Origin of the sequence: Deinococcus aerolatus (assembly GCF_014647055.1) — a bacterium.
Taxonomy (GTDB): domain Bacteria; phylum Deinococcota; class Deinococci; order Deinococcales; family Deinococcaceae; genus Deinococcus; species Deinococcus aerolatus.
This window is the reverse complement of record NZ_BMOL01000010.1, coordinates 55,418-156,478: the sequence shown is the minus strand read 5'-3', so window position 1 is coordinate 156,478 and position 101,061 is coordinate 55,418. Positions and strand designations below refer to the sequence as shown.

Genomic DNA, 101,061 nt, shown 5'->3' with positions numbered 1-101,061 from the left:
CGGGTGCGCTCCCTGACCCTCTTCCATTGGTGGCCTCGTGTAACAAATTAACCGGGATTCGTATGAGACGCCGCTTCTCCGGCTCAAGCAGACCTAAAACGAGAAAGGCCAGAGCACCACGGCTCCGGCCTTCCACTTCTGACCTGAACCTCAGTTCAGGATGCGCTTGAGGTGCAGGTAAATCTCGTACCAGTCGCCCTTGTCGCGCGGACGCTTGCCACGCAGTTCGATACGCGACAGCGTCTGCACCCAGTCGGGCGTGATCTGCGCGCCCAGCGTGGGGTCGGCCACCAGATCGGCCAGCCCCTTGGGCATGGAGCCCTCGGTGGACGCGCCGTAGAACTCGACGCCCTCCAGCAGATCATGAACTGTGATGGCGTAGGAACCGGCCAGGGTCTGCAGGGTTTCCAGGCTGGGGTTGGTACGGCCCCGTTCCAGATCGCTGAGGTACGGGACGCTGATCCCGGCGGTCTCGGCGACGTCCTTGAGCCGCAGCCCGCGTTCGCTACGGAGTTCGCGGAGTCTTTCGTGCAATTTCATGTGTCACCTCCTTGGCTGCGGCTTGGCCTCACCGTCTCTGCTTTCTGACCGCGTGCTGAACACGGAAAACAGATTCGGCGTGCCGCCTGGGACTGCGCTTTGCCCGTGGACCCCAGCCCCTGGGGGCGGTTTGCCTGTGGGCAGAATCGGGCAGCCTTGGTTGGAGTGTAACACCCCCCATCAATACGGTCAATACAGAATCCGGGGGACCAACTTCTTGCACCGCCGCCCACCGCTCTGCTATAGTCGTAATCAGCAAGAGCTTTTCTCCAGATTCGTCTCCCGTCCCAACCCACCTCGCGGCCCCTCAGGCTGGAAGGAGTCCACCACATGCGCGCACTGGACACAATTGCCGAGAGCATCCGCGTGGGTTACGTTCACCCCACCACCGTTCTGAACACCCTGATTGAGGTCGAGAACGACGGCGGTCTGGTGGCCGTGCGCCGCATTGAGCGACAGCTGAGCCGGGGCACGCACGCCCTGCGCGAGCGCCGTCACCCCAACACCGCCCTGGCCCAGAGCTGGCTGGGGGCGGCCCGCGCCTACCTGATCACGCAGGCCGAACGCAAGCACGCAGTTTAAGTGTGAAGGCAGGAGGGAGAACGGCCCGGACGACAGGTGCCGGGCCGTTCTCGTGCCGCTACTGTTCTGCCGTCTCCAGCCCGTAGATCTCCCCGTATTTTCTGTGCAGATACGCCACGTAGGGATCGGCGCTCAGCGGACGGCCGGTGGCCCCCTCGGTGATCTGGCCCGGCGTCAGGCTGCGTCCGTGCTGGTGGACCCTGTCGGTCAGCCACGCCAGCAGCGGCGCGTACTGGGCGTTCTGGATGCCGGCGGCAACCGCCGCGTCGGCCTGCGCCGCTTCCAGCAGCTGCACGCTCAGCAGATTGCCCAGGGTATAGGTGGGGAAATAGCCGATCAGTCCGGCGGACCAGTGGATGTCCTGCAACACGCCCCGCGCGTCGTCGGGCGGGGTCAGGCCCAGGTAGTCCTGCATCTTCGCGTTCCAGGCCTCCGGCAACTCGGCCACCTTCAGCGAGCCTTCCAGCAGCGCCAGTTCCAGCTCGAAGCGCAGCATGATGTGGAAGTTGTAGGTGACCTCATCGGCCTCTACCCGGATAAAGCTGGGGTTGACCCGGTTGACGGCGCGGTACATGCTCCGGGCGTCCTGCCCGGCGGTGACGTCCGGCGCGGCCTGGGCCAGCAGGGGAAAGTAACGCTGCCAGAACGGCAGGCTGCGGCCCAGCAGGTTCTCGAACAGGCGTGACTGGCTCTCGTGGACACCCAGGCTCGCGCCGCCTGAAACCGGGGTGCGCTCCCAGCGATCCGAAACGCCACGCTCGTACATGGCGTGTCCCGTCTCGTGCCAGGTGCCGAACAGACAGGCGGGCCAGTACGGTTCCACCCGCGTGGTGATGCGCAGGTCCGAGCGGCTGAAGTTGGTCATGAACGGGTGGGCGCTTTCGTCCTGGCGGGCAAAAGAGCCTTCCAGTCCGAAGGCCTCGCCCGCCACCCGCCAAGCAAACGTCTTCTGCGCCTCGGCGGGGAACGGGCGGGTCAGCACGCCGTAATCCGCCGCGTCGTCCGCCGCCGTGATGCGGCGCAGCAGCGGCAGGGTACGGTCACGCAGATCCGCGAAGATGGTCTTCACGGCCCCCGCCCGCATCCCCGGCTCGTAGCTGTCCAGCAGGGCGTCGTAAGGGTGTTCGTCGTGGCCGCGCAGGTCGGCCTCGCGGCGGGCCAGCTCCATCATGCGTTCCAGGTACGGCGCGAAGCCTGCAAAATCACTTGCCCTGCGGGCCGCGATCCAGGCGTGATGGGCCTCGTTCCGGGCGCGGGTCTGCTCCTCGACGAACGCGGTGGGCAGTCGGGTGGCCCTGTCGTAGTCGCGCCGGGTCACGCGCACGATGGCCTGATCCGTCTCATTCTGCGGCGCGGCGGCGTCCAGCAACGCCCCGGTCTGCGGGTCCGTGAACAGCCCGTGGCCCAGGCCCGCCAGCGTGGACAGCTGCAGGCCACGCACGCGGGCTGCTTCCGGGGGCATGCTGGTTTCCTGTTCCCAGGACATCAGCGACGCCGCCGCCCCCAGGTCAGACACCTGACCCAGATGGCGGCGCAGCTCGGACATGGACGGCCCGGGCAGGGCAGGTTCAGGCAGGGACGCGGCGCCGGGTGCTGAGGTGGATGCGGCTGTCATAGACCGACAGGGTAGCGCCCGAACAATGTCGGGGGCCAGTGGGGTCTGCTTTCGCTGATCGCTCGTTGTGCCTGGGCAGACAGCCCCCCGGCTCAGTTTCTGGCGCCTCCGCTGGCCCAGCGCAGGCGGCCCACCAGTTTGAGAATCTGGCGGTGTTCCTCGGCCAGCAGGGCGCGGTTCAGGCTCTCGGGACAGACCTGCAGCGGAGGGGAGCACTCGTGGGTCTCAGGACTGGCCAGCACGGCCTGTTCCTGAAGGGTCCACCTTCTGTCTGCGTCGAAAGACCTGATCATGGAAGCAGTCTAGAAAACCGGCTGGCACAGCACTCTGACGCCAGAGACCGCTGGAATCCGTCTCTGGTCGGTTAAGACACCGGGCCTCAGGCCCATCTGCGGCCCCGATTCGCCCGGTCTCCCCGCCCCGTGACGGGGGCGCTATGCTCCGGCGAACGGTTCTCGACAGCCCCATTTCCCAAATCCACCCCACCACCACGGAGGTCCACGATGCCCACCACCCTGACCGAACTGCCCGCCTGGACGGCCCTGACCGGGCACCACCGGATGATGAAGGACACCCTGCTGGCCGATCTGTTTGCCCATGACGCGCAGCGCGGCGAAAGGCTGAACGCCGAGGCCGCGGGCCTTTACCTGGACTACAGCAAGAACCGGGTGACAGACGAGACGCTGACCCTGCTGCTGAATCTGGCGCGCGAGACGGGCGTGGAACAAAAACGCGACGCCATGTTCGCCGGAGAGCGCATCAACGTGACCGAGAACCGCGCCGTGCTGCACACCGCCCTGCGCCAGCCGAGGGGAGCCACGGTCATGGTGGATGGTCACAACGTCGTCTCGGACGTGCATGAGGTGCTGGACCGCATGGCGACCTTCGCCGGTGCGGTGCGGGCCGGGCAGTGGGCGGGCTTTACGGGCAAACCGATTAAAAACATCGTCAATATCGGCATCGGCGGCAGCGATCTGGGGCCGGTGATGGCGTATGAAGCGCTGAAGCACTACGCCCAGCGCGACCTGACCATGCGCTTCGTCTCCAACGTGGACGGCACCGACCTGGTGGAAAAGACCCGCGATCTGGACCCCGCCGAGACGCTGTTCATCGTGAGTTCCAAGACCTTTACCACGCAGGAGACGATGGCCAACGCGGCCTCGGCCCGCGTCTGGCTGCTCTCGGCGCTGGGGGACAGGGCCGCCGTCGCCCGCCATTTCGTCGCCGTGTCCACCAACGAGGGCGCCGTGCAGAACTTCGGCATCGACACCGCCAACATGTTCGGGTTCTGGGACTGGGTGGGCGGGCGCTACAGCATGGACAGCGCGATTGGCCTGAGCGTGATGCTCGCCATCGGCCCGGACGGGTTTCATGAGCTGCTGGCCGGCTTTCACGACATGGATGAACACTTCCGCACCGCGCCGCTGGAGGGCAACCTCCCGGTGCTGATGGGAATGCTGGGCGTGTGGTACAACAATTTCTTTGGCGCGCAGAGCCACGCCGTGCTGCCGTATGACCAGTACCTGCAATTCTTCCCCGCCTACCTGCAACAGCTGGACATGGAGAGCAACGGCAAGCACATCACCTTAGACGGGCAGGCGGTGGACTACCAGACCGGGCCAGTGATCTGGGGTCAGCCCGGCACCAACGGCCAGCACGCCTTCTACCAGCTGATTCACCAGGGCACCCAGCTGATTCCCTGCGACTTTATCGGATTCTGTCAGACCCTGAATCCGCTGCCCACACCCGACGGCCCGCCCCACCACGACCTGCTGATGGCCAACGTGTTCGCGCAGACCGAGGCGCTGGCCTTCGGCAAGTCGCTGGACGCCGTGCTGGCCGAGGGTGTGGACCCGGCGCTGGCCCCGCACCGTGTGTTTGACGGCAACCGGCCCACCAACACCATTCTGGCCGACCGGCTGACGCCGCGCACACTGGGCGCATTGATCGCGCTGTACGAGCACAAGGTCTTCGTGCAGGGGGCCGTGTGGAACATCAATTCCTTTGACCAGTGGGGTGTGGAGCTGGGCAAGGTGCTGGCCGGAAAGATCGTGCCAGAGCTGAAGCCGGGCGCGGAGCCGCAACTGGAGCATGACAGCAGTACCAACACGCTAATCCGGCGCTACCGGGACCGGCGCTAGCCCACCCTATACGGGTTCCGGGCGTGGAGTGGAGTGCAGGAATCGGGACAGCGCCGGTCCCTGCACTCCACTCCACGCCCGGAACCCGTTTTTCTCGTTCTCGCTCCGCTCGGAGTTTCAGGTGTTTTCAACACCCTTCGCTCGGAGTCCGTATCAGTCGAACAGCCCCGGCTGTGCGGGCCTCTCCCCCAGTCCACACAGGCCCGCTGCCGTGATCCCGGCCAGCCGCACCCCCCGCCCGGACAGCAGCTCTGGCGTCAGCGAGCGTGCGGCGGCGCGGGCCAGATCGGGGGCCAGATGGACCGGGGCAGGCAGCGTGACGCGGCGGGTGACGATGGCCCGGTCACTGAACTTGAGCTTCAAAACCACCGTGCGCCCCGCCAGCCCGGCCCGCGCCAGCCGGCGCTCCACCGCCTCCGCCAGCACCGGCAGGCGCGTGAGTACCGCGTCCACGCTCCGCAGATCGTCGCCGTAGGTTTCCTCCGCGCCGATGCTCTTGTGCGGGCGGTCCGGGTCCACCGGGCGGTCATCCAGGCCGTGGGCAATGCGCCAGAAATGCTCGCCCTTCTTGCCGAACTGCGCCGAGAGCTGTTCGGGCGAGGCGGCGCGCAGGTCCGCCCCGGTGTGGATGCCCCGCGCGGTCAGCTTGGCGGCGGTGGCCGGGCCGATGCCGTGAAAGTCACCCACCGGGAGTGAGGCCAGCAATCCGTCTACCTCTTGCGGCAGCAACACGGTTAGACCGTCGGGCTTGTTCATGCCGCTGGCCAGCTTGGCCAGGAACTTGTTGACGCTGACTCCGGCGGTGGCGGTCAAGCCCGTCTCGGCCCGGATCTCGGCGCGAATGGCCCCGGCGATGCGGGTGGCGCTGGGGCCGCCGCGCAACGGAGCCGTCACGTCCAGATACGCCTCGTCCAGCGAGAGCGGCTCCACCAGCGGCGCATAGCGGGCAAACACCGCGCGAATCTGGGCGCTGACCTCGCGGTAGGCGTCGAAACGGGGCGGCACCACCAGCAGGTCCGGACAGCGTTCCAGCGCCCGGTACAGCGGCATGGCGCTGCGGACGCCGAAGGGTCGCGCCTCGTAGCTGGCGGTTAACACCACACTGCGCCGTCCGCCCCAGGCCACCGCCAGCGGACGCCCGCGCAGCCGCGCGTCGTCACGCCGCTCCACCGACGCGTAGAAGGCGTCCATGTCCACATGAATGATCTTGCGCGGGGTGGACATGCGGGCAGTTTACGGCGAGGGACGTAACGGAAAAACAAGCCTCATTCCTCCGGCAATTCTTCCAGATCGGCCAGATCCTTATGCCGTCCTGTCGCGGCCTTGTTCACGCGCAGATCGGCCAGTGAAATCATGGGGACGCTCAGGCCGTTCAGCTCCCACACCACCCGGTTGGCCCACGCCTGCGCGAATGTCACCCCCGTAATCTCGCTCATGAACTCGACCATGACGGGTTTGACGCCCAGACGAAACATCACGTTTTCCTGGTTCAGTTGGGCCGCTGGACAAGGCAATCCAAAGTCCTCCAGAGCCGCCGAGAGACGCACCGTGTTTGCCTCTCCCAGTCCGTAAAACAGATCCATATCCCCGGTGTAACGCGGGAAACCGTGCGCCCCTACCGCGTAGCCGCCCACCAGCACATACTCAACGCCGTGGGCGTTCAACAAGTTCAAGAGTTCGCTGAAGTCGGGGGGCAATTCCATCCGGATACCTCTGACGGCGTAAAAACTCCACTTCCGCCAACCGCTGCTGGGGCGTTTTGGCCCAGTTCGCCTCCCGGTCTGTGCGGGCGGCCTCGGCGTGGGTGGTGAAGACAAGGGTAGGCCGCAACGTCATACAGCGAGTATAGAGCGTGCGGGCGACAGCCCCCAAACCCCCCACACCCCCGCCCGCTCGCCCCCACCACGGGCAAAAGCCGAAGCGGGAGCGGGCAGGGTCATCAAATCAGAGTGTTTTTAACCTAGTCAATCCTCTGTTACACCCAACTCAGCCCTTGACCCACTCCTGCAAGCTCGTCACGTTGAGTTCAACATTCTTCGCCCCGGCGATGGCCTTCGCCGTCCATTCGGCAGCTTCCCGAGTACTCACGATGGGCACGCCCCGTTCCAGCGCCGTTCTCAGCAGGCGGCTTTCGGTCACGTCAATCAGCAAGTCGGGGAGCTTGTCGCCGTCCTGCGCCCGAATCACGGTCAGGCCCGCGCCCTCCAGCGTGGCGGCCACGTCATCCAAGCCCTCGCCCAGCAGCAGGGCGGTGCCGCTCAGGGGCAGGTTGTTCTTGGCCCCCAACTGCGCCCGGTAGAACGCCAGATACGGGTCACTGTCGATGCCCATGCTCTCGCCGGTGCTTTTCATCTCCGGCCCCAGCACCGGCAGCACGCCCGCGAATTTCAGGAAGGGCAGGTGCACTTCCTTCACCGAGTACATGGCCGGCACCGGTGTCTCCAGCAGCCCGATCTGTTCCAGCGTGTGGCCCACGGCGATGCGGGCGGCACTCTTGGCGAGGGGATGGTTCACGGCCTTGCTCACGAAGGGAACGGTGCGGCTGGCACGCGGGTTGGCCTCCAGGATGTACGCCACGTCGTCCTTGACCGCCCACTGCACGTTCATCAGGCCGCGCACGCCCAGTTCCAGCGCCAGCCGCTCGGTGTCGGCCTTCACGCGGGCCAGCAGCTCGGCGCTCAGGCTGACCGGGGGCAGCACGCACGCGCTGTCACCGCTGTGAACCCCGGCGGCCTCCACATGCTCCATGATCCCGGCCACCACGGCGCGCTCGCCGTCGCACAGGGTGTCCACGTCCAGCTCCAGCGCTCCTTCCAGGAACTGGTCCAGCAGGATGCTCGGCTGGCCCTCCACGGCGGCGTACACCTCGTCCAGATAGGTGGTCAGCTCGGTCATGCTGCGCACCGTCCGCATCGCGCGGCCCCCCAGCACGTAGCTGGGCCGGGCCATCAGCGGAAAGCCCAGCTGTTCGGCCAGGGCCTGCGCCTCGTTCGGCGTCTTCGCCACCAGTCCGCGCGGCTGCGGCAGGCCCAGGCGTTCGCACAGCGCGTTGAAGGACGCGCGGTCCTCGGCCTCGTCGATGGCGTCGGGGCTGGTGCCGATGATCGGTGCGCCCGCCGCCTCCAGCCGCCGCGCCAGTTTCAGCGGGGTCTGACCGCCCAGCTGCACGATCACGCCCACCGGCTTCTCGTGATCGACGATGTTCATCACGTCCTCGAACGTCAGCGGCTCGAAGTACAGGCGGTCTGCCGTGTCGTAGTCGGTGCTGACCGTCTCGGGGTTGGAGTTGATCATGATCGTCTCGTAGCCCGCGTCCTGTAGCGCCCAGACCGCATGAACGGTGGCGTAGTCAAACTCCACGCCCTGCCCGATGCGGTTGGGGCCGCTGCCCAGGATGACCACCTTGGGCTTGTCGGTGGGGGTGACCTCGTCTTCCCACTCGTAGGTGGAGTAGTGGTACGGCGTGTGCGCCTCGAACTCGGCGGCGCAGGTGTCCACCGTCTTGTAGACGGGAAGCGCCTTGGCCTCCTTGCGCAGGGCGCGGACCTCCAGCTCGCTCAAGCCCACGATCTCGCCGATGCGGGCGTCACTGAAGCCCAGGCGCTTGACCTCGCGCCAGTACTCGTATTTCCACTCCCGGATCGGCCCCAGTTCCAGAATCTCGCTCTCGGCCGCCACGATCTCGCGCAGCTGACCCAGGAACCACGGGTCAATCTTGGTGGCGTCGAACAGCTGTTCCACGGTCTCGCCGCGCCGCAGCAGCTCGATGACCGCTTCCAGACGGCGCGGGTTGGGGTACAGCAGGGCGCGCAGTTCGTCCGGTGACATGGCGGCAAAGACCCCGCGCACGTCGCTTTCCACGCTGCGCAGCGCCTTTTGCAGCGACTCCTTGAAGGTGCGGCCAATCGCCATGACCTCGCCCACGCTGCGCATCTGGGTACCCAGATGATCCGAGCTGCCCGGGAACTTCTCGAAGGCAAAGCGCGGAATCTTGGTCACCACATAGTCGATGCTCGGTTCGAAGGCGGCGGGCGTCACGCGGGTGATGTCGTTGGGCAGCTCGTCGAGGGTGTACCCCACCGCGAGCAGCGCGGCGATCTTGGCAATCGGGAAACCGGTGGCCTTGCTCGCCAGCGCGGAGGAGCGCGACACGCGCGGGTTCATCTCGATCACGATCACGCGCCCGTCCACCGGGTTGACCGAGAACTGGATGTTGCTGCCGCCCGTCGCCACGCCAATTTCGCGGATGATCGCCAGCGACATGTCGCGCAGGCGCTGGTATTCCACGTCGCTGAGGGTCTGCGCCGGGGCCACCGTGATGGAGTCGCCGGTGTGCACGCCCATCGGGTCAAAGTTCTCGATGCTGGTGATGATGATCACCGTGTCGGCGGTGTCGCGCATCACCTCCAGCTCGTATTCCTTCCAGCCCAGGATGCTCTCTTCCAGCAGCACCGAGGTCACCGGGCTGTCGCGCAGGCCGCCCTCGGTGATCTGCAGGAACTCCTCGTAGGTGTGCGCGATGCCGCCGCCGGTGCCGCCCAGCGTGAAGGAGGGCCGGATCACCACCGGTAGACCGAGTTCCTTCTGGTACTCGGTGGCCTCTTCCATGCTGTGAACCATCTTGCCGCGCGCCGTTTCCACGCCGATCTTCTTCATGGCGGCCTGGAACAGTTCGCGGTCCTCGCCCTTGTTGATGGCCTCCACGCCCGCGCCGATCAGCTCCACGCCGTATTTGGCCAGCGTGCCGCGTTCGTGCAGCTGCATCGCGAGGTTCAGCGCGGTCTGGCCGCCCAGGGTGGGCAGCAGGGCGTCGGGCTTCTCCTTGATGATCACCCGCTCCACGAACTCGGGCGTCAGCGGTTCCAGGTAGGTCGCGTCGGCCAGATCGGGATCGGTCATGATCGTGGCCGGGTTGCTGTTGACCAGCACCACGCGGTACCCCTCGTTTTTCAGGGCTTTGAGCGCCTGCGTCCCGGAATAGTCGAACTCGGCGGCCTGCCCGATCTGGATGGGGCCGCTGCCGAGAATTAGGATCGTGTTCAGGTCAGTACGCTTGGGCATTCCAGAGAGGGAGTATGTCACGCCTGCGGGTGAGGAAGGGGCCACAGGGTTATGCAGGCAGGGCGCAAGACTGCCTGCATCGGGAAAACTTGCCCCAGCAAGGGTCCGCCCAGTGCCCACAGACAGCAGGGGGAGCTCAGCCGGCTGCCTCATCCCACACACAGAGAGGCGGGGGGACCGGCCTGGTCTCTCCCGCCCTTGCCCTGCCGTACCTCAGTACCCCATAACCGCCTTGATCGCCTTCGCCACCCGCACCGCGTTCGGGCGGTACACGTCCTCGATGGCGGTAAACGGCGGGTAGGGCGCGTCGAAGCCGGTCACGCGGATGATCGGCGCGCGCAGACACTCGATGGCCTCCTCCGCGATGGTGGCGCTGATCTCGCTGTGGAAGCCTCCGGTGCGGGGCGCTTCCGTGACCACCACGACGCGGCCCGTCTTCTGCACGCTGTCCAGAATGGTCTCGGTGTCCAGCGGCACCAGGGTCCGCAGGTCGATGACCTCCACGCCGATGCCGGCGGTTCTAGCTGCGGCGGCGGCTTTCTGCGCCACCTCCACCATGCCGCCATAGCAGATCACGGTCACGTCGTCGCCCTCGGTGACCAGTCTGGCCTTGCCCAGCGGAACGCGGTAATCACCCACCGGCACCTCTTCCTTGACGCTGCGGTACAGCTTGATGGCCTCGAAGAAGAACACCGGGTCCGGGTCGTTGATGGCCGAGAGCAGCAGTCCCTTGGCGTCGGCGGGCGTACTGGGAATCACCACCTTGATGCCGGGGGTGTGCGCCAGGATGGCTTCGGGGCTGTCGGCGTGCTGTTCGGGCGTATGGACGCCGCCGCCGTAGGGCGCGCGGACCACCATCGGCAGGTGGTAGCGGCTGCGGGTGCGGTGGCGGTAGCGGCCCAGGTGGGACAGCACCTGATCCAGCGCCGGGTACAGGAAGCCCGCGAACTGAATCTCCGCCACCGGCTTGAGGCCTGCCAGCCCCATGCCAATGCCCATGCCCACGATCGCGGCCTCGGCCAGCGGAGTGTCGAACACCCGGTCCACGCCGTACCTGGCCTGCAAGCCGTCGGTGGCGCGGAACACGCCGCCCATCACGCCCACATCCTCACCGAAGATGTGCACGGTGTCGTCCTGCTGGAGGGCCAGGTCCAGCGCGTCGTTGATGGCGGCCACCATCGTCATGGTTTTGGTGTCGGTTTTGGAAACAGTGGCGGTCATGCGCTCTCCTCGCTGGAACCCTGTTCGTTCAGAATCTGCTCGCGCTGCCGCCGCAGTTGCGGCGTCGGCTCGGCAAACACATGGTCCAGAATCTCGGCCGGTTCGGGGTCCGGGTAGCTGTCGGCTTCCTTCAGGGCGGCCTCGAACTCGTCGGCCACCTCTTTCAGCAGCGCGGCCTCTGACTCCCCGGTCATGATTCCCTCGGCCATCAGGTGGGTCCGCAGTCTCAGCACCGGGTCCTTGGCGTCCCAGCCCTCGTTGTCGGCGTCGGTGCGGTAGCGGCTGGGATCGTCGGCCACCGTGTGCGGCTTGACGCGGTACGTCACGGTCTCGATCAGGGTGGGGCCCTCGCCCCGGCGGGCACGCTCGACGGCCTCACGCGTGACGTGGTACGTCGCCAGCACGTCGTTGCCGTCCACCCGCACGCCGGGAATGCCGTAGCCCTCGGCCCGCTTTGAAAGGTTGGTGGCCTTGGTCTGCGAGCGGGTCGGCACGCTGATGGCCCAGCCGTTGTTCTGGAGGATGAACACGCAGGGGGCTTCCAGCGCCCCGGCGAAGTTCAGCGCCTCGTGAAAGTCGCCCTCGCTGCTGCCGCCGTCGCCGATGTAGGCCATCGCCACGTTCCTGGTGCCCTTGCGCTTCTCGGCCAGCGCCGCGCCCACCGCGTGCGGGTACTGGGTGGCAATCGGGATGTAGAAGGGCAGCACCTTGAGGTTCTCGGGCATGGCCCAGCCGTGCGGCGAGGTGCGCCAGTACGCCAGTGCCCGCGCAATCGGCAGGCCCAGCGTCAGGGCCGCGCCGGTGTCACGGTAGGTGGGGAACAGCCAGTCGTCGGCGGTCAGGGCGGCGGCGGTGCCGACCTGACTGGCCTCCATGCCGCCGAACGGCGGAAACACACCCAGGCGGCCCTGGCGGTACAGCACCCAGCCGCGCTCGTCGAAGTGCCGTGCGCGGCGCATCTCGCGGTACAGGCGGAGGCGGGTGTCGGCGTCAGGCAACTCGCCCGCGCCTGTGGCGCTGCCGTCCGGCGCGAGGAGCTGGAACATGTCCCCAGCCTGCGCGTAGGCGGCGGCGGCCACGTCAAAGGCTGCGTCGGCGGGAGTGGCGTCCGCCTTGACGGCGGATCTGGACGGTTTGGGCCTGGACTGCTTGGGGGTGGACGGGGAACGGGTCATACAACCTCCGGTGAAGCGCTGGAACAAACTGGAACAAAGGAGACAGGCCGCCCGGACACGGCGGGGCAGCGCAGACGCCAGCCCCTAAGGAGCGCGGCGCTGGTTAAGCAATCGGTTCAGCTGGGCAGGCAGGGGCATCGGCAACAAGGCTCCAGTGGGGCACATCAGATGCGGCCAGCCTAGCAGATGACCCCGCGCGGACACTGAACCGTTTATCTTCCACGCCTCATGCCCAGCGCGGGGCCGCAACACTGCACAAAAAAAGAGGCCCGACAGGGCCTCCTCTTTTCAGTCTGGTATGTGTTTTCAAGCTGGAACGTGCTGGCGCTCAGTCGCGTTCCAGCTTGATCTCCACGCCGTTGCCCTTGCGCTTGACCTGCAACTCGGCCTCATCGCTGCCCCGGCGGTATTCGCTCTCGATCTCGTTCTTCTTGATCTTCAGCTTGGTCTGCACGTAGCCCTCGGCCTTCAGGCGCGCGGCGTAGCTGTCGTGCAGCGCCCGCAGGTCAGAGGAGACGCCCACCACAACCTGCCACTTGCGCGCGTCGCCCCAGGGGTTAACGGGCGGGGTGGGCACGGCGGGAAGGGCAGCCGCCGGACGGGCCACCACCTGATAGAACGCCGTGGCGCTGTCCCAGGTGTTCTGTGGGACCGGCGTGACCACGATGCTCAAGGCCTGCGCCAGCCCCTGCTGCCCCTTGACGTTCACGTCGGCAAAGCTGTTCTGGGCCGACTTGAAGGTGGCGATCTGGTCCAGGTTCAGCGGCGTCCGGCTGGCCAGGGCCAGCACCTTGTTGACGCCGTAGGGCGCGGCGATGTCGAAGGTGAAGGGATCGCCCGCCGCCGGGAACACCTTGACGCTGTTGGCCTTCAGAAAGTTCGCGCCGCCCTGGTAGCGGTTGGGTAGAATTAGGTCCACCTGCCCGTTGGGGTCCACGTTGAACAGGTACACGTAGGCGTCCTGCGACACGCTCGCGTACAGGCGAATGCGGTCACCGGGCTGGTAAGACGGCGTGCGGGTGCCGCTGCTGTCGCGGTCCGTCCAGACCTTGACGTTCACGGTGGTGGGCACCGGGTTGACGATGATGCTCTGGGCGCTGATCTGGGGCGCGGCGTGGGCCGGTCCGCCCAGGCCCGCCGCGAGCGCGACGCTGAGGCCGAGGGCGATCTTGGAAAGGAGGGGGAAAGGTTTCATGTCCCGAGTGTGGAACGCCGGGATGATCCGGGGCTGACCCGCGCCGTGCATTTGCCTCTCATGCCTGACCCCCTTCCACTCAGGGTTCTGAAGCTGGACACCGTGCCAGGCTAGATACCATAGAGGCGCCCCCTTGAGGCCTGGTGGGCAGACGGCTAAAATGGCGCGGTGACCCCATGCAATTCAGTCTTCCGGCGCGTCCACGTCTGGGCGGGCCCCTGGCTGGCGCTGACCGTCCTGGCCCTGGGCTCAGGGACTGGCGCCCGGAGCCTGAACCAGCCCGGCCCGGCGGTCTCCCGGAGCGCCGTCCATCAGAAAACGGACCAGACAACCCCAGGACAGACGGGGGCGGCCCAGTCCAAGAGGGGCTCGCCGACCATCCCGGCGCTTCCGCAGGTGCCTGGTGCCCGCCCCTTCAACTACCTGCGCGGCGCGCTGCCCCGGCCCCCGGCCCGTCCGGATGAGCGGATGGTCTTCCAGCTGGACGGGCAGGATGGGCCGCAGACCTTCACGCTGCGGCAGCTGGAGGCGCTGCCCACCGTGCGCTACAGCACTTACCACCCGCAACTGAAGCAGCACGCCGTGTATGAGGGCGTGCCGCTGCGCGATCTGGCAGCACTGGGCGGCTTTGTGGGCCGGGACGTGCGGGTTCACGCCAGCAACGGCTTTGTCTCGACGATCCGCGCTCAGGACTATCTGCAGGAGCCGGTGATGCTGGCCTACCACATGGACGGGCAGCCCATTCCGGTGCTGAAGAAAGGTCCGCTGACGGTGGTGCTGCCGCGCACGCCCGAGCGCTTCTACACCCCGCCCTACAGCGCGGCGTGGGTATGGTTTGCCGAGCGCCTGAGCCCGGTGCCGTGACGTCTGCCGCCCCCGGTCGCCCCCGGCACAGGCCCCGCCGGATGGGGTTATCGGTGGCCACGCGCGAGATTACGCTGTCCGCGCTGCCCGCCGCGCTGACCGTGGCACTGGTGGTACTGGCCACCCAGCCGGCCTATCAGGCGCTGATCCACAACGGTACCGGCTGGTCCCCCTACGCCTACCAGGGTCTGGCGCTGGACGTGCAGGCCTACCAGGTGGCCGGACTGACGCCGGGCCTGAGCGCCGCCGAGCGTCTGGAAGTGCGTGACCGGGCGCTGTCCAGCGCGCGTAACCCAGCACAGTTCACGCAGCTGAGAGAGATCGAGGGCTACGGCGAGGCGAGGCTGGCGGTCATCGAGCGCTACCTGCAGCAGGCCACGGTCCCTGCTGCCGCTGAGGCTGCCAAGGAGGCTGTGGCGCTGAACGCCCAGGCCGCCCAGTACGCCAAGGCCATGGAGCGTCAGTACGTGGAGGCGCTGCAGCTGATGCGCCGCGTTCTGCTGGGCACGGCGCTGATTACAGGGCTCCTGAGCGTCACGTCGGCCCTGCGCGCGATGATGCTGTGGCGCTCGGAGCTGGACCGACGGTCCCGCCGCGAGGCCCGCCAGCGCGAGGCCCTGCACCTGGCCAGCCACGAGCTGCGCCGCCCGCTCCAGTCGCTGATGCTGGCCAGCGACCTGCTACGGCACGCCGACACCCATGACCAGCGTGTGCATCTGCTGGGCCTGATTGAGGACAGCGCCGCCCAGCTGGCCAGCCGCACCGACCTGAGCCGCCTGAACGACCTGTACCTGGACGTGACCCTGCGTCCCCGCCCGCAGGATCTGCGCCCCCTGCTGGAGCGCTTCGCGGGCGCCCGCACGGAACTGAGTCTGCCGGCCGTGCCGCTGGTCTGGCCGGTGGACGGGGACCGGCTGCGCCAGATCGTCGAGAATCTCGTCGAGAATGCCCTGAGGTACACCGAGGGGCCGGTTGAACTCACGCTGCGGAAGGTGGACGGTCAGCCGGAGATTGAGGTGTGTGACCACGGCCCTGGCCTGGACGCCGAGCAGCACCGGCTGGTGTTCTTGCCCTACGAGCAGGGGCCGGCTGGCCTGCGCGCCGGCCAGGGTCAGGGGCTGGGCCTGCCGCTGGTACGCCGCTACGCCCGTGCCCACGGCGGCGACGTGGCCCTGACAAACACGCCCGGCGGCGGTCTGTGCGTGACCGTGCGGCTCGGCCTGCCGCTGGACGCCCGCTCCCCGGTGCGGGACGATCCACTGCCCGCCTGAACTGTTCTGGCCAGACGGCGCCCGGCCGGTTACCACCGTGTCGTGTCTCGCCTATCGGGTCTGGCCTATCAGGGAAAGGTTCCAGGCCGCACCGGCTGGCCTCAGTTCACGTCGGCCACGTCGGCGAGCAGCCCGGCCAGCTGCTCCTTGGCCCGGAAGACCCGGCTCTTGGCCGTGCCCAGCGCCACCCCCTGAATGCGGGCGATGTCCTCGTAGGGCAGGTCTTCCACGAAGCGCAGCACCACCGCCTCGCGGTAGTCCTCGGGCAGTTGCAGCAGGGCGCGCTGCACGCGGTCCTGGGCGTCGGCGCTCTCGGCGGCCCGCACCGGGGACCGCGCCTCGGAGGTGACCTCGAAGCCCACGTCCTCGCGCGCCTGCTCCAGGCTGAAGCGCTGCAACTGCTTGCGGCGGTGAGACTCAATCTGGGTGTTGCGCGCCACCTGATACAGCCACGGCAGCACCCGCTCGCCGGGCCGGAAGGTGCGGATGCTGCGCCACGCACGGTAAAACACCTCCTGCGTCAGGTCCAGCGCGTCTTCACTGTTGCCTTCCAGGCGGTACAGGTAGCCGTACATGCGGCCCTCGTACTCCTGGACAAAGGCGTACCACGCGGCCTCGTCGCCTGCCGTCAGCCGCTGCAGCAGCTCCGGCGAGACGAGGTCGGCGGGCACGGTCCCCGGCGCGGAAGGCGGGACAGAGGGATCAGTCGGCGGGGTCACGTCACGCCTACCATACCGTCCCGGTCCGCCGCAGGGGAACGAATTGTCCGGGGTCCGTACTCAGAGGGCAGGGACTCAGGGGCAGGGGGCCACACTGCCCGCCGACCGGCCCCGCGTGGATTCCAGAATCCGTCTGGGCGCGCTAGCATGCCGCCCGGACCACCCCTCTGCCCATGACCACGCCTTCTACCACCACCGAACCCGCCGCAACCGGCTTCCTTGACGCCCTGCGTCCGCTGCTGCCCGACCTCAGCGTGGGCGCGCTGCTGGGCTTTGCCACCGCGCTGGCCCTCAAGGCAGTGGGGCGCATCGTGCTGATCGTGGTCGGCCTGCTGTTCATCGCGCTGCAACTGCTGTCGTATTTCGACATTGTCAGCGTGAACTGGTTGCAGCTTCAGGCGCTGGCCGAACCGGCCCTGCGCCGGGGCGGCGAACAGGGCGGGGAGTGGTTGCAGCGGGTGCTGCTGGCCAACCTGCCGTTCGCCGGGGCCTTCACGGCGGGCTTCGTGCTGGGCCTGCGGATGCGCTAGCCCCGGCTCAGGCTGTGTCGCGCATGATCAGGTGCGGCTGGAACCGGCGTGCCCGTGGCGGCCCGCGGAACCCGCTCAGGCGCGTCAGCAGCAGTTGGGCGGCCTCGTAGCCCATCGCCTCCACCGGCTGGTGCAGGGTGGTCAGCCCGCGTGCGGCGGCCCACGGCTGATCGTCGAAACCGATGATCCGCACGTCCTGCCCCGGTGTCAGGCCGCGCACCCGCGCCTCGTCCAGCAGCGCCCCCGCCAGCAGATCGGCCGAGGCGAAGACCGTGCACGGCAGCCCGCCCTCCCTGCGCTGCGCGTCGTCCAGCAGCGCAGCGGCGGTGTTGCGGGCGGCCAGGGTATCGAAACTGGCGGTGTATTCCGTGTCCATCTCGCGCCCGGCCGCCGCCAGGGCCTGGCGGAAGCCCTCGCGGCGGTCCTCGAAGACGCGGGTGGTGAACAGCTGGTCCAGCTCGGTCTCCACCCAGATTGCGTACAGCGCCCCCGGCAGCGTGGCGGCGTACTCCCCGGCCAGCCGCCCGCCGGCCAGATTGTCCATGTACGAGCAGTCGGCGTCCTCGGTGTAGGCGTCGACCAGCACGGTGGGCTGCTGGGTCCGCAGGCGGCGCTCGTGAAACACCTTGGTCAGGTTGTACGTTGCCATGACCAGCCCGTCGGCCTGGTACGCCAGCGTGTGCGAGGCCAGGTAGCGCTCCAGCCGGGACCGGTCCAGCAGCGGGAAGATCGCCACGTCGTAACGCGCCTCCTGAAAGGCCGTTTCCAGCCCGTCCAGCAGCCTGGTGTAGAACTCGGTGGTCAGAACCGGGAGCAGCACGCTGATGGTGTAGCTCTTGCCGCCCGCGATGCGCCGGGCGTGCGGATTGGGCGTGTAGTCAAGGGCCGCGATGGCCTGCAGCACCGCCTCGCGCGTGGCCGGCTTGACCGCCGCGTGGTTGTTCAGCACCCGTGATACGGTGCCGACGCCCACGCCAGCGCGCTGGGCGACATCCTGAATGGTGGGGTTTCGCATGATCAGGGGGCCAGGATACCCCGGAAGGTGGAAGAGGTTCCACGACTTTGCCCCCGGCGCTGCGGCCCCGCACGTCCTGTGCCGCCCACTGGCGGTTAGCGGCCCGCTCCGGCCTTCTGCGCTTTGGGCGCGTACTGCGCCACGCCACCGGCCGCCGCGAACTCGGCCTGCAGGTCGGCCAGTGGTTTGTCGGGCATGCTCGCCGGGTCACCGGGCAGGGTACGGGCGAACACTTCCAGGGCGTCCGGGTAGCCGTCGCCGTCCGCATCGGCATCGGCCTTCAGGACGGTGTACAGCACGTCGGCAAACTTGCCCTGCTGGCCCGCCGCCGCGTCGGCCCTGAAGCCTGCGCGGACGGCCTCGCCAAAGGGATTCCAGGGTGCACCGCCGCCCTCGTTGACGTGACAGAAACTGCAGGCCATCACCCGGCGGTCCAGCTCCCACAGCGGGTTGCCCTGGTCGTAATGGAGCTGAACAATGGCCTGGGCGCGGTAGCGGGGCATCGCCAGCGCAACGGGAGCGGCCAGCAGCACCAGCGCCGCCAGCCCGCCGCCCACCACACGGACGCCCAGTCCCGGATGGGAGATCAGTGCCGGACGGCTCAGGCCACCCATCCCGGCCCCGTGAACTCGCCGCCCAGAATCGAGCGGGCGTCCAGACTCAGCCACTTCTGAAGGCCCTCGGCGTACACGCCCCGGAAGTCCTGGCGGTACTTGATGTCGCCTTCCGACAGGTCTTCCAGGTCCGGGCTGCTGCCGTGGACACCGCCGCGCACGCCCGCGCCCAGCGCGAACATCACGCTGCCCTTGCCGTGATCGGTGCCGGCGCTGGCGTTCTCGGCGACCCGCCGACCGAACTCGGAAAAGCCCATGACCACCACCCGGTCAGCCAGCCCCTGCTTCTGGATGTCGGCGTGAAAGGCCGCCAGCCCGGCGGCCAGCGTGGCCAGCAGGTCGTCCTGCTCGGCGCGCTGCCCAGCGTGGGTGTCGAAGCCGCCCAGCGACACGTAGATGATGCGCTGGCCCACCCCGGCGGCAATCAGGCGGGCGGCGTCCTGCAACTGCGCGGCGAAGCGGCTTTCCGGATAGGCCGCGCCGGACCTGTACTTTTTGACATTCTGCTGCACGCGCGCGGTGTTTTTCATCATCTGGCGGGTGGCGCGCAGCAGGTAGTCGGCCTCGCCGACACGCGGCGCGTTCAGCATGGCGTCAAAGGCCCCGTCCAGCCCCTGCGGCAGCTTGACCCCGAAGGTGTCCACCCGCTCGATGCTGGGCAGGCTGAAGGTGTCGGCCCGCAGCGCCAGCGGCGTGGTGCCGCCGATGTTGGAAGCGCAGAAGGGATCGCCGATCTTCTCGGCCACCCGTCCGATCCAGCCGTCGGCGCCGGCCTGGCTGGGGTCGGCGGTGTGCCAGATCGCCATGCTGGCGAAGTGGGAGCGGTTGGGGTTGGGGTAGCCCACGTTTTCCATCCAGGCCAGCTGTCCGGCGTCCCACAGGCCCATCAGCGGCTTTAAGGCGGGGTGCATGCCCAGATCGGGCGTCAGGGTCAGCACGTCCCTTTTTGGAATGGCAATGCTGGGCCGCGCGGCGTAGTACGCGCCGTTGCTGTAGGGCACCAGGGTGTTCAGGCCGTCGTTGCCGCCGGTCAGTTGAACCACCACCAGCGTCCGGTCGCCGGTCGCCTGGGCCGCCGCGCGGGCCAGAAAGCCGGGCATGCCGGTGGTGGCGGCCACGGCCAGGGCCGAAAGTTTCAGAAAATCACGTCTGTCGGGCATAGGGAACCTCGGGTGCGGAAGGGGGACACAAGAGCGTGGACGGCGCTGCCGCGCTCACGCCAGCTGAAACTCGGGGCTGACCAGCGCCAGATACAGCCGCTGTCTGGGGTTCAGGCCGTTCAGGGCAGCCTGCACCGGGCCGTTCTCGCTGCCGAACAGCGCCAGGTCGCCCGGCACGGCACCCGGCGGGGGGGCTGTGCCGCCCAGCGTCAACGCGGCGGCCACCTGCATGCGCGTCAACAGCGTGGAGTCGTTGATCCACTCGCGCCCGCCGTCCCAGCCCTTGACCGTGTCGGGCTGCAGCAGAATCTGACCCATCCTGCCGGCCGTCTGGCTCAGGTTCAGCAGCTGCCGGGCCTCCAGCCGGGGCTGCCCCAGCGTGCGTACTGCGGCCACCATGTACTCCACCGGCCCCCGGATGATGCTGGCACGGTGCTGGGGAGCGTAAAAGGCGGCGCTGGACAGCAGTTCCTCCAGCACCGCGCCGAGGTTGCCGCCGGTGCGGCGGAAGGTTTCGGCGCTGCCCTGCACGGCCGCCTCATCGGGCGTGTCAGCCACAAACGCGCGGTGCAGCTTGCGCGACACGAACACGGCGGTCTGCGGGTGCGTGGCGGCGATGCGAATCACGTCCCCGAAGTCCAGCCTGCCGGTCTGCCCCAGATACGTCTTCTGGCCGTCGTCGTGCTGTCTGGGATTGAAACTGGCGCTCACCGGCTTCAGATAGGTGTTCTTGACGTTGCCGCCGCCCTCGAAACTCCAGCCGGTCAGCGCCCGCGCGCCCTCGCGCACGTCCTGTTCGGTGTAGTTGGGCTTGCCGGGCTCGCCTATGCCAAGGGTAAACAGTTCCATCAGCTCGCGGGAGAAGTTCTCGTTGGGTCGGCCCTTCTTGTTCCTGTCGTTGTCCAGGTACCGCAGCATGGCAGGCGTCTGCGAGACCTCCAGCGTGAAGCGCTCGAAACTGCTTCCTGCCGCGTGCCGGCGCAGCAGCCCCAGGTAGGCGGCCAGGGCAGGGTGGTTCTTTACCTTGTCGGTGCCGATCACGAAATGGTTGCTCCAGGTCAGCGCCAGCCGCTCGCGCAGGGGGTGCGGGCCGTACATCAATTCAAACAGCCACGCGGCGCGGGTCAGTTGCAGCATGGCGCCGGGGGTGGCCCCCACCGCCGGGTCAAACGGGTTGTCGGGGGCCGTCCGGGCATCGAAGTTCAGGGCATTTCTCGCCACCGTGCGGGCAGGTTGACCCACCAGGGCGCGAATCTGGGCGTCGGTGGCGCCGTAGGCGGTGCGCCGCAGAAAATGCGCGGCGTCCGCTGGGCTGAGGTTGTGGGGATGGGGGGTCAGGCTCACGGGTCTTCTCCTTGCAGGGGCGTGGGGCTACGGGTTAGAGGCGTCGGCCTTCAGGAAAGTTCCCAGGCCCGCCGTGTCCATGCGGCGGACCCCGGCCAGCGCCGAGTCCAGGGCAGCTTGCGGCAGGTTGCCCACCAGCCACACGAACCCGCCCCCCACCCGGCGCGAGGCGATGCCCGGCGCGGCGCGCACGGCTCTGGACGCAACGACCAGCGCAAAGACGTTCAGGCCATCGGTCAGGCTGACTTCCAGCCCGCCGCCGGGCCGGCTTCTGACCTCCACCGGCTGGATGCCGGCGGGCAGACGCAGGCCCGGCAGGGCCGTGAGCAGCGCGCGGCGCAGGCCGTCAGGCGCGGACGGCAGCGTCACCCGCACCGCCACGGGTCTGGCATTGACCTTCACGAACGCGGCGCGGCGGGCCACGCTGCCGTCCGGAAAGCTTTCTTGGTACGCCAGCGGAATGTTCCATTCCTGATCGATCCACAGCGTCCAGCGGGCGGCCTGCCCGGTTTTCGGAATCAGCTCGAAGCGGGCGGCAGGGCGGCTGGCGACAGCCTCTATCCCCACGCCCCTGACGGTAAAATTGCGTGCCAGCAGGGCCGGGCGAAACGTCACGCGCGGCAGCGCCGCCGCCGTCCGGGTGGGCGTGTCGCGCGGCGGGAACAGCACCGTCACCTCTACCGTGCCGCGCGCTTCCAGCATGCGTGCCCGCTTCAGCGCGGCCAGCAACTCGTCGGCGTCGGAGGCCCCGGCCGCGCCCGACAGGGCCAGCAGGCCCAGCAGCAGGCCCCTGGGCCACACGCCGCTCACCAGCCGTCCCCCCACGCGCTCTGGTACGCCTGGTACGCCGCGCTGGGCGGCAGTTCCGGCGCAGGCCGCAGCACGGTCAGCCCGGCCACCGCCGCGGCCGCGGCCAGCAGCGTGGCCAGCGTGCCTGCCCGCATTCGGCGCTGGCGCGAGCGCCGGGCGCGGTGGCCGTCCAGAAACCGTTCGGCGGCCCCCTCATCGGCGGGCGCCGGGGCGCGGGCCTGGGCCAATAGGGCATCGAGGTCGTGTTCATTCATGGGCAAATCCTCTGGCGGGTGAGAAGCGGCAGCAACGGTGCCGGGCGGGCCGTCACGGTCTGATTCCGGCCCGGGTCAGGTAGGCCCGCAGCGCGGCGCGGCCCCGGTTGATGCGGCTCTTGACGGTGCCCAGTTCGGCCCCGGTGATGGCGGCGATCTCGGCGTAGTCCAGCCCCGACAGTTCGCGCAGCGAGACCGCCTCGCGCTGGTCCTGCGGCAGGGTCTGCAGGGCCTGGGCCAGCCGCGCCCGCAGGTCAGCCTGCTCGCCGGCGCGGACGGGATCGTGGGGGGCAGCGGGTTCGGGGCCGCCCTCCAGCGACACGGTGGGGTGACCCTTGCCCCGGAGCGCCTTGTGGCAGGCGTTCAGCGTGATGCGGTGCAGCCAGGTGCTGAACGCCGCCTGGCCCCGGAAGCCTCTCAGCCCCCGGTGAACGGCGATAAAGACGTCCTGCACCACGTCGTCCGCCGCGCCCGGACCCACCAGACCGGCGGCCAGACGGTAGACCCCGGCGGCGTGCCGTCTCACCAGCATCTCGAAGGCCGCCTCGTCGCGCACAGCCTGGCGGGCCAGTTCCAGATCACTGGGGTCCAAGTGGGCCGGGTGCCGATCAGCAGAGTGCGATCCGGAGACTTCCGGCGCGTCGGGGGCCGACACGCGGAAGGGGGTTGGGTTGGAGGCCGGGGGGTCACTCAAGCTCACCTCGTCCCTTGGAGGACGCGAAGGGGCGGAAAGTTCCCGGATGTCCGGCACGCCGGCGCGGTCAGGGGCCGGCACCGGTCCGGGTGGGCGTGTTCTAGACTAGCCGCATGACGGCCCGGACTCCCCTCTCGCGCTCCGCCGAGGATTACCTCAAGCAGCTGTACGTGCTGGGCCAGTCGGACCGGGCGCAGGCCGAACGCGCCGCCGGCGGGCCGGGCAAGGTCAGCACCCAGGCGCTGGCCGACGCGCTGGAGGTGGCCCCGGCCAGCGTGACCGGCATGCTGCGCAAGCTCACCGAGCAGGGGCTGGTGTCGCACGCGCCGTACCAGGGCGCGGCCCTGACCGCCGAGGGCGAGCGGGTGGCGCTGGAGGTGCTGAGGCACCACCGCCTGCTGGAGCTGTTTCTGCACCGCGCGCTGGGCGTGCCGCTGGACGAGGTCCATGAGGAAGCCGAGCGGCTGGAACACGCCCTGAGCGAGCGGCTCGAAGCCCGCATCGCCGCGTGGCTGGGCGATCCCACCCACGACCCGCACGGCGACCCCATTCCCACGCTGGAGGGCGAGGTGCCTGAACGCGCCGAGCGCCGCCTGTCACAGCTGGCAGCCGGAGATACCGGCACAGTCTCACGGGTGCCCGACACCGACGCGGCGCAGCTGCGCGCCCTGGTGCAGGCGGGCCTGACCCCCGGCGTGCGGCTGCGCATTCTGAGCGTGGACGCCGCGCTGGGCACCCTCAGCGCCGAGCTGCTGCCTTCAAGCGGGGAAACGGCAGGCGGGCGGCTCACGCTGTCGCTGGGGGTGGCGGCCCAGGTGGGCCTCTACGCGCCAGACCGATCTCTCTGAGACCTGACTTTTCTCCTCCACGCACCATTGTCCTGACCCTTTTGGCCTAGCATGGGCCTGTGAACGGATTACGGCTGGTTCTTTCCATCCTGACAGGGCTGGCGGCAACGCTGGTGACCTACAGCGTCGTCTTCGTGCGCGGCGATCTGGGCGGGGTCATGGGCTACCTGCGGGCCAGGGGAGCGCTGCGCCGGCTGACCGAGGGCGGCGCGGACGCCGGAGCGGTGGCGGCGGCGCAGGACGCGCTGCGGACCCTGGGGGCGCAGGTGGGTGACCCGGCGCAGGCCGCCCGCCTGATTCCGCTGGCGCTGCTGATCGGGCTGGCGGCAGGCTACGCGGTGTGGCGCGTCTTCGGGCGTAAGCAGACGCAGCAGGGCCGCCCCGACGTGCAGGAGCGCATGGTCTACCGCCTGGCCTGGCGCAAGGGCGGCGCGTTCACCCTGGAGGACCTGGCCGAGAGCAGCCCGCTGGACGAGGCCCAGGCCCGCGCCGTGACGGCCCGGATGCTGGAACTGGGCCGCCTGACCCGCGACGGCGAGGCGTTCGTGCTGCGCCCACCGGGGCGGGCATGACCTTCTGCGCCAACGATCTGGCCGCCCTGCTGGACGAGGCCAACCACGCCCCCTGGGAAAGCGTGCGGGCGGCCCTGGCCCTGATCGACGGCCAGCCGCACCCGCGCGTGGGCTGGCTGACCAGCCACCTGACCGCCACCAAGCGCGACTGCTGGGCGCAGATTGCCGCCGCCACCGGCGCCCCCGCCCCCGACGACGCGGCCGGCCTGACCCGCCTGATGGCCTGGGAGGTGGACGCCGCCCGCGCCCTGAGCGAGGAGGCGCTGCACACCCGCCTGACCTTCAGCGACGGGGACATGACCGTGGCCGAGGCGCTGCGCCTGAATGCCCGCCACACCGCGTGGCACGCCGGACAGATCGCCGCGCTGGCGAACCCTGTCCGCCTGGCGTAGCGGCCGGTCATGGCCGAGCAACGCCCCTTCCTGACCGAGGCCAGCCCACGCGGCGAGCAGACGGCTGCCGCCGCACCGGACGCCCTGTTCGATCTGGCGGTCAACCGGGCCTGGGCCGCCCTGCGCGGCCTGCGGCCCGCTGACCCGGCCGCAGCGCTGACCACCGGGTTTCTGGCAGGCTGGCATGCCCGCACCCGCTTCGCGCGCCGCGTGCCGCTGAACGCCGTTAGGGCCGCGGTCTCCCGCCGACCCAGCGGCGGCGAATGGCACTGGGCCGGGGGACCGCAGGGGGGCTGGGTCGAGGGCAAAGCGCCGTTTCCGTAGCGCCGGGCCGCTGCGTGGGCCGCCCCGGCCAAATCGCAGCCCGGCCGCAGCACCTGAACTGCTCCGCTCAGCCTGACCCGGTTCTCGCGTCAGACGCGCTGAACGACACCACAAGAACGGGTCCACCCCCGACACCGGTCAGGGATGGGCCTCGAACGCCTGTGCCTTGGGGGCTTACAGCACCAGGGCGATGGGTTTTTCCAGGGCTCCGGCCACGCGGGCCAGGAACTGTGCGCCCTGGGTGGGATCCACGTCACCGTTGAGGCTCAGGGCGGAGCGGCCATCCTGAACGCGGCCCACGCTGAGGGTCAGGGTGTGGGGGAAGTGCAGCTCATCCACGTCCAGCGCTCCGGCGTCGGTGACCAGCAGGTCAGGGGCGCTGTCCTGGGCGGCGTGCGGGGCCTTCAGGGCCTCACGCAGGGCCGCGCCTGTGATGGGCTGATCCTGGCCGTCGGCGCCGTACAGGGCCACGCTGCCCAGGTCCAGTCCCAGCGCGTCGGCGTGGTGCCGGGCGGCGCGGGCCACCAGGAACGCCAGCGAGACGTTCTGGTCCAGCGCCTCGGACAGTTGCGCGCACAGCTCCTGGGCCGCGCCCATCCGGGCGTCGCGGCGCAGATAGGTGCCGAACCATACGGCGGCGGCAGGCATGGCCGGGCTGGCGGCCACGGAGCCGGGAACCACGGCGGCTTTCACTTCCGGGGCTTCCAGTGCGGGGGCCTGGGATTCAGAGGCCTGGGGTTCGGGGGCCAGCAGTTCCGGCTCGGCCAGTTCGGCGGCGTAGACCTGCTCGGAAGCGGGCAGTTCGGCCACGGGCGCTTCGAGGGCCGGGACCTCAATGGCCGGGGCTTCGATAACCGGCGCGTCGACGGCTGGAGCCTGAAGGTCCACCTCGGCCGCGGCCACGTCGGGAGTGTCCATTTCTGGCGCGTCCGTTGCGGGCGCGTCCAGCTCAACAGCCGGAGCGCTGACAGCAACCGGTTGGAGGTCGGGCTGAGGGGGCTGGTGGGTGGAGGCAAAGGTCAGGTCGTGCTGGCCCAGGGTGGGCGCGGCAGGCTGGAGATCGGGGATCGGGGCGGGGGGCGCGGCCTCGGGCTCCTTGTCCTTGCGGTACAGGCGCGAGAGCAGCCCGCTCAGGCCGCCAGCCGCAGTCTCTGCAGGGGCGCTGGCGGCAGGCACGTGCACGTCCGGAACCTGCACGTCCGGAACATGGACCTCTGGAGCGGCCACGGGTTCCGGAGCGCTCAGGCTGGGGAAGGCGGGTTCGGGGGCCGGGGCGGAGGGCTGGTAGGGGGGCTGGTAGGGGGGCTGTTCGGCCTGGGCCTGTGCCGGGGCAAAGGACCAGTTGGTGGCGATGGGCTGCGGCTCGGCAGCCAGCGGCGCGTCCAGATGATCCATCTCGTCGTCAAGCTCGAAATCCATGGCGTCGTGGCTCAGGCTGGGCGCGGCCGGGGTGGCGGGCACCTCCGGCGAGCGGACCTGCGTGACGAAGTCAGCGATGTCGCTGTCGATCCCGGCCTCGCTGAGCTGAGCTGCGCTGAACATCCCGGCGGGCAGCTGCTCGTCGCCGGTCCAGCCCTCGGGCATCTCGTCAACCGGGGTGGACGGCGGCTCTTCCTCGCCGCTCATGATGCGTGACAGGTAGTTCAGGATGTCCTGCTCGACGATGGTGCCGCCCGCGCCGGACCCCCGCAACTGCTGCCACTCAATACCGTTCGCTTCCGCCAGAATCTTGGCGAGCGGAGCAATCTGTTCCATTCCTTTCCCCCTTTGCTCGCCCATCTCCAGACTCATGGGCGTCCGTGCGGCGCGTCTGCCCCGTTCCCATCCAGGGGGAACCGCAAGGCAGACGCGGGCAAGGTCATGGTGGCAGAGTGCCGCGCCCACTCTGACAACGTTCTTTCAAGTCCTGCCCGCTGGGTGGGGTTCTGCACGTGGCCCCCCTCGCGTGCCACGGTCTCTCCACTCTCCAGACAGGGCGGCATGGCACAGCCTCCCGGCCGCCCGGACTGCGCCCGGATACGGGTGCTAGGCTACGGGCCGTGTCGCTGCGACCGCCGCCCCGAACGCCTCAGCGCAGGCGTGCATGAAGGTGAGGCAGGCGGGACCCGGCCACAGGAGCTGCCATGTTGATACTTGAAGAGATGCAGGCGCGCGGCCACGAGAGCCTGACGCTGCTTCACCACGCGCCCAGCGGCCTGAAAGCCGCGCTGGCCGTGCATTCCACGGTGCTGGGACCGGCCATCGCAGGCGTGCGCCTGCGCGAGCAGGACGAGGAGCTTGCGGTGCGCGGCGCGCTGGCCCTGTCCGAGAGCCTGACCCTGAAGGCGGCGCTGGCCGGTCTGAACTACGGCGGCGGCGCCTGCGTGCTGATGATGCCCGAGGCCGGCGTGGACGACCCACACGCCCGCGAGGCGCTGTTCCGGGCGCTGGGGCGGCAGGTCCGGCCGCTGTCGACGCGGGCGGTGCTGACCGAGGACATCGGGGTCACGCCCGCCGACATCGCCTTTGTGGCGCAGGAGACCCCGGCCACGCTGGGCATGAACACCGACACCAGCGCCATCACCGGCTACGGCGTGTACCGGGGTATGAAGGCCGCCGCCCGCTTCGCGCTGGGCGCCGAGAGCATGCGCGGCGTGCGGGTGGTGATCATGGGGGTGGGGGCCGTGGGCCGCTCACTGGCCGCCCACCTGCACCGCGAGGGCGCCAAATTGACCGTGGCTGACAACCGGACCGAGCGCGCCTACGCGCTGGCCGATCAGCTGAGCGGCGTGGAGGTCGTGAGCTGTGGCAGCGCGCTGGACGTGCCCGGCGACATTCTCGCGCCCTGCGGCTTCGGCCACAGCATCCACAGCACGGACGTGCCCCGGCTGCAATGCCGCCTGATTGCCGGGGGCGAACACCATCCCCTGACCCGCCGGGGCGAGGAGGCCGTCAAGGAGGCCGGCATCGTGTACATGCCCGACTTCGCCATCAACTCGGCGGGCCTGATCGCCGCCGCCACCGGGGCCGACATGAACGCCGCCGCCGAGCAGGTCTACCAGACCATCAGCCGCATCACCCACGTGGCCGAGCAGTACAGCAAGCCCCCCAACGTGGTGGCGCGCCGCATGGCCGAGCGGCGCATCGAGCTGATCGGCAGCCTGGGCCGCGCGTGAGGTGGCCGATGGTGGAAGATAGGCCCATGTCGTTCTCAGATCTTCTCTCCCTGTCCCGTCCCGGAGGCACGCCATGACCTCCCCCTTCGTGATTGGCGTGGCGGGCGGTTCGGGCAGTGGCAAGACCACCGTGACGCGGCGGGTGATGGAAACGGTGGGCGAGCAGGGCGTGGCGGTACTGGCGCAGGACAACTATTACCGCAGCCAGGACGAGATTCCCTTCGAGACGCGGCTCAAGACCAATTACGATCACCCGGCGGCCTTCGACTGGGAGCTGCTGCGCGCGCATCTGGACGCGCTGCTGGCAGGCGTGCCCATCGACATGCCCGAGTACGATTTCACGCAGCACACCCGCTCGGCGCGCACCACCACCGTGTTGCCCGGCAGCGTGGTGGTGCTGGAAGGCTTCTTCGCCCTCTACGACGATGAACTGCGCAAGCGCATGCACCTGAAGGTCTTCGTGGACGCCGACGCCGACGTGCGCTTTATCCGGCGGCTGCTGCGCGACACCGGCGAGCGCGGGCGCACCCCCGAGAGCGTGATCTCGCAGTACCTGGAATTCGTGCGCCCCATGCACCTGAGCTTCGTGGAACCCACCAAGCGGTACGCCGACGTGATCATTCCCCACGGCGGCATGAACGAGCCCGCGCTGGACATGCTGGCCGCAAGGATTCGCACGACGATCTGACAGCGCGGGGAGGCCGGTCTTCTAGCGCAAGACGGGCTGGGCCTGCGCCTCCACGCTTTCTTCCTGATGGGGCACGGGCGGCGGGGTGACCTGTAAGCCTGCGTCCTCCCCGGCCCAGGCCATGAAGGCGTTCAGGCCACGCCGGAACAGGATCGGGCGCTTCTCCTGCTTGCCCAGCTTGCGGACCTTGCCGTTCGGCCCCGGCTGGGGCGCGGGCAGCTCGGGAACCAGCGCCCAGTTGACGTTCATGGGCTGGAAGTTCTTGGGGTTGGCGCTGGCGAGGTAACGCACCAGCCCGCCCAGCATGGATTCGGCAGGCGGCGTGAGCGGCTCCAGACCACGCGCCAGCCGCGCCGCGTTTGTTCCGGCCAGCCAGCCCGTCGCGGCACTTTCCAGATAGCCCTCTGTTCCGGCCAGCACGCCCGCCACCAGCTTCTGCGGATCGGCGCGCAGTTGCAGGGTGGAGTCCAGCACCTGCGGCGCATTCAGGTAGGTGTTGCGGTGCATCACGCCGTAGCGGACGATCTCGGCGTCGTGCAGGCCAGGGATCAGCTGCACCACCGCCTTCTGGTCACCCCACTTCAGGCCGGTCTGAAAGCCCACCAGGGACCACAGGCGGCCCTCGCGGTCCTCCTGGCGCAGCTGCGCCACGGCGTAGGGCCAGCGCCCGGTGCGCGGATCGTCCAGGCCCTTGGGCGACATGGGGCCGAAGCGCGGGGTGTCCACCCCCCGGCGGGCAATCTCCTCGATAGGCATGCAGCCCTCGAAGAATTCCAGCTTCTCCCAGTCGTGCGGGGTGTGGCTGCGGGCCTGTTCCAGCGCACCGAAGAAGGCCAGATACTCGTCTTTGGTAAAGGGGCAGTTGATGTAGTCGGCGCTCTGGTCATAGCGCCCGGCCCGCCAGCACACGTCCATGTCGATGCTGGCAAAGTCGATGACAGGCGCGGCGGCGTCGTAGAAGCTCAGACGTTCGCTGCCGGTCAACCGCGCCACGTCGGCGGCCAGCGCGTCGCTGGTCAGCGGGCCGGAGGCGATCACGGCGATGCCTTCCGGCACGGCCTCCACCTCGCCCTCAATCACCTCGATCAGCGGGTGTTCGCGCACGGCCCTGGTGACCCGCGCGCTGAATTCGTCGCGCTCGACGGCCAGGGCATTTCCAGCGGGCAGCCTGGAGACATCGGCCGCCGTGACGATGCCGCCGCCCACACTGCGCAGTTCGGCCTGCAACAGCCCCTTGCTCTGGCGCTCGCCCTCGCCGCCCAGCGAGTTGCTGCACACCAGTTCGGCAAAACCGCCGGAACGGTGCGCGGGGGTCATTTTCACGGGCCGCATCTCGTGCAGCCGCACGCGCACGCCCTGGCTGGCGGCGGCCAGCGCGGCCTCGGAACCGGCGAGGCCCGCGCCGATCACGGTAATGGAAGGAGAGGTGGACATGGTCATGCGGGCAGTCTAGGGGAGGGTGCGGGCTGAAAGGGTGACGCAGGGAGGCCACCCCGCCTGCCAGATACATTGGCCGCATGAACCTTGATCAGCACTACGTCGACCCACGCCTGGTGCGCTGTACGACGGCGATAACAACCGGGAGGACAGCGACTTTTATCTGGGCTGGCCGCTGAGTTGAACGCCAGCACCATCCTCGATGTGGACTGCGGCACGGGTGTCCTGACTCGCCGGGTGGCAGCAACGCCGGGGCGTCAGCTGACGGGCGTGGACCCCGCGCCCGCCACGCTGGCCTATGCCCGGCAGCAACCGGGAGCAGAGCGGGTGCGCTGGGTGGAGGGAGCTTCGGGGGCACTGGACACGCCTGGGCCTGGGTTGACGTGACCGGGGTGCAGCCGGACCGGGTGCGGTTGGTGGCCCACAACGTATTCCTGGACACCGGCGACGACGTGACCGTCGAGAGTGAACTGCGCTTCCACAGCCGGCAGGAGATCACCAGAACTCTGGAGAGGGCCGGATTCACCCTTGAGCAGGGAGGCGGCGACTGGCAGCGGCACACCATCACCTTGGCCAGCCACGTGATGGTGTTCGTGACCCGGGCGTGAGCGGCAACAGCAGCCCAGGGGTCAGGGCCGCAATCCACCCCTTCTGCGCTGGCTAGAATCCACGGCAGATGCGCCTGGCAATCATCGCGGACATACACGGTAACCTGGACGCCCTGCGGGCCGTGCTGGCCGACGCGCAGGCCCAGGGTGCCGAGCAGATCGTGGTCAACGGCGACGTGGTCAACCGGGGACCGGATTCGGTGGCGGCGCTGGAAACGCTGCTGGCCCGCAGCGACGTGAGCTTCACGCTGGGCAACCACGACGATCTGCTGCGGCTGTGGGATGCCCGCAGCACCGATCTGCCTGCCGATTGGTTCGGCGATCCTTTCTGGGGGGCCACCGACTGGAACGCCACGCAACTGGACCGCGCCGGACTGCTGCACACGCCTGCCGACTGGCCCATGACCCACACGCTGCATGCGGTGGGGCTGCCGCCTGTGTTGATCGCCCACGGCTCGCCGCTGCATTACCGCGAGGGCCTCAGCGAGAGGACACGGCCGGAGCGCGTGAAGGAATTGAGTGCCGGGCACGGCGTGCTGATCGGGTCGCACATCCACCGCCCGGCCCAGGCGCAGGTGGGCGGTGTGCTGGTGCTGAACACCGGGGCGGTGGGTGCCCCCGCCAATGGTGACCCGCGCGCCCAGTACCTGCTGCTGACTGCCGAGCCCACAGGCTGGAAGGCGGAATTCCGGGCCGTACCGTACGACCGCGCGGGCGTGCTGGCCCGCTTCGGCAGCAGCGGGCTGCTGGACACTGGCCTGAGCGCACAGATCTTCAGGGAGGAGATCCTCACCTCACGCAGCCTGTACACGCCGTACTGGCAGTGGACTGAAGACCGGGCTGTGCCCCGTGACGCCCGCACCTGGGCCACCTTTCTGGACCGCCACCTGTCTGCCTGCCGGACATGAAAAAACCCGCCCCCTGAGGGGCGGGCGGGCCAGATCAGGCTTTACTTGAAGGTGGGGGGAATCAGCACGCTGTCGATGGGGTAGATGGCGCTGTTGCCCACGATGATCGGGGTAACGTTCACGGTTGCGCCGGTGAGGACGCCGTTGGTGGCCACACCGATCCGCAGCACGCCCGCTTCCCTCTTCAGGTCCAGGCTGCTGCTTTCCAGGCTGCGCAGCTGCGCACCGTTCAGGTCAGCCTCGGTTACACGGCCAGAGACAACGTGGAAGCTCAGCACCTGCTTGAGCAGTGCCTTGTCGGCCAGCAGACGGTCCAGGGTGGCCTTGGGCACCTTGGCGAAGGCGTCGTTGGTGGGGGCGAAGATGGTCACGTCGGTGGCCATCAGGGGGGTGGTCAGTTCGGCGGTCTGGAGCAGGCTCAGCAGGGTGCTGAACTGGGGCTCGGCTTCCAGACGCTGCTGCAGGGTCATGGCGCCGGTGGCGGCCGCCGGGGTAGGAGAGACAGGGGCGGCTACGGCCACGGCCACAGGAGCGGTGGTGGCAGGCGCCGTCGTCACAGGGGCGGCGGGCGCGGGGGTAGGTGCAGGTGCAGGCGCTGGAGTAGGTGCAGGCGCGGGTGCAGGCGTCGCGGCGGGGGCCGGCGCGGGCGCGGGCGCAGCGGTGCTGGTGGTCGCGGCAGGAGGCGGCGCCGGAGTGGGGGGCGCGGGCAGCTTCAGGGTGGGGGGCAGCATCACCTTGTCGATCACATAGATGACGCCGTTGTCGGCGCTGTCGACGGTGGTGGTGACCTTGCCTTCAGGGCCGACCATCTGCGTGCCGCCTTCCAGCTTCAGGTTAATGCTGCTGCCTTCCAGGCTGCGCAGCTGGGCATTTTGAGACAGCTGCTCGCCCGTGAGCTTGCCGGTCACGATGTGGTACAGCAGCACCTGCTGCAGGGTGTCGGGGTTGCTGGCGATCAGGGCCAGCGTATCGGCGTCAACCGCCGCAAAGGCCTCGTTGGTGGGCGCGAAGATGGTGTACTCGTTGTCCATCAGGATATCGGTCAGGCCGGCGTCACTGAGGAGGGACCGCAGGGTACTGAACTGGTCATCTGCCACGATGACGTCGTACAGCGAGTTGGTGCTCATCTCGACTTCGGTGGTCGCGTCCGTGGTGGCGGTGTCGGTGGTCACCGTGGTCGTGTCCGTTGTGGTCGTGTCCGTCGTGGTCGTGGTGGTATCCGTTGTTGTGGTGGTGTCCGTCGTGGTGGTGACGTCGGTCGTCGCCGCCGTTTCGGTGGTCATGGTGGCGCCACTCAGCGGAAGGGCCGGAATGCTGCTGATGGTGGCGGCGGGGGCGGCCATGGCCATCTCCGCTGCGGGCGCGGCCGCGGTGGCCGGGGCCTCTACCACCGGGGCGGCTTCCACCACGGGCGCTGCCTCGACGGGCGCGGTGGCCTCGGGGGCCGCGCTGGCGGGGGCGGGCATCAGCACAGTGTCGATCACATGGACAATGCCGTTGCAAGCGACGACGTCGGCCTTGATCACGGTGGCATTGTCAATCATGACCTTGCCGCCGCTGACGGTGACCAGGAAGCTGGAACCCTGGGCGGTCTTGCCGGACGTCATGCCGGTGACCTGCTTGGCGGTGACCTTGCCAGGAACAACGTGGTACAGCAGGATGTTCTTCAGGGCATCGGCGTCGTTCAGGACGGCCGCCAGGGTGTCGCTGGGCAGCTTGGCGAACGCAGCGTTGGTGGGCGCGAACACCGTGTAGCTGCCGCCCTGCAACGTCTCGGTCAGTCCGGCTGCTTCCACGGCGGTGGCCAGCGTGCTGAAGTTGGGGTCGCTGCTCACGATCTGCGCGATGGACATGCAGGTGGCGGCGGGCTGGGCGGCAGGCGCACCGGCGCCGCCAGCGAGGGCGGGGGTCGCCAGGAGTAAGCCAAGCGTAACGAGACTGGTCTGCTTCTTCATGAAATCACCTCTGAACAGAAATAGGGTTGTTGCTTGTCCGGCATCCAATCTTCACCACCCCAGATGAAAATGCAACTTAGGCAGGGATTAAGACAGAACAGGTAAATGAAAGGGACAGCCCGATTGACTGTCCTCTCACGCCATACTCATGGGATTTCAGCGCCGGGTGTCTGCGGATTACGACCCAGCGGGGTCCCTACCCCCAGATCAGCCGAAGTACTGGGACAGGTCGGCCTCGGCCACCAGCACGTCCCTGGGCTTGCTGCCCTGGTGCTTGCTGACAATGCCCATGGCCTCCAGCAGGTCCATCAGTTTGCCGGCGCGGGCGTGGCCCACGCTCAGGCGGCGCTGCAGGCGCGACACGCTGCCCTGGCCCTCCTCGATGCAGATCTGTGCGGCCTGTCGCAGCAGCGGATCGCTGAAATCCATGCCGCTGCGGTCACCCGGCCCGCTGGCCATGACCTCGCCCTCGAAATCCGCGCCATAGGCTTCCACGAAGTCGTCCTCGAAAACCATGCGGCGCAGCTCGTCACTGATGCGGGCAGACTCGGCCTCACTGATGTACGGGCCTTGCAGGCGCACCGGTTTGACCTGACCCGGCTGGTAGAACAGCATGTCGCCCATGCCGGTCAGCCGCTCGGCTCCCATGCTGTCCAGAATGGTGCGTGAGTCGTGGCTGCTGCTGACCGCAAAGGCGATGCGCGCCGGCACGTTGACCTTGATCAGGCTGGTCAGGATATCCACGCTGGGGCGCTGGGTGGCCAGAATCAGATGCATGCCGGTGGCGCGGGCCATCTGCGCCAGCCGCATAATGGCCGACTCCACCTCCTTGGGGCTGGTGATCATCAGGTCCGCGAGCTCGTCGATGATGATCACCAGATGCGGCAGTTCGGTCTCGCCGGTCTGGCGCATCTTGGCGTTGTACTGCTCCAGATTCTTGGCGCCCACCGCGCTCATCATCTTGTAGCGCCTCTCCATGTGGGCCACCGCGCCCAGCAGCACGCCCGCCGCGTCCACCGGGTTGGTCACCACGCTGCGGACCAGATGCGGAATGCCGTCGTAGGGCGTGAGCTCCACCATCTTGGGATCGATCATCAAAAAGCGCAGTTCACCGGGCAGGTACTTGAACAGCAACGAGGTGATCAGCGTGTTGACGCACACCGACTTGCCCGAGCCGGTGCTGCCCGCCACCAGCAGGTGCGGCATCTTGGCGAGGTCGCCCACCACCAGCTCGCCGTCGATGCTCTTGCCCAGAATCACCGGCAGCTTGGCCCGGGTGTGGCGGAAGCCGGGGGCGGCGGCGGCCTGATGAAAGGTCACGGGCTCGCGCTCGGCGTTGGGCACTTCCAGGCCGATCACGCTCTTGCCGGGGACCGGGGCCTCCACACGCACGCCGCCCACCGCCAGGGCGCGGGCCAGATCGTTGGACAGGCTGGCAATCCGGCTGATCTTCTCGCCGGGCGCGGGCTCGATCTCGTAGCGGGTGACGGTGGGACCGCGCGCGTAGTCCACCACCTTTGCCTGAAGGCCGAAATGTCGCAGCGTCTCGTCAATCAGCCCGGCCCGCTGCCGCGCCGAGACCTCCAGTGCCGCCGTGTTGTGCGCCGCCGCCGGAATGGGGTCGAGCAGGCGGTCGTCGGGCAGGGCCAGCGCAATGGCGCCGACAGGATTGGTGGGCCGCTTCTCGGCCCTGGACGCTCCGGCGCCCCCGTTCTCCCACGGGGGCGTGGCGGGCACCGGGGCACCTGCACGCACGCCGCCGCCGCCCAGCATCGGCTCGGCCTTGCGGGCAGGCACCGCGTCCAGCGAACGGCCGGTAGGGGTGGACGCAGGCCCGAACGGCAGGTCATCGTCATCCCAGCCGGAGAAGGGATCAACGCCGCCCATCTCTGTTGTTCCCGCGGTGGAGGAGGGATGCATGGCGGCTGTGGGCGGCGCTCCCCAGGTGGCCGGGTCAGCTGTGGCCGTGATGGTGGTGGTGCGATACGTGGCCGGGATAGGACCGCCTGGAGCACTGCCGGGGACAGGCTCCTCCCCGGAGAACTCCTCGGCGGCGAAGCCGTCGCTCGCGAAGTCGAAGTCCAGGGTGGGCAGAGCGGCGGGAACAGCAGGCTCCTGGGTGGCCGCTCCGGTGATGGCCTCGGCGCGGCGCAGGGCTTCCTCCTGGGCCTGCGTGAGGCGCGTCCGCCAGCGGTCCTGCTCGCGCAGGGTGCCGTCGGTGTCGTCGGCCAGCGCCGCGGCCAGCTCACCCGCCACCTCGGTGGGGGCGCGGTCAAAGGCGGCCACCAGATCGGGCCAGCCGGGGTACACGTCGGCCCGCGCCCGCCACGCGGTGAAGTCGCGGCTGACCTCCTGCCACGCCACCTGCCGTTCGCGGTGCGCCGGCCACTCGCGGGCCAGCGCGGCGCTGTCGGCCTTGGCCAGCGCCTTCTCGGCAGCCACGCGTTCGCGCTCCAGTCGGCCTGCCCGCCCGGACAGGCGCTGGATCTCGGCAACCATGCCCCGGCGCAGACGTTCCAGCGCGTCGCACGCCTGGGTGCTGGGCAGCGCCACGCTCAGCTCGTGGCGGCCCAGGCGGATCTCGGCGGCGCGGGCCTCGGCGTCTGCCCCAGCGTCGGGGGCCTCCCGAGCCACCAGTTCGCGCAGGTCGCGGGCGGCGTTGCCGACGAACAGGCGCACACTCTCCTGCCAGTGCTTCAGGTCCCGCTCCAGACCCTTGAGACCCGCCTCGTCGTGGCCGCGCACCTCGCGCTGGGCGACCTTGAGTTCGGCCTGCTGGGTCCTGATTTCACCGGCATCGGGGTACAGGCGGCGCAGGGTGTCGAGTTCGCGGGCGTGCGCCATCAGGCCGGCGCGGACGCCGCCGCGGGCACGGGCCGACTCGATACCGTCCTGGCGGGCCTCGATGGCCCCCTGCACCCCGGCCGACGCGCCGCCCAGCCACACGCTGAGCTGCCGGAAGATGGCCTTGAGCATGCTCAGCGGGGTCAGCCGCAGCATCAGTTCCAGGCCCAGCGTCAGCGTGACCAGCGGCAGCAGGACCGCCGCGTAGCTGAGCGTGCTGGTCAGCGGCCCCATCACTGCCCCGGCGCCCTGGCCCGCCGCCCCCGGCTGAAAGACCTCGTGCAGCGCCAGCAGCGAGGCCACCACCACGGCGGCCCCCAGCACCCGGCGGGTGAGGTTGCGCAGGTCGCGGCCCAGAAACACCAGCGTGCCGTAGGCCACGGGAATGATCGGCAGCAGGTACGCGCCCCAGCCCAGCCAGTCCAGCAGCAGCGTGCGCGCCCCGCCCATGAAGCCGGCCGCGCCACCGGTGCCGGGCGTGGCCGCCCCGGTCTCGGCGGGCAACAGCAGCGTCACGGCCAGAAAGATGCCCACCGCAAACAGCACCAGGCCCAGCGCCTCGCCGTCGAAGCGGCTGACCGGGGGAGAACTTTTGGCACGGGCCTTGGACATATGCGGCAGTGTAACGCAAAGCGCGCCGGGCCATCCGGGAATTGAGGCGTCCAGTACGGCGTTTGGGCGCAAAAGGGCGGCCCTGGCCCCTCCTCTCCCCCGTCCCCCCATGCGGTCCCGCAGGCGCGTCACCCGCCGCCTCGGCCCACAGCACCTGAGCGGCTGCCCATAATGCGGGGGTGTCGCTGATCCTGCCGGCTGTCCTAGTCGACGCGCTGTGGGCGCACGCCGCCCGTGACTTCCCGCGCGAGTGCGTGGGCGCGCTGGGCGGCACCGGCCTGACCGCCGAGAACCCGGGCAGTCCGGTGGCCCGCGCCGAGGCGCTGTACCCGCTGCCCAACATCTCCCCCATTCCCGAGCGTGAGTATCTGGCGGACCCGGTGCATCTGCTGCGGGCGCTCAAGGCCATGCGCGGGGCCGGACTGGCGCTGGTGGCGCTGTACCACAGCCATCCATACGGCCCGGCGCAGCCCAGCCGCACCGATCTGCGGCTGGCCGCCTACCCGGTGCCCTACGTGATCGCGGACCTGGAAAGCCGCGTGCTGCGGGCCTACCGGCTGCCGCAGGGCACGGCGGTGCGGGTGACGGTGGAAGGCCAGACGGGGGAATCCGGGTGACGGCCCGGACGCCACGGCAGGAAAAGCCTGCGGCGCGGACAGGACCTCAGAGCCAGAGCCCATCAGGAGAAAAGGGCATATTGTGGGCCATTGGTTCGGGTCAGAGCGACACGGTTCCATGCTCGCCACTTGGAGTGAGTTCGGGTCATTGCCGGGGTGATGGCCGTGGGTCAGGCGGGCGCGCTCAGACTTGGAACCCCAGACATAGCCCCCGCGCCCCCGGACCTTCGGGTTCTGTCCATGTTTTTCGCCTATGTTGTGGGCGTGACTGGGGAACAGGGCGTGCGGGACGCAAGGGTGGGAGGTGGGCGCCTCCTGATCTACGGTCTGGGGCGCAGCGGGCGCGGGGTGGCGCGGTTTCTGGCTGCCGAGGGCAGGCCAGCAGAGTGGCATGACGCCCGGCCCTCGGCGGAGGACCTCGCGCTGATGAACCGCCTGCATTTTGAGCGCGGCGAGGTGGGCGACGAATACCAGACCGTCGTGGCCGCGCCGGGAGTGCCCATCGATCACCCGGACCTGGAGGGCCTGCGCGGGCGCGGCGCAGAGATCCTCGGCGAGGTGGCGCTGGCCGCCCGCCTGCGCCCCGCGCTGCCCATCGTGGGCGTGACCGGCACGGCGGGCAAGGGCGGCACCACGGTCCTGATCGCCTCGCTGCTGCGCGCCTGCGGGGTGAACGCGCGCGAGGGCGGCAATATCGATCCGCCGCTGCTGGACGTGGTGGACGCGGCAGAGGTGGCGGTGGCCGAACTGTCGAGCTTTCAGCTGGAGCGCGTGCCGGGCCTGCGCCTGCCGGTGGCCGTGATCACCAATCTGGGCGTCGACCACCTGGACCGCCACGGCACGGAGGCCGCCTACCACGCCGCCAAGCTGAACATCACGGCGGGGCAGCAGGCGGGGGACATGCTGGTCATTCCTGAAGGGCTGGAGGTTCGCACGCGGGCCGGGGTGCGCACCTTCTCACCGTCGCGGCTGGTGCTGGGCAGCGGCGAGGAGGTTCTGCCCGCGTCGGAGCTGCCCGAATCCATCCACCCGGCCAACGCTGCCGCCGCGCTGCTGGCGGCCGAGGCAATGCTGCTTCGCCTGGGCCGCCCGGCGCCGGTGGCCGTGCTGGCCGCCGCTCTGCGCGCCGCCCGGCCGCAGCGGGGCCGCTTCGAGACAGTGGCGCGGGTAGGCGGGGTGCGTTTTATCGACGACAGCATCGCCACCCGCACCCTGGCGGTGCAGGCCGCGCTAGAACGCGCCGCGCCGCCCATCGCGTGGCTGGTGGGCGGGCGCGACAAGGGCGCGGACCTCGGCCCGCTGCGGGCGGCCGCGCAGGGCCGGGTCAAGACGGTGGTGGCCTTTGGTGAGGACGGCGAGCGGCTGGCGCGCGGGCTGGGCCTGCCCTACGTGACTGTGTCGGGCACGGACGGCGACGGCACCATGCAGGCTGCGGCGCAGGCGGGACTCGACGCGCTGGGCGGCGAGGGCACCGTGCTGCTGGCCCCGGTCGGCACCAGTTTCGACCAGTTCCGCGACTACGCCCAGCGCGGCGACAGCTTCCGACGGGCCGCGCTGGCCCTGCCGGGGGCCGAGGTGGGCGCGTGAGCCTGCCACTGATCATCGCGCAGATGCTGCTGATGGTGCTGGGCCTGCTGGGGGTGGCCGCCGCGCGCCCGGACCTGATCGTGGAACACGGCTCGAAGACGGCGCTGGCGCTGGGCATCACCTTTCTGGTGGCCCGGCTGCGGCCCAAGACCTTCCTGAAGCTGGGGCCGCCATTCTGGGCCTTCACGCTGCTGCTGCTGCTGCTGGTGCTGTTCATTGGGGTGGGCACCGAGGAAAGCAGCGCCACCAAACGCTGGCTGGATTTCGGCGGCCCCTTCCGTTTCCAGCCGTCCGAGCTGGCCAAACTGGGCCTGATCATGATGCTGGCCTCGTTCTTCTCGCGCCGGGGCGTGCAGAACAAGCTGGTCAGCGCCACGGGAATGATCGTGATCACCACCGGGCTGATCTTCCTGGAGCCGGACCTGGGCAGCAGCGTCCTGATGTTCGGGCTGGGCATTGTCTTGATGTACGCTGCCGGGGTCCGCATCAGCAACATCACCGGCTTTCTGCTGGCCCTGGGCCTGATGGCGCTGCCGATGTTCTCGGTGTACCTGGAGAAACATCCGTACATCCTGGCGCGTTGGCAGGGCCACCAGGCCCGCGACGAGGAACGGGCGGTGGGGCTGGATCAGATCGGTTTCGCGCACCGCGACCTGACCTGGGGCGGCTGGTGGGGCCAGGGGCCGGACGGACGGCGCTACGAGTATTTTGCCGCCCACACCGACATGGTGGTGGCCTCGGTGGGCTTTACCACCGGGCTGCTGGGCGTGGTCACGCTGCTGTTCTGCTACTGGCTGATCGTTTCGGTGGCGCTGCAGACCTCGCAGCTGGCCGCGCGCATCCGGCCCATGACCGCCGAGATCCACGGGGCCAGCATTCTGGCCACCGGTTCTATGTTCATGATCGTGGGTCAGGCTTTCGTGAATCTGGCGGTTGCCGCCGGCTTCTTTCCGGTCACGGGGGTGCCGCTGCCGCTGGTCAGTTTCGGCTTTTCCAGCATGCTGACCATGAGCGTGGCGCTGGGCATCATCCATTCCGCCCTGCGCGAGGTCAAGCGCAACCTGCCCGAGACGGAGCTTGAGCCCACCGAATCCAGGACCAACGTACCGGAGGGCACAGGCCTGAGCGCCGATTGAACTGGGCGGCGGCGGGAGGATACGGCCCGGGGCTAAACCCCGCACCCGGCGAGCCGCCGAACGCTGTCTCCGGGGCTTCAATCAGACCGGCACTTCCAGAGACAGCGCTGAATATAGCCACGGGCAGCGGGGCAGCGGAATGCATTCCGCTGCCCCGCCTGCAATACGCCCTGTCCCGGCGCTTCTAACCGCCGCTGGGGCAATGGCCCACGGGCCTCCGGGAACGCATCACCGGAAGCCCCCGGGCCACGACAGGGCGCGGTCGGTCACAAAGGTCTGCACGCTGAAGAGGTTGGCCCGCTCGCGGGCGGCCTGGGCCAGCGCCGGGGTATCGGCGTAGTCCAGGGCACAGACGTTCAGGCCCAGATCCCGCAGCTTTTGCAGCCAGAAGGCGGTGTATGCCAGGCCCTGCCCGTCCAGTCTGGTATACCCCGGGCTGTGGGTGGTGCTGAAGCCCTCGAACAGCACGCCATGCACCAGCGGCGCGAGGTCCGGCAGCAACCCGAAGCCCCGGTTGGCCAGCAGGGTCACGCCGGGATGCGCCTCTCGCAGCGCCCGAACCAGCGCCAGCGTCGCCGCCGGTGCGGCGCTGTCCAGGGTGTCGAGCAGCAGGCCGTCGGCGTGCTGAAGTTCCCGCCGGGCACGGCCCAGCAGCTCTGCCCGCCACGCGGGATGGGCCGCGTCCACGGCCACGCTGCCCCACTGGGGATTGACCGCCCGGTGGTAGACGGCGCAGCCGGGCGTGCACAGGTAGTCGCCCGTGGGATGGTCCTCTCCGACGCTCAGGTAGCCCAGCACCCGTGTGCCGCCCGCCCGCAGGGTCGCCAGTTCCGCAGGTGCGTACAGGGTCGTCTGCACGACGGCGGTGCGGAAGCGGGCGAGCGTCCCCAGCACCTGCGGGCTGGGTGGGCCGTAATACACGCTCAGGGGCAGGTGGGGCGACAGGGCGGGGGTGGCCGTGAGCAAGTGAAAGTTACCTGGGACTGACGGGCAGCGTGGTGGTGCCGTTGACCGTGCTGCTCAGGATGCGGGTCCCGCCGTAGAGGGTACCGGAGTTCGCGCCGGTCAGCGTGACGGGTCCCGCACCCCTGATGGACACCACGCCGGTCTTGCGGTCCCACACGGCCCCCAGTGTGCCAGCCGCCTTGGCCTTCTCCTCCAGGGTGCGGCTCTTCATGTAGTCGCCCAGCTGGTCCCAGTTGTAGGTGTTGAGCGGCAGGGTGCTGTAGCTGCTGTACTTCCTGAGTGCCGCCTCCACCCAGTCGCTGGCCACGCTCTTGCCCAGCCGGTACTGGTTCAGGTTGGTCTGGTGCAGGTAGTGGGGGAACGCGCCGCCGCCCAGCATGTGCGTCAGGGCCAGATCGCTTTCCTTGTCCAGGAACTCGGTGTAGTTCAGCGCGTGATCCCAGTACGGCCGGGTGCCGCCGGGGGCATAGATGCTGTTGTAGGACTTCAAGACCTCGTCCGGGTTGGTGACGTGGTAGTGCACGTTGATCGGCCAACGCGGCACCAGGAACAGGCTGCTGTCCATGGGGTGCGGCACCCCGCAGGTGGAGCATGAGGCGTCCCACTGGCTGGCCACGCTGTGATCGGACGCCAGGTAACGCACCCCGGCGCTGCCGGCGGCCAGCAGCATGTTGGGGTTGCTGCGCCCCAGCCCCAGATCCTGCTTGGGCAGGTTCACGTCGGAGTCGTTATAGGTGCCGTCGTCGGTGGGGTCCATGTTGCCCAGCCCGCTGTGCTCGCCGGTGACCAGACTTCTGCTGTTGACGGGCAGGCCCAGTTTGGTGCCCAGGGTAAAGTTGGTGGCGATCTGGTCACTGGCCGTCTTCAGGTCCATCACGTCCATGCGCAGATGGTCTTTGGTGTGGTTGACCCAGTCGAACTGATCTTTCAGGCACTTGGACATGCTGGTCAGCTGGTCCTTGCTGGGCAGGAACAGCAGGCAGGACGCGGGGGCCGCCGTGTTTGCGCCGCCGCCGTTGAACACCATCGAGTACCTGAAGCCGCCGGCCTCCTTGAAGGTATCGCGGAGCTTGACCTGCTGGTAAAACACCGAGACCATGTCGGCGGCGCTCAGGCGGAAAGGTTTCGTGTACAGCTGCCCGCTGGCGGCGTTCAGGCGGTCGCCGGCCAGGAAGTAGTCGTCGATGTCCACCTGCAGGAACCGGCGGTGCTCGCCCAGGTGAATCCCTCTGGTCAGCCACTGCACCAGCCCGTACCCCATCAGTTCGGTGTGCACCAGGGCCGGGTTCTGGGCCGTGGTGACCAGCAGCCGCTCACGCCCGTCGGCGGCGGTGCTGGTGGCGGCCAGCACGCGGCCCTGCGGGTCTGTCAGCAGCGGTGTGGTGCTCATCACGCCAGGAACACCTTCAACCACTGAAGAAGGGTAGGAGAAGGCGTATTTCACGGGCAGTTTTGCCGTGGCCTTGAGGTCCCTGAACACCCCAAGCCCCGCAGGGTTGGGCGCCATGAAGGTCGTCGAGGTCTCCGCGCCCGCCACGGCCCGCAGGCCGTAATCCTCCGGCACGACGCCAGGGTAGCCGTACAGCGCCAGCTGCCGCACCCCGTAGGCCGCCTCGTACTGAAACAGGGTGGCCCACTCGTCGCTGTCCAGGGCACTGGTATACACGCCGGGGCTGGTCTCGGCCACCAGGGCGTTGCTGGTCAGGATCACGCCCTGGTACTTTCCGCTGCCGTCCGCGTTAATCAGCCGGGCCAGGTCCAGCGGCTGCTGACTGGCGTCCAGCACGTCGTAGGGCACGCCGCTGCGCTGCAGCATCGAGCGGGCACTGTCGATGCCGTAGTCACCTTTGCCGCTGCTCAGCACCAGAACCTTCAGCTCCACCCTGTCGGTCTGGGCATTGGCCGGCAACGTCTGGGCCGTCAGCCGCTGTCCCTGTGGCACCGTGGCGGGGCCAAGCCGGGCGTCCCTGGGCAGGTTGGTCATCACGGGCGCGGGATCCACCGCGTGTACGTGCCCCGACACGGTGCGCACGTTCTCGTACTCGGGCTCAACCGTGTCCGGCTGGGCCTCGGCCTCGGCCGGAATGGTCAGGGCGTTGTTGGCGCCGGTGCTGGGCGAAGGTGAGCCGCCGCAGGCAGCGAGCAGCAGGGACAGGGTCAGGGCAGACAGCAGAAGTCGTTTGTTCATGGGGCTCCTTGTGTGTGAGCTACTGCTCGGTAGAACCTGGGGAGAACTGGGGCACGGGCCGGAAGGGTAGTCTGGGAGGGAACGGCGTGTGGCTCAGCGCAGGATTGGCTCTGACCGGCGCGGGTCAGCAGGACCTGCCTCCACCCCGGAAAGCAGGCTTTGGAGCGCATCGTCCAGGCTGTGCCGCAGCGTGAATCCACTGCCCAGCAGCCGCGAGATGTCGGCGCGCTGGTAGGGCACGTCGCCGCTGCGGGGACTGCCGGGGGCGTCCTCCAGAATGCGGCCCCGGTAGCCGGTCAGGGCCGCCAGACCGTCCACCACATCACGCACCGGGCGGGCCTGCCCACTTCCCACGTTGACCACGCCGCTCAGGTCCGAGGTCAGGGCGTGCAGCGCGGCGCGCGCGGCGTCACGGGCGTCCACGAAATCACGCCGCGCGCCCAGTGGCCCGAAGCGCACCGTGGGGTGGCCCTCACGCACCGCTGCCGTCAGCTCGCGGGCCGCGCGGCCCGGCAGGGTGCCGGCGCCGATGCCCGCCCCCAGCGGATTGGTCAGGCGCAGCGCCGCGCCGCGTACCCGCCCGCTGCGCAGCGCTTCCTCGATCAGCACGGTGCCGGCCAGCTTGGACGCGCCGTAGGGCGACAGTGGCCGGGCCGGTTCATCCTCGGCCGAGGCGTGGCCCTCCGGCACCGCACCGTACTCCGCGGCGGAGGCGAGATGAACCAGCTTCACGTCCCCGTTGCCACCCGTGCGGGCCAGCTCTTCCAGCACCCGCGCAGGCAACAGGGCGTTGGCGCGGGTCAGTTCGCCGGGGCTGCCGCCGGTCCGGCCCGCCGCGTTGATCACGCCCGATACGCCGTCCAGCCAGCGGTTCCAGTCGGCGCCCGGGGCTGCCGTCAGATCGCCCGGCGGGGGAACGCGCACGTCCCAGCCCATCGCCCGCAGCCCGGCCACGATCTGCGTGCCCAGAAAGCCGCGTGCCCCCAGCACCAGCACCAGGCCGGCGGGGACAGGCAGAGGCGCTCCCGTCACGTTAATCGGCGGCGTCCAGTGTCAACTGGGGGAGCAGGATGGCCGACATCTCCTGCCACTGCTCGTTGGCCATGTCGTAATCCTCCGGGCGCCCGATGTCGAGCCAGTAGCCGCCGAACAGGTCACTGCCGGGACACTGCCCGGCAGCCAGCAGATCGAGCATCAGCGTGTCGAAGCCCAGCACCTGCCCCGGCGTGTAGCCGCGCAGCGCCTCCCGGGAGACGGCGTACACGCCCATGCTGACCTGAAAATGCACCGTGGGCTTCTCGCGGAAGCCGGTGATCTGGTTGCCGGCCTCGTTGAGGTCCAGCACCCCGAACTCGCTCTTGATCTCGCGGTTGTAGGTGGCCACCGTGACCGGGCGGTCCGACTGGATGTGGCCCCGCAGGAACGCGCCGTAATTCAGGTTGGTCAGCACGTCGCCGTTCATGACCAGAAACTGCTCGGGCAGATCGTCCAGCACATTCAGCACCGGACCGATGGTCCCCAGCGGCGTTTCCTCGTCGGTATACTCCACTTTCAGTCCGTAGCGGCTGCCGTCGCCCACGAAAGCCCGGATCAGGTGGCCCATGTGCCCCACCGCCAGCGTTACTGACGAGAAGCCATGCGAACGCAGCTGGTACAGCACGATCTCCAGGATCGAGTAGGTGTCGCCAATCGGCACCAGCGGTTTAGGAACGCAGGTGGTGTAGGGGCGCAGGCGGGTGCCTTTTCCTCCGGCCAGGATGACTGCGTGCATGGGCTTCTCCTTTCCTGCCGACATGGAGACAGGGTGAATGTGGGGTGTGCGGGGGGTGAGCGGGGCCATTCAGATAGGCGCAGTGGATCAGAGACAGCGTTTCAAATAGGCTTCACTGCGCTCATCCGTACTCAGAAGACTCTCAGACAGTGTATTGATCGACGCGGTAACGGGCCAGATTGACGGGATCGGTGAACCACGCGGCGGTGCGTTTCAGGCCCTCTTCCAGCGTGAATTCGGGCTGCCAGCCGGTCAGGCGGCTCAGCTCCGAGTGGTCCGCCAGCAGGCGCATGACCTCGCTGCCCTCGGGACGCAGCCGCACGTCTTCCTGGGTGACCTGCAGCTCGGCACCCATCACTTGGCCGATCAGTTTCACGGTGTCGCCCACGGTGATCTCGCGGCCCGAGCCGGCGTTCAGGGTGTGGCCCAGGACCTCGCTGCCCGCCTCGCCCACAGCGCGGAAGGCCCGGGCGGTGTCGGCGACGTAGTTGAAGTCGCGGGTGGGCCGCAGGTCACCCAGCCGGATCTCGCGCCGCCCCGCCGCCACCTGAGAGATGATGGTGGGAATCACCGCGCGGGCCGACTGGCGCGGGCCGTAGGTGTTGAAGGGCCGCAGGGTCACCACCGGCAACCCGAAGCTCAGGAAGTAGCTCTCGGCCAGCTTGTCGGCGCCGATCTTGGTGGCCGAGTACGGCGACTGGCCCTGCAGGGGGTGGCTTTCGTGAATGGGCGCGGTGCGGGCGGTGCCGTAGACCTCGCTGGTGGAGGTGTGGACCACCCGCGCGGTGCCCAGCTCGCGGGCAGCCTCCAGCACGTTCAGCGTGCCGGTGATGTTGGTCTCCACGTACGAGCGCGGCGCGACGTAGGAGTAAGGAATGGCGATCAGCGCGGCCAGGTGGTAGACGGTCTGGGCATCTTGCATCAGCGCCCGAACGCTGCCCGCGTCGCGCACGTCGCCCAGCTGCACCTCCACATGCTGCATGGTTTCGGCGGGCACGGTGTCCAGCCACCCGTACGAGCCCTGCGAGTTGTAGATCGCCATGGCCTTGACGCGGTAACCGGCGCGGACCAGTTCCTCGGTCAGGTGCGAGCCGATAAAGCCGTCGGCGCCAGTCACGGCCACCAGCGGGCGCTGGGAAGAGGTGGGAACGGAGGGGCGGGGCGGGGCAGTCTGGGTCATCAGCGGTAACTCCTGGGGTCAGAGAGGGTGGACAGGGTGGGCGCGAGCAGCGCGAGCACGGCGAGCAGGGCGAACAGGGGCGGGGGCAGGCCCAGCAGCAGGGCCGCCGCGCCCAGCGCCCAGACCGCTGTCAGAAAGGTGGTGCGCCCCTGGTTGGCCAGCCAGGAGCTGAGCAGCAGCGCGGCGCTGTACAGCGCCAGGGTGGGCAGCGAGGCCGGCAAATCGATCGGCAGGCCGAACCCGGCCAGCGCGACCAGCCCGGCGCCCAGCGCCGCGCCGTAGCCGGCGGCCCCCAGCAGCACGGTGGACAGGCCCACGCGGCGCAATTGCGTGAGGCCGCGCACGCTGCGGGCTGCGGTCTGCAGGCGTTCCTGCACGTGCCACACGCCGGCCTCCAGCAGCCCGGCCCCCAGAATCACCGGCAGCAGCGGCCAGATGCCCAGCCGTGCGCTCAGGGCCACAAAGGCGGCGGCCATGGTCCAGCCGTAGACGGCGTGGGGCAGGTGGGGGCGCAGGGTGGCCCAGGCCGCGTTCAGGCTGCCGCGAGCGCGGGTCACGTTGAGGGCCGCCACGGCCGGAACAGCGGCCAGCAGGGCCAGCGCCGCGAGCGCGGCCGGGCGCGACGGCAGCGACATGACGATGCCGGCGGCCAGCAGCGGGCTGGCAAAGGCTCCGGCGAACTGCCCCAGCCGTCCCAGCGACAGCAGCACGCCCGCCGCGCCGCTGGACAGCGCCACCGCTCCGCCCACCAGCGCGCCGGTGAGGACGGCACCGGAACCGCCCAGTGCCGCCGCAATCACGCCTCCGCCCAGCAGCCCGGCCCCGGCGCTAACCAGCAGCGTCAGGCGCAGGGCGCGGCCCGGCACGGAGAAGGGCTCCGCGTAGCGCACCCCAGCCACTGTCATAGACCAGCCCCAGCCGAAGGCCGCCGCCAGCACAAACGCGTGATCGGCGGCCGGTCCCAGGGTGCGGGCGATCAGCAGGCCTGCCAGCCCCGGCAGCAGGTACAACGGCCCGCGCAGCAGCATCCGCCAGGGAAACGGCGGGGCACCGGGCACGGTCAGCCGGTCCAGTGCCCGTCCGGTACCCTTCTGCCGGTACAGCATCTCGGCGGCGTCGAACAGACCGTCGGTGCCGTAGCGGTCGCGCAGCACCTCGTCCCCCAGGCCGTCGGCCTCCAGGTAGGCGGCCAGTTCCTCGGCGTCCACGGCGTTTGAGCGCTCGGCCGCCAGCTTCAGGTCCACCTCGCGCAGCCGCTCCGGCAGGTCACCGGGCAACTGCAGGCGGGGACTGGAAGAGCCGGGCCGCACCCCGCTCTCCCGCACGTCCTGCGAAGAAAACCCTCTCTGGCGACCGAACTCGCCGCCAGCGCTGGGTGCCCCGGCCTGCAGCACCTCGCGCCTGCCGCCACCGGTCACAGTCCGTTTCCTCCGGCCAGCACCAGCGGGTAGGCCCGCCGGTAGGCGTCCAGGCAGCCGTCCAGCGTGAACAGTTCCATGACCCGCTCGCGCGCGGCGCGGCCCAGCCGGGCACGCAGCGGTGCGTCGTCCAGGAGGCGGGTCAGTGCGCTGGCCACGCCCATCACGTCGCGTGGGCGCACGATCAGTCCGGCGTCCCCCACTGCCTCTGGCACGCCGCCCACACGGGTGGCCACCGGGGGCCGGCCCATCGCCATGGCCTCGATCACGGTGTAGGGAAAGCCCTCACTGACGCTGGTCAGGGCCACGACCTGCCCGGCACGGTAGGCGTCGGTGATGTCGTCGATGCGGCCCTCGAAGGTCACGTGCTCAGTCAGGTTCAGTTGCTGGGTCAGGCTCTGGCATTGATACAGGTAGCCCTCGTTGCCCGCCGGGGTCCCGCCGAACAGCCGCAATTGCGCGCCCGCATTGCGGCGGCGCACCAGATCGAAGGCGCGGATCAACGTCTCGATGTCCTTGAGGGGATCGATGCGCCCCACCCAGCTCACCACGCTCGCGTCCGGCTCCTGCTCGGCCGGCGGGAAAATGTTGGGGTCAATGCCGTTGTACACGCACCTGATCTTGTCGGGATGCGCGCCCAGCCGCTCTTCCCAGCGGCGGTTGTAGTGCGATCCCGGCAGCACCAGCGTGGCCTCGCGGTAGACCAGGCTGCACAGCAGGCGGTAAAAGCGCAGCAGCATGCCCTTGAAGCCCGGACGGTAGGTGCTGCGGCGGAACTCCATGTAGCGCTCGCGCAGGTACACGCCGTGTTCGGTCAGCACAAACGGGGCGCCGTGGGTCCACAGGCCGTGCAGCGCCAGCAGCCCCGCAAAGCCGTTGCTGACGGCGTGTCCCACGTCTGCCTGCGGGGCCGGATGGCCCATAGGACGCAGCGCATGTTCCAGCCACAGCTGGGCGTCCAGGGCATCGGCCACGGTCGGCAGCGGCAGCCGGGCGTCGCCGCGCCCACGGGTGGCCGCCTGCTGGGCCGCGTGCCCGGACCACCGCTCCAGCGTCAGCCGGGCCAGCCGCGGTGTGTCCAGCAGCGCCGTCAGGCCACCGGCCTGCCCCAGCTCACTCAGCGCCCGCAAGCCGGTGGCGAACAGGTCCAGATCCATCGTGCACAGGCCGTCCAGCAGCGCCGCGTACGCGTCTTCCACCGCGCGCCGGCGGGCGGCATCCGGACGCCCGGGCGCAGGGGGCGGCTGGCCCCACAGCGGCACCTGCGTGAAGCTCACGTTGTCCGGCAACTCCAGCGCCGCCCGCTCAAACGGCAGCCCGGATACAGCCTGGACCACGAACCGGTGGTCCCTCAGCCCACGCACCAGCTGATCCACCCACACGCTGACGCCCCCATGGGCCTGGGGGTACGTTCCCTCCGTGTACAGGGCAATGCGGGGAGCGCTGGACTGTGATGACATCAACATGAACAAACTCCGGAACCGGCATGAGAAAAAAAAGCGCGCAACGCAGCGCTGATGGCCAACAAGCATTGTTTGAGCCTATTCAACGAGAGGAATTATACCCTTTAATTTGACCAAAGGTGAAAAATCCGTCATTACACGCCGCCTCCACACCCCCAGAAGGGGGCACAAAAACAAAGTGTACGCCGACAAATATCGATTTCCAGCCGTTAAGAGATCGCTTCACACCGTCATATGAGACAGTCCTAAGCCGGATCTGAGAAGCATTCAATACAGGGCCACTGATCAGCCGACATGGCGCTGCCGTCTATGTGCGGGATAAACGCAGCACCCCGCACATAGACATCCAGCCCATAGCTCAGCCAGGCTGGGTTGAAGAGGTGTGGTCAGAAAACGCAGCCTCTCCCCTTTTCCTAGCACGACACATCTCTGCCTGAGACACGCCCGGAGTCCGGGCCACACCTCAGCCAGGCTTTCCCTGGAAATCCAACCTTTATTTGGAAACAGGTCCCACCGTTATTTTGGCCGACTTCAGCTTGGCCTGCCAGCGGGTGTACTCCTGACGCTCCATGGTCAGCGTGACGCGGCCGGGCAGGGTCCTGTTGGCACGGCACTTGCCCGGCTCGCAATCGGGGAACCACACGGGATTCTGCGCCTCCCTGCCCTTGAGCGGATTGCCCCAGGCCACCAGATTGTCGCGGACGATATTGTTGAAAAAGGTCTTTTTCGCCCTGTCGTTGTGGGGATCCCATACGTACAGGCCCACGTTCTGGGCTGCAATAGGCGCGCCGCTGGGCAGGTATCCGCTGGCGATCAGCCGGTTGTTGTACACCTCGATGTCGTGTCCGGCAGACACCGCAATCCCGTTGTTGGACGTCGACACGATCTGGTTTCTGTACACCAGAATGTGGCCCGCGGCCTCGGCCAGGGTCTTGCCGCTGCCATCGCCCGCGTTGATGCCGCCGCCTGCGTAGCTGTTGACCCGTGGGTTGACGGCGTAGGCGCCCTGGATGTAATTGTCGTGGATCTTGATCCGGCTGCTGGGCACGCCACTGGACAGGTACATATTGATGTTCTCCTCGGGCCGGCTCTTGCCCGGCTCGTTGATGACCTCGTTCCAGGCGATCTCTGCCCCGCTGATGCGCCGGACGGCATTGAACTGCACGAACTGAACCAGCCGGAACTCCTTGTCCGAGAACCGGCCCACACCCACGCTGTAACGTCCGTTGATGTTGCGGACCTTGTTGCGCAGGATCTTGACGGTCTGCCCCTGACTTGCCTTGCCTTGATAGGCCCGCAGGTAGATGCCCGAGGTTCCGACCAGTTCGTTGTTCTGCACGAGAATATTCACGAATTCCTCGGCATGTAGAAACCGGCCTGGATAGCGGTGTTCACTGAGCGGCCGGTCCGGGTTGAGGGCTGTTCCACGGGTGTTGCGAACCGTGAGGTTGGCCTTCTTGAAGGCACTGAAGATCAGGTGGCCCTTGCTGCGGATGTTGGAGTTCTCGATCACCACCTTCTGACCGGTAGCGACGGTCACCGCCGGAACCTTGGGGTCCAGACTCTGCCAGTTGCCCCGGTAGGTGCCGCCCTTGACGATCACGATGGGCTTGTCGTACTTGATGGTCTGCGCCTCGCCCACAGGAGCGGCCAACAGCCACACCAGCAAAAGAAACGAGAGACGGGAACCTGACCGCATGAGGCCACACTATACGGTCAGCCGGACCGGGACACCGGAGCAAGGCTGACAGCGGCGGGGCCTGTGGCGGCGCTCTCACTGCTGAAACAGGAGCCGAGATCCAGGATAACCCCCACGTGAAGGGCCGCGCCAGACCGGCATCTGCCACAATCCTGCATGCCCGACACCGCACCGTCCTTTGCCGTCTACCTGTGTCCCGGCGCCGATTCCGCGCTGTACCGCAGCGGTTCCGAACTGCTGGGATTCGACGTGCGGGCCCAGCGCGACCTGGTCCTGCCTGCCTTTCTGCGTCCGGAGTGGCAGGCCGACGCCGGACCCTTCGGGTTTCATCTGACGGTGGTGGAGGGGTTCGGTACCCATCCCGCGTGGTGGTCCGCCCTGGAGGCCGAGGCGCGGGCCTGCGTCGACAGCCTGTCGCCGGACGCGGACCTGTCCCTGAGCGGCGGCAGGATCGAGGTCTGGGACGACGGCGAAACCTGGGTGCTGCAGCTCGACCCTTCCCCCGCCCTGCTGGTGGCGCACACCCTGCTGCTCGCACGCCTGTCGCGCTTCGTGACGCGTTCGCCCTTTTCCGGGCCGGTGGCGCGGGGGCTGTGGGGGCAGCCGCACGAAGCCGCCCGCATGTCGCTGCTGCACACGCCTCGCGGGCTGGACACCTGGCAGCCGCATTTCACCGTGGTGCAACCCTACGGCGGCACCGATCCACAGGGCCTGCGCCGCGAGCTGGAAGGGCGCCTGCGGCCCTTTATCGCGCAGACCTACACGGGCCTGACCCTGTTCGAGAGGCGCCCAGGTGAGGCCCGCTGGCGGGTGCGTGCCGAACTGCCGCTACGGGGGGCAGACGGCACGGCCCGGGCACGCTAAGAGCGGCCACCTGCACCGCGCGGCCATGCACACCACGCCGCGCTTTTCCCCGTACACTCTGGGGCGTGACGAACAACGGGGCAATGCAGGTGACGGTGGCGACAGGAAACGCCGGCAAGGTGCGCGAGATCGGCGAGGCGCTGGCGGAACTGGGCTGGACCCTGCGGCCGCTGGGGAACCTGACCCTGCCCGAGGAAACCGGCGCCACCTACGAGGAAAACGCTGCCCTGAAGGCCTGCACGGTGGCGCTGATGACCCGCACCTACGCCCTGGCCGACGACAGCGGCATCGAGGTGGACGCCCTGAACGGCGAGCCGGGCGTGTACAGCGCACGTTTTGGCGGCCGGGACAGCGATCTGGAGCGCAACCTTTACCTGCTGGAGCGGCTGCGCGGGCAGGGCAACCGCCGTGCCCGGTTCGTGTCGGTGGTGATCCTGGCCCATCCCAACGGGCACGTGGAGACGTACCGGGGCGAACTGCCCGGCACGCTGCTGGAAGGCCCGCGCGGCAGCGGCGGCTTCGGCTACGATCCTCTGTTTGTCCCCGACGGCCAGACCCGCACCCTGGCCGAGATGACCGTGGCCGAGAAACAGGCGATCAGCCACCGGGGCCGGGCGCTCGCGGCCCTGAAGGCGGCGCACCAACAGGCGGCCCTCTAGCTCACCTGCCACACCCGCCGGGTCAGCGTGCCGGTCCGGGTGCGCGCCTTTGCCCGCAGCCACGCCGCCATGTCGTTCCTCGGCCCGGCGGCCATTGCGGCAAAGCCATCGCGCGTGAGGTCTGCCGCTGGGCCGAGACTGTGGCCCGGTCTGGGCCACAGCTTCAGGGTGTGATCGGTGTGCCCGGTAGCGGCCAGCGCGGCAGTCAGCTCCCTGCAGCGCGCCCTCGTGGCCCTGATCACGCCGTACCTGAACCGGAACAACCCGGGCGGCGAGGCCGCTGGGCACCTTCCTGTGCCGCGATCACCCGCAGACCCCGCCCTGATTGGACGCGCCCGAACCTGTGCGCCGCGCCCGTCAGCGTTGAGATGGTGCTCAGCTCTGACGTCGGGCTGGCTGCTCCGTGTGGTCTGCCCGGGCGGGCTGCGCGGCGGCCTGTTGCCGACGACGCACAAACCACACGGTGGCCACGACCACCAGAACCCCGACAATCACGGTGGAGGCCGGGCCGAGGTACTCGCCCACCCGCTCGTAGTGATCGCCCAGCAGGTAGCCCGCGCCGGTCAGCAGGCTGGCCCACAGCGCCGAACCAATAGCGCTGTACAGCAAGAAGGTGGGCAGCGCCATCTCGCTCATGCCGGCCGGCAGGCTCAGCAGGCTGCGGATGCCCGGCACCATGCGCCCGAATAGCACCGCCTTCGGACCGTGACGGTCAAACCAGTCGTCGGGCTTACGGATGTCCTGGCCGCTCAGGGCCAGCCACCGGCCGTGCCGGTCAGCCCAGGCCACGAGCCGCTCCTCGCTGAACACCCGCCCGATGAAATACAGCGGCAGGGTGCCCACGACGCTGCCCAGCGTGCCCGCCAGCACCACGCCCACGACGCTCAGGTCGCCGCGCGAGGCCGCAAAACCCGCCAAGGGCAGAATCAGCTCGCTGGGAATCGGCGGAAACACGTTCTCCAGCACCATCAGCAGCACGATGCCCAGGTACCCCAGGCTACTCATCAGGTTTTGAATCCAGTCCACCATCGTCCGGTCAGGCTAACGGGCGTGGGTGAGCCGCACGTCAGCCGAAAGTCGCGGCGGCTGAACTTTCTGGTCACCGGGCTTCAGATCCGGGCAGGCAGCTTTTCCAGGTACTTGAAGGGCAGGCTCAGGGCGCCCTCGCCCTGCCGGAAGGCGGCCACGTACCCGCTGACGGTGCCGCCCGAACGTTCGACGATGCGGGCCAGCGTCTGCGCGGTGCCGCCGCTGGAAATCACGTCCTGCACAATGGCGACTTTCTTGCCGTGCAGGCGGGCAGCGTGCGGACTGTCCAGCCAGAAGGTCTCGGCCACCCCCAGGGTCATGCTGGGGGCGTCCTGAATGATGGGGTCTTGCATGTAGGGGCGGCGCTTCTTGCGCACGCACTCGTAGGGCAGCCCGCTCAGGTGGCTGAGTTCGTGGGCCAGCGGCAGCGCGTTGGTCACCACCGTCAGCAGCACCTCGGTGCCTTCGGGAATCATGACCAGCATTTCCCTGGCCACCGCCTTGGTGAATTCGCTGTCGCCGATGAATTCCACCAGCGGCACGCGGCCCATGCTGCCCGCCCGGGCGCTGGGCAGGGTGCGGCTCACGCCGCCAATCTTCACGCTCACTTCCTGGTTGGCCTGGGTCATGCCCCAGCTTAGCCCGCGGCCCCGTCCCCGGTCAGACCGGGGAATCAGGCACCAGGAAACAGCGGAAGGTGGCCCAGCGCCGTGACCTCCTCGCGCTCCTCACCCTCGGTAAAGACGGCCAGCACGGCGGCCACCTCGCCGCCCACCTCGTCGATGATCTGGCGCAGCGAGTGCAGGGTGCCGCCGCTGGAAACCACATCGTCCACAATGGCCACCCGGCGGCCCCGAATCTTGGGCACATCAAAGCCGTCAAGCACCAGCAGTTGCGGAATGCCGGTGGTGATGCTGACCACTTCCCGCGCCACCGGGTCCACCATGTAGGGCTTTTGCGTCTTGCGGATCACGATGTACGGCTTGCCCGTCTCACGGCTGATGACGTGCGCCAGCGACAGCGCCTTGACCTCCGGCGTGACCAGCACGTCGATATCGGCAGGCAGCAGGCGGGCCAGCGCCTTGCCGGCGGCCTCAGTGACCTCGGTGTCGCCCAGCATGTTGAACAGCGCCACATGAACGCCTGGGGCGACCTCCACAATGGGCAGTTCACGGGTCACGTCCCCAACCTGTACGGTGTGCGTCTTCACGGAACCGAGTGTAATGCCCACGGCCCCGCGCGGGACCACGCGGACATGGGCCGGGACAGCGGACGCCCGCCAGCCTCATCACCCGGCGCTGAGAATTTGTTTACGGTGTATGGCCACATGAACTGCCAGTGTGGGGCACCATCCCTTTTTCTTTGGCAGGATGTTCATTCTCCGGCAGCGGACGCGCGGGCAGACCCGCCCACAACACGCGCTGGCGGTGGCCCTTTTCTACCCACCCTCAAGCCCATGCGAGGACCAGATATGCCGTGCTGCCAGACCCCCCCCAGAACTGCCGATGCTGGGCCCAGGACGGACCTGCGGACGCAGGCCGAGCAGCAGGCCCGTGCGGGCCGCGCCGCCGCGCCTTCCCCGGTGGCCCCGGCGCAACTGGCGCTGGACTTTCAGTTTCAGCAGCATGAATTGCAGGTCCACCAGATCGAGCTTTCCCTGCAACTGGAGGAACTGCAGCGCAACAACGCCGAGTTCCAGCGGATGCGCGACGTGTACCGTCACCTGTACGACTTGACCCCGGCTGAACCGCCCGGTCTAGCTCACCCGGTAATAGTTGACTTGTTTTGTCATCAATAAAGGTTTACCTTTTTGATCAATGATTACCTCAGCCCTCGCCCGCCTCCCTTCCGGCCCCGCCCAGACGGACCTCAGCGCGCTGAAGTTCAACCAGTACACGGTAATCGGCGTCACCACGTTGGCGCTGGTGTCAGGCCTGGGCGCCCTGACGCTGGCCCTGGGGGCGGCCATACTGCTGGGGGCGTTGCGCCCGGACCTCTCACCGCTGCGGGCCGCGTACCGAATGTTCGGGCGACGGCTGGGGCTGAGGCCCGAAGTCGTCGCTGAGGACCCCCGCGCCCACCACTTTGCGCAGGGCGTGGGCGGGGTCTTCCTGCTGGCCTCGGCCCTGAGCGGGCTGGCCGGAGCGCCGCTGCTGAGCCTCGGTCTGGGGCTGGCCGTGATTGCGCTGGCGGGCCTGAACCTGAGCCAGAAGATCTGTGTGGGCTGCCTGATGTACTTCCAGTACCGCCGCCTGCGCTACGCCGTCCTGAGCCGCTGAGACTGCGCTCTCTCCACCCCCGAGGTATCCCACATGTCCGACATCGAAACCCTGAAAAAAGAGCTGCCGCCCTTCCAGATCTTTGAGTTGATTCCGCAGTACGCCGCCGCCGGGGCAATTGACCCGGAAAAAATTGACCTTCTGAAGTGGGCCGGGGTGTACCCGCAGCGCCCTATTGAGGACGGCTTCCTGATGATGCGTGTCAAGGTGCCCACCGCCGAGCTGAGTGCGGACGCCCTGCGCGTGGTGGCGGGTATTGCCCAGGACTACGGACGCGGGCTGCTGGACGTGACCGACCGGCAGGCCTTTCAGTTTCACTGGCTCAGGATTGGGGACATTCCGGCGATTCTGGACCGGCTGGACACCGTGGGGCTGCACACCCGCGGGGCCTGCGGCGACACTGTCCGGGCGGTGATCGCCTCGCCGCTGGCGGGGCTGGACGCCCGCGAGGTGATCGACGTGCGCCCGCTGGCCCGGGCGATGGAAGGCACCCTCAGCGGCAATGCCGACTTCCAGGACCTGCCGCGCAAATTTAAGATCAGCCTGACCGGCACGCCGGAACTGGAAGGCATTCATCTGGTCAACGACATCGGCTTTCTGGCGCATACGGTTGAGGGCGAGGTGGGCTTCGACGTGTGGGTGGGCGGCGGCCTGGGCGCGGTGGCGCACCTGTCCAGACGGCTGGGCGTCTTTATCCGCCCCGATGAGGTGGTGGAGGTGGGCCGCGCGATTGCCGGGGCATACCGCGATCACGGCTATCGCGTCAACCGCAAGAAGGCCCGCCTGAAGTACCTGATCAAGGACCTGGGCGTGGAACGGTTCCGTGAAATCGTGGAGACCGAATACCTGGGCCGCCCGCTGCGCGACGGTCCCCCGGCCCCGGTGGCCCGCTTCGGCGGCAGCGACGTGCTGGGCGTCAACCCGCAGAAGGGCGGGCTGAACTACGTGGTGCTGACCACCACCGTGGGGCGCATCGACCCGGCCAAGGCGCGGGCGCTGGCCGACCTGAGCGAGCGCTACGGCGGGGGCGTGGTCCGCACCACCGCCTTCCAGAACATGATGATTCCGCATGTGCGGACGGAGGACGTGGCCGCGCTGGTGACCGAGCTGGAGCGGCTGGACCTCGCGCCCAAGGCGACGCTGCGCGGCACCACCATCGCCTGCACCGGCACGCAGTTCTGCCGGCTGGCCCACACCGAGACCAAGGCGCGGGTGGCGGGCCTGATCGACACGCTCGAACCCCTGCACAGCGATCTGGACGTGCCGTTCGTGATCAACCTGACCGGCTGCAGCAACGCCTGCACGCGCTATCAGGTGGCCGATCTGGGGTTCATGGGGGCCTTGCGGGGGGAAGAGGAGGTCTACAACGTGCATCTGGCCGGCAGCATCGGGCAGGCGCAGCGGACCGGGGCCAAGCTCAAGGGCATTGTCCCCGCCGTCCGTCTGACCGAGTACACCGATAAGGTGCTGAGCGATTTCAAGACGCACAGGGCCGAGGGCGAGAGCTTCGTGGAATACGCGGATCGGGTAGGCAACGAGCACTTCCTGCCCGACATTGTGCTGGCCGCACAGGACGCCGGGCGTGAGCTGGTGGGCGTATGACCGCCACGCTGGAGCGCCGGCCTGAGCCTGAAACCGCCAGGGCGGGCCGGGTGGTGTGGTTCACCGGCCTCAGCGGGGCCGGGAAAAGCACGCTGGCCGCCGCCCTGCACGCCGAACTGACGGCGCGTGGCGTGGCGGCGGAGCTGCTGGACGGCGACGCCGTACGCGAGAACCTGAGTAAAGGCCTGGGCTTCTCGCGTCAGGACCGCGACACCAATGTCCGCCGCATCGGCTTCGTCGCGGGCCTGCTGGCCAGACACGGCGTGACCGTGCTGGTCAGCGCCATCAGCCCCTACGCCGACACCCGCCGTGAGGTGCTGGCCGCCCTACCGAACGCGCTGGAAGTGTTCGTGGACGCACCGCTGGAGGTGGTCACGGCGCGCGACGTGAAGGGGCTGTACCTGAAAGCGATTGCGGGCGAGATTCAGCACTTCACCGGCGTCAGCGATCCCTACGAGGCTCCGCAAACGCCGGACCTGCACCTGCGAACCGCTGAGCTGACCGTGCAAGAAGGACTGCGGGGTCTATTGCAGGCGCTGGGGGAAGAGTGACGGCGGGCGTGAGCGGATTCGCCGCTGAATCGCGCCCTCTGTCAGCCTCTCCCACAGGCGGAAAGGAGTCAGAGACCCTCGCCCTCATCGACTGGGCCATCCAGACCCACCCGGACGTGCTGATGCCCAGCGCCTTCAACCTGAACGGCGCCGTGCTGATCGATCTGGCGGTGCGGGCGGGTTACCGGGGGCAGGTTGTTTTTGTGGATACGGGTTACCACTTTCCCGAAACACTTCAGACCCGTGACCGGCTGGCCGAGCGCTACCCGCAGCTGGAATTCGTGACGCTGAACGCGGGCGCGTCGCCGGACGACGGGCGCACCCCACCGGAGCTGTACGCCGCGAATCCCGACGCCTGCTGCGCGGCCCGCAAGGTGGCGCCGCTTCAGAAGTACCTGCGCCGCAAGAACCCCTCCGCCCTGCTGAACGCCCGCAGCCGAGATCAGGCCGTCACCCGCGCCGAGATTCCCTTTATCGAGGAGGGCGGTGTGCGAATCAGGATCAACCCGCTGGCCGGGTGGACCCGCCAGGAGCTGGAAGCCTACGCCGCCGAACACGCGCTGCCGGTCAATCCGCTGTACGCCGACGGCTTCCTGTCGGTGGGCTGCTGGCCCTGCACCCGCGCCGTGCGCCCCGGCGAGGACGCCCGCGCCGGACGCTGGGCCGGGCAGGGCAAGACCGAGTGCGGACTGTGGGCTGGTGACGGTAGGCTCTGATCTTTTTTTAGGCCAATAGTTGACCTCTTTCATCCACTTTAAATTTAACCCAGGAGAATCCACATGCCCACCCTTCCCCATCCCGTGACCACCCTGCCCACGCCGCTGGGCGGCGTGCTGGTCCATCAGGTCGACCACGTGTCCGAGGCTGAACTCAGGGGTCTGCCCCGCCTGGACCTGTCCGAACGCAGCGCTGCCGATCTGGAACTGCTGGCCACCGGCGCGTACTCGCCGCTGACCGGCTTTCTGGGCGAGGCCGATTACCTGAGCGTGATCGAGCATCTGCGCCTGGCGGACGGCACCCCGTGGGGCCTGCCCATCACGTTGCCGGTGGGCCGCGCCGAGGCCGGTGCCCTGCGGGGCCGCGTCGTGCTGACCCGTGGCGGCGCGGCGGTGGGATGGATCGACGTGCAGGAGCAGTTCGAGGCCCGCAAGGCCTGGGAGGCCCGCGAGGTCTACCGCACCGAGGAGGCCGCCCACCCCGGCGTGGCAGCGCTGTACGCGCAGGGCGAGATCAATCTGGCCGGGCCGGTGACGCTGCTTGCGGTGCCGCGTGGGGCCTTTCCGCAGCACCACCGCACCCCCGCCGAGGTCCGCGCCGTCATTGAGGCGCGCGGCTGGCGCACCACGGTGGCCTTCCAGACCCGCAACCCGATCCACCGGGCGCACGAGTACCTGCACAAGGTGGCGCTGGAACTGGTGGACGGCCTGCTGCTGCACCCACTGGTGGGCACCACCAAGGGCGACGACGTCCCCGCCGGCGTGCGGGTGGAGGCCTACGAGGTCCTGCTGGACCGCTACTACCCTGCCCCCCGCACGCTGCTGAGCGTCTACCCCGCCGCCATGCGCTACGCCGGGCCGCGCGAGGCGATCACGCACGCGCTTTCCAGGCGCAACTACGGGGCCACCCACTTCATCGTGGGGCGCGATCACGCGGGTGTGGGCCAGTACTACGGCACCTACGACGCGCAGGAGATTTTTGGTGCGTTCACCGCCGAGGAACTGGGCATCCGCATCCTGAAGTTCGAGCACACCTTCTACTGCCAGTCCTGCGCGCAGCTGGTCAGCCCGCGCACCTGCCCGCACGGCGCCGCGCACCATCTGGTCCTGAGCGGCACGAGGGTCCGCGAGAAGCTGCGGGCGGGCCAGAACCTGCCGCCCGAATTCACCCGCCCGGAAGTGGCCGAGGTCTTGAGGCGGGCGTACCAGGCCTCCGGCAACTGAGCTGTTCTGGCATCCTCCTCAAGCGCAGAGAATGACGAACAGGTCCATCACCAGAACGCTGTGTGGTGGGCCTGTCTGGCCACTGCCCCGCTCAGTACAGCCTGTCCAGCACCTCGTCCTTCATCACAAAGCTGTTGTCCTTCGCGGGAAATTCGCGGGCGCGGACCTCGGCGGCGTAGCGCTCGATGGCCTCGCGGGAAATCTGGCCCACCTCAGCGTAACGTTTGGCAATCTTCTTTTCCTCGCCCTCATACACGCCCAGCAGGTCATGCGTGACCAGCACCTGCCCGCCGCAGCCGACGCCCGCACCGATGCCGATGGTGGGAATGCTCAGCCGCTCGCTGATCAGCCGGGCAAGGCGGGCGGGAATGACCTCCAGCACCAGCGCAAAGGCCCCCGCCGCTTCCAGGGCCACAGCGCCTTCCAGGGTAGCGCGGGCGCTGGCGTCGTCCTTGCCCTGCACCTTCAGGCCACCCTGCGCGGTGGCGGTCTGGGGCATCAGGCCCACATGGCCCATCACGGGGATGCCGTTGCGGGTCAGCGTCTGCACCACGCCCAGGATCTCGGGCGAGGCTCCCTCCATCTTAATCGCGTCCGCGCCCGTCTCCTGAATGACGCGCACGGCGTTGCGCATGGCGTCCTGTACCCCGGTGTGGTACGTCCCGAACGGCAGGTCCACCACCATGAACGTTCCCGGCGCCCCCCGCCGCACCGCGCGGGCGTGGTGGATCATGTCGCCCAGCGTGACCGGGGCGGTGCTGTCGTAGCCCAGCACGACGTTGCCCAGGCTGTCGCCCACCAGAATCAGGTCCACCCCGGCAGCCTCGGCGTGGCGTCCGCCGGGGTAATCGTAGGCCGTGACCATCACCAGCGGCTGGGCTGAGTGCTGAAGTTCGGGAAGGCTGCGCTTCATAGGGGGCAGGGTAGCAGGGAGGGGCCTGACCCACGCCGTCCGGCCGAAAATCAGAACCAGCCCGGCCCAAAGCCCTTTGCCTCCCCAGCATTTCTCCGCGCCTACAATGCCGTTCATGAGCGACATTCTGAGCGGCTGGACCCCGGCCCCCCCAGGCCACAAACACGTTGTCAGCGTCAGTCTGGGCAGCAGCCGGGGCAATGCCCGCGAGGCGGTCACGCTGCTGGGCCAGCCGTTCATCCTGGAGCGCATCGGCACCGACGGCGACAGCAAGAAGGCCGCCGAACTGTTCGGGGCACTGGACGGGCAGGTGGACGCCTTCGGGCTGGGCGGCGCGGACCTGTACGTGATCGCGGACGGCAAACGCTACCAGTTCGGTAACGTCAGAAAGCTGGTGGCGAACGCCAGACAGACGCCTGTGCTGGACGGCAGCGGCCTGAAAAACACGCTGGAGCGAGACGCGATTGCCCAGCTCGACCCGCTGCTGAACTGGCGCACCCGGAAGGTGCTGATGGTGTCTGCCGTGGACCGTTTCGGCATGGCCGAGGCGCTGGCACAGCACGGCGCGGACATCGTGTTCGGGGACGTGGTGTTCGGGCTGGGTATTGACCGCCCGCTGCGCTCGCTGCGGGCGCTGCGGACCGTGGCAAAAGTGGTGCTCCCGGTGATTACCAAGCTGCCGCAGGACTGGTTTTACCCCACCGGGGCCAAGCAGGAAAGCAGCGTGCAGGGCAAGGGTACCCGGTATTACGCCTGGGCCGACGTGATCGCCGGGGACACCCACTACGCCAAGCGCTACGCCCCGACGTCGCTGGAGGGCAAGACCATCCTGACGCAGACGATTACGCAGGCCGACCGCGACTGGATGAAGCAGCGCGGCGTGGCGCGGCTGATCACCACGACGCCGCGCATGGGCAACCGCAACTTTGCCACCAACGTGCTGGAAGCATGTTTCGTGGCCCTGAGCGGAAAGAACGAGGCGCTGAGTGAGGCCGAGTACCTGCGGTACATCCGGGAAGTGGGCTTTAAGCCGGAGGTCAACGAGCTTTAGGCGGGTTTGGGGCTGGGGCTTGAGCGTTTTGCCCCACCCTCCAGCCCCCTACCCGAGCAGGCAGGGTTCGTCGGCTGTGCTGGGCGCGGGAGAGAGGGAGGGCGTTCTCGCCTGGCCGCCCGGCTCGGTGACGCTGCGTGCGGCCCGCCCGCTGACGCGTAGAGGTGGCCTTCGGTTGCCACTCAGGTGAACTGGCTGCATGAGTGGATGTGGTTTGGGGTGCCTGGGTTTTGCGGCTAGGATGGCAGGCATGACCAGTGGTGAGTGGGTGAACTGGAAAGCGGCGCTGCTGGCTGCCGCCCTGGCCCTGTCTTGTCATGCTGCCGTGGCGCAAACCACCCCCGTGTCACTGCCCAAACCCCTGCTGAGCGGCACCACCTCCGGGCTGGCGTGGGGCATCTACGCGGGCAGGCTGACCAGCGCCAGCCTGCTGGAGGAAGGCCAGGGCCTGCGCGTGGGGGTTCCGGCGGGGGCCAGCGTGCTGGGCACCCGTTACGACGCGGCACAAAGAACCGCGCTGCTGACCTACCGCCTGCCCAGGGGGCTGGACGCCCGCAGCGCCCTGGCCTTCGCCACCAACCAGCTTCAGTTGCAGGGCTTCGACATCGGTGAGCGCAGCTTTCCGACTGCCAGCAGCGCCCGCGCCGCGCTCAGCCGAGATGGGCAGGGCCTGACAGTGCAGACCACGCGGCAGGCCAACGGGGACACTCAGGTGCTGTACGTGTTCGGCGCCGCCGCGCCCTAGCCCCTGTACACTCGCCCCCATGCAATCACTGGTGGACGCGATTCGGGAGCAGGGTGTGATTCTGCCCGGCGGCTTTCTCAAGGTGGACGGACTGGTCAACCACCAGCTGCTGCCCCGGCTGACGCGGGAAATGGGCGTGCGTTTCGCGGAACTGTTCGCGCCGCTGCAGCCCAACAAGGTGCTGACCATCGAGGTCAGCGGCATTGCCCCGGCCATCTCCACAGCGATGGAACTGAATGTCCCGATGGTCTACGCCCGCAAGAAAAAGCCGCTGACCATGAAGGAACCGGCCTTCACGGCGTCCTCGGTCAGCCGAACCAAGGGCGGAAATGTCGACCTGTTCATCAGTTCGGAATTTCTGGGGCCAGACGACCGCGTGGTCGTGATCGACGATTTTCTGGCGTCTGGCGGCACGCTACGCGCCCTGACCGGCATGATCGAACTCAGCGGGGCTACGCTACTGGGGCTGGGCTGCGTGGTGGAAAAACAGTTTGAATCGGGGCGCGAGCATCTCGCCGATCTGAACGTGCCGATACACACCCTGGCCAACATCGTCCGCATGAGTGAACAGGAAGGCATTGAGGTGGAAGTGGGCCGCTAGCGGTCAGGCTGCCACACCGGGCCGCCGGCAAGCATGAGGCCGCCTCAACCCTGCGCTCAGTCGCCCGGAGCCGCCGTTCTCTAGGCTGGGGCAAAGGACGTGACCATGACCCAGCCTGATCCCCGCGCCGCCCTGATTCCAGACCAGAGTGCCCGTGTCAACGTGGCCACCTACACCAATTACCTCGACGCCCAGCGGGCCGTGGACCACCTGAGTGACCAGAAATTTCCGGTGGAGCGCACCGCCATCATCGGTGAGGGCCTCAAGACTGTCGAGCAGGTCACGGGCCGCCTGGACTGGGGCCGCGCGGCAGGCCTGGGCTTCGGGCAGGGGCTGTTTATCGGCCTGTTCGTGGGCCTGATCTTCAGTGTCCTGGGGCTGGGCAACGGCAACCTGCTGTTTTCCATCGCCTACGGCATGGTGGTGGGGGCCATCTTCGGGCTGGTCTGGGGGCTGGTGGGCTACGCCCTGAGCGGCGGACGGCGCGACTTTACCTCGATTGGTGGGATGAAGGCAGACCGTTACGTCGTCGTCGCCGATGCCGAGGTGGCCGAGCAGGCGCGGACGCTGCTGGCGAATATGCCGCCGCGCTAAGCCACCAAGAAACTTCCTAACGTCCGTTTGGATAGGATGCGGCCCATGACACAGCCGGGCATGGAGTTGCAGGAATTGATCGCCGAGATGGAACAGCGGCGCAGCAAGGTGGAGGCGGGCGGCGGCCACGAGCGTCAGCAAAAGCAGCGTGACGGCGGCAAGCTGACCGCCCGTGAACGCATCAACACGCTGCTGGACCCCGGCAGCTTTCTGGAAATGGGCACCTTCGTCGAGCACCGGGGCGGACGGCTGATGCAGGGCGTGGAGGCCCCCGGCGAGGGGGTGGTGACCGGGCGCGGCACCATCGACGGGCGACAGGTCTTCGTGTTCAGCCAGGACTTCACGGTGCTAGGCGGTTCCCTGGGCAAGATGAACGCCGCCAAGATCACCAAGATCATGGATCTGGCAGCCAAGACCGGCTGCCCGGTGATCGGCCTGAACGACTCGGCGGGGGCGCGCATTCAGGAGGGCGTGGACTCTTTGAGCGGCTACGGCGAGATCTTCTACCGCAACGCCATCTACTCGGGGGCAGTGCCGCAGATCAGCGCCATCCTTGGTCCCTGCGCGGGCGGGGCGGTGTATTCCCCCGCGCTGACCGACTTCATCCTGATGAGCGGCGGCAGCAGCTACATGTTCATCACCGGCCCCGAGGTAATCAAGAGCGTGACGCGCGAGGACGTGACCTTCGAGGCGCTGGGCGGCGCGGACGTGCACACCCGCAAAAGCGGCGTGGCCCACCTGGAATACGACGGCGACGCTGCCGTGCTGGCGGGCGTGCGTGACCTGCTGGGCTACCTGCCGCAGAACGCCCACGAGCAGCCCCCGGTCCACCAGACCAGTGACCCGGTGGACCGCCGCAACGACCGGCTGCTGGACATTGTGCTGCCGGACCAGCGCAAGCCCTACGCCATGCACGCGGTGATCCACGAACTGGTGGACGACGGCACGTTCCTGGAAATCCAGCCGAACTGGGCCAAGAACATTCTGGTGGGCTTCGCGCGGCTGGGCGGGCAGAGCGTGGGCATCGTCGCCAACAACCCGCGCGTGATGGCCGGCACGCTGAACATCGACGCCAGCGACAAGGCCGCCCGCTTCATCCGCACCTGCGACTGCTACAACGTGCCGGTGCTGACGCTGGTGGACGTGACCGGTTTCCTGCCGGGCGTGGCGCAGGAACACGCCGGCATCATCCGCCACGGCGCGAAGATGCTGTACGCCTACGCCGAGGCCACCGTGCCCAAGGTCACCCTGATCACCCGCAAGAGTTACGGCGGCGCGTACCTCGCCATGAACAGCCGCGACATGGGCGCCGACGTGGTGTACGCGTGGCCCACCGCCGCCGTCGCCGTGATGGGCGCGGAGGGGGCCGCCAACATTGTTTACCGCCGTGAGATCAACGCCAGCGAGAACCCTGAAGCCACCCGCGCTGAGAAGATCGCCGACTACAAGGACGCCTTCGACAACCCCTACGTGGCCGCCAGCAAGGGCTATATCGACGACGTGATTCCGATGGAAGAGACCCGTCAGCGCCTGATCCAGACGTTTGCCATGCTGCGCGACAAGACCGAGACGAGGCCGTACAAGAAGCACGGGAATATGCCGCTGTAGGGAGCATCCCCGGCGGCATGGCGGCGCCCGGGAGAGGCCGGGGCGCCGCTTCCCCCTGACACCAGATGCTCCGCCATGAACGAATGGTCAAGGCGTGGTTTTCTGCCTATGGCACGCTGTTCAGGTCTGTCAGCGTGTTCCACCTGACAGAGCGTGGGGTGGGCTGGGCCTAGGGTGGCCGACATGACCGCATCCAACGCCAGTACCACCAGCAAGAAAATCCTCGTCATCATGTCCAGTGACTCTGAACTGGGTCTGCAGGACGGCAAGACGCTCGACACCGGCTTTTACCTCAACGAGTTCGGCGTGCCCGCACACCGGCTGGTGGAGGCGGGCCACACGCTGATCATCGCCACGCCGCGTGGCAACCGTCCGCCGCTGGACAAGAGCAGCGACAGCAAGGATTATTTCAAGGACGAGGCGGAATACACCCAGATTGGAGCGTTCGTCGAAGAAACCCTGTCCGGCGAAATTGTGCCGCTGGCGGACGCGGTGACCAACCTGGACGCCTTCGATGCCGTGTTCCTGCCTGGTGGCCACGCGCCCATGATCGAACTGATGCACAACCACGATCTGGGCCACGCGCTGCGCCACTTTCATGAACGCTCGCTGCCCACCGCGCTGATCTGCCACGCGCCGGTGGCCCTGCTGGCCGCGCAGCCGGCTGCCGGGGCCTACCAGCGGGCGCTGGAGGCCGGCGAGACGCCAGAAGCCGAGGACTTCGCCTATCAGGGCTACCGCGTCACCGTCTTCAGCACCCCCGAGGAAAAGGACGCTGAAGGCGGCTTCGAGGCCCCCATGCTGTACTACCCCGCCGACGCGCTGACCGCCGCAGGCATGACGGTGCAGAACGGCGAGAAGTGGATCAGCAACGTGGTCCGCGACCGCGAACTGATTACCGGCCAGAACCCCATGAGCGACGAGGAATTCGTGGGCGTGTTCCTGGAGGCGCTGGGAGAAACGGCGGCTCAGGACTGACTTCACCGCTCAGGCGCTGACAGCTCTTTCAATGTGTTGACAGAGCCTCAAGCCTCACCTCCAGCCCAGTGGGGCTGGAGGTGAGGCTCAAGTCCTGTAGAGGGCGCGCTGCGTGGCGTCATCCGGGCGGTACACACGGGGCGTTCGGCAGCCTCGGCCTCCGCTGGAAGATGGTGATGGCGACGGTGGGGGCATCACCGGGCCGAGCCGGGCGAATCACGCGCCCTCCGGCGACTCCGGCTGGTGCTGGCGGTAGGCGCGCAGGGTGCCGTCCATGAAGGCCACGTACAGCGTGCCGCCCGCCGCCAGCGGGGTGGCCTGCACGCCGGTGGTCTCCTGCCGGGTCCAGCGCACGGTGCCGTCGCGCACGTCCAGGGCGCACAGTTGCCCGCTCTCGGAGGCCAGGAACACCAGCCCCGCGCTGACCACCGGACTGGCCGTCACGCGGCCCGACATGCGGTGCGCCCACACGTCCTCGCCGTCGGTCAGCCGCAGGGCACGCACGGTGCCGTCCCAGCCGGCCAGGATCGCCAAGCCGCCCTCATCGGTGCCGCTGCGGGTCACGGCGGGCGAGGCCCATACCTCGTCCTCCAGATCGTAGGTCCACAGGTTCGCCTCGTCCTCGGCCAGCATGGCCCGCCCCGACGCGGCGCTGAGGGCCAGGGCGTGAACCTCGCCCTCCCAGGTCGCCACCACCAGCGTCGCCGTGCCGGACGGGCCGGGCAGCAGCGCGGGAGTGCCGTGCACCGTGCCCACCTCCGCCTTCCACAGCGGGCTGCCGTTACGGGCGTCCAGGGCATGCAGCCAGCCATTTTCATCGCAGACCAGCGCCGCGCCGGCCCACACCAGCGGGCTGGCAGCCACCGGGCCATCGGCGCGGTAGGCCCAGGCCAGTTCGCCGGTGCGGGCGCTCAGGGCGTGCAGGTGACCGTCGCGGCTGGCGGCCAGCACCTGACCGGCCCACAGCGTTGGTGCGCCGGTCAGCTCGGCGCGGGCCTGATGTCGCCAGACCTCCGCGCCGCCCTGCAGTTCCACCCGGCGCAGCGTGCCGTCCCACGCACCGAAAAAGATGTGCCCGCCCTGAAAGGCTGCCGGGGCAGTGACCTCGTCGCGGGCGGCGTAGGTGGCAAAGGGTCGCCCGGAGGCGTGGGTCAGCACCAGTTGCCCGCCGCGCGTGCCCACCGCCACCAGATCGCCCTCGCCCACCACGGCAGCGGGCCAGGTGACCTCGCCGGGCAGCGGCACGCTCCAGACCTCCTTGAGATTCGAGACGCGGGCCGGGCCGTCGGGATGTTCGCCGGTGCGGGTGCGTCCGCCGCGGTACTGGCCCCGCGCGTGCCCGGTCCAGATGTCGCGCCGGGCCAGCGCCCATAGGTGGGCCAGCGCCTCGCCGGACTCGGGCCGGTCCTCGGGTTTCTTGGACAGCAGCGCCAGCAGCACCCGCGCCGCCGCGTCGGGAATGGCCGGGTTCAGGTCGCGTGGGTCGATCACCTTCTCGTAGACATGCTGAAACAGCACGCTCTGGTCACTGTCACCCACAAAGGGCGGGCTGCCGCAGGCCACCCGGTACAGCACCGCCCCCAGCGCGTACAGGTCGCTCAGCGGCCCCACGCCAATCCCCTTGGCCTGCTCCGGGGCCATGTACGCGGGCGTGCCCAGTGTCAGGCCGCTGCGGGTCAGCTGCTGGGTGTGGTCTGATAGCGCCACCAGCCCGAAATCCATGATGCGCGGCAGCCACGCCTCGTCCAGCAGCACGTTGCCGGGGGTCAGGTCGCGGTGGATGATTCCGCGGGAATGAATGAAGTGCAGCGCCCGCGAGGCAAAGCTGGCCGCCGTCAGAAAGCGGGCCAGCGAGGTGGGGGCGTCCTCCAGCGGGCCCAGCACCGTGATCGGCCCGCCGGTCATCAGCGGCATGGTGAAAAAGGGCCGGCCGTCGCTGGGGTCCACGCCCAGATCCAGCACCGGCACCACCCCCGGATGGGTCAGCCGGGCCAGCGTACGGACCTCGCGCAGAAAGCGCTGCCGGTCCGAATCCGGCACATGCGCGTGCATCATCTTGACCGCCACGTCGCGGTCCAGCAGCGAGTCGTGGGCGCGGAACACCAGCGCGCTGCCGCCCTCGCCCAGCGGGGAACGCAGATCGTAACGACCTGCCAGGCGCGTGCCCACCTCTACCGGCATAGGTCCGGAGTCTACCGCCTGAGAAGCGCGGGCCGCCGGAGCCTCCCTCCGGTCCCGGTGCGCGTCGCTCATACGGATTCCGTCTGTTTCGTCAACAAACCGGGAGGGCGCCGGTTGGCTAACTCCACGCCCAGAACCCCTTGTACTCGTTCTCGCTTCGCTCGGATTTTCATCGTTTTGCAAACGATTCAATCAGAGCCCGTATCAGTCGGCGGCCAGCTGGCCCGGCGTCAGCGGTTCGTGCAGCAGGCGGCCAAAGCCCTCGGGGCCGTGTTTTTTCATCCAGCCCTGAACCAGATCGCTGCCGACGCTGTAGGTGAAGATGTACGCCCGGAACTGCGGCTGACCGATAAAGCGCAGGGTTTGCCGGGCGCGTTCCGGGGTGGCCAGGGCGTAGCGGCGCAGAAACTCCAGCACCTCGGCCTCGGGGCGGCCCTCACCGTGCAGCATCAGCGCCGCCGTGCCGCTCGTTCCCTTGAGTCCCTTCTGCGCAACGGTCACGTCCAGAAAACCCAGGACGTCCGCGCCGTTCAGTCCGGCCAGCGCGGCCAGTTCGCCGCCCAGCCAGTCGCGTACCTCGTTCCGGCCCATCACCGCGTCCAGGGCATTGGTGGCGATACCCTCGGACACGGCGCATTCGGGGGCGTTCATCAGCTGAATGCCGTGTTCCAGCCAGCCCTTTTCGCGCACCAGCCGGGCCTCCTTGGTGGCATGCTCGGTGTGGTGGCCGGGGTAGCCCTCGTGGGCCAGCAGGTCCGGCAGGCCGGTCAGCGGCACCGGCAGATCGGTGTTGAGGTCAATGCGGCTTTTCAGGTTGCCCAGCGGCCAGTTGTACCCGCCCCACGGCTTATCCGACACCAGCGAGATGCTGAAGTCCTCGCCTTCCGGCAGCCCGAACCGGGTCTGGGTACGCCGCCGCAGTTCGGCCAGGATCGGCTGCGCCAGCCGCAGCAGATCTTCTCTGGGGACAATCACCTTCTGGCGCAGCTTCTCGATGCGTTCGGAAAGCGGCCCGCTGCCCGGCACCGCCGCTTCCAGGGCGTCCAGGGCCGCGTCCAGCCCGTTCAGGTCCGTGAGCACCGGGTCAATGTCGTACAGCCCGCGCACCTCCTGCCCGTACGGGATGGCCTCGCCGCCGATCAGGCGGGTCATGGTGTGCATGGCCGACACCTGCACGCGCAGAAACTCGCGCCGGGCGGCGTCGGCCACGTTCTGCACGTCCGAGAGCAGCGCCCCGGCCTGGACCTGCAACTCGGCCGGCTCGCGCCGGGTGCGGTCCGCCCACTCCGGCGGCCCGCCGTAGCCGTCCACGAAGCCTTCCGAATGCACGTCGATGGCGTGGGCCAGCCGGATGTAACGCTCTGCGATGTCCATGACTGGTCAAGATAGACGCTCCCCTGCCGCTCGCCTACCGGACCCCGCCCACCGCTGCGTCAGTCCCCCACGAACACCGCCCGCTGATATGTGCCGTCCGCACCCACGGCAGGCAGCCCGGCCTGCGCCGCCTTCTTCAGCCTTTCCAGCGCCAGCACCACCGTCGGCCCCTCGCCGTACATCTTCACGGCCTCGGTGGTCAGCAGCAGTTCCAGCCCACGCCCCGGCTTCCCGTCTTCGGCCCACACGGCGCGGAAGAGGCGGCCCTGCGGGGTGCCGCGCACCGTGACCACCACCCCGGCGGGAAAACGGGCGAGTTCCACCTGCTTGGCAAAGTCCATACACCCAGCATAAATCGCAGTTCGGTCCACAAAGCCGCGCGCCGGACCCACTATCCTCGGCGCCATGACCCTGTTTGACCCGCCCGCCCCGCTGGCCGAACGCCTGCGCCCACGCGCCGTGTCGGAGGTGGTGGGTCAGACGCACCTGCTGGGGCCGGGCAAGCCGCTGTCCAGGGTGCTGGCGTCGGGCCGGCTGGGGTCACTGATCCTGTGGGGACCGCCGGGCGTGGGCAAGACGACGCTGGCGCGGCTGCTGGCCGGCGAGGTGGGCGCACATTTCATCGCGCTGTCCGCCGTTTCTGCCGGGGTCAAGGACGTGCGCGAGGCCACCGCCGAGGCCGAACGCCTGCGGGGGCGGGGCCAGAAGACCATCCTGTTTCTGGACGAGATTCACCGCTTCAACAAGGCCCAGCAGGACGCGCTGCTGCCTCATGTGGAATCCGGGCTCCTGACCCTGATCGGGGCCACCACCGAGAACCCCAGTTTCGAGGTCAATCCGGCGCTCAGATCGCGGGCGCGGACGCTGGTGCTCGAAGCCCTGAGTCAGGAAGAGGTGCGCGGGCTGCTGGACCGGGCGCTTGCGGACCCGCGCGGCCTGCCAGGCACCGGGGCCACCGACGAGGCGCTGGACCTGCTGGCCCGGCTGGCCGACGGCGACGCCCGCCGCGCCCTGAGCACGCTGGAGGTGGCCAGCAGCCTTGCCAGCCCCATCACCCCCGAGGCCGTGACCGAGGCGTTTGGCCGCCACCTGCCGCAGATGGACAAGAACGGCGAGGATTTTTACAACCTGATCTCCGCACTGCACAAGTCGGTGCGCGGCAGCCACGTGGACGGCGCGCTGTACTGGCTGGCCCGCATGCTCGAAGGCGGCGCCGACGGGCTGTACGTGGCCCGCCGGATCGTGCGAATGGCCGCCGAGGACATCGGGCTGGCGGACCCGCAGGCGCTGCGGCTGTGCATTGCCGCCCGCGACACCGCCGAGTTCCTGGGCAGTCCGGAGGGCGATCTGGCGCTGGCGCAGGCGGTGGTGTACCTGGCGCTGGCCCCCAAGAGCAACAGCGTGTATGTGGCCTGGAAACGGGCGCTGGACGCGGTGCGCGACGGCGAGACGCTGCCGGTGCCCCTGCACCTGCGCAACGCCCCCACCGCGCTGATGCGCCAGCAGGGCTACGGCAGGGGCTACGCGTACTACTTCGACGATCCGGGCGGCTCGTTCGCGCAGACGTACCTGCCGGACGGCGTCCGGCTGGGGCTGTACCAGCCCACCGGTGAGGGCTGGGAAGCGCGGGTGGAGGGGCGCTGGCGCAAGCTGCAGCACGCGCACGGCGAGGATGAAGGCGCAGGGCCAGCGGCGGTCATTGACACCCCGGCTGAGGACGCCTAGGATGTGTGGGCCTGTGAGCTGCGGCGATCAGGACGTACGGTGGGTTTAGCTCAGTTGGTTAGAGCGCCGCTCTGTGGAAGCGGAGGCCGGGGGTTCAAGTCCCCTAATCCACCCCACTTTTATCCGGCTCTCGCCCACACGGGTCAGGGCCGGATTTTTCTTTGAGCTTCGGCCGGTCTGGATGTTAGGCTGGGCAGCACATGCGGGGATGGCGGAACTGGTAGACGCACTAGACTTAGGATCTAGTATCCATAGGATGTGAGGGTTCAAGTCCCTTTCCTCGCACCACAGCACACGCGGCGCGGCGGCCTTTTCCCCCACGGGGAGGCCGCCGCGCCGCTGCCCTGATGGGCCAGTGGCAGAAGGGACAACCGGCATGGGTGTACGCCGGGGGGCAAAACGCACTATGATGCCGGGCGGCATGCCGCGTGAGCGCGGGCCCCGCACCCCTGGGCAGCGCCGCCGGCACGGCAAAAAATCAAAGCTGGAATGCGCCCCTGGCGGGGGTCCCCACTGGACCTCTTGCCTCACGGGACAGCGAACGGGAGAAATGACGTGGCAGAACTGATCAGCAGAGAGGGCAACAAGGTGGAGTTCAGGGTTTCCGTTCCCGCCTCCGAAGTGAACCGTGCATATGACCAGGTGTGGTCCGGACTCGCACGCGACGTGCGCGTTCCCGGCTTCCGCCCCGGCAAGGCCCCGCGCAAGGTGATCGAGGGCCGCGTGGGCAAGGGCTACGTGGAACAGGAAGTGCGCGACCGCTTGCTTCAGACCCACTACTCGCAGGCCGCCCGCGAACTGCAGCTGAGCCTGGTGGACGCCAACATCGACCCCCAGCCGGTGGTCAACGGCCAGCCGTTCGAGTTCACGGTCACCGGCGAAACCTATCCTGAAGTGAAGCTGGGCGACTGGAGCGGCCTGAGCCTCAGCGCCGAGTCCCCCGCCATCACCGACGACGTCATGGACCGCACCCTGGGTGACCTGCAGGAGCGCAACGCCACCTTTGAGGAGGCCAACCGGCCCATCGAGGCCAGCGATCAGGTGACCGTGGAGGAGCAGGGCGAGGACGGCGGCACCTACCCCATCTACCTGGACGTCGCCGAGGCCCATGTCCGTGAGGCGCTGCTGGGCAAGAACAAGGGCGACACCGTGGAAATCACCGTGCCTGCCCACCAGCACGGCGACCACGAGCACCCCGAGCACAGCGTCACGGTGGTCATCCAGGACGTGAAGGTCAAGAAGACCCAGGACCTGGACGACGACTTCGCCAAGAGCCTGAACTTCGACAGCCTGGAGCGGCTGCGCACCGACCTGAAGGCCGAGCTGGAGCGCCGCGCCGCGCAGGAGGGCGAGACCGCCCGCCGCGAGGAGTTCGTGACCCATCTGACCGAGAACATGGAAGCTGAGATTCCTGCCGCGCTGCTGGACCGCCGCCGCGACGCCATGCTCGAGGAGATCAAGGACGACCTCGGCCGCCAGGGCGTCAAGTGGGGCGAGTACGAGAGCTTCATGCAGGAGCAGGGCAAGCTCGGCGAGTTCATGGCCGACCTGTCCAAGAACGCCGAGAGCCGCGTCAAGCGTGACCTGGCGCTGGAAAAGCTGGCCGAGGACCTGAAGGTGCAGGTCAGCGACGCCGAGTTCAACCAGACCATGAATGCCCTGGCGCAGGCCAACGGCATGAACCCCCAGGAACTGAGCAAGCAGCTGGGGCCGGACGGCATCAACACCTACTACGCCAGCCTGATGCGCGAGAAGGGCCTCCAGCAGGCCATGGCCCAGCTGAGCAAGCCCGTGCAGGGCGAGCAGCAGCAGGAAGGCCAGCAGGACGAGGCCGCTCCAGCCCAGGATGAGGCGACCTCAGCCGAAGCCGAGCAGCCCCAGACCGAGCAGACCGAGGGCGAGAACAAGAGCGAGTAACACCGAAGTTCAGAAATTGAGAGGGGGCGCGTCCTGCGGGATGCGCCCCTTTCCCTGTCCTGGTCTCGCCCTGCGTTTTGCCCAGGCTTCTGCCCTGCCTGTTCCCGACACCTTGAGCCTCAACCCAATCTGACTCCACCTGAAAACGCTGGACTCAATTCATTGAACGTCCGTTCAAAGAATGCTACCGTGACGGCCATGAGCGTCTTTTCCAACCGCCCCAGCATCGGCATCACCGCCCTGGGCAGCTACGCCCCCGAGCGGGTTGTGCCCAACGCCCATTTCGAGGCCTACATGGACACCAATGCCGAGTGGATCGAGTCGCGCACCGGCATCCGTGAGCGGCATTTCGCGGCGCCGGACGAGTACACCTCGGACGTGGGCGTGGGCGCGGTGCGCGACATGCTCTCGCGTGACCCGGACGCCCTGAAGGAGGTGGACGCAGTGATCTGCGCCACGGTCAGTCCCGACGCGCTGATGCCGTCCACCGCCGCGCTGATCGCCATGCAGGTGGGCCTGACGGGCGCGGCGGCCTTTGACCTGTCCACCGCCTGCAGCGGCTTCGTGTACGCGCTGAGCGTGGCCTCGGGCCTGATCCAGTCCGGCGTGGCGCGGCGCGTGCTGGTGGTGGGGGCCGAGGCGCTGAGCAAGATCGTGGACCAGCAGGACCGGGGCACGGCCATCCTGTTCGGCGACGGCGCGGGCGCGGCGGTGGTGGGTCCGGTGCCGGAGGGCCTGGGCTTTCAGGAGTTCATCATGGGGGCAGACGGCGCAGGGGGACCCAGCCTGTACCTGCGCTGTGTGGCCCCCACCCTGCCCGGCGGCTTCGAGATGGGCCAGAGCGTCGGCATGAACGGACGCGAGGTCTTCAAGTTCGCCGTGCGTGTGCTGGGCGACAGCGGCCAGAAGGTACTGCAAAAAAGTGGCCTGACCAGCGCCGACGTGGACTGGGTGATTCCCCATCAGGCCAACGTGCGGATCATCGAGGCCGCCGTGGAGCGTTTCGGCATTCCCATGAGCAAGACGGTGGTGAATCTGGACCGTTACGGCAACACCTCCAGCGCCACTGTGCCGCTCGCCCTGCACGAGGCGGTGCGGGACGGGCGCGTGCAGGACAGCCAGCAACTGCTGCTGATCGCCTTTGGCGGCGGCCTGAGCTGGGTGGCCGGCACAATGAAGTGGTGGGGCGGCGCGCCCAGCCTGCGGGCAGATGCGGCCTCCGCGCTGGCGGGGGTGGGCGCTTGAGTCCCAGGATCGCCGCCCTGTTTCCCGGTCAGGGTTCGCACGCGGTGGGTATGGGGGCCGACCTGACCGCCGCCTTCCCGCTGGCCGAGGCCGTGTACGCCGAGGCCGAGGCCACCCTGCCGGGCCTGCGCGCCCTGATCGAAACCGGGCCGATTGAAGCCCTGACCCTGACCGCCAACCAGCAGCCCGCCCTGGTGGCCGCCAGCGTCGCGGCCTACCGGGTGTGGCAGGACAGGACGGGCCTGACGCCGATGGTGGCCGCCGGGCATTCGCTGGGCGAGTACAGCGCCCTGGTGGCCGCCGGCGTGCTGCCGCTGCGTGACGCCCTGCGCCTGACCCGCCAGCGCGGCACCCTGATGCAGCAGGCCGTGGCTCCCGGCGAGGGGGCAATGAGCGCCATCATGGGCGATCCGGCGGTGGTGGCCGAGGTCTGCGGCGGTCTGGAGGGCGTGCAGCCCGCCAATTTCAACGCGCCCACCCAGACGGTGATCAGCGGAACGGCAGCAGCGGTGGCCGAGGCCAGCGCCGAACTGAAATCGCGCGGCCTGAAGGCCATCCCCCTGAAGGTCAGCGCCCCGTTTCACTGCGCCCTGATGGCCCCCGCCGCCCTGGGCCTGTCGCCCGACTTGCAGGCGGCGGCCTACGGTCCCTTCGCCTTCCCGGTGGTGGCCAACGTGACGGCGGGGCTGAACGACGACCCCCAGCGCGTGGCGGATCTGCTGGAACGCCAGATCACCGGCGCGGTGCGCTGGGTGGAAACCATCGAGACCCTGGCAGGCATGGGCGTGGACACTTTTATCGAGTTCGGTCCCGGCAAGGTCCTGAGCGGACTGGTGGGGCGCATCGTGCCGGGGGCGAGAACCCTCAACGTGGGAACGGCGGCGGACGTCCAGGCGTTCGAGCTGTGAGTCCTGTGCTTGACCCGGTGTCTCGCGACGAGCTGCTGATGGCCCTGGACGGGGCCGCCAGGGAGATCGGGCATTATTTTGCAGGTCTGGACGCCGCCGTGTTCCTGGACGGCACCCTGGACCAGTGGGCTCCCGCACACCACCTCGACCATCTGATCCGCTCGAATGGGCCGGTGGCGGGCGGCCTGGGCGTGGCGCGCGCCCGGCTTCAGGCGCTGCCGCCGCAGCACCGCCCCCGAAACTATGCCGAGGTGCGGAACAGTTACCATGCCGTTCTCGCCACCGGGGCCAGAGCGTCCGGGCGCTGGCTGCCGCAGCCGGAGGGCACCCAGGCGGCGCTGGTGGAGCGGTACCGGGCCTCGCTGGACGCGCTGGCTCAGGCCCTGGAAGGCTGGGCCGACCCCGAACTGGACGCCTGGGCCATGCCCCATCCGGCACTGGGCGTGCTGAGCGTGCGCGAGATGCTGCTGTTCACGCTGATGCACAACTGGCACCACGAGGGTGGCGTGCGGGCGAGGCTGGGCCATGCCGCCCAGGAGGCCGCCCATGCAGACGAGGTTGTACCTCACGCCGCCGGGGGAGGACAATAAATCCATTATGAAAAGACTTGCTCTGGCGTTGGTGGTGACTGCAGCGGCCACGTTCTGCGGGCGGGGAACCATTGCCACTCCCACCACCCCAGCGTTTTGCAGGGCACGTGGACGGCACGCTGGCCCGCCAGGGAGCTACGGCCCAGGCCCTTCGCCTAGAGCAGACAGCCAGCTACGACACCGCCGCGCAGTACCGCGTCGCGGGAACCGGAACACTGGGAGCAGACGCCGTGACGGTCACGGGCACGGTGATGGGCGGCTCGGCCCGCTCCTATCTCCAGGCACAGGACGTCTCTCCATCCCCCTTCGTGCCCGAGTCGGCCCGGCTGACCGTTCAGCGCCCGGGCGCTGACGCCCTGACGCTGCTGTGCCTGTCCAGGGAAAGCGCCCCGAACTGGACCTGGGACTGCGCAGCAAATGACAGCACCCCCACCACCGCCATTCTGAAAAAAGAGGCTCCATGACCCCATCCACCCCCGAAACCACCCGCAACGTCGCCCTCGTGACCGGCAGCAGCCGGGGCCTGGGCCGCGCGATGGCCCTGAAGCTGGCGGCCGAAGGCTTTGACATCGCCGTGCATTACGGCCGCAACGCCACCGAGGCTGAGAAGGTGGCCGACGAGGCCCGCGCCCACGGCGGCCGTGCCGAGGTGTTCGGCGCAGACCTGACCACGCCCGCCAACGCCGGGAAGCTGGTCGAGGACGTGATTGCGCAGATGGGCCGCCTTGACGTGCTGGTCAACAACGCCGGCATCACCCGCGATGGCCTGGCCATCCGCATGAAGGACGAGGACTGGGACGCGGTGATCCAGACCAACCTCAGCAGCGCGTTCTCGGCGTGCCGGGCGGCCATCAAGCACATGATGCGCGCCCGCGCCGGGCGCATCGTCAACATTGCCAGCGTGGTGGGCCTGACGGGCAATCCGGGACAGGCCAACTACGTCGCGAGCAAGGCCGGGCTGATCGGGTTGACCAAGGCGCTGGCCAAGGAATACGGCGGGCGCGGCATCACCGTCAACGCCGTGGCCCCCGGATTCATCGAGTCCGATATGACCGCCACGCTGACCGAGGACGTGCGGAAGGGCTACCTGGCAGACATTCCCCTGGCCCGCCTGGGACAGCCGGAGGAAGTGGCCGCGCTGGTGGCGTTCCTGGCCTCCGAGGGGGCCGCGTACATCACCGGGCAAACCATCGGGGTGGACGGCGGACTGAACCCGCACTGAGGGCCGGGGGGCCGGGAAGAACGTGGCCCCGGCCCCCCGGCCGTTTACACCCCGTTCAACAACGTAGCCCCGCACTGCCTGCCCGTGTAGACTGGCACAGATTTCAAGCAGGACACTTCAAGGACAGGAGGAACAACCATGGCGACTTTTGATGACGTGAAAGATGTGATTGTGGACAAGCTGGGTGTGGACGCGGACAAGGTGAACCCCGAGGCCCGCTTCGTGGAAGACCTGGGCGCAGACAGCCTGGAAACGGTGGAACTGATCATGGGCCTGGAAGACAAGTTCGGCGTGACCATCAGCGATGAGGACGCCGAGAACATCCGCACCGTGCAGGCCGCCATCGACTACATCGAGGGCAAGCAGTAACCGCGCCTGTCCCGGCGAGGCGTGAGGCGGAGCGGGGACAGTGAACAGAGACGGGGCGCGGGTCACACCGGGGCCCCGTTCCTCATTTCAGGAGGAGGGAGATTATGGGCGTTTCAGGACTGAGACGGGTGGTGATTACGGGGCTGGGGCCGGTGACGCCCATCGGCTGGGGAGCGGCGGACTACGCCGAGGCGCAGCGTGCAGGCCGCAGTGGCATCGGGCCGATCACGCATTTCGACGCCTCCGACACCGCCAGCAAGATCGCAGGTGAGGTCAAGGGCAGCTTCGACGACTTCATCGATCCGCGTGAGGCCCGCAAACTGGACCGTTACGTGCAACTGGCGCTGGCTGCCGCCGAACTCGCGGCGCGGGACAGCGGCCTGAGCGCCGAGGAGTTGAGCGGCGAACGCGTCGGCACGGTGGTGGGCAGCGGCATCGGCGGGGTCAAGACCTTTGAGGACCAGGCCGCCGTGCTGCACGAGCGCGGGCCGGGGCGCATCAGCCCGATGTTCATTCCCATGATGATCGCCAACATGGCCACCGGGCACGTTGCCATGAAATTCGGCGCGACGGGACCGAGCAGCACCGTGGTCACCGCCTGCGCCACCGGCACCGGTTCGATTGGCGACGCGGCGCGGTACATCCAGCTGGATCTGGCCGACGTGATGATCGCGGGCGGCACCGAGGCCGCCGTGACTCGCATCGCCGTGGGCGGCTTTTCCAACATGAAAGCGCTGTCCACCCGCAACGACTCGCCCGAAACCGCCAGCCGCCCCTTCAGCGCCACCCGCGACGGCTTCGTGCTGGGCGAGGGCGCGGGCATCTTGATTCTGGAAGAGTACGAGAAGGCCAAGGCGCGTGGAGCCACCATCTACGCCGAGATCGTCGGCTACGGCACCAGCGCCGACGCGCACCACATCACCATGCCGGCCCCGGAAGGGCGCGGCGCACAGGTGGCGATGCGCATGGCCCTGAACACCGCAGGGGTCAACCCCGAGCAGGTCGGCTACGTCAACGCGCACGGCACCAGCACGCACTTCAATGACCTGTACGAGACGCAGGGCATCAAGCACGTGTTCGGCGATCACGCCAGGAAGCTGGCCGTCAGCTCCACCAAGTCTATGACCGGCCATCTGCTGGGCGCGGCGGGGGCCATCGAGGCGATTGCCGTGGCGCAGGCGCTGAGGGACGGCATTCTGCCTCCCACCATCAACCTGACCGATCCCGATCCCGCGCTGGACCTGGATTACATCACCGAGGGCGCGCGCGAACAGCAGGTGGACTACGTGCTGAGCAATTCGTTCGCCTTCGGCGGCCAGAACGCGGCGCTGCTGTTCAAGCGCGTCTAGCCCGCAGAACGCCCCACCGTCTGACCCCCAGCAGCACCCTGTCTGCCTGCGGTCAGACGGTTTTTGCGTGTTTGCCCGTGCCTCTAGGCACATGAAGCGACGGACAGAGGGTTCACACCGCCCCGTTTCGCCCATAAACGCTCAAGCTGAATGCCGGGTCACTCACGCGGATCGGTGCTTTAATGCCCTGAGCGCCGCGTGATTCCCCCGGCCTTTCATGTTCAAGATCCGTCCAGATTCAGCCCGACCCGTCTGTGACCAAAGGAGCTGCCCCTGTGTCCCGCGCCAAATCGCCCGCCAGCCTGACTGAACCCGCGCCCCCTAGGGCCAAGCGCCACCGCAAGAAGCCGGAGCCGCAAGGGCTGGGCGAGACGCGCACGCACAGCACAGTGGCCAACGTCGAGAGCCGCTACCTGAACCGCGAACTGTCGTGGCTGGCCTTTAACGAGCGCGTGCTGGCCGAGGCGCGTGACGTGCGCAACCCGCCGCTGGAACGCCTGAAATACGCGGCCATCTGCGGCAGCAACCTCGACGAGTTCTTCATGGTGCGCGTGGCGGGCATCCACCGCCAGATCGCGGCGGGGGTGAACACGCCGGGACTGGACGGCCTATCGCCGCGCGAGACGCTGGCGCTGGTGCGCGAACGCACCCAGAGCATGCTGCGCGAGATCGAGAAGACCACCCGCAAGGTGCTGAAACTGCTGATGGACGAGGGCGTCAAGCTGACGCGCGTGGCCGATCTGGGCAAGCGCGCCCGCGCCAGCCTGCGCGAACACTATCTGGCCGAGATTCAGCCGGTGCTGACACCGCTGGTGGTGGACCCCAGCCACCCGTTTCCGTACCTGAGCAACCTCAGCCTGAACCTGGCGATTCTGCTGCGCGGCGGCGGACATGACGACACCGATTTCGCGCGCGTTAAGGTGCCGGTGGGCGTGCTGCCCAGGGTGGTCGTGATCGGCGACGCCCTGCTGATGCTCGAAGACGTAATCGCCGCGCACATCGGCGAACTGTTCAAGGGGCGCGAGGTGCTGGCCGCCCACGTCTTCCGCGTGACCCGCAACACCGACTACGAGTTCGAGGAGGAGGAGGCCGAGGACCTGCTTGCCACCATCGAGGACGGGCTGCGCCGCCGCCGGTTCGGCTCGGCGGTGCGGCTGGAGGTGGTGCGCGAGACGCCGATCAAGCTGGTGACCTTCCTGCAGGAGAGATTGCGGCTGGCCCCCGAGGACATCTTCCTGCTGGAAGGCCCGCTGGGCAGTGCTGACCTGATGGGCCTGCCGGTGGAGCGGCCTGATCTGGCCTTTGCGGCCTACGCCCCTGCCGTGCCTGATCTGGACGGCGACGAGGAGGACGGGGTCTTCGACACGCTGCGTCAGGGGGACGTGTTGCTGCACCACCCCTACGACGGTTTTGCCAACATCCTGGACTTTATCGAGGAGGCCAGCCGTGACCCGCAGGTGCTGGCGATCAAGCAGACGCTGTACCGCACCGGGGATGACCCGCGCCTGCTGGCCGCGCTACGAAACGCCGCCGAGAACGGCAAGCAGGTGGTGGCGCTGATCGAACTCAAGGCCCGCTTCGACGAGCAGCGCAACATCAGCTGGGCCAGGAAGCTGGAACGCGCCGGGGCGCACGTGGTGTACGGCATGGCGGGCCTCAAGACCCACGCCAAGGTCACGCTGGTGGTGCGCCGCGAGGAGGGAGGGCTGCGCCGCTACGTGCATATCGGCACCGGCAACTACAACCCCAAGACGGCCCGGCTGTACACGGACCTGAGCCTGCTGACCGCCGATCCCGAACTGGGCATGGACGTGGCCGAGCTGTTCAACCACCTGACCGGCTACGCCGAGGCCGACTACACCCACATGCTGGTGGCTCCCGACACCGCCCGCAGTGGCCTGGAAGCCCTGCTGGAGCGCGAGGCCGGAAATGCCCGGGCGGGCCTTGATGCCTGGGCGCGCATCAAGGTCAATTCCCTGACCGACCCGGCGATGATCGACGCGCTGTACGCGGCGGCGTCCGCCGGGGTGCGCATTGACCTGATCATCCGGGGTGTGTGCTGCCTGCGGCCCGGCGTGCCCGGCCTGTCGGAAACGGTGCGCGTGCGCAGCCTGCTGGGACGCTACCTGGAACACGCCCGCGTCTATGCCTTCGGCAACGCCGGACACCCCGAGATCTATTTCGGCAGCGCCGACCTGATGAGCCGCAACCTCGACCGCCGGGTGGAAGTCATCGCCCCGGTGCTGGACGACGCCCACCGGGGGCAGTTTCTCGACATTCTCAACACCGAGTGGCACGATCAGCGCGGCTCCTGGGAACTGTGCCTGGACGGCGAGTACGAGAAGCTGCCGGGAGACGACAGCGCGCAGCTGACCTTCGCGTCGGCGCGGCATCCGGGGTAGCGCCGGGGCGGACTGGGGCTTAAGATGAGGGCCATCCACAATTCAGCCCCGGCCTGCCCCCGTTCCATCCCCCTCTAGGAGAGTCCCATGCGCCTACTGCTGCTGCCCGCCGCCCTGCTGTCCCTTACCCTGATGGCCTGTGGTCAGACTACGCCCCATGCAGCCTCCTCCAGCGCGGCCTCCCCCACCGCCGCCGATGCCTATGCCCAGCGCCCCGAGCTGCAGGACGCCGGCAGTCAGGCCATCTTGCAGCGGTACGGCGATGATCCGGGCCTGCTCGAGGCCCTGCAGGAGGCCTACGGGGAGCGGCCCACCGACCTGAGCCTGCCCAGCGTGCCCGCGCTGACCGGGCAGGACTTGGCCAGTGATCGGCTGGCGTACATCAAACGCACCGGCTGGGGCAGCGTGAGCAACTACAACAACCAGTACGCGGCCTACGCCTTCACCGGCCTCCCGTACCCCGGATTGAGCTGGACCCGCGACGGCTGCAGCGCCCCCGACGGCCTGGGCCTGGGCTACCGCGAGGATTTCCGCCCGGCCTGCAACGTCCATGACTTTGGCTACCGCAACCTGAAGGTCTACCAGCGCACCGACAGCAACCGCAAGACCACCGACGAGGCCTTTTACACCAACATGAAAGCCATCTGCGCTGCCAAAAGCTGGTACAAGCGTCCGGCGTGTTACAGCGCCGCCTACGCGTACTACCAGGCCGTGCGGGTTGGGGGCGGGGACAGCTTCTAAAGGATTTGGGTAAATGGAAGCGTCAGCAAAAGAGACTTCTGACGCTTACATTCTCTGCTCCGCAGCTTTGCAAGTCCCAACTCCTCAACCAAATTTGCTCACTCCGTTCGGTCAACAGTGAACAGCTCTTTTGACAGTAGCTCTAGACCCTGAGCGCAACAGGCAAGAGGAAAGACGCCGCCCGGCAGCACATCTGCGGGCGGCGGTTCCAGTGCACGCCAGCCCGCCGCTCAGCCCGGCTGCGGCACGAACGGCCATGCCACGTCGCCCACCGGGTCCGTGTCGTCCAGTCTGTCCCAGTCGTGCGGGTAGACCTCGCGGGGGCTGAGCGGGCCGCCCTGGCCGTGCGCCGCAGCGTAGGCACAGGTGGCGTCGTAGGCCTCCAGGATGCCGGGAAAGTCGAACTGCGCCCGGGTCAGGGTGACGTAGGCCTCATGGTGGGCGGGCTCCTCGCGCAGGGTCAGGCCGCCGACTGGCTTCAGAGGGCCGCTGTACGGCACGCAGACTTCCACCGGGCCGTCGTTGTCGTCATTGACCTGGCCGTGGAAGACCACGAAGGGAGCGCCCAGGACAGCCGCACCCGCCTGGGTCACCTGTCTGGTCAGGGCCAGCAACTGCTGCTTAATAAAACCGGGCAACTCATCCACCCGCAGGCGGCGCGAGACGGTGACCACCTGCTGGGCGGGGACAAAACGCTGCTGAACGTCGAAGTGCTGGGTCATGCTGGGGTCTCCTTTGAGGCTGCGCAGGACGTAGCGGGCCAGTTCGCGCTGCTGAACGTGCCGGGTTTCGGCGCGTGTCCAGTGGTTCCAGACCAGATCAGGTTGCTGGGCCGCCGGGGCGTCCAGCACGGCGCGGACGTCAGCCAGCGAGAGGCCCAGTTGCCTGAGCAGACCGATCAACCGGGCCTGGGGCAGTTGCCGGGCACGGTAGTAGCGGTAGCCGCTGTCGGGGTCCACCCGTTCGGGCGGCAGCAGGCCGAGTTCGTCGTACAGGCGCAGGGCCTTGAGGCTCAGGCGCGAGGCACTGGCAAAGACGCTGATGGTCATGTCTGAGTCTGTGGTCATGGGGCGGGCCTCCGGAGGTGTCTCCAGCATGGGGGCTGCCCCTGGGGCCGGGTCAAGCGGGGGGCCGAGCCGCTAGTCTGTCGGGCATGAAGACGCTGCTGCTGGGCCACCGGGGAACGCCACGACTGCACCTTGAGAACACCATGCAGGGCTTTCAGGCCGCACTGGACGCCGGACTGGACGGCGTGGAGCTGGACGTGCGGCGTCTCGGGGACGGCACCCTGGTGATCCACCACGACCCTGCCCTGAAAGATGGCCGCGCCCTGCCCGAGATGGTGGCCGCCGATCTGCCGGAAGAGGTGCCGACGCTGGATGAACTGCTGGCGTGGGCAGCAAAGACAGGCGCGTACCTGAACGTGGAACTCAAGTACGAGCGGGCGTGGCCCGATGACCGCGTGGCCCGCACGCTGGACGCCATTCGCGCGCATGGACTGGGAGAACGGGTGATTCTCAGCAGCTTTAATCCCCTGTTGCTGGCCGCAGCCCGCCTTCACGCGCCGGAGATCGAACGGGGCTTTCTGTACCACCGCAGCTACCGCTTTGGCCCGCTGGATCTGGTGCCGCTGGTGCTGCGCGGACTGAGGGCCGCCGCCGCGCACCCGCACCACAGCATGATCGACGCCGCCCTGATGGCCGGGGCGCGGGCCGGGGGCTGGCGGGTCAACACCTGGACGGTCAACAACGCCGCCGAGGTGATCCGGCTGGAGGCACTGGGCGTGTCGGCGCTGATTGGCGACCTGCCGGACGTGCTGCTCGTCGCGCGCTGAGAGCGTGTTAAAGGGCCGGCTGGAGCAGCTGTCAGGGCCGTGCGGCTTGACAACGCCATGACGGGTCAGGCCTAATTTAGAAACATGAAGAAAATAATGTTGACGCTGGCCTTGATGGGTACGGCCACTGCACAGACCACCGTGGAATTCTGGCACTCCTTCGGGGACGCCAAGCGCAGCGGCTGGATCCAGGCGCGCGCCGACGAATTCAACAAGGCCAACCCTGACATCAAGGTCGTGCCCACCTACAAGGGCAGCTACAACGACAGCCTGCAGGCCACCATCCTGGCCGCGCGGCAGGGCAAGCCGCCCGCGCTGGTGCAGATCTTTGAGGTCGGCAGCCAGCTGGCCCTGGACAGCGGCGTGTTCCAGCCGGTCAGCAGCGTCAAGAACGTGGATTTCGGCGATTACATCAAGCCCGTCATCAACTACTACACGATCAACGGCAAGGTCAACAGCCTGCCGTTCAACTCGTCCTCGCCGGTGCTGTACTACAACAAGGACCTGATGAAGAAGGCCGGCCTCAACCCCAACCAGCCGCCCACCACCTTCGGCGGCATGCTGGAGGCCTGCAAGAAGATCGAGGCCGCCAAGCTGGGCGTGACCTGCTTCGGCATGAGCCTGAACGGCTGGTTCGTTGAGCAGTGGATGGCGCAGCAGGGCGCGCCTCTGCTGAACAACAACAACGGGCGCACCGCCCGCGCCACCAGCATCAACCTGGACACCCAGGCGGCCAAGAACATCTTCACGTTCTTCAAGACCCTGCAGGACAACAAGTACTACACCTACACCGGCAAGCTGGAGGACTGGGACGGCAGCGACGCCATCTTTACCAACCAGAAGGTCGTGTTTCACATCACGTCCACCGCGGACATCGGCAACAACGGCGAGGCCGCCAGGAAGGCCGGCTTCCAGATGGGCATCGGCGTGCTGCCCATTCCGTCGGGCACTAAGCGCAACGGCGTGGTGATCGGCGGCGCCAGCGTGTGGATTCCCAAGGCCATCAGCAAGCCGCAGGCTGAGGGCGCGCTGGACTTTGCCCTGTTCATGACCAACACCAAGAACATGGCCGACTGGCACAAGCTGACTGGGTACTACCCGGTGCGCCAGAGCAGCATCGATCTGCTGCGCAAGCAGGGCTGGTTCACCCAGACCCCGCTGCAGCTCGTGGCCTTCAACCAGCTGACCAAGACCGTGTCCAGCCCCGCCACCGCCGGCGGCCTGAACGGCGCGGCCATCCAGACCCGCAAGATCATCGAAGAAGGCGTGCAGAAGGTCTTGAGCGGCCAGAGCGTGGACGCCGCCCTGAAGGAAGCCAAGGCCCGTGCGGACGCCGCGCTGGCCGAGTACAACGCCAACTTCAAGTAAGCCGCTTCAGCATTTCAGCCGCCCTGCCCATTTGCGTGGGTGGGCGGCTTTTTGGGGCCGCGCCGGGCAGCCAGAAACAGCGTCCCGCCGTACCCGCCCCAAAACAGTCTAAATTGAGCGCTTAAACCCCCTCTGCCCGCTCTGACTCTGCGCTCCCACACGAACCCCAGGAGGTTCTTCCCTTGCTCAAGCCTGCCCAGACAGTCGCCGACACCGAGGCCAGCGCGGTCTTCCGGGGCACCGCCATGCCCTGGTTCTTCCTGCTGCCCAGCCTGATTATCCTGGCCGTATTCATCTACCTGCCCGCGCTGCAAACGCTGCGGCTCGCGGCCTTCAAGGCCAACCTGATTCTGGGCACCGAACGTTTCGTGGGCGTCCAGAACGTCACCGAACTGCTGCTCAGCCCCGCGTACCGGCAGGTTGCCCTGCAGACGCTGATCTTCATGGTGCTGACCGTGTCGCTGGGGCTCTTGTTCTCATTGTCGCTGGCGTGGCTGGCCAGCCGCCCGGTGCGCGGCTCCAAGTACTACCGCCTGCTGCTGATCTACCCCTACGCCCTGAGTCCGGCCATCGCCGGAACGCTGTGGCTGTTCATGTTCAACCCGGAGATCGGCGTGGTGAACCAGATTCTGGGCAGCCTGTTCAACGTCAAGCCGCGCTGGCTTGACGACCCGATGCTGGCCTTCGGACTGGTGGTGGTGGCGGCCATCTGGAAGGGGCTGGCGTACAACATCGTCTTTTACCTGGCCTCGATCCAGAACCTGCCGGGGGACGTGATGGAGGCCGCCGAGATCGACGGTGCGACGCCCGCGCAGGTGTTCTGGCGGGTGGCCTTTCCGTTGCTGACGCCCATCACCTTCTTTCTGGTGTTCACCAACATCATCTCGGCGCTGTTCGATTCCTTCGCGCTGACCGACATCCTGACGCGCGGCGGGCCGTACTTCCAGAACGCAGGCATCACCACCTTCCTGGTCTACCAGCTGTACCAGGACGGCTTCGTGAACTTTAAGAGCGGGGTGGCGGCTGCGCAGGCCGCGCTGATGCTGCTGCTGGTGGCGTTCATCACCTACATGCAGTTCAAGGTCGGCGAAAAGCGGGTGCACTATGGCAGCTAACACCGGGGCAAGGCACGCTACGGCGGGCAAGGGCACGGCAGGTAATTCTGCGGAGGGTCAACACTATGACGGTTAAGACGGACACACCGCCGCTGGGCGGGCGCGGCCCGGGCCGCCGGGGGCCCAGCTGGCCCACCCATCTCGCGCTGGTTCTGGCAGTCGTCATCATCAGCACGCCGCTGATCTTCGCGCTGATCAAGGCCACGCAGGCGTCCAGTCAGGTCATCAGCCCCAACATGCTTCCGGGCACCTCATTCTTCTCGAACCTGAGCAACGTCTGGGTGGACGCCAACCTGGGACGCTACATGCTCAACAGCACCATCGTGGCGATCAGCGTGACCACCGGCAAGACGATTCTGGCCCTGATGGCGGCGCTGGCCTTTGTGTATTTCCGCTTTCCGCTCAAGAGCGTGGCCTTCACGCTGGTGCTGCTGTCGCTGATGCTGCCCACCGAGGTGCTGATCATCGCGCTGTTCGATCTGGTCAGCCGCGACCTGCAGTGGGCCAACACCTTTGCGGCCATCATCGTGCCGTTTCTGGCCAGCGCCACCGGCACTTTTTTGTTCCGCCAGCACTTCCTCAACATCCCCACCAGTCTGGCCGACGCCGCGCGCATTGACGGCTGCGGACCGCTGCGCTACCTGACCCACATCCTGATTCCGATGAGCTGGAACACCATTGGTGCACTGGCCGTGATTCAGTTCGTATACGCCTGGGACCAGTACATCTGGCCGCTGGTGATCGTTCAGCAGGACGACAAGCAGGTGGTGCAGGTGGGCCTGAGGAAACTGATCGACGTGGGCGGGCAGACCGACTGGGGCGGCGTAATGGCCGGCGCGATCATCACCATGCTGCCGCCGCTGATCGTGTTCACGCTGCTTCAGGAGCAGTTCAGCCGCGGCTTCGCCCTGAGCGAGGATAAGTAGGCAATACCAAAAAACGCTTTCTCCACCCCCCTGCGTGGCCGCTCTATGAGTCGCCCCATGCAGGGGGTTTTTGATGGCATGGCCGAGGGGCCGACTTGCACCGTCCATCTGGCCGATGCGCCCACCCACCGCGGCGCCGATAATACCCCTATAAACGAGAAACAACTCTCGCACCGCCTGTCCTACCTGTTGCGGCACGCGCCGCACGAGGCGGGCCTGACCCTGCAACCCGGCGGGTGGGTGCCGCTGGAGCCGCTGCTGGCCCATCTGAACGTGAACCGCGAACAGGTGGAGCGGGTGGTAGCGGCCTCTGACAAACACAGATTTGCGCTGGATGGTCAGCGCATCCGGGCCAACTAGGGTCACAGCGTCCCCGTCAATCTGGAACTGACGCCCCAGCCGCCCCCCGCCGTGCTGTACCACGGCACTGTTCCCGGCGGTTGCCTACCATTCGCCGCGAGGGGTTGCGGCCCATGAAGCGGCACCACGTTCACCTCTCTCCGGACGTAGAGATAGCGCGCAGGGTAGGGGCGCGGCGGGGCCCTGCCGTCATTCTGACCCAGCGGGCCGAGCAGATGCACGCGGCAGGTCACCTCTTCTACAAATCAGAGAACGGGGTGTGGCTGGTAGACGGGGTGCCTGCGGAGTTTCTGAGCTGCCCCTGGTTGAACGTTGTCACTGTGCGTCTCGCGGCTAGTCAGATCAACTCTAGTTCGTCCAGATCCCCTGTGTACACCCCAAAACGCCGCAGACAGCCAATGACTGGCCCGCTTCCAAACGACCCACGGTAGAGATTGATGGCGTCCCACGCCATCCTCCCAAACAACGAGATGCAGGCCTCTTCCCGGCTCAGATCCACGACGGGCACCCGCGCCAGTTCCGCATGACGGGCCGCGACCCACCGCACCCCGCCACTCAGCACAGACGTCTTCCAGACCAGGAGCGGCGGGCCGTACCATCCCGTTGCCTGCATCTGGCGAGTTTGCTTGCGATAGACCTTTTTCTGGTTGACGCCAGAGTCCAATTCCAGGGCAGAAGGATCACACCATTCGACAAAAGGCTGAAGGTACGCGTATGCGGTTTGGGCAGACTGCGCCCTATCTGGCCGACTGGCATGATCATCTTCGGTTCCCAAAGAGGTGACTTCTCCCGCTGCATTCCCATTCACGTCCATGTCGTGAGGCTATCCTCGCACGCCAAGAGCGACAGAGTCCTGCCAGGGTCTCCCGGCCCACGGCTCCACCATTCAGCACCCTGGGAATGAAAAACCCTCTCCGTAGGGAGAGGGCTGGGTGAGCGTTTCTGGCCGCTCAGCTCACGCCGTACAGCTCGCCGTACTTCTCCCGCAGGTACTTCAGGTACGGCTCCACCGTCATGGCCTGCCCGGTGGCCCGCTGCACCAGGTCGGCAGGTTTGTACAACCCGCCCGGCGCGTAGACGTTCTCGCGCAGCCAGCCGTGCAGGCGGGAAAAGTCGGCGCGGGTGATGTCGCCCTCCAGACCGGGATTGGCGTTTTCGGCAGCGGCGTAGAACTGCGCGCTCAGGACGTTGCCCAGCGTGTAGCCCTGGAACGCCCCGCCGATACGGCCAAAGTACCAGTGGACATCCTGCAAGGCCCCGTTCACGTCGCTGGGCGCACGCAGGCCCAGGTTCTGCTGGTAGGCGGCGTGCCACGCTTCGTTCAGGTCACGCACCGCCAGCGTGCCGCCCAGCAGCTGACGCTCCAGCTCGTAGCGGGTGATGACGTGCAGGTTGTAGGTCAGCTCGTCGGCGTCGGTGCGGATCAGGCTGCGGGCCACGGTGTTGACCGCACGGTGCATCTCGTCCTCGGACACGTCCGAGAGCTGATCGGGGAAGGCATCGCGGAACTTTCCAAAGTACGCGGCCCAGAACGCGCGGCTGCGCCCCACCTGGTTTTCCCACAGGCGTGACTGGCTCTCGTGCACCCCGGCGCTGACCCCACCGCCGATGGGCGTGCCCAGGTACGCCTCCAGCACGCCCTGCTCGTACATGGCATGCCCGGATTCGTGCAGCGTGGAATACAGCGCCTCGGTGGGGTCATTTGCCTTGACGCGGGTGGTGATGCGTACGTCGTGGCCGCCCAGCCGGGTCATGAAAGGGTGGTGCGTCAGGTCCTGGCGGCCCTGCGTGAAGTCGTAGCCGTAGTCGCGGATCACCGATTCGCCAAAGGCCAGTTGCGCCCCGGTGTCGTAGTGGCGGCCCAGAAAGTCGGTGCGGGGAGCCTCGGCCCCGATGACCGCGTCGGCCAGCGGCACCAGGGCCTCACGCAGGCTGGAAAATACGTCGCCCACCTGCGCCGCCGTCATGCCCTCGTCGGACTGGTCAATGAAATAGTCCATTGGATCGCTGAATTCAGGGAAGTACCCCGCCGCCTGGAGACTGAAGTCCCGCGACTTTTCCAGGTACGGCACCATCCGCGCGAAGTCGTTGTCGGGCCGCGCCGTCGTCCACGCGCTGTAGCTGTCGCCGCCATGCTGGCTCCAGGCGGCGACGAAGTCGGCGGGCAGGCGGGTGGCCTCCTCGAACTTCTTGCGGGCCACATCCACCATGCGCGTCTGCGCGGGCGAGAGGTCCGTGCGGCCCTGCGCGGCGTCCAACAGCCTGCCGTACCCGGCGTCGGTGGCGCGGGCGTGGGCCATGCGCGACAGCAGCGCCTGTTGCCTTGAGCGCCCCGCCGCCGCCCCGGCAGGCAGGTAGGTGCTCTGGTCCCAGCCCAGCAGCGAACCGATGCCGCCCAGATCGGCCAGTTCCTGCCAGTGGGTTTTGAGGTCATTCCACTGCGAATCGGGGGGCTGCACGTCGGAAGTCATGCTGCCGAGGCTAGCGCAGATGTCCGGCCCCTGGGTCAGCAATTCCCTCACGTTGTGGGCAATGTGACACACTTTTTGTATGTCCCCACGCATCTCCCTGGAAGCCCTGGCGGTCCTGCCGACAGTTGCGGCTCTGAACGTCTCGCACGGCGGCGATCAGCTGGCCTTCTACGCCGACTGGACGGGGCGTTTTGAGCTGTACACGCTGAATCTGAAGACCCATGAGCGGCGGCAGGTCACCGACGGGCAGGCCCCCAGGGCACTGCGGGCGGGCTTCGTGTGGGCGGCGGATGACGCGCGTCTGTTCTTCAGCCGCGATCACAACGGCGACGAGCGGCAGGCGCTGTTCGACGTGGCGCTGGCGTCGGGTGAAGTCACGGCCCTCCAGCACGATCCGCAGAGCATGGACTACGCCGTGGACGCGCACCCGGACGGCACGCGGCTGCTGGTCAACAGCACCCGCGGCGGGCAGATGAACGTGCACGTCTATGACCTGACGCAGGAGGGCGAGGCGGCCTGGACCGCCCTCACCGCCCTGCCCAACGCCACCCAGGCCGCCGCCTGGAGTCCCGACGGCACGCGGCTGACGCTGACCACCAACGAGAGCGCGGACCTGCGCAACACCGACGGCTACGTGCTGAATGCCGACGGCTCGGGCTTCAGGCGCGTGCTGCGGGTGCGCGAGGGCAGCCAGGACAGCGTGGGCAAGTGGCACCCCGACGGCCTGCGCGTGGCCGCCAGCAGCGACGCCGACGGCCACCGCCGTGTAGGCGTCTTGACGGTGGATTCGGGCGAGGTGCAGTGGCTCACCCCCGCCGATGAGCGGACCGAGGAAACTCCCGGCCCCTTTTCCCCGGACGGGCGCTGGCTGAGCGTGATCCGCAACGTGGACAGCACGCTGACGCCCGTGCTGTACGACACTGTTACCGGCGAGGCGCGGGAGCTGAAGCTGCCGCCGGGGCTGGCGGTGGGCACCGGGTTCGCGCACGGCGGCAGCCATCTGCTGTTCAGCCTCGTGACTTCCACCACCCGCCCGCAGGTGCTGCTGTACTGCCTCGCCGACGACACCGCCGAGGTGCTGCTGGACGCCGAGTACGGCGACGTCAATCCCGCCGATTTCGTGCCAGGCGAGTACGTCCGCTACCCCACGGCGGACGGGCTGACGGTGCCAGCGATCCTCTACCGGCCGCGCGAGCTGGGGGAGGGCAAGACCTCCCCCGCCCTGATTCACGCGCACGGCGGCCCCACCGCGCAGTTCTTCCGGGGCTTCGACGCGCAGGCGCAGTTCCTGGCCGATCAGGGCTACCTGGTGCTGTGTCCCAACGTGCGTGGCAGCACCGGCTACGGCGTGACGTGGCGCGACGCCAACCTGCTGGACTGGGGCGGACGCGATCTGGCCGATATCGCCGCCGGGGCGCAGTACCTCAAATCGCTGCCGGAGGTGGACGGCTCGCGCCTGGGCATCTTTGGCGGCAGTTACGGCGGTTACCTCAGTTACATGGCGACGGTCAAGCAGCCGGACCTGTTCCGGGTGGGCGTGCCCATTGTGGGCATTACGGACCTGCACCAGCTGTACCGGGACAACGCCCGCGTGATGCCGCAACTGGGCTACTACTTCCGCACCATGATGGGCGATCCGGTGGAGAACGCCGAACTGTGGCGGGACCGCAGCGCCATCACCCACGCCGCCGCCCTGAAGGCGCACCTGTTCATGATGCACGGCACCAACGATCCACGCTGCCCGGTCAACCAGGCCAGGGGCTTCCGCGACGCCCTGCTGGCCAGCGGGCGCGAGGAGGGGCGCGACTTCGAGTACGTTGAATTCTCCGACGAGGGCCACGGTGCGGGCGACATCGCCGGCAAGACCCGCAGCTACCGCCTGATGGCCGATTACCTGTCGCGGCGGCTGTAGCGCGGGCGGGCCTTCGCGCCGGGTGCTGGCCCCCTCCAGAACACAGCCACGCTTCCCTCTGAAACACTCACGCAAGTGGTCCGGGACGTCCATAAGGCCCGTGATACGATCAGTCCGTTTTGACCGGAGGGCACAGAGTGAGGCTGTCAGAAGACATTGGAATTGACCTGGGAACGGCAACGTTCCTGATTTACACCAAGAGCCGGGGCCTGGTGTTGCAGGAACCCAGCGTGATTGCCATGACTCGCGACAGCAAGCAGGTCCGGGCGGTGGGCGAGGAAGCGTACCGCATGATCGGTCGCACGCCCGGCGGCATCGTGGCGGTGCGGCCCATTAAGGACGGCGTGATCGCCGACGAGGGCCTGACCGAGAAGATGCTCACCATGTTCCTGTCCAAGGTGCAGGGCAACGCCGGTCGCCTGCTGGGCTTCGGCGGGTTCAAGCCGCAACTGATGGTGGGCGTGCCCAGCAACGTCAGCGACGTGGAGCGGCGGGCCGTGCTGCGGGCGGCCCTGAACGCCAACAACAGCAACGCCCGGCGCGCCTTCCTGATCGAGGAACCGCTGGCGGCGGCCATCGGCGCGGGCCTGAAGGTCACCGAGCCGCTGGGCAGCATGGTGGTGGACATCGGCGGGGGCAGCAGCGACGTGGCCGTGATCTCGCTGGGCGGCATCGTGGTCAGCGAGTCCATGCGCGTGGCAGGCAACGAGTTCGACGAGAGCATCATCCGGCACGTGCGCCGCAAGCACAACGTGCTGATCGGCGAGCGCACCGCCGAGGAGATCAAGGTCAAGGTGGGGGCCGCCATGCTGGTGGACGACTCCGAGAATCTGGTGGCCGAGGTGCGGGGGCGTGACCTGATCAATGGCCTGCCCCGGACCATCAGCCTGGACAGCCGCGACGTGGTGGAAGCCCTGGCCGAACCCGTGACGCGCATCGTGGAAGGCGTCAAGCGCGTGCTGGAAATCACCCCGCCGGAACTGGTCAGCGACATCATCGACCGGGGCATCGTGATGACCGGCGGCGGCAGCCTGCTGCGCAACTTCGACGAGCTGCTGCGCCAGACCACCGGTATTCCCGTCTCGGTGGCCGAGAACGCGGTGGAAGCCGTGGCGGTCGGCACCGGCATGGCGCTGGACATGCTCTCGGAACTGGGCGACAGTCTGGTGTCGAGCGACTACTACCTGCGCCGCTGACGCGCGGGCACCGATGCTCCCGTACCCCGGTCCGCCTGCGCCCGGTTATGCCACGCTGAACGGGCAGCGCCCGCCCACCCCACGTCCCCAAGGAGCCCCCATGCAACCGATAATGATTCAAGAGGTCATGACGACCCTGCCCCACCGCTTCCCCTTTCTGCTGGTCGACCGCGTGCTGAGCGTGGAAGGCGGCGAGGTCCACGCCATCAAGAACGTGAGCGTGAACGAACCGTTCTTCACCGGCCACTTCCCCACGGAACCCGTGATGCCCGGCGTGCTGATCACCGAGGCGCTGGCGCAGGCCAGTTTCTTCTGCATGCACGAGGCGCTGGAGCCCGGCACCATCGGCTACCTGGCGGGCATCGACGGCGCACGCTTCAAGCGCAAGGTGGTGCCCGGCGATACGCTGCACCTGTACGCCCGGCTGGAATTCATGCGCCGGGGCCTGGGCAAGACCACCTGCCGCGCCGAGGTGGACGGACAGGTGGCGGCCGAGGCCACGATCCTGTTCGCGGTGGGCAAGGGGTGACGGCGGCAACGTACGCGAGAGGCGGAACGCGGGAAGTGGGTTTTCCCGTGTCCTGCCCCTCGCGTACCGCACCACGTATTAAAGGTAGGGCATGACCCGCCTGACCCGCGCCGTCACCGCAGAGCTGCTGCCGCCGCTGCTGGCCGGCACGCTGCTGTTCACGGCGGTGCTGAGTTTCGGATACTTCTTCGTGTCCAGCCAGTGGCTGACCGGGGTTCCGGTGTCGCTGATCGGGCGCTGGATCGCCCTGCAGATGCCCGACACGCTGGTCAAGGTCTTTCCGATGGCCGTGGTGTTGATGACCGTGGTGGCCTTCGGGCGCATGAGCACCGAGCGCGAGCTGGTGGCGGTGCAGTCCGGCGGCATCAGCCTGGGTCGGGTGGCGCGGCCCGTGGCGGTGGTGGCCGCCGTGGTCACGGCGCTGGCGGTGTGGCTGAGCCTGTGGGTGGCCCCGCGCGCCAACGTGGAGACACGCGGGCTGTACTGGGATGGACTGACCGGGGCCGGGCTGTCGCAGCTGGTGGGCAAGACGGTGGACCTGGGCGCGGGCCTGACCCTGGCGCTGGAAGGCTACGATTCAGCCACCCGTGAGCTCAGGAGCGTGCGGGTGGAGAAGTGGCTGCCCGGCGGCGGGCGGCGCGCCACCCTGATCTTTGCCGACGCCGGGACCTTCGAGGACAACGTGCTGTCGCTGCGCGGCTACAGCGTCTACACCGTGGACTACGCGGCGGCGGCCAGACTGTCGGCGGTGCCGGACAATGACCCGGCCGCCTTCCGGGAGGCGGTGCAGAACGTCTTTCCCAGCGTGGTGGTGCCCGAACAGGCCAGCGACACGCTGAACGTGGACACCGGGCTGTCGCGCAAGCAGACGCTGGCCGCCTACGCCGACGCCATCGGCGCGGACGCGCAGGGCTGGCCGGAACTGGTCACGGCGCTGACCGCGCCGGGCGTCAAGGACAGCGAGCGGCAGGCGGCGCGGCTGAACCTGAACCGCAAGCTGGCGCTGCCCTTCGGCAATCTGGTGCTGGCACTGGCCGCGCTGCCCTTCGCCCTGCGCTTCGGGCGCACGCTGGGGGTCAGCCTGGGCATCGCGCTGCTGATCGCCGTGGCGTATTACCTGCTGTTCTTCGTGGGCTTGACGGTGGCGGCGGCCCTGCCCGCCATGCCGGAACTGGGGGTCTGGCTGGCGAACCTCATCTTCGCAGGCATGGGCCTGTGGCTGCTGAGGCGCACGTGACCCAGGCGGGCACACCGTTGCGGGCGCTGATCCTGTCGGCCTCCTTTGGCAGCGGGCACCACCGGGCCAACGACGCGCTGGACGGGGCGCTGCGGGCGGCGGGCGTGAACCTTCAGGCCCACCACGCCGACTACCTGTCCTACCTGAGTCCCTTCGAGCGGGCCGTCACCGCCGGAACCTACGACCTGTGGCTGCGCCACGCTCCCGCCATGTACCGGGCCTTTTATGACTGGACCGACGCCGAGACCGAGCCCAAGGCTCTGACGGGAACCTTCGGCTGGCTGGGGCTGCAGGGCATGATGCGCGACGTCCGGCAGACGGCGCCGGAACTGGTGGTCGGCTCGTACCCCACCACCGTCGCGCTGTCGAACACGGCCCGCCAGCGGCTGGGCGTGGACTTTCTGAACGCGCTGATCGTCACCGACTACCGCGTGCACCACCACTGGGCACGCCCGGAGGCCGAACTGTTGATGGTCGCCACCGAGGAGGCCCGCGAGCAGATGGCGCGCTGGCGCATTCCGCCGGACAGCGTGGAGGTCACGGGCATTCCCATCTCGCCCGAGTACCGCGCCCTGATCGGGGCCGACAAGGTAGCGCTGCGCCTCAGGCATGGGCTGGACCCGGCAACGCCGCTGATCCTGATTTCCGGCGGCGGCACCGGCACCTACCGCGCCCTGCGCCGCGTGCTGGCCGAACTCGCGGGGCTGGGACGGCGCGTGCAGGTGCTGGTGCTGGCCGGGGCCAGCAGCCGGGGCATGTCCCAGGTGGGCGGGGCCACCGTGCATCAGCTGGGTCACACGGACCACTTTCCCGAGCTGCTGGCGGCCTCCGACCTGGTGGTGGGCAAGGCGGGCGGGCTGACCGTGGCCGAGGCCACCACGCTGGGAATCCCGCAGGTGATCCACGAGCCGATTCCCGGCCAGGAAGAACACAACGCCGACTACCTGGAACGCCACGGCGCGGCCCTGTGGGCGCGGGAACTGCACCAGGTCCGGCCCGCCGTACTGCGTGCCCTGGACCCCGACGAGAACGCCCGCCTGGGCCAGCGTGCCCGTCAGGTCAGCGTGCCGGACGCGGCGGACCGGGTGGCGGCGGCGCTGCTGCGGCGGCTGGGCCGGTGAGGGGGGGGCAGAGGCGCCGGGGAGAGACCTCCAGGCAGGCTCACGAAAGAAGCCCTTGGCCCTGGCTGCTCCCCGCCGCCGCCCTGACAGCCCACCTGCTGGTACCTGCCCTGGCTGTGCAGTTTGCCAACCTGGGCCTGCTGCGCGAGGGCAGCCGCGCCCGGCGTGAACTGGCGCTGACCTTCGACGACGGGCCGGATCCCCTGACCACGCCTGCCGTGCTGGACGCCCTGCACGGCGCCGGGGCGCGGGCCACCTTCTTCGTTCTGGCGGACCGGGCCGAGGCGTACCCGCAATTGATCGCCCGCATGCTGGCGGAGGGCCATGAGGTGGCCGCCCACGCTGAAAAACACGTTCATGCCTGGGTTCGCACGCCGTGGGGGGGATTTCTGGACGTGAGGCATGCGGTGCGGCGGGTGGCTGCGGTCACGGGCCAGCCGATCCGTTATCACCGCCCGCCCCACGGGGCCTACACCCTCGCCACGGTGCTGGGCCAGCGGGCGGCGGGAGTGCGCGGCGTTCACTGGAGCGTGGAGGGTCAGGACTGGCGGGCAGACCGGACCCCAGAACAGGTCCGGCAGCGGCTGCTGCTGCGTGCCGGCCCCGGCGCCATTGTCGTCCTGCACGACGCCGGGCCAGGAGCGGCCAACACGGTGCCGATGCTGCCGGAGTTGCTGCGGGACCTGGGGGCACGCGATTACACCTTCGCCACCGTGTCCGGGCTGAACGGAGCGGCACCTGTGAACGGGGCGGCCCTGCGGCGGCGGGCCTTTATCGCACTGGACGCCGTCTTCGACTGGGTGGGCCGTATCCAGCCCACGGCGGGGCGAGCCGACAACCTGTTCCGCACCGGCGCTTCGGCCTTTCCGCTGGAGGGCGTCACGCTGGCCGACGGTACCCCGGTGCCTAGGGGTGCGCCGTGCACCGAGTTCCACGTCAACAACCCGCTGATGGTGGACCTGGGCATCAGCCGCCCCAGCATCCGGCAGGCGCAGCGGGATTACCGGCTGGTGGCGGACGATCTGCTGCGCCGTCCGGACCTGCTGGAGACCCAGTACGTCTTTTGCATCAGCGCCGTATCACCGCTGATGGCAGCCATGGGCTTTGAGACGCATGACCTTCCCCCTGCCGATGCCCGGCGCCTGCGCCTATGGGCACGCGTGATGCGCTGGGGCTATACGGGTGCGCCGAAGGTGGCCCAGCCCCGACTGAGCATCCTGAGCCGGGCCGCCTTTCTGGCGCGGTACGGCCCGGACGCCAGCTGATCCCCTCCAGTTCCGACAGGCCCACGAGACGAAGATCGGGAGAAACGGCTGTCAGCACGGCTTCCAGTGGCTCCTTGTGGGCTGCCCCCACCAGCACCAGCACGCGTCCGCCGGGATGCAGCGTCGTAACCTGCCGCAGCCGCGCCGCCATAAAGAGGTTGCGGGCATTCCAGTCGGCCACCTGGGTTCGGTGGGCGCCGCCGGGCAGAGAATGGTCCAGGTAAGTACCGACCTCCAGGGTCTCGCTGTCGGCGATCCACCGTGGACTGTTGGCATACGTCAGGTAGTCCCAGTAATCCTCAGTAGCATTCGCCCGCTGCAAACGCTCCCCACCTTCCGTGACAGCCGGGGACAGATGAATGCCGGCCATGAACGCCTCGTCTGACCAGAGCTGGGAGAGAACCTTTAACCGCTCTCGCAACGCCGTGTTCGACGTGAAGTCGTCGAAATGGTGCAGTCGGGTATGGCCCAGCCGGCGGGCCAGCGGTACGGCCAGCCGGTGAATCTCACCTGTCCAGGCGGCGTACGCCGTCAGGCTGTCGGCCACATCAGGCGGCAACAGCAGGTCCGCCGTCCAGGCCAGCAGCGCGTTCACCGGTTCCAGCGCCACCAGCCAGGCCAGCACCCGTTCGGACGGGGGCGTGGCCGGGTGCAGCGCCAGCGCCTCGGCCTCGGCCCGGCCCCAGGTCCGGTGTTTTCGCGCCTGCGTTGCGAGCCGCACCGCCGCAGGAAAGCCCCCCCACCCGCAAATCGGCTACAGCTCACCCTCCAGCCGGTAGCTCTGAATCACGTCGCCCGGCAGGACTTCCACCGCCACTGCCTGAGGCCCCCAGGCCAGCAGGCGCGTCAGTGTCGGTTGAAGGGCCGAATCTGTCGTTCCAGCGTCCAGGTGAGCGCTGCCCAGGACCAGCAGTTCGGTAGGCGGCCCGTCAAAGGGATGCGGCATGCGTCAGCCTATGGTGTTGGCCCACTTTCCCACTACCCTGTTTCATGTGAACTACGACGACTTCGCCGACCTGTACGACCACCAGTACGACCTGTACCGTGACGACCTGCATTTCTACGCGGGCGTGGCCGAGCGGGCGGCGGGGCCGGTGCTGGAGGTGGGGGCCGGTACGGGGCGCGTGACCGCCCACCTCGCGCGGCGCGGCGTGGACGTGACCGGGCTGGAACCCAGCGGGCGCATGATCGCGCGGGCGCAGCAGCGGGCGGCAGAGGGCGGGCTGGGCCTGAAAATGGTCCAGGGCGACGTCAAGACCTTCCGGCTGGACCAGAAGTTCGCTCTGGTGATCGCGCCGTTCAACGCGCTGATGCACCTGTACACCCCGAACGAGCAGCTTCAGGCGCTGGAAAACCTGCACGCCCACCTGCAACCCGGCGGGGGACTGGCCTTTGACCTGTACCTGCCGCGTTTCGGCAAGCCCAACACCCTGCGGCACGAGGGCGAGACCCTGCATGCGCCGGACGGCAGCCGCACCGACATCTTTCTGGTGCAGCGCCATGACCGGGTGCGCCAGCACATCACCACCGAGTACCACGTGGACACCACAGCGCCGGGCGGAGCGCTGACCCGGCGGCACTACACCCTGACCCAGCGCTACTACACCCGTTACGAGGTGGAGTGGCTGCTGCGCTTCGCGGGGTTCGAGTCGCCGCGCGTCACGGGCAGTTTTCAGGGCGGCCCGCTGGAACGGGGCAGTGAGGTGATGGTGTTTCAGACGCGGGCGCTGTAATCCCTGAACCTGCGGGGCGGGGCCTGTTCCTCCACCGGCCAGCACGGTGGTGATGGCTTTCCTGGACCTGTGTTGGCCCACCTGCTATCCCCCTTTCCAGTCAGCCGCTAGAATTGCGCCCGATGCCCCTTGCTTACCTGACGCGAATCGCGCAGACGCCCGCGCCCACTTTTCAGGAGGGGGCGCGGGCCGCCCTCATTGCGGCGCTGTGGCAGGAACTGGGCTACGCCACCGAGACCGACGCGGTGGGCAACGTCCTGACACGTATTACCCCCCCCGGCACCGAGGGCCGCCCGGCGCTGCTGCTGGCCTCGCACCTCGACACCGTGTTCGAGGACGGCACCGACGTGACCGTGCGCGAGGACGCCGGACGGCTGACCGGGCCGGGCGTGGGCGACAACAGCGCCAGCCTGGCGGTCCTGACGGCGCTGCTGCGCGACCTGCGCGGGCAGACGGCGATATTGCGCCGCCCTCTGTGGGTGGCCGCCAACGTGTGCGAGGAAGGCCTGGGCGACCTGCGCGGCAGCAAGTACCTGATCTCGCAGCACCGCGAGCAGCTTGGAGCGTTCATTGCGGTGGACGGGTACCTGGGCATCGCGGTCACGCGCGGGGTGGGCGTGCGGCGCTACCGGGCCACCTTCCTGGGGCCGGGCGGGCACTCCTGGGGGGACCAGGCCCCCAGTGCCCTGCACGCGCTTGGCCGGGCCATCAGCGCCCTGTATGCCCTGCCGCTGGCGACCTCGCCGCGCACCACCCTGAACGTGGGCATGGCGTCGGGCGGCACCAGCGTCAACTCCATCGCGGCCAGCGCCGAACTGCTGCTGGACCTGCGTTCACTGGACCCCAAAGTGCTGGGCGAACTGGACCGGCGGGCGGTGGCGGCCCTGCACGCGGGGGCACGCGAGGCGGGCGTGACCGTGCGCGTCGAGCAGGTGGGCGACCGCCCCGGCGGCGACCTGAACAGCGGTCCCCTGCTGCCCGCCATCCGCGAGGCGGCCCGCGAGATCCGGACGGAGCTGCGAACCGCCGCCAGCAGCACCGACGCCAATGCCGCCGCGCCCCACAGCCTGCCCGCCGTCGCCATCGGTGTGTACCGGGGCGGCAACGCGCACCGTCTGGACGAATGGGTGCAGATCAGCAGCCTGAATCCTGGCCTGAAATTCCTGCACCGCGTCGTTGAACTGTACCAGCAGCAGCCGGTGGCCTAGGGCAGGCGTGGGGGCCGGAGACGTTGCTGTGCTGAGGACATCCTGCCACCTGCATCCCCCTCCCCCATCACCCCCAGCAGCACTGTAGCCATTCCTGCTTTTGGGCGTCCAGGCGCAGGATTTCGTGACTCTGGCAGCATTTCCGGCCCACCATTTTCCCATCTGCGGGGCGCAAA

Annotated in this window: 96 protein-coding genes, 2 tRNA genes and 2 pseudogenes; 58 read left to right on the top strand and 42 right to left on the bottom strand. The window is 68.3% G+C overall.

What is annotated here, in order from left to right; genetic code table 11:
• Window positions 1-150: 150 nt before the first annotated feature.
• Window positions 151-540 carry a helix-turn-helix domain-containing protein gene (locus tag IEY31_RS11855; RefSeq protein WP_188972183.1) on the bottom strand — a complete coding sequence of 130 codons (390 nt, stop codon included), beginning with the start codon at window positions 538-540 and terminating at the stop codon, window positions 151-153.
• 330 nt (window positions 541-870) lie between these two features.
• On the opposite strand from IEY31_RS11855, the gene IEY31_RS11850 reads away from it, so the two are divergent.
• Window positions 871-1,122, top strand: a complete 252-nt coding sequence (locus IEY31_RS11850) for a hypothetical protein (RefSeq protein WP_188972181.1) — start codon at window positions 871-873, stop codon at window positions 1,120-1,122.
• Between the two features lie 58 nt (window positions 1,123-1,180).
• Here IEY31_RS11850 and IEY31_RS11845 read toward each other — a convergent pair whose 3' ends face one another.
• Together IEY31_RS11845 and IEY31_RS11840 are read right to left on the bottom strand one after the other, a co-directional pair.
• Entirely contained in the window at window positions 1,181-2,668 is a 1,488-nt protein-coding gene (locus IEY31_RS11845) for a carboxypeptidase M32 (RefSeq protein WP_229723548.1), read from the bottom strand.
• A gap of 161 nt (window positions 2,669-2,829) precedes the next feature.
• Complete coding sequence (locus IEY31_RS11840) at window positions 2,830-3,030, bottom strand: hypothetical protein (protein WP_188972177.1); 201 nt, start codon at window positions 3,028-3,030, stop codon at window positions 2,830-2,832.
• Between the two features lie 210 nt (window positions 3,031-3,240).
• Here IEY31_RS11840 and pgi point away from each other — a divergent pair, with 210 nt between their 5' ends.
• The gene (gene pgi / locus IEY31_RS11835; RefSeq protein ID WP_188972176.1) at window positions 3,241-4,878 is read left to right on the top strand and encodes a glucose-6-phosphate isomerase; all 1,638 of its coding nucleotides are present in this window, start codon (window positions 3,241-3,243) and stop codon (window positions 4,876-4,878) included.
• Between the two features lie 153 nt (window positions 4,879-5,031).
• On the opposite strand, the gene dinB is transcribed toward pgi, so the two are convergent.
• The 6 genes from dinB to IEY31_RS11805 form a co-directional block, all read right to left on the bottom strand.
• On the bottom strand, window positions 5,032-6,102 hold the full coding sequence (dinB, locus tag IEY31_RS11830) for a DNA polymerase IV (protein WP_188972174.1): 1,071 nt from the start codon (window positions 6,100-6,102) through the stop codon (window positions 5,032-5,034).
• Between the two features lie 41 nt (window positions 6,103-6,143).
• Window positions 6,144-6,581 carry a nucleotidyltransferase gene (locus IEY31_RS11825; RefSeq protein ID WP_188972172.1) on the bottom strand — a complete coding sequence of 146 codons (438 nt, stop codon included), beginning with the start codon at window positions 6,579-6,581 and terminating at the stop codon, window positions 6,144-6,146.
• Window positions 6,582-6,864: 283 nt separating this feature from the next.
• Window positions 6,865-9,939: a carbamoyl-phosphate synthase large subunit gene (carB, locus tag IEY31_RS11820; protein WP_188972170.1), complete on the bottom strand. Its 3,075-nt coding sequence runs from the start codon at window positions 9,937-9,939 to the stop codon at window positions 6,865-6,867.
• Window positions 9,940-10,152: 213 nt separating this feature from the next.
• Window positions 10,153-11,160, bottom strand: coding sequence for an alpha-ketoacid dehydrogenase subunit beta (locus IEY31_RS11815; protein WP_188972168.1), 1,008 nt, complete (start codon window positions 11,158-11,160; stop codon window positions 10,153-10,155).
• On the bottom strand, window positions 11,157-12,206 hold the full coding sequence (gene pdhA / locus IEY31_RS11810) for a pyruvate dehydrogenase (acetyl-transferring) E1 component subunit alpha (RefSeq protein WP_188972234.1): 1,050 nt from the start codon (window positions 12,204-12,206) through the stop codon (window positions 11,157-11,159). Before pdhA ends, IEY31_RS11815 begins: the two co-directional genes overlap by 4 nt.
• Before the next feature lie 457 nt (window positions 12,207-12,663).
• On the bottom strand, window positions 12,664-13,530 hold the full coding sequence (locus IEY31_RS11805) for a DUF4384 domain-containing protein (protein WP_188972166.1): 867 nt from the start codon (window positions 13,528-13,530) through the stop codon (window positions 12,664-12,666).
• A 396-nt stretch (window positions 13,531-13,926) separates the two neighbouring features.
• On the opposite strand from IEY31_RS11805, the gene IEY31_RS11800 reads away from it, so the two are divergent.
• Window positions 13,927-14,394 (top strand): molybdopterin-dependent oxidoreductase, encoded by a 468-nt coding sequence (locus IEY31_RS11800; protein ID WP_229723539.1) that lies wholly within the window; start codon window positions 13,927-13,929, stop codon window positions 14,392-14,394.
• 41 nt (window positions 14,395-14,435) lie between these two features.
• A complete protein-coding gene (locus IEY31_RS11795) occupies window positions 14,436-15,665 on the top strand; it encodes a sensor histidine kinase (RefSeq protein ID WP_188972164.1) in 1,230 nt (409 codons plus the stop codon).
• A 101-nt stretch (window positions 15,666-15,766) separates the two neighbouring features.
• On the opposite strand, the gene IEY31_RS11790 is transcribed toward IEY31_RS11795, so the two are convergent.
• Complete coding sequence (locus IEY31_RS11790; protein ID WP_229723537.1) at window positions 15,767-16,336, bottom strand: RNA polymerase sigma factor; 570 nt, start codon at window positions 16,334-16,336, stop codon at window positions 15,767-15,769.
• A gap of 221 nt (window positions 16,337-16,557) precedes the next feature.
• On the opposite strand from IEY31_RS11790, the gene IEY31_RS11785 reads away from it, so the two are divergent.
• Complete coding sequence (locus tag IEY31_RS11785; RefSeq protein WP_188972160.1) at window positions 16,558-16,914, top strand: FUN14 domain-containing protein; 357 nt, start codon at window positions 16,558-16,560, stop codon at window positions 16,912-16,914.
• Between the two features lie 7 nt (window positions 16,915-16,921).
• Here IEY31_RS11785 and IEY31_RS11780 read toward each other — a convergent pair whose 3' ends face one another.
• The 7 genes from IEY31_RS11780 to IEY31_RS11750 form a co-directional block, all read right to left on the bottom strand.
• Entirely contained in the window at window positions 16,922-17,929 is a 1,008-nt protein-coding gene (locus IEY31_RS11780) for a LacI family DNA-binding transcriptional regulator (protein ID WP_188972158.1), read from the bottom strand.
• Window positions 17,930-18,024: 95 nt separating this feature from the next.
• Window positions 18,025-18,543 (bottom strand): hypothetical protein, encoded by a 519-nt coding sequence (locus IEY31_RS11775; RefSeq protein ID WP_229723536.1) that lies wholly within the window; start codon window positions 18,541-18,543, stop codon window positions 18,025-18,027.
• Window positions 18,531-19,703, bottom strand: a complete 1,173-nt coding sequence (locus IEY31_RS11770; protein WP_188972156.1) for a DUF1501 domain-containing protein — start codon at window positions 19,701-19,703, stop codon at window positions 18,531-18,533. Before IEY31_RS11770 ends, IEY31_RS11775 begins: the two co-directional genes overlap by 13 nt.
• A gap of 54 nt (window positions 19,704-19,757) precedes the next feature.
• Window positions 19,758-21,047, bottom strand: coding sequence for a DUF1800 domain-containing protein (locus IEY31_RS11765; RefSeq protein ID WP_188972154.1), 1,290 nt, complete (start codon window positions 21,045-21,047; stop codon window positions 19,758-19,760).
• A 27-nt stretch (window positions 21,048-21,074) separates the two neighbouring features.
• On the bottom strand, window positions 21,075-21,857 hold the full coding sequence (locus IEY31_RS11760; RefSeq protein ID WP_229723535.1) for a transcriptional regulator: 783 nt from the start codon (window positions 21,855-21,857) through the stop codon (window positions 21,075-21,077).
• On the bottom strand, window positions 21,854-22,111 hold the full coding sequence (locus IEY31_RS11755) for a hypothetical protein (RefSeq protein WP_188972150.1): 258 nt from the start codon (window positions 22,109-22,111) through the stop codon (window positions 21,854-21,856). The genes IEY31_RS11760 and IEY31_RS11755 overlap by 4 nt, the downstream gene beginning before the upstream one ends.
• Before the next feature lie 52 nt (window positions 22,112-22,163).
• Complete coding sequence (locus IEY31_RS11750; protein ID WP_308424326.1) at window positions 22,164-22,805, bottom strand: RNA polymerase sigma factor; 642 nt, start codon at window positions 22,803-22,805, stop codon at window positions 22,164-22,166.
• Between the two features lie 113 nt (window positions 22,806-22,918).
• Between IEY31_RS11750 and IEY31_RS11745 the strand changes: the two genes are divergently transcribed.
• From IEY31_RS11745 to IEY31_RS11730, 4 genes are read left to right on the top strand one after another with little or no spacing between them, the layout of a single operon-like run.
• The gene (locus tag IEY31_RS11745; protein ID WP_188972148.1) at window positions 22,919-23,653 is read left to right on the top strand and encodes a metal-dependent transcriptional regulator; all 735 of its coding nucleotides are present in this window, start codon (window positions 22,919-22,921) and stop codon (window positions 23,651-23,653) included.
• Between the two features lie 59 nt (window positions 23,654-23,712).
• Window positions 23,713-24,225: a hypothetical protein gene (locus tag IEY31_RS11740; RefSeq protein WP_188972146.1), complete on the top strand. Its 513-nt coding sequence runs from the start codon at window positions 23,713-23,715 to the stop codon at window positions 24,223-24,225.
• A complete protein-coding gene (locus IEY31_RS11735) occupies window positions 24,222-24,617 on the top strand; it encodes a DinB family protein (protein ID WP_188972143.1) in 396 nt (131 codons plus the stop codon). The genes IEY31_RS11740 and IEY31_RS11735 overlap by 4 nt, the downstream gene beginning before the upstream one ends.
• 9 nt (window positions 24,618-24,626) lie before the next feature.
• The gene (locus IEY31_RS11730) at window positions 24,627-24,941 is read left to right on the top strand and encodes a hypothetical protein (RefSeq protein ID WP_188972141.1); all 315 of its coding nucleotides are present in this window, start codon (window positions 24,627-24,629) and stop codon (window positions 24,939-24,941) included.
• Window positions 24,942-25,115: 174 nt separating this feature from the next.
• Here the strand turns inward: IEY31_RS11730 and IEY31_RS11725 are convergent, their stop codons facing one another.
• Entirely contained in the window at window positions 25,116-26,696 is a 1,581-nt protein-coding gene (locus IEY31_RS11725) for an E3 binding domain-containing protein (RefSeq protein ID WP_188972139.1), read from the bottom strand.
• A 368-nt stretch (window positions 26,697-27,064) separates the two neighbouring features.
• On the opposite strand from IEY31_RS11725, the gene IEY31_RS11720 reads away from it, so the two are divergent.
• Window positions 27,065-28,096 carry a Glu/Leu/Phe/Val dehydrogenase family protein gene (locus tag IEY31_RS11720; protein ID WP_188972137.1) on the top strand — a complete coding sequence of 344 codons (1,032 nt, stop codon included), beginning with the start codon at window positions 27,065-27,067 and terminating at the stop codon, window positions 28,094-28,096.
• 73 nt (window positions 28,097-28,169) lie between these two features.
• Entirely contained in the window at window positions 28,170-28,784 is a 615-nt protein-coding gene (gene udk, locus IEY31_RS11715) for a uridine kinase (RefSeq protein ID WP_188972135.1), read from the top strand.
• A 21-nt stretch (window positions 28,785-28,805) separates the two neighbouring features.
• Here the strand turns inward: udk and trmFO are convergent, their stop codons facing one another.
• A complete protein-coding gene (trmFO, locus tag IEY31_RS11710) occupies window positions 28,806-30,218 on the bottom strand; it encodes a methylenetetrahydrofolate--tRNA-(uracil(54)-C(5))-methyltransferase (FADH(2)-oxidizing) TrmFO (RefSeq protein WP_188972226.1) in 1,413 nt (470 codons plus the stop codon).
• A 159-nt stretch (window positions 30,219-30,377) separates the two neighbouring features.
• Between trmFO and IEY31_RS11705 the strand changes: the two are divergent.
• From IEY31_RS11705 to IEY31_RS11695, 3 genes and pseudogenes are all read left to right on the top strand, one after another.
• Window positions 30,378-30,608: pseudogene (locus IEY31_RS11705) on the top strand (class I SAM-dependent methyltransferase); the annotation flags it as partial.
• Window positions 30,605-30,829, top strand: coding sequence for a hypothetical protein (locus IEY31_RS11700; RefSeq protein WP_188972133.1), 225 nt, complete (start codon window positions 30,605-30,607; stop codon window positions 30,827-30,829). The pseudogene IEY31_RS11705 and the gene IEY31_RS11700, both read left to right, overlap by 4 nt.
• Before the next feature lie 68 nt (window positions 30,830-30,897).
• Window positions 30,898-31,737: a metallophosphoesterase family protein gene (locus IEY31_RS11695; protein WP_188972131.1), complete on the top strand. Its 840-nt coding sequence runs from the start codon at window positions 30,898-30,900 to the stop codon at window positions 31,735-31,737.
• A gap of 41 nt (window positions 31,738-31,778) precedes the next feature.
• Here the strand turns inward: IEY31_RS11695 and IEY31_RS11690 are convergent, their stop codons facing one another.
• Window positions 31,779-33,692 carry a fasciclin domain-containing protein gene (locus IEY31_RS11690; RefSeq protein ID WP_188972129.1) on the bottom strand — a complete coding sequence of 638 codons (1,914 nt, stop codon included), beginning with the start codon at window positions 33,690-33,692 and terminating at the stop codon, window positions 31,779-31,781.
• Window positions 33,693-33,899: 207 nt separating this feature from the next.
• On the bottom strand, window positions 33,900-37,148 hold the full coding sequence (locus IEY31_RS11685) for an FtsK/SpoIIIE family DNA translocase (protein ID WP_188972127.1): 3,249 nt from the start codon (window positions 37,146-37,148) through the stop codon (window positions 33,900-33,902).
• Between the two features lie 179 nt (window positions 37,149-37,327).
• On the opposite strand from IEY31_RS11685, the gene IEY31_RS11680 reads away from it, so the two are divergent.
• The 3 genes from IEY31_RS11680 to IEY31_RS11670 all read left to right on the top strand — a co-directional run bounded on the left by IEY31_RS11680 (window position 37,328) and on the right by IEY31_RS11670 (window position 40,488).
• Window positions 37,328-37,765 (top strand): M67 family metallopeptidase, encoded by a 438-nt coding sequence (locus IEY31_RS11680; RefSeq protein WP_188972125.1) that lies wholly within the window; start codon window positions 37,328-37,330, stop codon window positions 37,763-37,765.
• 264 nt (window positions 37,766-38,029) lie between these two features.
• Entirely contained in the window at window positions 38,030-39,352 is a 1,323-nt protein-coding gene (gene murD / locus IEY31_RS11675; protein WP_229723533.1) for a UDP-N-acetylmuramoyl-L-alanine--D-glutamate ligase, read from the top strand.
• Complete coding sequence (locus tag IEY31_RS11670; protein WP_188972120.1) at window positions 39,349-40,488, top strand: FtsW/RodA/SpoVE family cell cycle protein; 1,140 nt, start codon at window positions 39,349-39,351, stop codon at window positions 40,486-40,488. Before murD ends, IEY31_RS11670 begins: the two co-directional genes overlap by 4 nt.
• A gap of 228 nt (window positions 40,489-40,716) precedes the next feature.
• On the opposite strand, the gene IEY31_RS11665 is transcribed toward IEY31_RS11670, so the two are convergent.
• The 8 genes from IEY31_RS11665 to IEY31_RS11630 all read right to left on the bottom strand — a co-directional run bounded on the left by IEY31_RS11665 (window position 40,717) and on the right by IEY31_RS11630 (window position 51,173).
• A complete protein-coding gene (locus IEY31_RS11665; RefSeq protein WP_229723532.1) occupies window positions 40,717-41,454 on the bottom strand; it encodes an endo alpha-1,4 polygalactosaminidase in 738 nt (245 codons plus the stop codon).
• Window positions 41,455-41,461: 7 nt separating this feature from the next.
• Window positions 41,462-43,642: an Agd3-related carbohydrate-binding protein gene (locus tag IEY31_RS11660; protein WP_188972118.1), complete on the bottom strand. Its 2,181-nt coding sequence runs from the start codon at window positions 43,640-43,642 to the stop codon at window positions 41,462-41,464.
• A 93-nt stretch (window positions 43,643-43,735) separates the two neighbouring features.
• A complete protein-coding gene (locus IEY31_RS11655) occupies window positions 43,736-44,674 on the bottom strand; it encodes an NAD-dependent epimerase/dehydratase family protein (protein ID WP_229723531.1) in 939 nt (312 codons plus the stop codon).
• A 1-nt stretch (window position 44,675) separates the two neighbouring features.
• Entirely contained in the window at window positions 44,676-45,413 is a 738-nt protein-coding gene (locus IEY31_RS11650; RefSeq protein WP_188972116.1) for a nucleotidyltransferase family protein, read from the bottom strand.
• A 142-nt stretch (window positions 45,414-45,555) separates the two neighbouring features.
• Window positions 45,556-46,593 carry a GDP-mannose 4,6-dehydratase gene (locus IEY31_RS11645; protein ID WP_188972114.1) on the bottom strand — a complete coding sequence of 346 codons (1,038 nt, stop codon included), beginning with the start codon at window positions 46,591-46,593 and terminating at the stop codon, window positions 45,556-45,558.
• A complete protein-coding gene (locus IEY31_RS11640) occupies window positions 46,593-48,011 on the bottom strand; it encodes a hypothetical protein (RefSeq protein WP_229723530.1) in 1,419 nt (472 codons plus the stop codon). Before IEY31_RS11640 ends, IEY31_RS11645 begins: the two co-directional genes overlap by 1 nt.
• On the bottom strand, window positions 48,008-49,477 hold the full coding sequence (pelF, locus tag IEY31_RS11635; protein ID WP_229723529.1) for a GT4 family glycosyltransferase PelF: 1,470 nt from the start codon (window positions 49,475-49,477) through the stop codon (window positions 48,008-48,010). Before pelF ends, IEY31_RS11640 begins: the two co-directional genes overlap by 4 nt.
• A gap of 490 nt (window positions 49,478-49,967) precedes the next feature.
• Window positions 49,968-51,173, bottom strand: a complete 1,206-nt coding sequence (locus IEY31_RS11630) for a hypothetical protein (RefSeq protein ID WP_188972112.1) — start codon at window positions 51,171-51,173, stop codon at window positions 49,968-49,970.
• A 156-nt stretch (window positions 51,174-51,329) separates the two neighbouring features.
• Between IEY31_RS11630 and IEY31_RS11625 the strand changes: the two genes are divergently transcribed.
• Window positions 51,330-52,037, top strand: a complete 708-nt coding sequence (locus tag IEY31_RS11625; RefSeq protein ID WP_188972110.1) for a hypothetical protein — start codon at window positions 51,330-51,332, stop codon at window positions 52,035-52,037.
• An 83-nt stretch (window positions 52,038-52,120) separates the two neighbouring features.
• A complete protein-coding gene (rdgB, locus tag IEY31_RS11620; RefSeq protein ID WP_188972213.1) occupies window positions 52,121-52,696 on the top strand; it encodes an RdgB/HAM1 family non-canonical purine NTP pyrophosphatase in 576 nt (191 codons plus the stop codon).
• On the opposite strand, the gene IEY31_RS11615 is transcribed toward rdgB, so the two are convergent.
• The 4 genes from IEY31_RS11615 to IEY31_RS11600 all read right to left on the bottom strand — a co-directional run bounded on the left by IEY31_RS11615 (window position 52,693) and on the right by IEY31_RS11600 (window position 54,935).
• On the bottom strand, window positions 52,693-52,938 hold the full coding sequence (locus IEY31_RS11615; RefSeq protein ID WP_188972108.1) for a hypothetical protein: 246 nt from the start codon (window positions 52,936-52,938) through the stop codon (window positions 52,693-52,695). The two genes, rdgB and IEY31_RS11615, sit on opposite strands and share 4 nt — an antisense overlap.
• 133 nt (window positions 52,939-53,071) lie before the next feature.
• Entirely contained in the window at window positions 53,072-53,725 is a 654-nt protein-coding gene (locus tag IEY31_RS11610; RefSeq protein ID WP_188972106.1) for a DedA family protein, read from the bottom strand.
• 80 nt (window positions 53,726-53,805) lie between these two features.
• Window positions 53,806-54,354: a type I phosphoribosyltransferase gene (locus tag IEY31_RS11605; RefSeq protein ID WP_188972104.1), complete on the bottom strand. Its 549-nt coding sequence runs from the start codon at window positions 54,352-54,354 to the stop codon at window positions 53,806-53,808.
• A 44-nt stretch (window positions 54,355-54,398) separates the two neighbouring features.
• Entirely contained in the window at window positions 54,399-54,935 is a 537-nt protein-coding gene (locus IEY31_RS11600) for a phosphoribosyltransferase family protein (protein WP_188972102.1), read from the bottom strand.
• A gap of 246 nt (window positions 54,936-55,181) precedes the next feature.
• Here IEY31_RS11600 and IEY31_RS11595 point away from each other — a divergent pair, with 246 nt between their 5' ends.
• From IEY31_RS11595 to sat, 6 genes are all read left to right on the top strand, one after another.
• Window positions 55,182-55,523, top strand: coding sequence for a hypothetical protein (locus IEY31_RS11595; RefSeq protein WP_188972101.1), 342 nt, complete (start codon window positions 55,182-55,184; stop codon window positions 55,521-55,523).
• Between the two features lie 19 nt (window positions 55,524-55,542).
• Window positions 55,543-56,004, top strand: a complete 462-nt coding sequence (locus IEY31_RS11590; RefSeq protein ID WP_188972099.1) for a DUF4395 domain-containing protein — start codon at window positions 55,543-55,545, stop codon at window positions 56,002-56,004.
• 33 nt (window positions 56,005-56,037) lie between these two features.
• The gene (locus tag IEY31_RS11585; protein ID WP_188972097.1) at window positions 56,038-57,606 is read left to right on the top strand and encodes a nitrite/sulfite reductase; all 1,569 of its coding nucleotides are present in this window, start codon (window positions 56,038-56,040) and stop codon (window positions 57,604-57,606) included.
• On the top strand, window positions 57,603-58,157 hold the full coding sequence (gene cysC, locus IEY31_RS11580; RefSeq protein WP_188972095.1) for an adenylyl-sulfate kinase: 555 nt from the start codon (window positions 57,603-57,605) through the stop codon (window positions 58,155-58,157). The genes IEY31_RS11585 and cysC overlap by 4 nt, the downstream gene beginning before the upstream one ends.
• A 38-nt stretch (window positions 58,158-58,195) precedes the next feature.
• Complete coding sequence (locus IEY31_RS11575; protein WP_229723546.1) at window positions 58,196-58,873, top strand: phosphoadenylyl-sulfate reductase; 678 nt, start codon at window positions 58,196-58,198, stop codon at window positions 58,871-58,873.
• Between the two features lie 63 nt (window positions 58,874-58,936).
• Window positions 58,937-60,097, top strand: coding sequence for a sulfate adenylyltransferase (gene sat, locus IEY31_RS11570; protein WP_188972091.1), 1,161 nt, complete (start codon window positions 58,937-58,939; stop codon window positions 60,095-60,097).
• A 91-nt stretch (window positions 60,098-60,188) separates the two neighbouring features.
• On the opposite strand, the gene panB is transcribed toward sat, so the two are convergent.
• Window positions 60,189-61,010 carry a 3-methyl-2-oxobutanoate hydroxymethyltransferase gene (gene panB / locus IEY31_RS11565; protein WP_188972089.1) on the bottom strand — a complete coding sequence of 274 codons (822 nt, stop codon included), beginning with the start codon at window positions 61,008-61,010 and terminating at the stop codon, window positions 60,189-60,191.
• A gap of 115 nt (window positions 61,011-61,125) precedes the next feature.
• Here panB and IEY31_RS11560 point away from each other — a divergent pair, with 115 nt between their 5' ends.
• From IEY31_RS11560 to IEY31_RS11535, 6 genes are all read left to right on the top strand, one after another.
• Window positions 61,126-62,061 (top strand): quinate 5-dehydrogenase, encoded by a 936-nt coding sequence (locus tag IEY31_RS11560; RefSeq protein WP_188972087.1) that lies wholly within the window; start codon window positions 61,126-61,128, stop codon window positions 62,059-62,061.
• A 250-nt stretch (window positions 62,062-62,311) separates the two neighbouring features.
• Window positions 62,312-62,806, top strand: coding sequence for a hypothetical protein (locus IEY31_RS11555; protein WP_188972085.1), 495 nt, complete (start codon window positions 62,312-62,314; stop codon window positions 62,804-62,806).
• A 19-nt stretch (window positions 62,807-62,825) separates the two neighbouring features.
• The gene (gene xpt / locus IEY31_RS11550) at window positions 62,826-63,407 is read left to right on the top strand and encodes a xanthine phosphoribosyltransferase (protein WP_188972083.1); all 582 of its coding nucleotides are present in this window, start codon (window positions 62,826-62,828) and stop codon (window positions 63,405-63,407) included.
• A gap of 105 nt (window positions 63,408-63,512) precedes the next feature.
• Entirely contained in the window at window positions 63,513-64,001 is a 489-nt protein-coding gene (locus IEY31_RS11545; protein WP_188972081.1) for a general stress protein, read from the top strand.
• A gap of 45 nt (window positions 64,002-64,046) precedes the next feature.
• Complete coding sequence (locus IEY31_RS11540) at window positions 64,047-65,609, top strand: acyl-CoA carboxylase subunit beta (protein ID WP_188972079.1); 1,563 nt, start codon at window positions 64,047-64,049, stop codon at window positions 65,607-65,609.
• Between the two features lie 183 nt (window positions 65,610-65,792).
• Entirely contained in the window at window positions 65,793-66,587 is a 795-nt protein-coding gene (locus IEY31_RS11535; protein WP_188972076.1) for a type 1 glutamine amidotransferase domain-containing protein, read from the top strand.
• A 216-nt stretch (window positions 66,588-66,803) separates the two neighbouring features.
• On the opposite strand, the gene IEY31_RS11530 is transcribed toward IEY31_RS11535, so the two are convergent.
• From IEY31_RS11530 to IEY31_RS11520, 3 genes are all read right to left on the bottom strand, one after another.
• Entirely contained in the window at window positions 66,804-68,768 is a 1,965-nt protein-coding gene (locus IEY31_RS11530; protein ID WP_188972074.1) for a serine/threonine-protein kinase, read from the bottom strand.
• Window positions 68,769-68,972: 204 nt separating this feature from the next.
• A complete protein-coding gene (locus tag IEY31_RS11525; protein WP_188972072.1) occupies window positions 68,973-70,142 on the bottom strand; it encodes a hypothetical protein in 1,170 nt (389 codons plus the stop codon).
• Between the two features lie 59 nt (window positions 70,143-70,201).
• Entirely contained in the window at window positions 70,202-70,483 is a 282-nt protein-coding gene (locus IEY31_RS11520) for a hypothetical protein (RefSeq protein WP_188972070.1), read from the bottom strand.
• Window positions 70,484-70,547: 64 nt separating this feature from the next.
• Between IEY31_RS11520 and IEY31_RS11515 the strand changes: the two genes are divergently transcribed.
• From IEY31_RS11515 to IEY31_RS11455, 13 genes are all read left to right on the top strand, one after another.
• A complete protein-coding gene (locus IEY31_RS11515) occupies window positions 70,548-71,867 on the top strand; it encodes a replication-associated recombination protein A (protein ID WP_188972068.1) in 1,320 nt (439 codons plus the stop codon).
• 39 nt (window positions 71,868-71,906) lie between these two features.
• Window positions 71,907-71,983: transfer RNA gene (locus IEY31_RS11510), tRNA-His, on the top strand.
• Between the two features lie 86 nt (window positions 71,984-72,069).
• Window positions 72,070-72,155 (top strand) — tRNA-Leu (locus tag IEY31_RS11505).
• A gap of 267 nt (window positions 72,156-72,422) precedes the next feature.
• Window positions 72,423-73,784, top strand: a complete 1,362-nt coding sequence (gene tig, locus IEY31_RS11500; protein ID WP_188972066.1) for a trigger factor — start codon at window positions 72,423-72,425, stop codon at window positions 73,782-73,784.
• A 198-nt stretch (window positions 73,785-73,982) separates the two neighbouring features.
• Window positions 73,983-75,029 carry a beta-ketoacyl-ACP synthase III gene (locus IEY31_RS11495; RefSeq protein ID WP_188972064.1) on the top strand — a complete coding sequence of 349 codons (1,047 nt, stop codon included), beginning with the start codon at window positions 73,983-73,985 and terminating at the stop codon, window positions 75,027-75,029.
• Complete coding sequence (gene fabD, locus IEY31_RS11490; protein ID WP_268238949.1) at window positions 75,026-75,937, top strand: ACP S-malonyltransferase; 912 nt, start codon at window positions 75,026-75,028, stop codon at window positions 75,935-75,937. Before IEY31_RS11495 ends, fabD begins: the two co-directional genes overlap by 4 nt.
• Complete coding sequence (locus IEY31_RS11485) at window positions 75,934-76,527, top strand: DinB family protein (RefSeq protein WP_188972062.1); 594 nt, start codon at window positions 75,934-75,936, stop codon at window positions 76,525-76,527. Before fabD ends, IEY31_RS11485 begins: the two co-directional genes overlap by 4 nt.
• A 107-nt stretch (window positions 76,528-76,634) precedes the next feature.
• Entirely contained in the window at window positions 76,635-76,991 is a 357-nt protein-coding gene (locus IEY31_RS11480) for a hypothetical protein (protein ID WP_188972060.1), read from the top strand.
• Complete coding sequence (gene fabG, locus IEY31_RS11475; protein ID WP_188972058.1) at window positions 76,988-77,749, top strand: 3-oxoacyl-[acyl-carrier-protein] reductase; 762 nt, start codon at window positions 76,988-76,990, stop codon at window positions 77,747-77,749. The genes IEY31_RS11480 and fabG overlap by 4 nt, the downstream gene beginning before the upstream one ends.
• Window positions 77,750-77,887: 138 nt before the next feature.
• Complete coding sequence (acpP, locus tag IEY31_RS11470) at window positions 77,888-78,118, top strand: acyl carrier protein (protein ID WP_188972056.1); 231 nt, start codon at window positions 77,888-77,890, stop codon at window positions 78,116-78,118.
• 104 nt (window positions 78,119-78,222) lie between these two features.
• Entirely contained in the window at window positions 78,223-79,467 is a 1,245-nt protein-coding gene (gene fabF, locus IEY31_RS11465) for a beta-ketoacyl-ACP synthase II (RefSeq protein WP_188972054.1), read from the top strand.
• 275 nt (window positions 79,468-79,742) lie between these two features.
• Window positions 79,743-81,869, top strand: coding sequence for a polyphosphate kinase 1 (gene ppk1, locus IEY31_RS11460; RefSeq protein ID WP_373289155.1), 2,127 nt, complete (start codon window positions 79,743-79,745; stop codon window positions 81,867-81,869).
• A gap of 87 nt (window positions 81,870-81,956) precedes the next feature.
• Window positions 81,957-82,610: a phospholipase A2 gene (locus tag IEY31_RS11455; protein WP_188972052.1), complete on the top strand. Its 654-nt coding sequence runs from the start codon at window positions 81,957-81,959 to the stop codon at window positions 82,608-82,610.
• Between the two features lie 230 nt (window positions 82,611-82,840).
• Here the strand turns inward: IEY31_RS11455 and IEY31_RS11450 are convergent, their stop codons facing one another.
• Window positions 82,841-83,677 (bottom strand): MerR family transcriptional regulator, encoded by an 837-nt coding sequence (locus tag IEY31_RS11450; protein WP_188972049.1) that lies wholly within the window; start codon window positions 83,675-83,677, stop codon window positions 82,841-82,843.
• A gap of 86 nt (window positions 83,678-83,763) precedes the next feature.
• Between IEY31_RS11450 and IEY31_RS11445 the strand changes: the two genes are divergently transcribed.
• The 6 genes from IEY31_RS11445 (at window position 83,764) to IEY31_RS18970 (ending at window position 88,644) form a co-directional block, all read left to right on the top strand.
• Window positions 83,764-84,444 carry a glycerophosphodiester phosphodiesterase gene (locus tag IEY31_RS11445; RefSeq protein WP_188972047.1) on the top strand — a complete coding sequence of 227 codons (681 nt, stop codon included), beginning with the start codon at window positions 83,764-83,766 and terminating at the stop codon, window positions 84,442-84,444.
• An 84-nt stretch (window positions 84,445-84,528) separates the two neighbouring features.
• Window positions 84,529-85,812, top strand: a complete 1,284-nt coding sequence (locus tag IEY31_RS11440; RefSeq protein WP_188972045.1) for an ABC transporter substrate-binding protein — start codon at window positions 84,529-84,531, stop codon at window positions 85,810-85,812.
• A gap of 182 nt (window positions 85,813-85,994) precedes the next feature.
• Complete coding sequence (locus tag IEY31_RS11435; RefSeq protein ID WP_229723527.1) at window positions 85,995-86,927, top strand: carbohydrate ABC transporter permease; 933 nt, start codon at window positions 85,995-85,997, stop codon at window positions 86,925-86,927.
• Between the two features lie 65 nt (window positions 86,928-86,992).
• The gene (locus IEY31_RS11430; RefSeq protein ID WP_188972043.1) at window positions 86,993-87,853 is read left to right on the top strand and encodes a carbohydrate ABC transporter permease; all 861 of its coding nucleotides are present in this window, start codon (window positions 86,993-86,995) and stop codon (window positions 87,851-87,853) included.
• Between the two features lie 57 nt (window positions 87,854-87,910).
• Window positions 87,911-88,213 (top strand): RNA 2'-phosphotransferase, encoded by a 303-nt coding sequence (locus IEY31_RS18975; RefSeq protein WP_308424325.1) that lies wholly within the window; start codon window positions 87,911-87,913, stop codon window positions 88,211-88,213.
• Window positions 88,214-88,326: 113 nt separating this feature from the next.
• Entirely contained in the window at window positions 88,327-88,644 is a 318-nt protein-coding gene (locus tag IEY31_RS18970) for an RNA 2'-phosphotransferase (RefSeq protein ID WP_308424324.1), read from the top strand.
• Here IEY31_RS18970 and IEY31_RS11420 read toward each other — a convergent pair.
• Complete coding sequence (locus tag IEY31_RS11420) at window positions 88,551-89,027, bottom strand: ParB N-terminal domain-containing protein (protein ID WP_188972236.1); 477 nt, start codon at window positions 89,025-89,027, stop codon at window positions 88,551-88,553. The genes IEY31_RS18970 and IEY31_RS11420 overlap by 94 nt on opposite strands.
• Before the next feature lie 136 nt (window positions 89,028-89,163).
• A complete protein-coding gene (locus tag IEY31_RS11415) occupies window positions 89,164-90,684 on the bottom strand; it encodes a carboxypeptidase M32 (RefSeq protein WP_188972042.1) in 1,521 nt (506 codons plus the stop codon).
• 79 nt (window positions 90,685-90,763) lie between these two features.
• Here IEY31_RS11415 and IEY31_RS11410 point away from each other — a divergent pair, with 79 nt between their 5' ends.
• From IEY31_RS11410 to IEY31_RS11385, 6 genes are all read left to right on the top strand, one after another.
• Window positions 90,764-92,596: a S9 family peptidase gene (locus tag IEY31_RS11410; RefSeq protein ID WP_188972040.1), complete on the top strand. Its 1,833-nt coding sequence runs from the start codon at window positions 90,764-90,766 to the stop codon at window positions 92,594-92,596.
• A gap of 137 nt (window positions 92,597-92,733) precedes the next feature.
• Window positions 92,734-93,792 (top strand): rod shape-determining protein, encoded by a 1,059-nt coding sequence (gene mreB / locus IEY31_RS11405; RefSeq protein ID WP_229723526.1) that lies wholly within the window; start codon window positions 92,734-92,736, stop codon window positions 93,790-93,792.
• Window positions 93,793-93,892: 100 nt separating this feature from the next.
• Window positions 93,893-94,321, top strand: coding sequence for a 3-hydroxyacyl-ACP dehydratase FabZ (fabZ, locus tag IEY31_RS11400; protein ID WP_188972036.1), 429 nt, complete (start codon window positions 93,893-93,895; stop codon window positions 94,319-94,321).
• Window positions 94,322-94,412: 91 nt separating this feature from the next.
• The gene (locus IEY31_RS11395) at window positions 94,413-95,558 is read left to right on the top strand and encodes an LptF/LptG family permease (protein ID WP_188972034.1); all 1,146 of its coding nucleotides are present in this window, start codon (window positions 94,413-94,415) and stop codon (window positions 95,556-95,558) included.
• Window positions 95,555-96,679, top strand: a complete 1,125-nt coding sequence (locus IEY31_RS11390; protein WP_229723524.1) for an MGDG synthase family glycosyltransferase — start codon at window positions 95,555-95,557, stop codon at window positions 96,677-96,679. The genes IEY31_RS11395 and IEY31_RS11390 overlap by 4 nt, the downstream gene beginning before the upstream one ends.
• 116 nt (window positions 96,680-96,795) lie before the next feature.
• On the top strand, window positions 96,796-97,944 hold the full coding sequence (locus IEY31_RS11385) for a polysaccharide deacetylase family protein (protein WP_229723522.1): 1,149 nt from the start codon (window positions 96,796-96,798) through the stop codon (window positions 97,942-97,944).
• Window positions 97,945-97,969: 25 nt separating this feature from the next.
• Here IEY31_RS11385 and IEY31_RS19040 read toward each other — a convergent pair.
• A pseudogene (locus tag IEY31_RS19040) lies at window positions 97,970-98,491 on the bottom strand (DUF5694 domain-containing protein); the annotation flags it as partial.
• 207 nt (window positions 98,492-98,698) lie between these two features.
• Window positions 98,699-98,890, bottom strand: coding sequence for a hypothetical protein (locus tag IEY31_RS11380; RefSeq protein WP_188972033.1), 192 nt, complete (start codon window positions 98,888-98,890; stop codon window positions 98,699-98,701).
• Between the two features lie 46 nt (window positions 98,891-98,936).
• Here IEY31_RS11380 and IEY31_RS11375 point away from each other — a divergent pair, with 46 nt between their 5' ends.
• Together IEY31_RS11375 and IEY31_RS11370 are read left to right on the top strand one after the other, a co-directional pair.
• Entirely contained in the window at window positions 98,937-99,677 is a 741-nt protein-coding gene (locus IEY31_RS11375) for a class I SAM-dependent methyltransferase (protein WP_188972031.1), read from the top strand.
• Between the two features lie 122 nt (window positions 99,678-99,799).
• The gene (locus IEY31_RS11370) at window positions 99,800-100,885 is read left to right on the top strand and encodes a M20/M25/M40 family metallo-hydrolase (RefSeq protein WP_188972028.1); all 1,086 of its coding nucleotides are present in this window, start codon (window positions 99,800-99,802) and stop codon (window positions 100,883-100,885) included.
• The last annotated feature ends 176 nt before the right edge of the window (window positions 100,886-101,061 follow it).

Bases quoted from the DNA above. Each gene is read 5' to 3' on its own strand.
- IEY31_RS11685 (WP_188972127.1), bottom strand. From the start codon at position 37,148: ATGTCCAAGGCCCGTGCCAAAAGTTCTCCCCCGGTCAGCCGCTTCGAC.
- sat (WP_188972091.1), top strand. From the start codon at position 58,937: ATGCCCACCCTTCCCCATCCCGTGACCACCCTGCCCACGCCGCTGGGC.
- IEY31_RS18975 (WP_308424325.1), top strand. From the start codon at position 87,911: ATGCAGGGGGTTTTTGATGGCATGGCCGAGGGGCCGACTTGCACCGTC.
- IEY31_RS11735 (WP_188972143.1), top strand. From the start codon at position 24,222: ATGACCTTCTGCGCCAACGATCTGGCCGCCCTGCTGGACGAGGCCAAC.
- IEY31_RS11745 (WP_188972148.1), top strand. From the start codon at position 22,919: ATGACGGCCCGGACTCCCCTCTCGCGCTCCGCCGAGGATTACCTCAAG.
- IEY31_RS11420 (WP_188972236.1), bottom strand. From the start codon at position 89,027: ATGGACGTGAATGGGAATGCAGCGGGAGAAGTCACCTCTTTGGGAACC.
- trmFO (WP_188972226.1), bottom strand. From the start codon at position 30,218: ATGTCCACCTCTCCTTCCATTACCGTGATCGGCGCGGGCCTCGCCGGT.
- IEY31_RS11720 (WP_188972137.1), top strand. From the start codon at position 27,065: ATGTTGATACTTGAAGAGATGCAGGCGCGCGGCCACGAGAGCCTGACG.
- IEY31_RS11545 (WP_188972081.1), top strand. From the start codon at position 63,513: ATGACCCAGCCTGATCCCCGCGCCGCCCTGATTCCAGACCAGAGTGCC.
- IEY31_RS11535 (WP_188972076.1), top strand. From the start codon at position 65,793: ATGACCGCATCCAACGCCAGTACCACCAGCAAGAAAATCCTCGTCATC.
- cysC (WP_188972095.1), top strand. From the start codon at position 57,603: ATGACCGCCACGCTGGAGCGCCGGCCTGAGCCTGAAACCGCCAGGGCG.
- IEY31_RS11825 (WP_188972172.1), bottom strand. From the start codon at position 6,581: ATGGAATTGCCCCCCGACTTCAGCGAACTCTTGAACTTGTTGAACGCC.
- IEY31_RS11540 (WP_188972079.1), top strand. From the start codon at position 64,047: ATGACACAGCCGGGCATGGAGTTGCAGGAATTGATCGCCGAGATGGAA.
- IEY31_RS11630 (WP_188972112.1), bottom strand. From the start codon at position 51,173: ATGCGGTCAGGTTCCCGTCTCTCGTTTCTTTTGCTGGTGTGGCTGTTG.
- fabZ (WP_188972036.1), top strand. From the start codon at position 93,893: ATGCAACCGATAATGATTCAAGAGGTCATGACGACCCTGCCCCACCGC.
- IEY31_RS11520 (WP_188972070.1), bottom strand. From the start codon at position 70,483: ATGGACTTTGCCAAGCAGGTGGAACTCGCCCGTTTTCCCGCCGGGGTG.
- IEY31_RS11450 (WP_188972049.1), bottom strand. From the start codon at position 83,677: ATGACCACAGACTCAGACATGACCATCAGCGTCTTTGCCAGTGCCTCG.
- IEY31_RS11770 (WP_188972156.1), bottom strand. From the start codon at position 19,703: ATGCCCGACAGACGTGATTTTCTGAAACTTTCGGCCCTGGCCGTGGCC.
- IEY31_RS11515 (WP_188972068.1), top strand. From the start codon at position 70,548: ATGACCCTGTTTGACCCGCCCGCCCCGCTGGCCGAACGCCTGCGCCCA.
- IEY31_RS11430 (WP_188972043.1), top strand. From the start codon at position 86,993: ATGACGGTTAAGACGGACACACCGCCGCTGGGCGGGCGCGGCCCGGGC.
- dinB (WP_188972174.1), bottom strand. From the start codon at position 6,102: ATGTCCACCCCGCGCAAGATCATTCATGTGGACATGGACGCCTTCTAC.
- IEY31_RS11625 (WP_188972110.1), top strand. From the start codon at position 51,330: ATGCCCGACACCGCACCGTCCTTTGCCGTCTACCTGTGTCCCGGCGCC.
- IEY31_RS11610 (WP_188972106.1), bottom strand. From the start codon at position 53,725: ATGGTGGACTGGATTCAAAACCTGATGAGTAGCCTGGGGTACCTGGGC.
- IEY31_RS11555 (WP_188972085.1), top strand. From the start codon at position 62,312: ATGACCAGTGGTGAGTGGGTGAACTGGAAAGCGGCGCTGCTGGCTGCC.
- IEY31_RS11805 (WP_188972166.1), bottom strand. From the start codon at position 13,530: ATGAAACCTTTCCCCCTCCTTTCCAAGATCGCCCTCGGCCTCAGCGTC.
- IEY31_RS11840 (WP_188972177.1), bottom strand. From the start codon at position 3,030: ATGATCAGGTCTTTCGACGCAGACAGAAGGTGGACCCTTCAGGAACAG.
- udk (WP_188972135.1), top strand. From the start codon at position 28,170: ATGACCTCCCCCTTCGTGATTGGCGTGGCGGGCGGTTCGGGCAGTGGC.
- IEY31_RS11410 (WP_188972040.1), top strand. From the start codon at position 90,764: ATGTCCCCACGCATCTCCCTGGAAGCCCTGGCGGTCCTGCCGACAGTT.
- IEY31_RS11815 (WP_188972168.1), bottom strand. From the start codon at position 11,160: ATGACCGCCACTGTTTCCAAAACCGACACCAAAACCATGACGATGGTG.
- IEY31_RS11380 (WP_188972033.1), bottom strand. From the start codon at position 98,890: ATGCCGCATCCCTTTGACGGGCCGCCTACCGAACTGCTGGTCCTGGGC.
- IEY31_RS11560 (WP_188972087.1), top strand. From the start codon at position 61,126: ATGAGCGACATTCTGAGCGGCTGGACCCCGGCCCCCCCAGGCCACAAA.
- IEY31_RS11415 (WP_188972042.1), bottom strand. From the start codon at position 90,684: ATGACTTCCGACGTGCAGCCCCCCGATTCGCAGTGGAATGACCTCAAA.
- xpt (WP_188972083.1), top strand. From the start codon at position 62,826: ATGCAATCACTGGTGGACGCGATTCGGGAGCAGGGTGTGATTCTGCCC.
- IEY31_RS11530 (WP_188972074.1), bottom strand. From the start codon at position 68,768: ATGCCGGTAGAGGTGGGCACGCGCCTGGCAGGTCGTTACGATCTGCGT.
- IEY31_RS11395 (WP_188972034.1), top strand. From the start codon at position 94,413: ATGACCCGCCTGACCCGCGCCGTCACCGCAGAGCTGCTGCCGCCGCTG.
- IEY31_RS11755 (WP_188972150.1), bottom strand. From the start codon at position 22,111: ATGAATGAACACGACCTCGATGCCCTATTGGCCCAGGCCCGCGCCCCG.
- IEY31_RS11775 (WP_229723536.1), bottom strand. From the start codon at position 18,543: ATGGGTGGCCTGAGCCGTCCGGCACTGATCTCCCATCCGGGACTGGGC.
- IEY31_RS11605 (WP_188972104.1), bottom strand. From the start codon at position 54,354: ATGACCCAGGCCAACCAGGAAGTGAGCGTGAAGATTGGCGGCGTGAGC.
- IEY31_RS11730 (WP_188972141.1), top strand. From the start codon at position 24,627: ATGGCCGAGCAACGCCCCTTCCTGACCGAGGCCAGCCCACGCGGCGAG.
- IEY31_RS11855 (WP_188972183.1), bottom strand. From the start codon at position 540: ATGAAATTGCACGAAAGACTCCGCGAACTCCGTAGCGAACGCGGGCTG.
- IEY31_RS11660 (WP_188972118.1), bottom strand. From the start codon at position 43,642: ATGAACAAACGACTTCTGCTGTCTGCCCTGACCCTGTCCCTGCTGCTC.
- IEY31_RS11690 (WP_188972129.1), bottom strand. From the start codon at position 33,692: ATGAAGAAGCAGACCAGTCTCGTTACGCTTGGCTTACTCCTGGCGACC.
- IEY31_RS18970 (WP_308424324.1), top strand. From the start codon at position 88,327: ATGAAGCGGCACCACGTTCACCTCTCTCCGGACGTAGAGATAGCGCGC.
- fabG (WP_188972058.1), top strand. From the start codon at position 76,988: ATGACCCCATCCACCCCCGAAACCACCCGCAACGTCGCCCTCGTGACC.
- IEY31_RS11525 (WP_188972072.1), bottom strand. From the start codon at position 70,142: ATGGACATCGCAGAGCGTTACATCCGGCTGGCCCACGCCATCGACGTG.
- IEY31_RS11695 (WP_188972131.1), top strand. From the start codon at position 30,898: ATGCGCCTGGCAATCATCGCGGACATACACGGTAACCTGGACGCCCTG.
- IEY31_RS11780 (WP_188972158.1), bottom strand. From the start codon at position 17,929: ATGCGAAACCCCACCATTCAGGATGTCGCCCAGCGCGCTGGCGTGGGC.
- pgi (WP_188972176.1), top strand. From the start codon at position 3,241: ATGCCCACCACCCTGACCGAACTGCCCGCCTGGACGGCCCTGACCGGG.
- IEY31_RS11455 (WP_188972052.1), top strand. From the start codon at position 81,957: ATGCGCCTACTGCTGCTGCCCGCCGCCCTGCTGTCCCTTACCCTGATG.
- IEY31_RS11645 (WP_188972114.1), bottom strand. From the start codon at position 46,593: ATGACCCAGACTGCCCCGCCCCGCCCCTCCGTTCCCACCTCTTCCCAG.
- IEY31_RS11725 (WP_188972139.1), bottom strand. From the start codon at position 26,696: ATGGAACAGATTGCTCCGCTCGCCAAGATTCTGGCGGAAGCGAACGGT.
- rdgB (WP_188972213.1), top strand. From the start codon at position 52,121: ATGCAGGTGACGGTGGCGACAGGAAACGCCGGCAAGGTGCGCGAGATC.
- IEY31_RS11850 (WP_188972181.1), top strand. From the start codon at position 871: ATGCGCGCACTGGACACAATTGCCGAGAGCATCCGCGTGGGTTACGTT.
- IEY31_RS11795 (WP_188972164.1), top strand. From the start codon at position 14,436: ATGGGGTTATCGGTGGCCACGCGCGAGATTACGCTGTCCGCGCTGCCC.
- fabF (WP_188972054.1), top strand. From the start codon at position 78,223: ATGGGCGTTTCAGGACTGAGACGGGTGGTGATTACGGGGCTGGGGCCG.
- IEY31_RS11650 (WP_188972116.1), bottom strand. From the start codon at position 45,413: ATGCACGCAGTCATCCTGGCCGGAGGAAAAGGCACCCGCCTGCGCCCC.
- IEY31_RS11595 (WP_188972101.1), top strand. From the start codon at position 55,182: ATGCGAGGACCAGATATGCCGTGCTGCCAGACCCCCCCCAGAACTGCC.
- panB (WP_188972089.1), bottom strand. From the start codon at position 61,010: ATGAAGCGCAGCCTTCCCGAACTTCAGCACTCAGCCCAGCCGCTGGTG.
- IEY31_RS11785 (WP_188972160.1), top strand. From the start codon at position 16,558: ATGACCACGCCTTCTACCACCACCGAACCCGCCGCAACCGGCTTCCTT.
- IEY31_RS11445 (WP_188972047.1), top strand. From the start codon at position 83,764: ATGAAGACGCTGCTGCTGGGCCACCGGGGAACGCCACGACTGCACCTT.
- IEY31_RS11495 (WP_188972064.1), top strand. From the start codon at position 73,983: ATGAGCGTCTTTTCCAACCGCCCCAGCATCGGCATCACCGCCCTGGGC.
- IEY31_RS11585 (WP_188972097.1), top strand. From the start codon at position 56,038: ATGTCCGACATCGAAACCCTGAAAAAAGAGCTGCCGCCCTTCCAGATC.
- pelF (WP_229723529.1), bottom strand. From the start codon at position 49,477: ATGTTGATGTCATCACAGTCCAGCGCTCCCCGCATTGCCCTGTACACG.
- IEY31_RS11845 (WP_229723548.1), bottom strand. From the start codon at position 2,668: ATGTCCGAGCTGCGCCGCCATCTGGGTCAGGTGTCTGACCTGGGGGCG.
- IEY31_RS11440 (WP_188972045.1), top strand. From the start codon at position 84,529: ATGAAGAAAATAATGTTGACGCTGGCCTTGATGGGTACGGCCACTGCA.
- carB (WP_188972170.1), bottom strand. From the start codon at position 9,939: ATGCCCAAGCGTACTGACCTGAACACGATCCTAATTCTCGGCAGCGGC.
- IEY31_RS11370 (WP_188972028.1), top strand. From the start codon at position 99,800: ATGCCCCTTGCTTACCTGACGCGAATCGCGCAGACGCCCGCGCCCACT.
- pdhA (WP_188972234.1), bottom strand. From the start codon at position 12,206: ATGTTCCAGCTCCTCGCGCCGGACGGCAGCGCCACAGGCGCGGGCGAG.
- acpP (WP_188972056.1), top strand. From the start codon at position 77,888: ATGGCGACTTTTGATGACGTGAAAGATGTGATTGTGGACAAGCTGGGT.
- IEY31_RS11590 (WP_188972099.1), top strand. From the start codon at position 55,543: ATGATTACCTCAGCCCTCGCCCGCCTCCCTTCCGGCCCCGCCCAGACG.